Source organism: Pseudomonas imrae, assembly GCF_046352735.2.
Taxonomy (GTDB): Bacteria; Pseudomonadota; Gammaproteobacteria; order Pseudomonadales; family Pseudomonadaceae; genus Aquipseudomonas; species Aquipseudomonas imrae.
This window is the reverse complement of sequence record NZ_CP110853.2, coordinates 1437119-1549761: the sequence shown is the minus strand read 5'-3', so window position 1 is coordinate 1549761 and position 112643 is coordinate 1437119. Positions and strand designations below refer to the sequence as shown.

Genomic DNA, 112643 nt, shown 5'->3' with positions numbered 1-112643 from the left:
GGTAGTGCCCGGCGCCATATTCCAGAGTCCTAGGACCCAGATACGCGACTTTGCTGCCCTGGGCGACAATCATCAGGCTCGGCTCGTAGATCTGCGGTCCGCGTGCCACATCGCAGCTGGCACGCAACACCTGCACGCCGGGCAGGTTCGTGGGGGAGAATCCATCGCCGGGTGTCAGCGGTTCGATCAGTGCGACCAGCGCGGCATTGGCATCGAGGTGACGGGTCAACAACATAAAGGCAACTCTCGGGAAGTGCATCAACCGTACAGTGTGATAAGCATCAAGTTGCAAGCCACACACTGCAAGAACGTGCGCAGTTTATAGCTTGCTGCTTGAGGCTTGACGCTTTTAGCGGCTCCTCCGGAGCTTTAGGCATAAGACTCGGAGCAATCGCCATGGCCGCGCCGGATGCCGACACGGAAAATGGCCCACCTCACTTGTCACTGCTTTTGCGAGGTTCATCATGTACACCGCCATCGGTTACGCCGCTCAGTCGGCCACCACTCCCCTCGCCCCCATGTCCTTCGAGCGCCGCAGCCCGCGCGCCGATGACGTGGCGATTGAAATCCTGTACTGCGGCGTCTGCCACTCCGATATCCACCAGGCCCGCAACGAATGGGGCATCGCTGTGTATCCGTTGATGCCGGGTCACGAGATTGTCGGCAAGGTAACGGCCGTCGGCGCCAACGTCAGCGCACACAAGATCGGCGATTTGGTAGGTGTGGGTTGCATGGTCGACTCGTGCCGCCACTGCGAGGCGTGCAAGTCGGACCTGGAGCAATATTGCCTCGAAGGCCCGACCATGACCTACGCCACTCCGGACCGGGTCGACGGTAGCAACACCATGGGCGGCTACTCCGACAGCATCGTGGTCAGCGAGCACTTTGTGGTGAAGATCCCGGCCAGCCTCGACCCCGCCAGCGCCGCGCCGATCCTCTGTGCAGGTATCACCACCTACTCGCCGCTCAAGCACTACGGCGTCAAGGCCGGCGACAAGGTCGGCGTGCTCGGCATGGGTGGCCTGGGTCATATGGGCATCAAGTTCGCCAAGGCCATGGGCGCCGAAGTCACGCTGTTCACCCGCTCCGCCAGCAAGGCTGAAGAAGGTCGTCGCCAGGGCGCCGATCACGTGATCGTGTCCACCGACGCCGAGCAAATGAAGGCTGCCGCCGGACACTTCGACTTCCTGCTCGATACCATTCCGGTACAGCACGACCTCAATCCCTACCTAGACACCCTGCGCTTTGACGGCGTACATATCCTGGTAGGCCTGATCGAACCCGTGGACCCGCCCGTCCACGCCGCCAAGCTGGTATTGGGCCGCAAAGTGCTGGCCGGGTCGTTGATCGGCGGCATTGCCGAAACCCAGGAAGTCCTGGATTTCTGCGCCGAGCACGGGATCACCTGCGACATTGAAATGCTCGACATCCGCCAAATCAATGAAGCCTACGCCCGCATGATCGCAGGCGATGTGAAATACCGTTTCGTGATCGACATGGCGACCTTGAAGGCCTGATCAGGCCTTCGCGCCCAACTCCGCTGACAGCCTTGCTGCGACCTGTTTGATCACGGGAATCAGCTCGGCCATTTTTTCCAGCGGCATATAGGGCACGGTACTGGCGATGCTGATGCCGGCGACAATGCGCCGGCTGGCATCGCGTACCGGTGCCGCGACACAACGGATCGACGGTTCGTTGTCTTCCAGATCAAATGCATAGCCACCCGTCACATAGTCGCGCATGCGTTGCTCGAACTGTGCCCAGGATTGTTCCGGGTGCTGCGGCCATTGCAGGTTTTTCCCGCCCGCCGGCAAACTCACTTCATACAAGCGTTGCCATTCTTCCTGCGAGTCATCAAGCAGCAGCGCCTTGCCGATGCCAGTGCGCGCCAGCGGCATGCGATGGCCTACCCGCGAGCGCATTTCCGGACCATTTCGCCCCGGGTTCTTGTGCAGGTACAACACGTCGTCGTATTCGCGAATCGCCAGGTGGATGGTGTCACCGGTCAGCGCCGACAATTCGTCCAGATAGGGTATCGCCAGCGTCACCAGCGGCAACTCTTCACGCGCCTGGAAGCCCAGTTCGATCAGCTTCGGGCCCAGCAGATAACCCACCTGCGGCACGACGCGCAGGTAACGCTCGTCCACCAGGCAACTGGCCAGACGGTGAGTGGTGCTACGGGTAGTGCCGATGCGCCGGGCAATTTCCTTGAGGTCCCGTGCGCCGGCCGCAACCGCTTGCACCACGCCGAGGCCACGGAGCAGGGTTTGCGTGCCGGTGGGGGCCGCATCTTTGACGGGGGTGTGGGCGTTTTCCTGCATGTGGGGCCTATAGGGAAGTACGAAAACCAGCGGCATTATGACTGAATCAGCGCTGCTTCATCCTGTCGATTATCACCGCCAGCAGCAGGATCGAACCGCGAATTACATATTGGTAGAAGGTGTCGATGTTCTTCAGGTTCATCGCATTCTCGATAATCGCCAGGATCAACACCCCGGCAATCACATGACGGATCATGCCGATACCACCACTGAGCGATACCCCGCCCAGCACGCAGGCCGAAATCACCGTCAACTCGAAGCCCTGGCCGATCATCGGCTGGCCCGAGGTCATGCGTGAAGCCAGGATCACTCCGGCCAATGCGCCAATCACGCCGTGGACGGCAAAGATGATGATCTTGGTGCGATCGACATTCACCCCCGCCAGCAGCGCCGCTTCCTGGTTGCCGCCGATAGCCATGGTGTTGCGCCCGTAGGTGGTGTAGTTCAACAACCAACCGAAAAACATGAAGCACACAATGGTGATCAGGATCGGCACCGGCACGCCCAGCAACTGCCCGTTGCCAAATACAAAGAACTGCTCCTGGGACACTCCGACCGCCTTGCCATCGGCAAAGATGTAAGCCAGGCCACGCACGATCTGCATGGTCGCCAGCGTGGTGATCAAGGCGTTGACTCGCAGCTTGGCGATCACGATTCCGTTGATCAGCCCAACGACGAGGCCCATCAACAATGCCGCGCCGATCCCCAGCATGACGCTGTCGGTATCGCGCATCACGATCGCCGCCACCACCCCGGCACAAGCAATCACCGAGCCGACTGACAAGTCGAAATGCCCTGATGCCAGGCAATACAACATCGTGCAGGCTGCGATGCCGACAGTGGAGATTGCCAGGCCCAGCCCGCGCATGTTCAGCGGCGACAGGAAGTTATCAACGAGCAACGCACAGAGTAAAAAAATCACCGCGGCGGCCATCAGCATCGCCCAATTGTCGAGCACGCCGCGCAGGTCCAAGGGTTTGCGCATCGTCGGCAACCCATTGTTTTGACTTGTCATATTCACCTCTTCAGTTCGCCAGGCCGTCGGCACGTTGGCTCGGCAAAGCCAGTTGCAGCAGATTGGATTCGGTTGCGTGTTCGCGGTTTTTTTCGCCGCGCATCGCGCCTTCGCACAGCACCAGGACGCGGTCGCTGATGCCCATCACTTCCATCAAGTCGCTGGACACCACAATCACCGCAATGCCGCTGGCGGCCAGGTTATGGATGATCTGGTAGATCTCGGCCTTGGCGCCGATGTCGATCCCCCGGGTCGGTTCGTCGAGCAGCAGCACTTTCATCGGCATCGACAGCCAGCGCCCCAGGATCGCTTTCTGTTGATTGCCGCCCGACAGGTACATGATTTTCTGCGCCGCAGTCGGGGTTTTGACTTTCATGGCTTTGATCTGCTGGCAGGCGTTGGCCTTTTCCCAGCCATCACGCAGCAGCCAGCCAAAGGCCGAATGCCTGCCACGGGCACTGATATTGATGTTTTCAGCCACGCTGGACAGCGGGATGATGCCTTCCTTCTTGCGGTCTTCCGGGCACAGCAGCACCCCGGCGGCGATGGCATCGCGCGGTGAGCGCAGGTGCAGTTGTTCGCCACACAGCTCCAACTGGCCGGCAGTGCGGCGCTCCAATCCGCTCAACAGCCGAAACAGCTCGGTGCGCCCTGCGCCTACCAGCCCGAACAAGCCGAGAATCTCACCCTTGCGCACCTGGAAACTGAGCGGTTCGCGCAAGCCCGGCCCCAGCAGGCCTTCGACCTTGAGCGCCACTTCGCCGTGCTCGCGCGCGCGGTAGTCGTAGATATCCTGGATATCACGCCCCACCATGCAGGTGACCAGTTGGTCGTGGGTCAGCGTGCTCATGTCGTCAAAGGTGCGCACGTAGCGGCCGTCCTTGAACACCGTCACCGCGTCGCAGATGCGGAACACTTCTTCCATGCGATGGGAGACATACAGCACCACTTTGCCCTCGTCACGCAGGCGCGCGATGATTGCCATCAAGCGGTCGATCTCGCGGGCCGACAGGCTGCTGGTGGGTTCGTCGAAGGCGATCACATGGGCGCCACGGGACAACGCCTTGGCGATTTCCACCAGTTGGCGCTGGCCCAGGGACAGGCGGCCCAGCTTCTCTTGCGGGTCGATTTCATCGGCCAGGCCCTTGAGGCAGGCCAGTGCCTGCTGGCGCAGCACGCCGCGGTTGACCACGCCGAACCGCGACGGCAGATGCCCCAGGAACAGGTTTTCGGCAACGGTCATTTCCGGCACCAGGTGCAGTTCCTGATGAATCACCGCGACGCCACTGGCAATGCTGTCGGCGGCGCACTTGAAGGCCATGGTCTGCGCGCCGATCTGCAGCGTGCCGCTGCTCGGGATGTAGGCACCGCCGAGGATTTTCAACAGCGTCGACTTGCCCGCGCCGTTTTCCCCCATCAGCGCGTGTACCTGCCCAGGGTGTGCGCTGAAATGGATGCCATCCAGCGCCTTGACCCCCGGAAAGGTCTTGCCGATGCCGTTGAAACACAGGCTGGCAGCGGTCATTTCCACAGCCCGATCTTGCTCAATTCTTCCTTGAAGTTGTCGCGGGTGATCAGCGTCACTTCGTCCATCGCCGTGTATTTCGGCGGCTCGGTGCCTTTGGTGACCCAGTCGAACATCATCTTCGCGGTGTCATAACCCTCGATGTGCGGGCTTGGCAGCATCGAGCCGAAGAACCCGCTGTTGGCTTTCTTCAGCTCGCCGATAGCGTCGGTGCCGTTGATGCCGATCCCAATCACGTTGGCCGCGGCAAAGCCTGCACTTTCCGTGGCGCGCACGCCGCCGAGCACGGTGTTGTCGTTCATGCCGCCGATAATCAGGTTTTTCGCACCGCTGGGCAGCTTGACCAGCGCCGAGTTGGTGGCGTCCATGCTGCCCGGCACATCCAGGGTCTTGAGGGCCGCAGTGAGGATATGGTCTTCAGGAATGCCGGCTTCCTTGAGGGCCTGGATCGAGCCGTCGGTGCGTTTTTTGCCAGTGTCCAGTTCGTTGAAGGTGTTGATCACCGCGTAGGTGTCCTTCCAGTCCCAGCCACGTTTCTGCGCTTCGCCAGCCATCGCGGCGCCTTGCTTCTGGCCGACTTCAAAAGCGGCCATGCCCAGGTACGGCACGTCTTCCATGAAGTTGCCCTTGGCATCGACGAAGCGATCATCCACCGCCATCACTTTCAAGCCGTTGAGCTTGGCCTTGGCGACGATGGCCGGGCCCAGGGACACGTCCGGCGGGCAAATCACAAAACCCTTGGCGCCGTTGGCGGCCAGGCTGTCGATGGCCGACAGGGTTTTCTCGCCATCCGGCACGGCGATCTTGATCACGGTAAAACCATGCTCCCTGCCGGCCTTTTCGGCGAAGGCCCATTCGGTCTGGAACCAGGGTTCTTCGGCCTGTTTGACCAAGAAGCCGATCTTCACTTCTTCGGCGAGTGCGAATGTGCTGAGGCCGCTTAGCACGACGGCAGCGGCAAGAGCGCGGAGTCCTTTTTTCATGAACGGCACCTTTTGTTGTTATGTGAGTGACAAGTTCTAATCGTGGTACATCACCGAGCGCCCGCCATCGATCATCACGCAGGTCGCATTGATAAACGGCGCTTCATCGGTAGCCAGAAACAACGCGGTCATCGCCACTTCGACAGGCTGGCCGATACGCTTGGGCGGATGCAGGTCAAACGCGCGCTGGCGTTCGGCATGAGGGTCGGGGAAGCCGTTCCAGTAATCGACGTTGAGCTGGGTTTCGATGTAGCCCGGCGCAATGGCATTCACGCGGATGCCCTTGGAGGCGTATTCGATACCCAGGGCGCGCGTCAGTCCAAGCAGGCCGTGCTTGGCCACCGGGTAGGGAAAACAGCCGGGGATGATGTGACTGGAATGGGTGGAGGCGATATTGATGATGTTACCGATGCCCTGCTCGATCATGTGCGGCAACACCGTACGGCAGCCAAACCAGGCGCCATCCAGATCGATTGCGAAGCAGCGACGCCAGTCCTCGTCGGTCATTTCCAGCGGGTCGCGGAACACGTTGACGCCGGCACAGTTGACCAGCACATCGACCCGACCGAAACGCTCGATGGCGACGTCGACCAAAACCCGCCATTGATCCTTGGAGGTGATGTCGACCGGCTGCGCGTGGATCCTGGCACCGCGTGCGCGCCAATGTGCAGCGAGTTTTTCGACCTTCTCCGCCTGGATATCAGCGATCACCAGGCAGGCTTGCTGGGCCTGGAAGCAGGCGACAATGGCCTCGCCTATGCCTTGGGCGCCGCCGGTGATGATCACCACTTTGTCTTTGAGACGATCACCGTAGGTTGGCTCGGGCACGACTGGTAATGACAGCGGTTGGGCCTGCATCGCTTCACCTGTTTTATTTTTTGGTAGTGAGTGCTGATGCGGGTGACTATAAACCTAGAGGGCCTAATATCTCAATATATAATTTAGCATCCCATATTATGAGACAAAATGCAAAAAAGGACCCTCCAGAGAGAAAGCAAACAAATACTCTGGCTGCACTCAACCCTCGGCAAACTTCCGCAGGGCATCCCCCTCCATCCGGTAACGAACCCACTCTTCCTGAGGCTGGGCACCAATGGATTTGTAAAACGCAATGGCCGGTTCGTTCCAGTCCAGCACGCTCCACTCAAAGCGGCCGCAGTCGTTATCAAAGGCAATCTTCGCCAGATGCCGCAGTAACTTTTTACCGGCACCACCGCCACGCTGTTCGGGGTTGATATACAGGTCTTCCAGGTACAGGCAGTTGCTGCCCAACCAAGTGGAGTAGCTGAAAAAGAACACCGCAAACCCAATCGGTACACCGTCACGCAAACAGATCAGGCCATGAGCGGTGGCGCCCTCGCTGAACAAGCTATGCTCGATATCCACCACACTGGCGATCACTTCGTGACGCGCCTTCTCGTAGTCGGCAAGCTCAGTGATGAAGGTCAGGATCTGCGCAGCATCGCTGGGCACGGCGGGGCGAATCTTGATGGTCATGGACAGGCCTTGAAACAAAAGGAAAGGACACATTCTAAGGCTGTTTCATGACCCATTGCAGTGATTTGTGCAGGCCGATACTCCGCTGTGCACTGACCCAAGCACCACCAACCACAGAACAAACCCCGACGCCCTACATGGTAAAAATTCCCCCTCGATCCAACAGAACCTCAGGCTTGTCCATGCACTCCACTCCCGTGGTTGGAAGAAAACTCTTTGTCTTGTTTTGCCTGGCCAGCTACTTGTTGTCGCTGTCTTATGGCTCGACGTTTCTGTTGTCACTGCTGATTCACTCCAGAGGTGGCAACGAGCATGACGCCGGCAGTGTGATTTCCACAGCCATGCTCAGCACCTTTGTCGCCGTGATGATGTCCGGGCATTTGTCAGATGCGCTGGGAGCCGCACGCTCGATTGCCTGTTTGGGAGTTTTACTGGCTGTGGCATGCCTGGGCTTTGCGCTGACGCCAGGATTTGGCGAAGGGCTGATGTTCTTCGGCTTGTCACTGGGGCTGGGCTGGGGCGTCTTCTATACCTTGGGACCGATCATCGTGGCGATGCTGGTGGAGCCGGCCCAGCGCGCCAGGTACTTTGCCTTGCTGTCAGGCAGCATGATGAGCGGAATCGGTTCCGGCCCTTTGCTGGGAAGGGCCGCAAGTGCCATGGGCCTGCCCCTGACCCTCGCCTTTTATATCGCCGCTGTGGCCAGTTTGGCGGGTGCTGCGATCTTCTGGCGGCTGGGTACGCAACTCACGCAGCAACCGAACGTGCTGGGCGCATCGGCGGTCTCGAAAATTTCCTGGGCCGCGACTCGGCAAGTGCTGCGTTCCAAAGCCGTGTTTGCCATCCTCATGGTGGGGCTGGGCGGTTGTGTGTTTGGCGGCTTGTCGAGTTTTCAAACCAGCTATGCAGCGAGCCATTCCCTGGATTACTCACTGTTCTTTCTCGGCTTCATGAGCGCGGCGATCACCAGTCGTCTGCTGATTGCCAGCATCGTGGTCAAGCGTGACCCCTATTGGTCGGCGTGCCTGTTGTCAGGGTTGATGCTGGTGTCGATCCTATTGTTCCGGTTTGTGGTCAGCGACAGCTTCGGCTATCTGCTGGCCGCCATTATGCTGGGCGTCGGGTACGGCCTGACGTATTCGGTGATCAACGGCCTGGCCGCCAATGAAGCCCCGGGCGGCACCATGCCCCAGGCTCTGCTGTTGTTCAGCCTGGCGTACTTTATCGGTGTGTTCGGTTTTCCGTTGCTGGCCGGCAAGCTGATCGTTCAGCACGGCATGGCGAGTTTGTTGACGGTCGTGCTGGGCGTGGCCCTGCTCAACTGGCTGATCAGTGTAGGACGCCTGATCTGGCGCCGAGTTTTGGCACACAAAATCTTACAGGTGACCTAGAACCGTTCGTCGACATCTAGGCACAAACCACAAAGGTGGGCTGACCAATATGAGGTAAGGACCTTAATCATATGGAGGCTGCACCATGATCAATTCAAAATTGAGCGCCCTCGCCCTCACCGGCCTGCTGTCTGCGATCTCGCTAAGCAGCTTTGCCGCCTCGGATTACTCCACCGGCAAGACCGACCCGATTGGCAGCCCGCCAAATCCCGCCACAGAAGAAACCAAGGAATCCATGGGCACCGGTCTCGACACCAACGGCGGGGCCATTATTCAGGACGGCGCCGATCCACGGACCAAGGGCAACGACAGCAACCGTCAAGGCCTCGATACGGATGTAGAGAACGGCAAAATAGGGCCGGGCAAAAACGCCATGCCGAACGGCGACGACGACCTTCCGGGCGCGCCAAAACAACCTTGAGCCAACGAACGCTAGCCGACCACTCCCATTGAAGAGGTATGCATGAACGTGGATAAAAACCTTGAGAAAGAAGTGCTCACCCGACTACTGCACGCTCACCCCAACGGCCTGGGCAAGGAGGTGCTGGACAATTACCGGGGCGAAAAAGTCGTAGCCGGCACCCTGGCCGCCCTGCAGGAACGCGGGTTGATCAAAGACGGGCACGTGACCTGCAATGATGCCGGCGAACATGCGCTGAATCTGCCAATCAAGCTGACGGCTTCCGGTGTCGAGGCCGCCCGCAACCTGGAAAACCAAGCGAGCCAATAGTACATGCTTGCGGCTCTGGCCCTGCTGCCAAGGGCCAGCCGCTGCATCGCTTTGCCGGATGAGTGGGTTAACGTTGAGCAGCCACCAGCAACATCATTGGCCGCTCCAACTCATCCGCCAGTTCGGGGCGCGCGCGCAGATCTGCCGCGCTCGGGCCCCACTCTTCGACATGACGCAAAGTAAACCCTGCCTGGATCAAGAGATTGAGCAATGTGCCCACGGTACGATGCTGTTTGATCACACCCGGCGCCAACCAATCCGTCACCCTCGGCCCTTCCAATTGATAATCGTTTACTGGCCAACTCTTGTGCCCTTGATCGTCTATCAGCCAGCCTGGCTCACGCGGCGCCATGAAGATCGGGTGCTCGATGGAAAACACCAGTCGCCCCCCAACAACCAGTGCATCGTAGATACGGCTGAACAGGCTCTTGAGGTCGACGACATAGTGGAACGCCAGCGAACTGTACGCCAGGTCGAAACTGAGGGCAGGAAGGTCCAGTTGTTCGAGGTCGGAAATGGCATAGGTAATGGCTGTCGATGACGTCGTCTCAGCGGCCCGCGCCAGCATCTTCTGCGAAACATCCAACCCCAGCACCTGCTCGGCGCCGTGTTCCTGTGCCCAGCGACTGAACCAACCGTAGCCACATCCCAGGTCCACCACATTCAAGCCTGACATGGGTGGCAGCAAGGCCTGCAAGGCCGGCCACTCCGGTGCGCCGTTGAGACCTTCGACCGAGCGCGCCATTTGACTGTAGCCCTCGAAAAAGTCTGGCGTGTCATAGATATTCTGTGTCATGGATCAGCTCCGGGATGAGTGCGCCTATTATGCCGCCCTCAAGGCTCCAGGCCGATGGGGAAAAACACCCCGCCGCTCCATACGCCGAGCCAGTTCTGGCCATTGATCTGACGACTCACCGCCAATTCCACCAACTGATAGAAAACGTTGCGATGCACCAGCGCTTCGAGGTTCGAGCGCACCAACAAATAAGGTGCAGGCTCTTGGGTCTGCGCGTCGATCACGACCCGCAGCGGATGTTCAGGGCCAGCCTCGAGCTGATCCTCGACCTGGGTGGTAAAGCGCAGAATCTGGTTTTCCCCCTGCCCTTCGACATCCAGGGTCACGGCGACAAAAGGTGCATCATCGACCTTGATGCCGACCTTCTCCACCGGAGTAACCAGGAAATAATCATCGCCATCGCGGCGAATGATGTTGGAAAACAACTTGACCATGGGTTTGCGGCCGATGGGCGACCCCATGTAGTACCAAGTACCATCGCGGGCGATGCGCATGTCGATGTCGCCGCAAAAATCCGGATTCCACAGATGGACCGGTGCCGGTCCCTTGCCCTTGGGCAACTGCGCCAACAAATCACTGGTCTTGGTCGAATCCGTCATGCCTTTTCTCCTCCGATTTACTGGACGCTCATGCCCAGCAGGCTACGAGCGTACTGTTGCAACGGCGGGCCAAGCAAATCCTCAGGTTTATTGTCGTGGAACGTCAGTAAACCACCACGGCTGCGAATCCGTGCTGTATCAATCAAATATTGGGTACTGGTTTCGATCAACATGACCTGGATAACCCCAGTGTCGATCCCCATCCGGTCCAGCGCCTGCTGATCCGCCCATTCATCGGCGTTGCCGATCCGGTCATCGGCCTGGGCAAAGCGGGTGTACAGCAAGTAATGCGCGCCGGCACTACGCGCCTCGGCCATGGCCTGCTCCAGGCCTTGCGGGGCGCGCGCGCGGCGAATCATTGGGAAGTACTCGATAAACCCATTGAAGGCTTCCTCGGCCACTACGTTGGGTCGCGGGTACGCGCTGCCCGGTGGGGTGAAAGCGCCTTGGGCGATATAGATAAAGGAGTCCGGCTGTATGCGAACCGAGTTGGAACGACGGGTATCGCTATGATCCAGCAACCCCGCATCGCTCATCTGATAGCGAGTGCCTTCGGCCATATCGCTGACGGTCATGCAGCCACTCAGCGCTAACGACGCCAGTAACAAAACCAGGCTACGCATCCTACCCTCCAGAAGCCGGTGACGGAAAACCGGCGAATGTGTGCAGGATGCAGATTTTGGGCCATAGCAGCGGGTATTTGAGTTGGGCGTCAGCCGCCGATGATTTTCATTACGGTCGCGCCGCCGGAGAATGCGACTTCCTGCTTGTCGCCCAGTGCTTTCATCAACAGACCCTGCAAGGCAGGGAGTGCCTGATGGGGGGGCTGGTCCAGCAGGTCGCCGACATAGTGCCGATTGCTCGACGACAGGCAGCCATGCAGCCAGCCGGTGGACGACAGGCGCAGCCGCGAACAGGTGCGGCAGAAAGGCACGCTTTCATTGGCGATCACGCCGAAGAAGCCTTTGCCCGGTACCTCGTAGCGCACCGCCGTGGCATCCACCGGGGCATTGGCCTGCAGGTATTCGTGATGCTCGCCGATCAGGCTCAACAGTTGCTGCAAACTGACGAACTGCTGCACAAATGCGTTGGAATCCTTGGCCAGGTGGCCCATGCGCATCAATTCGATAAAGCGCAACTCATAGCCGCGCTCCAGGCAGTAGTCCAGCAGCGGCATTACCTGATCGAGGTTCTGCCCGCGCAATGGAACCATATTGACCTTGATCTTGATCCCGGCCGCACGCGCCTGATCCATGCCATCAAGCACCGCGGCCAAGTCACCGCCACGGGCGATGCCGCGAAAGGCATCAGCGTCCAGGGTGTCGAGGGACACGTTGATCCGTCGAATGCCGGCCTCCACCAGCAGTGGCAGTTTCCGCGCCAGCAGTTGACCGTTGGTGGTCAAGCTGATGTCGCTCAAGCCCATACTCCCCACCGCCCTCATGAAGGCCTCAAGCTTGGGGCTGACCAGCGGCTCGCCCCCGGTAATACGCAGGCGATCAATGCCGGCTGCCTCGATCAGGTACGCCACGCCACGGGCCATGGCCTCGGCCGAGAGTTCATCCTGCGCAGCCACCAACCGCTTGCCGTTGGGCACGCAGTAGGTACAGGCGTAATTGCAGGCTGAGGTCAGGCTGATTCGCAGATTGCGAAAACGCCTACCTTGACGATCAACGATCATGGATCACTCCGGCAGCGGAAAATTCGGGCGCGCTAAAACCTGACTTATAAATCAGATTTTAGCAAGATCCTTGCCTGAGTATATTCCTGGGGCACCGCGCCCGACATTAAATCATCAGCCCATCATGGCGCTGAATGACTTAACTGGCAGGCGTCTCGGCGTTCGGCAGGTCGGTGCTGTGCTTGCGCTTGTTACCCATGCGCACACCGATATCCATCAGGAACTGGAAGAAACCTTCCTGGTCTTCCAGCACATTGCTCCAGAACGGCGAGTGATACAGTGCCACGGCGCCGTGCACCAGCGCCCAGGCAGCGCAGTAGTGGAAGTACGGCGGCACGTCTTCAAGCTTGCCCTCGCTGATGCGGCCCTTGATCAGTAGGGTCAGGCGTTCGAAGTTCGAGGCACGGATCTTGTGCAACTCCTCGACCATTTCCGGCACCTGGTTGCCCTTGACGACTTTTTCTTCCAGGCGATCGAACAGACGGTAGCGTTGCGGATCACGCATGCGGAACTCGAAGTAGGCCCTAGACAGGGCTTCCTTGTCCTTGTCGACATCGGCCGAATGCAGCAACTCGTTCAAGTCACGTTCGTAGTCGAGCATCAGGCGCAAATAGATCTCGGCTTTGGACTTGAAGTGTTTATAGATGGTGCCTTTGCCGATACCCACGGCATCCGCAATCATCTCGACGGTAACGCTGTCTTCGCCTTGTTCGAGGAACAACTTGAGTGCGGTGTCGAGAATTTCCTGCTCGCGGCGGCGAAACTCACGGACCTTACGGGGTTCTTTGTGCATAGAAAAAGGTCTGCAAAGGTCGGTAGGGAAAAGGGTTTCACGCCACAGGCTTTGTTTGGTGGCGGCCTGACGGAACGTTTTGCCCGGTGCGAGGGATTATCCCGACTGAACGGTCGTTGGGCAACGTCTATATGAACAACCCTTGCACGAAACTTACAGAGCGCCAACGAAAAGACAGAAATTGGTCAGAAACAGGACAGTTACTGTCTCGACGTATATCTGCGCCATGAGAACTCAACCGAAGCGCATGTATTCCAAATCTGTTTAAAAAACGACCAAAACCGGCTGGACTGAACGAGATACTGATCAATACTTCAACTGTTGGCGTGACATCTCCCCCAAGTGAAGCGCCAATATGGGTAGCGACGGACTGCGTGCCCTTGTTTACTCCTAATGGTCTTAACCCGGATTCACCCCCCAGAACCCGGGTTTTTTTTGCCCTGGATTTACTGGCGAACGTGAGCGAGCGTAAACAGGCGCTTGAAGTTCTGCGTCGTCTGCTCGGCAAACCGCTCATAGGATTCACCCCGTAGCATCGCCAGGTAATCCGCCACGTCCCGCACATACTCCGGCAGATTAGGCTTGCCGCGATGAGGAATTGGCGCCAGGTAGGGCGAATCGGTTTCTACCAGCAAGCGGTCTGCGGGCACCTGGCGAGCCACGTCGCGCAGGGCATCTGCATTGCGAAAGGTGACGATACCCGACAGGGAAATGTAGAACCCCAGGTCGAGCGCCGCTTTGGCCATGTCCCAATCCTCGGTAAAGCAATGCAGCACACCCGCCTGAGGCAACGCCGCTTCGCGCAGCAAGCTCAAGGTATCGGCACGGGCGCCGCGGGTATGCACGATCACCGGTTTGCCGGTCTGCCGCGCCGCTTGCAGGTGCAGGCGGAACGAGGCTTGCTGCAACTCGGCCGCCTCCGGTTCGTAATGGTAATCCAGGCCCGTCTCGCCGATGGCCACTACCCGTGGGTGATTGAGTTCGCCCAACAGCCAATCCAGCGCCGGGGCTTCACCGGGCTTGAGGTCCAGCGGGTGGATGCCTACCGAACAATCAACATCGGGGTAGCGCTCGGCCAGGGCTTTCACCTCTGCAGTGTTGTCGGCGCTGACGCCAATGCACAGGAAGTGCCCCACTCCGCGCTGGCGGGCAGCCTCAAGGGCGGCATCCAGGGACCCGTCGTGCTGGGTCAGGTCGAGGCGATCAAGATGGCAATGTGAGTCTACGAGCATAAGAATTACAACTTGCGTTACAGGAAGTGTCTAGCCAAACGATATATCCGTCGGCCCCGAGAATCTCAACGACGGCCGAGCAGCCCGACCCACTGCACCAGCAATGCCTCAAGCAACAGCACTCGATTGAGATTGGCCTTGCCCAGCACTTTCTGGCGCTGGCCGAGGATCCAGTCCTGAAGGTTCAAGACTTTATCCTGAGCACTCTTCTGGGCCAGGTATTGCACGACTTTGCGCATATCCATCAAGCCCAGGCCGCTTTCGTCCTGGGTCAGTTGGTAGCGCAGGATCAAGCTGGACCAATCACAAAACCAATCGAACAGCAGCAGCAGAGGAATGTCTTTCCAGCCCTCGGCCAGCTGTGTGGCCGACTGCTCTTGCTTGAGCAACTTCTTCACCCCATCCACCACCAGCGCACGCTGCTCACGCACCCCCTGGGCCTGCAGCTTGACCGCCGCCAATGGGGAGCCGGCGGCCAGCGTCAGCAACTCTGCCCGCTCCTGCTCAGTGCAGTCCGGCAAGGCCTGACCCAGCCACTGCAGGCTCATGACCTCGCTCGGCAACGGGCAGGCCTGCTGTACGCAACGGCTGCGAATGGTCGGCAGCAAGCGACTGGATTGGTGACTGACCAACAGAAGCACGGTTTCGCCGGAAGGCTCTTCCAGGCTCTTGAGCAAGGCATTGGCCGCGTTGATGTTCATCGACTCTACTGGTTCGATCAGCACCACCTTGCGCCCACCCATCTGTGCGGTCTGCACCACAAAACTCACCAGATCGCGCACCTGATCAACCTTGATCGCCTTGTCCGCCTCTTCCGGCTCCAGCAAGTAGTTGTCCGGGTGACTGCCAGCCCTGAGCAACAGGCATGATTTGCACTCACCGCAAGCTTCAAGATTGGCTGGCCGCTGGCACAGCAAACTGGCCATCAGCCGCTCGGCCAACGCGCGCTTGCCGATGCCCACCGGGCCGTGGAGCAGATAGGCGTGGGCATGCTGGGCACGCCCCGCCAGGTGCTGCCACAGGCTGTCCTGCCACGGATAGGTTTCAGCCACGGGCGCGCTCCAGCAGTTTGGGCAGTAGTTTATCGATAGCCTGCTGCACCTGCGGCAGTGGTTGGGCCGCGTCCAGCAAGTAATATCGCGCAGGTTCAGCCTTGGCACGTTTGAGGAAAGCGCTGCGCACTGCATCGAAAAAGCCTTGGCCTTCCAGTTCGAAACGGTCCAGACGACCACGTGCTGTAGCGCGGGCCATACCTACCTCTACCGGCAGGTCGAAGACCAAGGTCAGATCGGGTCGCAGCTCACCCTGGACAAAACTCTCCAGCGTCGCAATGCGCTCAAGGGACAAACCACGGCCCGCCCCTTGGTAGGCGTAGGTGGAATCGGTAAAACGATCACAAATCACCACTGCGCCACGGGCCAGGGCCGGGCGTATGACCTCGGCCAGATGCTGGGCACGGGCGGCAAACACCAGCAACAACTCGGTATCGGGATTCATGACCTCGTCACCGGGCGCCAGCAGCACCTCGCGAATCCGCTCGGCCAGCGGCGTACCACCGGGCTCACGAGTCAACAGCACCTCGACACCCTGGTCGCGCAGGCACTTGGCCAGGTATTCGCGGTTGGTGCTCTTGCCTGCGCCTTCCGGGCCTTCCAGGGTAATAAACAAGCCAGTCACAGGCAGTCCTTAATCAGAGTCATTGCGGGCTTGGTGGCACCGGGTCTTGGGGCTTTTCGATAGGCTCAACCGGCGGTACAGCGCCTTCGCCTGGCAGTTTTGCCGCAGGTGCAGGGCTTGAACGATAATCGGCGCGACGCTTGAGCTGGTACTCACGCACGGCGGCATTATGCGCATCCAGGTTGTCAGAGAAAACATGGCTGCCGTCGCCACGAGCGACAAAGTACAAGCTGCTGCCAGGAACCGGGTTCAACGCTGCATGAATCGCCTCGCGGCCGACCATGGCAATAGGTGTCGGCGGCAGGCCCGAAATCATGTAGGTGTTATAGCGTGTGGCTTCCTTGAGGTGCGCACGGGTCAACTTGCCGTTGTAGCGTTCCCCCATGCCGTAGATCACCGTTGGGTCGGTCTGCAGCATCATGCCGATTTTCAGGCGCCGCACGAAAACCCCTGCGATCTGCCCACGCTCCTCTGGCACGCCGGTTTCCTTCTCCACCAAGGAAGCCATGATCAACGCTTGGTATGGCTGCGTGTATGGCGCGTCCGGAGCACGTTTGCTCCACTCCTGGGCGAGCACGTCATCCAGGCGGTTATAGGCTTTCTTCAGGAACTCAACGTCAGTCATTCCGCGCACGAAGCGGTAGGTGTCAGGAAAGAACCGCCCTTCCGGAAACACATCCGGGTGGCCGATCTTTTCCATCACCTCGCTGTCGCTCATGCCCGACAGAGTCTGTTCGATCTTTTCGTGCTTGGCCAGGGCACTGCGCACCTGGCGAAAGTTCCAGCCCTCCACCAGGGTCAGACCGTACTGTACAACTTCCCCACGCTGCCACACACCGATCAGCCCTTGGGCGGTCATTGCGGGGGTCATCCGGTATTCACCACTGTGCAGCGGCTGCCCCTCGAGGTTGAAGCGCCAATACAGGCGTAGCCAGAAGGCATCCTCAAGCACACCGTCGGCTTCCAGGCGATTGAAGGTGCTGGTCGGGGTAGACCCTGCAGGCACGTCAAGCAATTGCTCCTGGCCCAGTTTCAGCGGTTGCTTCAAGGCAGACTCAAGCTTCCAGGCGCCGAAGCCCAGGATCAGGCCTGCCAACACCAAACCGATCTGCAGCAATACAACAAGTTTTCGTATCAACTCAAATATCCAATAGCGCGCGAACAATGCCCTGCAGTTTACGGGTGAGCGGCCCAGCCGACCAGCTCATTGCCCCACATCCAAGTACCGGCCAGATGCCATAAACACTGTTGCAGACAAACACTTCATCGGCCTGCTGCAATTGCTCGACACTGATATCGATAACGCTCGTCGCAATGCCCAATGCCTCGGCCCGAGCCAACAGCTCGGCCCGCATGACGCCAGCAACTCCACAACGACTCAGGTCGGGCGTCAGCAATCGATCGTTATCCACTAGAAACAGATTGCTGAACACGCCTTCAATGACTCGCCCGGAAATATCCAGCATCAATCCTTCGGCATGATCGGCATCCTGCCACTCGGCACGCGCGATTACTTGCTCAAGGCGGTTAAGGTGTTTGAGGCCAGCGAGCAAGGGCTGCTCGGACAAGCGAGTGGCACATGGAAAAAGGCGTATGCCTGATGAACCATGGGCGTGAGGGTAAGTGGCAGGTGCACTGCCTTGCAGGATACGCCGCGCAGGCGCACCAGCGCTGATGCCATAACCGCGCAGGCTGTCACCACGGGTAAGGATCAACTTGAGCACCCCGTCACCCAGGGCGGCGGCAAAGGTGAGCAATTCGCTGCGAATCAGCACATGATCCGCAACAATCGCCAATCTTCTGCACCCCACTTCGAGGCGCTGCAGGTGCCGGTCAAGCAACACCGGCTGCCCGGCTTTTACGGCAATGGTTTCAAACAAACCATCACCGTAGGCCAGGCCACGATCTTTCAGGGGCACTGCGTCCGCTGGCTGACCGTCGACCCAGCTGTGCATCACTCGGCGAACCGGCGGAACACCAGAGATCCGTTGGTACCGCCAAAGCCGAACGAGTTGGACAACACCACGTCGATCGGCATTTTCTGCGGTTCGTGAGGGACGAAATTCAAATCGCACCCTTCATCTGGCTCATCCAGGTTAATGGTCGGCGGAGCGACCTGATCCTTGATGGCCAACACACTGAAGATCGCCTCGACTGCCCCCGCTGCGCCCAACAGATGGCCGGTCATGGACTTGGTAGAGCTGACCGCGAGCTGGTATGCGTGCTCGCCGAACACCGACTTGATTGCCTCGGCTTCCGCCAAGTCGCCAGCCGGTGTCGAAGTGCCGTGGGCGTTGATGTACTGCACCTGGTCGGCGTTGATCCGTGCATCGCGCAAGGCATTGCTGATGCAACGGGCAGCGCCCGCTCCGTCGGCAGGCGGCGAAGTCATGTGATATGCGTCGCCACTCATGCCAAAACCGATCAGTTCGGCATAAATCGTAGCGCCACGGGCCTTGGCGTGCTCCAACTCTTCGAGCACCAGGGCGCCGGCACCGTCGGCGAGTACAAAGCCATCTCGACCTTTATCCCACGGACGACTGGCACGGGTTGGCTCGTCGTTACGGGTCGACAGCGCGCGTGACGCGCCAAATCCGCCCATGCCCAAGCCACAGGCGGCCATTTCGGCACCGCCGGCGATCATCACGTCGGCTTCGTCATAGGCGATATTACGTGCAGCCATGCCGATGCAGTGCGTACCTGTGGTACACGCCGTGGCAATGGCGTAGTTAGGACCCTGAGCACCCAAATGGATGGACAGGAAACCGGAAATCATATTGATGATCGAACCAGGCACGAAGAACGGTGAAATTCGACGGGGGCCGGAATCGTGCAGCGTGCGGCTGGTTTCTTCGATATTGGTCAAACCGCCAATACCCGAACCCATGGCCACGCCGATGCGCTCACGGTTGGCGTCGGTGACTTCCAGGCCAGCATTACGCACTGCCTGAAACCCGGCTGCCAAGCCATACTGAATGAACAGGTCGAGTTTGCGAGACTCCTTGATCGAGAGATATTCCTCGACATTGAAGCCCTTTACCGAGCCGCCAAAACGGGTGGAATAGGCAGAAAGGTCCGTATGCTCGATCAGACCAATACCACTGTGGCCAGCCAGAATGCCCTGCCAACTGCTCGGCACATCCGTACCCAGTGGCGACAACATACCCATACCGGTGACTACGACGCGTCTACGCGACACAGCACTCTCCTTTTTCTTGATGACGACACTTTGCATCAGACCTAAAGAAAAAACCGCACGCCGTTACAGCAGTGCGGTTTTTCCCTGACAGCAAGCGACGACTACAAACTATTACGCCTGGTGGGCAGTAACGTAGTCGATAGCAGCTTGAACAGTAGTGATTTTTTCAGCTTCTTCGTCCGGGATTTCGGTCTCGAATTCCTCTTCAAGAGCCATCACCAGCTCAACGGTGTCAAGGGAGTCGGCACCCAGGTCTTCAACGAAGGAAGCTTCGTTCTTCACGTCTTCTTCTTTAACGCCCAGTTGCTCGGCAACGATTTTCTTGACGCGCTCTTCGATGGTGCTCATACCTTGTTTTCACTCCTAATGGACAAATTCAGGCAGCTGGCCGGTGGGTAAGTGTATAGAAAGGCTTTTCAGCTTTTCAACTGAAAGCTTCACCCTCTTACCTTCTCGGCCACCTGCCTATAAATAGATTGCAGCTTTATAACGGATTTTAGACAGCTCGTATGACATTTTTTTGAAGCGATCCGTCACAATTTAACTCATGTACATCCCGCCGTTAACCGGGATTGTAGCCCCAGTCACGTATGCCGCGCCGTCAGAAGCCAGGAAAGAGACCACATTGGCGATCTCTTGAGCCTGCCCCAGACGACCCAGCGGAATCTGTGTCAACAAGGCTTCACGCTGTGCCTCAGGCAGTTCGCGCGTCATATCGGTATCGATGAACCCAGGGGCCACCGAGTTTACCGTAATCGAACGCGAGCCGACTTCACGCGCCAATGCACGACTGAAACCTTCCAGCCCGGCCTTGGCAGACGCGTAGTTTACTTGGCCTGCGTTGCCCATGGCACCCACTACGGAGCCAATATTGATAATTCGCCCCCATCGCGCCTTGGTCATGCCACGCAAAACACCCTTGGACAGGCGGAACAGACTGTTCAGATTGGTATCGACAACGTCGTACCACTCGTCGTCTTTCATCCGCATCATCAGGTTGTCGCGGGTGATACCGGCGTTGTTCACCAGAATAGCCGGCACACCAAACTGCGCGTTGATCTCGGCCAGCACAGCAGCCACGGACTCATCGCTGGTCACGTTGAGTTCAAGACCGGTGCCTTGAACGCCGTTTTCCTTCAGGGTCGCGGCGATACGCTCGGCGCCCGAGGCGGAGGTGGCGGTGCCGATCACGATGCAGCCCTGACGGCCCAGTTCCAGGGCGATCGCCTGGCCAATGCCACGGCTGGCGCCGGTAACCAGTGCAACTTTACCTTGCAGACTCATGCAGGCTTCTCCTTAGTTCAGGCCAATGCGGCACGGGCGGCTGCGAAGCCATCCGGGGTATTGAGATTGTAAGTCGACACGCCTTCGGCGCAGCGCTTGTTGAGACCGGCCAGGACTTTGCCCGGACCGCATTCGACCAACTGGGTCGCGCCGTTGGCCGCCAGGGTCTGAACCGATTCAACCCAGCGAACCGGCTTGTACAGCTGCTCCAGCAGGTCGCGCTTGAGGGTGTCCAGGTCGGCGGCCACAGCCGCGCTGACGTTTTGCACCAACGGAATCTGCGGCGCTTGCCAGTTGATGGCGGCGATAGACTCGGCAAAACGCTCGGCCGCAGGACGCATCAGCTCGCAATGGGACGGCACGCTCACCGGCAACGGCAATGCACGCTTGGCGCCACGCGCCTTGCAACCTTCAATGGCGCGCTCGACAGCCGCCTTGGCGCCGGCGATCACTACCTGGCCAGGGGAGTTGAAGTTTACAGCACTGACCACTTCGCCCTGGGCCGCGTCGGCGCAGGCGGCAATCACATCGGCACCTTCCAGGCCGAGAATAGCGGCCATGCCGCCCTGCCCGGCTGGAACCGCTTCCTGCATCAGTTGGCCGCGACGCTCGACCAGCTTGACCGCCTCACCGAGGGTCAGGCTACCTGCGGCAACCAAGGCACTGTATTCACCCAGGCTGTGGCCGGCGACGAATGCAGGACGTGCGCCGCCCTCGGCCAGCCATACGCGCCACAACGCGATGGAGGCAGCCAGAATCGCTGGCTGAGTCTTGTCGGTTTGGTTGAGCTGCTCTTCCGGCCCTTGTTGGGTCAATGCCCACAGGTCGTAACCCAAGGCATCGGAAGCTTCCTTGAAAGTGTCCAGAACCAGCGGGTATTGCGCGCCCAGCTCGGCCAACATGCCGAGGGACTGCGAGCCCTGCCCTGGAAAGACGAATGCGAGGGATGTAGACATGTAACAAGCCCCTAATGATCTGGTCGTCGGAGAATTGACGCCCCACAACGGGGAGCGCAAGAAACTGACAGATTGGATGGTCAATTGAACTGACCGGTCACATTTAAGCACTCCCGGGCGAATTCACCTAAGGCAACAGGTCCTCAAGACGGCCATGCAAACGCTGCGGCAGGTTTTCCTGAATCTCGATCAACGCTCGCGCAATGGCACTCTGGAAACCTTGAACCCCCGCAGAACCATGGCTTTTCACCACGATCCCCTGCAAGCCGAGAAAGCTCGCCCCATTATGCCGCGCAGGCGCAAGATCGGCCTGTAAGCGCTGCATCAACGGCAACGCCAGCGCACCAACCAATCGTGAAGCGAGATTGCGCTTGAACAATGCCTCGATACGCGCGGCAATCATTGTCGCAAGGCCTTCACTGGACTTGAGCAGGATATTGCCGACAAAACCGTCACACACCACCACATCAGCCTCGCCCCGATACAAACCGTCACCCTCGACGAAACCGATGTAGTTCAAGCCTCGCGCTTGCTGCAACAGGCTTGCCGCCAGCTTGACCTGCTGGTTGCCCTTAATGTCTTCGGTGCCGATATTAAGCAAGGCCACCCGAGGACGCACAACACCCAGAGCTTCGGCCGCTACCGAGCCCATCAGGGCAAAATGCAACAAATGCTCGGCACTGCAATCGACATTCGCCCCCAAATCCAGCAAGTGGCAATAGCCGCGCTGGGTCGGGATCGCCGCAACCATCGCGGGCCGGTCGATGCCCGGCAAGGTTTTTAAAGTAAAGCGGGACAACGCCATCAGGGCGCCTGTATTGCCAGCACTGACACACGCCATCACCTTGCCATCCCGCAAAAGCTCAAGCGCCACACGCATGGATGAGTCGGGCTTGCCACGCAGGGCTTGTGCAGGTTTTTCATCCATGCCGATGGTTTCACTGGCTGGCGTAATCGTCAGGCGCGCGCGATCAACCGCCGGATGGCTGGCAATCAGTTCTTCAAGCAAGGAAGGTTGACCGACAAGGGTCAGGTGCAGCGAGGGCGTTGCAGACAGGCTCGCAATGCAGGCCTGAACAATGCTGCGGGGACCGAAGTCCCCGCCCATTGCGTCAATCGCGATGACTTGAGCAGACAAGTGATTACTCGTCAGCGCCCTTGTCGATCACTTTACGGCCACGGTATACGCCTTCTGGCGATACGTGGTGACGCAGGTGAACTTCACCAGTGGTTTTTTCTACGGACAGGGTGCTAGCCTCGAGAGCATCGTGGGAGCGACGCATGTCACGGGCAGAGCGGGATTTTTTGTTCTGCTGAACAGCCATAATTGATTAACTCCTAAACGTTTGGGTCACGCTTTAACTGCGCCAATACACTGAACGGGTTGGACCGCGTTACCTCGTCCTCGCTCGGTTCGGGCTCGTCATCGAGGCCCGCCGGCTGCTGGCATTCTTCCGGATGATGAGCAGGCACAATAGGCAAGGCGAGCAAAAGCTCCTCCTCGACCAGCGCATGCAGATCCAAAGGATCTTCGCCCAGTTCCAGCACGTCATAACCTTTCGGCAACGACTGGGTATTCGCACCCTCTTTCACCACAGCATAACTGCATTCGCTGTGGATCGGCAGGGTGACCAGCTCAAGACAACGCTGGCAAACCATTTTGACTTCGGTGTCGATAAAGCTGTGGATTACCACAGATTTACGTTCATCTCGCTCAAAAACGAATTTCGCCTGCACCGTACCGACATTGTCGGAAAGCGGGTCGCAGAGTCTCTCCAAATCGGCCAGCAGCAGTTCACCTTGAAGGGTGGTGCCACGATCAGCCAATTTGCGCGGGTCAACGTGAGGTGGAATCGGGTCATTCAACATAGGCGCAGCATTATAGGGATGCACCCAGCCATGTCAAAGGAAATTCAGCCCTGTGCGTCAGCCGGTCACGCCGCTAGAATTCCCGACTGCCTTGAGGAGACGTCGATGCTGCCTTTATTACTCGCTTCCAGCTCCATTTATCGCCGGGAATTACTGAACCGCCTGCGCCTGCCTTTCATCTGCAGCTCGCCGGATATCGACGAAAGCCCTCGTGCGGATGAGTCTGCTGTGGAGCTGGTCAAGCGCCTGGCCGAACAGAAAGCTCGCGCCCTTGCCGCCAGCCATCCAGGGCACCTGATCATCGGCTCCGACCAGGTCGCCGCGCTCGATGGGCGAATCATCGGCAAGCCGCACACTTTCGAGAACGCCCGCGAGCAACTACTGGCAGCCAGTGGCAAGCGCGTGAGCTTTCTCACCGGACTGGCGCTGCTGAACAGCGAGACAGGGCACTGCCAGGTCGACTGCGTACCTTTTACTGTGCACATGCGCGAGCTGGACGCTGAGCGGATCGAACGCTACCTGCGGACTGAGCAGCCGTATGACTGCGCGGGCAGCTTCAAGGCTGAGGGGCTGGGTGTGAGCCTGTTTCAGAGCACTGAAGGGCTAGATGCGACCAGCCTGATTGGCCTACCCCTGATCCGCCTGGTGGATATGCTGCTGACCGAAGGTGTACAAATTCCCTAAGCACACCACAAAACCAAATGTGGGAGGGGGCTCGCTCCCGATAGCAGTGGATCAGTCAGCTTATCTGTAGCTGCCCCACCGCAATCGGGAGCAAGCCCCCTCCCACATTTTGACCTATGCCAGCCCCAGGATTTCAGCGCAGGACCGGACCCTGGAAGCCCATGTACAAGGCCAATTTCTCCGCCACGCTGGCCCCAAGCTTCTTGGAGAAGCGATCAAACGGCGACTCTTCGAACGTGAAGTCCACCAGTTCCTTCTCGCCAATCACATCCCGCGCTACCGAACTGGCACTGCCCAGGCCATCGATCAAGCCCAGCGGCAAAGCCTGTTCGCCTGACCAGATCAGGCCGGAAAACAACTCCGGATGCTCTTTATCCTTAAGCCGATCACCACGGCCCTGCTTCACGCTGGCAATGAACTGCCGATGGGTGGTGTCCAGCACGCCCTGCCAGAACTGGGTTTCGTCAGCTTTTTGTGGCTGGAACGGATCCAGGAACGACTTGTGCTCGCCAGAGGTGTAGGTCCGGCGCTCGACACCCAGCTTCTCCATGGCGCCGACAAAACCATAACCGGCCGCCGTCACGCCAATGGATCCCACCAGGCTGGCCTTGTCGGCGTAGATCTGATCCGCTGCACTGGCAATGTAATAAGCACCAGAAGCTCCAAGGTCCGAAATCACCGCGTACAGCTTGGTCTGCGGATACAGCACGCGCAGGCGACGAATCTCGTCATAGACATAGCCAGACTGCACGGGACTGCCACCAGGGCTGTTGATGCGCAACACCACACCTTTGACCTTGGGATCTTCAAAGGCCTTGCGCAGGCTGCTGACGATATTGTCGGCACTGGCCGACTCCTTGTCAGCAATCACACCACGCACCTCGATCAGCGCCGTGTACTGGGTGCCGCGGGTGGCACTTTTCTCCATATCCATCAACGGACTGAACAGCGCCAGCATGCCGAGCAGATAAGTAAACGTCAGCAGCTTGAAAAAAATCCCCCAGCGTCGCGCACGACGCTGCTCCTGGACACCCGCCAGCATTGTTTTTTCCAACAGTTTCCAGCTTTTGTCATCGCTGCCGTCGGCACCGGCCTTGCTCGGCGCCTTCCACTCATCGGTCATGCCATCTACCCCAGCAAAAACTTAATTGGCCTGGCTTAGCCAGGCATGCAGTTCAGAAAACCGATCAATCGTCAGCCGCGGCTCGTATACCTGCAAGCCCTCGGCAGATTGGGCGCCATAGCTGACCGCCACACTGTCCATTCCGGCATTGCGCGCCATCATCAGGTCGAACGATGCATCACCCACCATCAATGCCTGGCGCGGCGACACGCCACAATGCGCCATGATCTGCTCGAGCATCAGCGGATGCGGCTTGCTGGCCGTCTCATCCGCTGCGCGCGTGATATCGAAATAATCTTCCCAGCCATTGGCTTTGAGCACTCGATCCAGCCCGCGACGCGCCTTTCCGGTGGCGACCGCCAGGTGATACCCCTCGGCACGGAATGCGGCCAGCGACTGCACCACCCCTTCAAACAGCGGCGAAGGCTCGGACTCAAGGGCAATGTAGTGATCGGCATAGTGCTGTCGGAACGCTACCAGCTCATCCTCACCGATCTGCGGATACAAGGTGCGTATGGCTTCCGGCAAGCCCAGGCCAATAATGCCCTTGACCGCCAGGTCGTCGCACAGCTCCAGGCCCGAACGCGTCGAGGCTGCATGCATCGACTCGACAATCCGACCAATGGAATCGCACAGGGTGCCATCCCAATCGAAGATCAGCAGTTTGTAGTCAAGGTGCGACACTCAGGCGCTCCACGGTCTTGGCCCACATGTCATCGACGGGGGCCTGCAACTTCAGCTCACCACCATCGGGCAACGGCACTGTAAGCATGTAGGCATGCAGAAACAGGCGCTTGCCGCCCAGGTCACGAATTTCCTTGGAGAAATCTTCGTCGCCATACTTGGTATCTCCGGCGATCGAGTGGCCAGCGTGCAGGGTATGTACGCGAATCTGATGGGTTCGGCCAGTCACGGGCTTAGCCTCGACCATGGTGGCGAAATCCCCAAAGCGACGCAGCACCTTGAACAGTGTCAGCGCTTCCTTACCCTCCTCGTCCACCTCGACCATCCGCTCGCCAGAGCGCAGATTGCTCTTCTGCAACGGCGCACGCACACTCTTGATCGAAGATGCCCAATTGCCACGTACCAGCGCCATATAGCGCTTGTCCACGCCATCGCCGCGCAAGGCAGTGTGCAGATGACGCAGCATGCTGCGCTTCTTGGCGATCATCAGCAGACCGGAAGTGTCACGGTCCAGGCGGTGGACAAGCTCCAGCTCCTTGGTGTCCGGACGCAACTGGCGAAAAGCTTCAATCACCCCGAAATTCAAGCCACTGCCACCATGCACGGCAATGCCGCAGGGCTTGTTGATCACAATGAGCGCCTTGTCTTCATAGACAATGGACGCCTCAAGGCGCTGCAACAGGCCCTGAGCCAGGGGCACTGGCTCGTCGCGCTCAGGCACCCGCACAGGTGGCACCCGGACGATATCGCCCGCCTGCAGCTTGTACTCGGGCTTGATCCGCCCCTTGTTCACCCGCACTTCGCCTTTGCGCAAAATGCGATAAATCAAGGTCTTGGGCACGCCTTTGAGCCTGGCCAGAAGAAAGTTGTCGATGCGTTGGCCGGCATATTCCGGCGAGACCTCAAGCAGCTGGACGCTGGGGGTCGGGGGTGCGGTAGTCGTCATGCCGGGAATGATAACAATTTTTTATGGAATTGAAGCACTTAATCATTGCTGATATAGTCGCGAACGCCGCCAAAAGTGGCCTGGACAGAGGACTTGCGACAAATTGCCAGCCCTGACCATCGCAATTCATCAGGACGCAAGGCCGTCCTACGGGGTTTTCGCCACCCTGGGAGGCTCAGAATTGTAACAAGCGCAGGTGACATGAGGCCTGAAGCGAGCGTGAAAAGCAGGGTCCATTACCCGCCTTTCATGCCGATATTCACGGCCAGTTCACAAAGTGCAGTCAGTTCTGGACCCGACCACGGCGAATGTTTCGGAAACAACGCCTGTTATTAGCCATGAGCGTGAACTCCCCATTGGAGAACACGGTAAATGCCAACCCGCTGCGGATTCTGCGCGCGGCAGCACCCGAATTATCAGGGATACGTGTAGGGTGGAGATGCACAACCGTCGGACCGTGTAGCACTAGGCTTATTTTAGACGCTTCATCTCGTCCACAGTCGTCGGTTGATTCCTCCTCCTGACCTTAGCTTTTGTTGAAGTGGTGTTTTGTCACCACAGCTAACAATGCAGGACGCGTCCGTCGCGATATCGGCCCAATTGGCTCGATATTGCTGGACACTGGAGTGGCCAACCACTCTTGACGCACCTGACACCGACCGTGAGAAGTCGTGTGTGCCGAACGCCGTTTCCGGCAGCCCGGAAACCGACGGTACAACATGAAAAGAATGCTGATTAACGCAACCCAACCCGAAGAGTTGCGTGTTGCTCTGGTAGATGGCCAACGCCTCTACGACCTGGACATCGAGTCCGGTGCACGCGAGCAAAAGAAGGCCAACATCTATAAAGGCCGGATTACTCGCATCGAACCAAGCCTTGAGGCTGCCTTTGTCGATTTCGGCTCCGAGCGCCACGGCTTCCTGCCCCTCAAAGAAATCTCCCGCGAGTACTTCAAGAAAGCCCCTGAAGGTCGCGTGAACATCAAGGACGTCCTGAGCGAAGGCCAGGAAGTCATCGTTCAGGTGGAAAAAGAAGAACGTGGCAACAAGGGCGCGGCCCTCACCACCTTCATCAGCCTGGCTGGCCGTTACTTGGTCCTGATGCCGAACAACCCGCGTGCCGGCGGTATCTCCCGTCGCATCGAAGGCGAAGAACGCAACGAACTGCGTGAAGCGCTGAACGGCTTGATTGCCCCGGCCGACATGGGCCTGATCGTACGCACTGCCGGCCTGGGTCGCAGCAGCGAAGAAATGCAGTGGGACCTCGACTACCTGCTGCAACTGTGGACCGCTATCAAAGAAGCGTCCCTGGATCGTTCCGCGCCGTTCCTGATCTACCAGGAAAGCAACGTGATCATCCGCGCCATCCGCGATTACCTGCGCCAGGACATCGGCGAAGTGCTGATCGACAGCGTTGAAGCCCAGGACGAAGCCCTGACCTTCATTCGCCAGGTGATGCCGCAGTACGCCAGCAAGATCAAGCTGTACGAAGACAGCGTACCGCTGTTCAACCGCTTCCAGATCGAAAGCCAGATCGAGACCGCCTTCCAGCGCGTGGTCGAACTGCCTTCCGGTGGCTCCATCGTGATCGACCCGACCGAAGCCCTGGTGTCCATTGACATCAACTCGGCACGCGCCACCAAAGGCAGCGACATCGAAGAAACTGCCCTGCAGACCAACCTGGAGGCGGCTGAAGAAATCGCCCGTCAACTGCGTCTGCGTGACATCGGCGGCCTGATCGTCATCGACTTCATCGACATGACCCCAGCCAAGAACCAGCGCGCCGTGGAAGAGAAAGTCCGCGAATGCCTGGAAGCCGACCGTGCCCGCGTGCAGGTTGGCCGCATCTCGCGCTTCGGCCTGCTGGAAATGTCCCGTCAGCGCCTGCGTCCGTCCCTGGGCGAAAGCAGTGGCATCGTCTGCCCGCGTTGCAACGGCACTGGCATCATCCGTGACGTTGAATCGCTGTCCCTGGCGATCCTGCGCCTGATCGAAGAAGAGGCCCTGAAAGACCGCACCGCCGAAGTCCGCGCGCAAGTGCCGATCCCGGTTGCCGCTTTCCTGCTCAACGAAAAGCGTAACTCGATCACCAAGATCGAACTGCGCACCCGCGCCCGCATCGTCATCCTGCCGAACGATCATCTCGAAACGCCGCACTTCGAAGTGCAGCGTCTGCGTGACGACAGCCCGGAAGCCCACACCAACCAGTCCAGCTACGAAATCGCCGCTGCCGCCGCCGAAGTCGAAGAAGTCCAGCCAGCCGCCGCGACCCGTACCTTGGTTCGCCAGGAAGCGGCCGTCAAGACTGCACCGGCTCGCGCCAACGCGCCTGTCCCGACTGAAGCCGCCGCCCCAACGGTTGCCGCACCGGCCGCCATGCCGGAACCTAGCCTGTTCAAGGGCCTGGTGAAATCCCTGGTCAGCCTGTTCGCGACCAAGGAAGAGCCTGCAGCGCCGGCTGTTGTCGAGAAGCCAGCCACCGAACGTCCTGCGCGCAACGAAGAGCGTCGCAATGGTCGCCAGCAAAGCCGTAACCGCAACGGTCGCCGTGACGAAGAGCGCAAGCCTCGCGAAGAGCGTACGCCACGTGAAGAGCGTCAGCCACGTGAAGCCCGTGAAGAAACCCCGGCCGTAGCCCGTGAAGAACGCGCACCACGCGCCCCTCGCGAAGAACGTGCCCCGCGCGCACCACGTGAAGACCGCAAGCCACGTGGCGAGCGTGAAGAACGCGTACGTGAACTGCGTGAGCCGCTGGATGCTGCTCCGGCAGCTATCGCCGCGGCTGCCAACACCGAAGAACGTCCGGCCCGCCAGCCACGTGAAGAACGCGCACCACGCCCACCGCGTGAAGAGCGTCAACCACGCGCCGAACAGGCAGCTGCAGCCAGCGAAGAAGAATTGCTGTCCAACGACGAGCAATTGCAGGAAGACGGTCAGGACAACGCCGAAGGCGATCGTCCACGCCGCCGCTCCCGTGGCCAGCGTCGGCGCAGCAACCGTCGTGAGCGTCAGCGTGATGCCAATGGCGATGTGATCGAAGGTTCGGAAGAGGCCGGCGAAGCCACTGTCACCAACGAACCTACCGCTGCCGAACTGGCTGCCGGCCTGGCTGTTACCGCTGCAGTTGCAAGCTCGACCATCAGCGCCCCTGCTGAAGCCGAGGCCAACCAGCAGGCCGAACGTGCCACTGCCGCCGTGCAGGAAACTGCCGAAGCACCGGTCGTCGAAGCCACCACCGTGGTTGAAGCACCCGCAGTTCCGCAAGTGGAAGTCGCACAAGCGCCTGAAGCCGAGCCTGCGGTCGAAACAGCATCTGAACCAGCAATCGTGACTGAACCACAGCCTGTGGTTGAAGCGACTGTCGAAGCCCCGGTGTTCGAGCCGACTCCAGAAGTTCGTGAAGAACAGACCGCCTTCCAGTGGACTGCCGAGCCAGTTGTGGTTGCCGAAGCGCCAGCCCCGGTAGAAGAAGCACCAGCACCTGTTGCTGAAGTGACTGCTGCCGAAACGGCGCCGGCTGTGGTTGCAGAACCAGCTCCGGTTACTGAGGAAGCCCCAGTGGCTGCCGAAGTTACCGTTCCAGTGATTGAAGCCCCAGCCAGCGCCCTGACCGAAAACGGCCGCGCACCTAACGATCCGCGTGAAGTGCGTCGCCGCAAGCGTGAAGCCGAGCGCCTGCAGAAGGAAGCCGAACTCGCCGCTGCGGCACCAGCCGTAGTAGAAGCTGCGCCGGCTGTTGCTGAAGTTGTCGAGGCACCAGTCCCGGCCACCGAAGTTGTGGTTGAGCACACAACCCCTGTCATCGACGAAACCTTGCGTTCCGTTGACGACGTGGTCGAGCACAACCCCAAAGCCCTGGAAGAAGAGCACGAGCCTAAACCTCTCGCCTGATTCCATCGACCATAAAAAAGCCCCGCCTGAGTGATCAGGCGGGGCTTTTTTATGCGGGACTACTATCGCCAGGAGCTATTCCTGTTCGATGGGTTTGAAATCCAGCGACAGCGGCACATCCACATCCCACAGCACACCTGGGTCATCAACCAGAACTTCCTGCACTGCGGCCTGGACGAACAACAGCTTGGCACCCCGGTCGCCTGACAGCGACATCAACCTGGGCCCGAGCGAACGTCCAAAACCCACCGGATGCCCATACTTGCCATTCTGCACAGGGACGCAGATGCCATGTGCTTGCAGGCCTTGGACCACGCACTCGATACTTGCCGGCAATACAAACGGCATATCCCCCAGCAGCACCAGCCAACCAGCCGCTGAACCGCTAGCCTTTACAGCGCCAGCGATGCTATCGCCCATGCCAGTCGAACGCAGCAGCAACACCTCACATCCGTAAGTCTTCGCCAGGCGGATCACCTCGGCACGCTCTGGCGAGGTCACCAGCAAACGCCTTGTAACGCTGGATGGCAGGCTCGCCAACACCTGCTCAATCACTGGTCGCGTGATTCCATCACGGCCTACACAAGGCGCCAGTAACTTGTCCTGGCCTGCCACAGCCCGAAAACGACGGCCCTGCCCCGCCGCCAGGACAATCGCAGTGATTGAATCGCTCAACTGACGACCGCCGACAACGGCTTTTTCTGCAGCGCCACGACCCCATTCTTGATGGAAACGATTTCGGCCATTAACGATAACGCAATCTCTGCCGGCGTGTGGCTGCCGATATGCAAGCCAATCGGGCCGTGCAAACGCTCGATCGCCTCTGGCGCCAAGCCCAGTGCCGCCAGGTTTTCTCGACGCTTGCGGCTGTTGACCCGCGAGCCCAGCGCGCCGATGTAGAACGCGCTGGAATTCAAGGCAGTCAATAGCGCCATATCGTCCAGGCGCGGATCATGGGTCAGGGCAACAATCGCAGTACGCTCATCCGTCTGGATATTGAACACCGCCTCATCCGGCATACCCGGCACAAAGCGGCCGTGCTGCTCTTCCCAGCCGTAGACGAACTCCTTGCGCGGATCGCAGATCAGCACTTCAAAATCCAGCAGACGCGCCATTTCCGCCACATAACGCGACAATTGGCCGGCGCCGATCAACAGCAGTCGCCAGCGCGGACCGTAAATCGCACGCAAGCGCTCACCGTCAAAACTTACAGTGTCGGTTTTAAGAGCAACGCTCAAGCTCACTTCTCCGGTCGCCAGGACCAGCTCCCGAGCTACCACTTCGTGGGCTTCGCAGCGCGCCAATAGCTGCGCCACCCAAGCTGGATCGCCCACCCGCTCTTCGGTCAGGCGCAAAGTCCCGCCACATGGCAGGCCAAAGCGTGCAGCCTCGTCGCGGGTGACACCGTAGGTCACCAATTGCACTGGCGGCCCCTCTTCGGGCAACCGACCATCCTGCAAGCGTGCGATCAGATCGTCCTCGATGCAACCACCGGACACCGAGCCGATCACCACGCCATCACCACGCAGGGCCAGCATGGCCCCCGGCGGACGCGGCGCGCTGCCCCAGGTCTGCACCACGCTGTACAGCACGACACGATGTCCCGCATGGCGCCATTGCAGCACGCTGCGCAGCACATTCAGATCAACGCTGTCCATCAAGCCTTCGCCTCTTGCTGCCAACCCTGCAATTGATACCGGACTGGTAGGTTGCGGATACGCTTGCCGGTGGCGGCAAAGATTGCGTTGCACAACGCCGGCGCAATCGGCGGCACACCTGGCTCTCCGACGCCACCCAAGGGCGCGTCGCCTTCTGGCGTGACCAGATGCACGACAATTTCCTTGGGTGCCAGGGACATGCGCGCCACTTCGTACATGTGGAAGTTGTCTTGCTGGACCTTGCCATCCTTGAAGCTGATTTCTCCCAGTACCGCGTTGCCCAGGCCCATCACGCAGGCCCCTTCAAACTGCGAGCGGATACGTTCCGGGTTGATCTGCGGGCCACAGTCCACGGCGATATCAGCCTTGTGGACGATCAGCGAGCCATCGTCCTTGACTTCCACCTCAATCACCGCCGCCACATAAGTGACGAAGCTGTAATGCACGGCCAACCCCAGGCCACGCCCCTTGGCTAACTTGCGCCCCCAGCCTGCGGCCTTGGCGGCGGTTTCCAACACCCCGCGCAGGCGCGCGGTGTCGATGGGATAACGCTCTGGCGACTCGCCGTAGTTCCACTCCTCACTCAAGGTGCGCGGATCAATCTGACGATCTGGCCCCAGCAACTTGAGCTGATACTTCAACGGGTCCTGGCCAGCCTTGTGGGCCAGTTCATCGACAAAGCTCTGAATCGCAAAACCGTGGGGAATATTTGATACCGAACGGTACCAGCCAACCCGCGTGTGAGCGCTGGCTTCGGGGTTTTCCAGGCGCACGTTGGGAATCGCGTAGGCCATGTTGGTGAAGCCCATGCCCAGCTCAAACGCCGCCTCGTGGTTCATCCCCGGCGCAAACAATGCGGTGATGCTCGGCGCCACGGTGCGATGCAGCCAGGCAGCCGGCATGCCGTCCTTGTTCAGGCCTGCCTTGAGGTATTCGGCAGAAACCGTATGGAAGTAGGAGTTGTGAATATCGTCTTCGCGGGTCCATTGCACCCGCACTGCCTTGCCAGGAAACTCCTTGGCCAGTATTGCAGCTTCGATAATAAAGTCCGGTTTTGACTTACGACCAAAACCACCACCTAACAACGTGACATGGATCGTAACGTTGTCAAATGGCACACCCAGACGCTCGGCGACCCGTTCGCGGGTTACTTGTGGCGCCTGGCTCGGCGCCCAGGTCTCACATCGGCCGTCTTGAAAACGAGCAATCGCAACCATGGGTTCCATGGGGGACTGGGCCAGGTGCGGCAAGTAGTAGGTGGCTTCCAGGGAGTTATCGGCATCGCTCATGGCCTGGTCGATACTGCCGGTATTGCGTACGACCTTGCCGGGTTTCAGGGCCGCTGATTCAAGGGTCTGGCGATACTCGACGGAGTTGTAGCCGGCATTGGGACCGTCTTCCCAGTCAATCTGCAAGGCTTCACGGCCTTTGATCGCCGCCCAGGTATTGCTGGCAACCACTGCCACACCCCCCAAGGGCTGGAATTCCGAGGGCAACGGCCGGCTTTCGACTTCCAGCACTTTGAGCACTCCGGGCACCTTCAGCGCAGCACTTGCATCAAAGGACTTGACCTTGCCGCCATACACTTTCGGCCGCGCAATGGCGGCAGACAACATCCCGTCAAACTGGACATCGGCGCCATACACCGCTCGACCGTTGACGATATCGGCCCCGTCGATGGCTTTCGTCGCCTCCTTGCCGATATAACGAAACTCGGCGGGCTGCTTGAGGCGCAGACTGTCCCGCGCCGGGACAGCCAGCGCAGCGGCGGCAGTGGCAAGGGCGCCATAACCCAGTTCGCGACCGCTGGGCTGGTGACGCACTGTATGCAACTGCGCCCGGCACTCATTCACCGGGACTTTCCACTGCTCGGCGGCCGCCTGTTCCAGCATGGTCCGCACGGCAGCGCCACAGCGCCGCATAGGCTCATACCAGTGACGCATGCTGCGTGAGCCGTCGGTGTCCTGATTGCCAAAACGTGCTTCGTCGCCGCTCGCCTGCTGAACTTTTACCCTGTCCCAGTCGGCTTCCAGTTCGTCCGCTACCACCATTGTCAGGCTGGTGCGCACGCCCTGGCCCATCTCCGAGCGATTGCACATCACAGTAACGGTGCCATCTGTCGCGATGCTGACATAAACCTTGGGGTCATCGATCACGCCATTGGGCATCGCTTCGGCGCCGTATTTCTTTACCTCTTCGGCAAACGCATCCGGCAATCCCCAACTGGCGGCAACGATCAGCGCACCAGTGGCACCGGCGCCCTTGAGGAAACCACGGCGACTGAGGTTGTTCAGAACAAAACTGTCGGGTAACCCGTTCATGCCTTGGCCCCCTGCAGGTGGGTCGCTGCCTGGCGGATCGCGGTCTTGATCCGGTTGTAGGTGCCACAACGGCAGATATTGCCGACCATGGCCTCTTCTATTTGTGCGTCGCTGGGGTTGGGATTGATTTTCAGCAGTGCAGTGGCCGACATAATCTGCCCGCCCTGGCAATAACCGCATTGGGCGACGGCGGTGTCCAGCCAGGCTTGCTGTACGATTTGGCCGACCGGATCGCTGTGCAGGTTGTCGATGGTGCTGATGGCCTGACCCTTGACTGAACCGATCGGCGTGATGCAACTGCGAGCCGGCGCGCCGTCGATATGGATAGTGCACGCGCCACACAGGCCCATGCCACAGCCGAATTTGGTGCCGTTGTAACCCGCTACATCGCGAATCGCCCACAGCAAGGGCATGTCCTCGGTAACATCCAGTTGATGATCTTGACCGTTGAGCTTGAGGGTAATCATGGGCACGCCCGCATAGTGGAATGAGTTATGGGGTCGAGCTATCTGGTCGGTTCACGCAGATGGCTCAGGCTAATCAGGCTCTCTTGTGAAGACAGGTCTTCACCGGGCCCTTGATAAACAGAATCTATATCACAATAGACAGATATCGTTAGTCGGCTAAGTTAACCCGGCATTAATAAAAAAGCCCTGCAATGCAGGGCTTGGTTCAGCAATGAAGAAGCGTAGCTCAATAGCGATTGGGCTCCATTTCCAGCTCCACCTTGAACCGCTGGGCGATATCCTGCTGAATGCGTTGCGCCAGGTCGGCAATTTCCTTGCCGGTGGCCGTGCCATAGTTGACCAGCACCAGGGCCTGCAAACCATGCACGCCGGCATCGCCCTCGCGAAATCCCTTCCAGCCGGCCTTGTCGATCAACCAACCGGCGGCCAGTTTCACCTGTCCGTCGGCCTGCGGATAAGCCACCAGATCCGGGTACGCCGCCTTCAACTCGCTCGCCTGCGCCTGGGAAACCAGCGGATTCTTGAAAAAGCTGCCGGCATTGCCCAACTGCGTCGGGTCTGGCAGTTTTTCCCTGCGAATACTGCAAATGGCGCGACTGACATCGCTCGCGTTGGCCTGGGTGATCCCCTGCTCGGCCAAGCGCTGTCGCACAGGGCCGTAATCGAGTTTGAGCTGCGCGACACGCGTCAGGGCAAAACGTACCCGCAAGATCAACCAGCGGCCAACCTCATGTTTGAACAGGCTGTCGCGATAGCCGAAATTGCATTCAGCCAGGTTGAAATCCCGTAGCTGGCCGGTCTGGCGATCCAGGGCGGTCAAGCCGGCAAACACATCCTTGACCTCAACCCCGTACGCGCCGATGTTCTGCATGGGCGCAGCGCCGACGGTGCCCGGGATCAGGCTGAGGTTTTCCAGGCCGCAAAACCCGTGTTCCAGCGTCCACAGCACGAACGGGTGCCACGCTTCGCCGGCCTCGGCCTCCACGACAACATCAGTGCCATCGTCATCCAGTACCCGAATGCCTCGGGTCGCCATGCGCAACACCAGCGCCGCAATATCCTGGGTCAGCAGCAGGTTGCTGCCACCGCCAATCACTAGCAACGGTAGTTCTCGCCCGGCCGCATACGCCAGGGCTTCGCGGACATCCGCATCGCTGCGCGCCTGTGCAAACAGCTGGGCACGTACATCGACGCCAAAACTGTTAAAGGCTTTCAAGGAAACCTGCGGTTGTACATCCAGCGTCATAGGCGTCCCTTCAATTCGATCACCAACTGATCACATGCGGCCTCGATCAGGTCCAGGACCTGCTCGAAACCAAGTTCGCCGTCGTAATATGGGTCCGGCACTTCGGCCACCGGCGAATCGTAGCGACGCAGGAACAAGTCCAGTTCAGCCTTGCCTTGCGCAGGTTGCATCGCCTTGAGGTTGCGCAAATTGCTCTGGTCCATGGCAAGAACCAAGTCGTAACGGGCAAAATCAGCACGCGAGACCTGCTGCGCACGCTGGGCCGACAAGTCATAACCGCGTCGCAACGCCGCCTGCTGGCTGCGCTTGTCCGGTGGTTTGCCGATGTGCCATTCGCCAGTACCGGCGGACGCCACCTCGACCTGGCCGGCCAGTCCTGCCTCGCGCAGCTTGTGCCGCAGCACCCCTTCGGCAGTAGGCGAGCGGCAGATATTGCCCAGGCAGACAAACAGAACTTCCATCAAGCCCTCAGCAGGCGACGGACGCGCTCCAGGTCTTCAAGGGTGTCAACACCTGCCGGCGGCGCTTCCAGCGCATCGCCCACGTGAATCCGCACGCCGTGCCACAAGGCACGCAGTTGCTCCAGGGATTCAGTGTTTTCCAGCCAGCATGGGCCCCAACCGACGAAGTCATGCAGAAAACCCGCGCGATAGGCGTAAATGCCGATGTGACGGCGATAGGGCACGCCCGCCGGCAATACGTCGGGGTTTTTCGCGAAGTCGTCCCGTGCCCAAGGCAGGATCGAGCGGCTGAAGGTCAAGGCCAGCCCGTTGATATCGCTGACCACTTTCACCACGCTCGGATTGAACAGGGTTTGAATGTCTTCGATCGGCTCGGCCAGCGTCGCCATGCGCGCTTCGGCGTGCGCCGCCAGGTTCGCCGCTACCTGATCGATGACGCACGGCGGAATCAACGGCTCATCGCCCTGCACGTTGACCACAATGGCATCCGGCGCCAGACCCAGGTGCGCGGCGACTTCAGCCAGGCGGTCGGTACCGGAGTTGTGGTCCTCACGGGTCAGTACGGCTTCGGCGCCGAAGGCTTTGCAGGCCTCGATAATCCGTGTGTCGTCGGTGGCTACGACCACCCGCTCGGCACTGCTTTTACAAGCTTGTTCCCAGACCAACTGGATCATCGGCTTATTACCGATCAATTGCAGCGGCTTGCCGGGCAAACGGGTCGAGGCATATCGGGACGGAATGACAACAGTGAAGGCAGTGGTCATTTATCCAGGCGCTCGTCGGTGGTCAGGGTGCGGGCTTCGCTTTCCAGCATCACCGGGATGCCGTCACGGATCGGGTACGCCAGGCCGGCGCCCTTGCTGATCAGCTCGGTCTTGTCGGCGCTGAGCTTGAGCGGGCCTTTGCAGATCGGGCAAGCGAGGATATCAAGCAGTTTGGTGTCCATGAGAATTCCCTGGAAAAAGCGTTTTAAGGCAGAAGACGAGCGGGCAAAAGGCGCATCAGTTGCATATCGAACCAGGCGACAAACGCTGGTGACGGTACAGCATCGACCGCAAGGTACCACCAGTGTGCCTGGGCAAAGGCGCGGCACTTCACCGCGTCCTTTTCGGTCATGACCAGCGGCAATGACGGGGTGAAATTCAGGACCTCTGCGCTGTAGGGCGTATGGTCGGCAAACGAGTGTGGTATGGGCCGCCAGTGTAACGTTTCAAGTGTAGTGAAGAAACGTTGCGGGTTACCGATACCCGCGACCGCATGGACCTGCTGGCCGGGCGCAAAATGCTCCAGCGGCTGGCGCTCGCCGGTCCGCAGATTGACCAGCGCAGTGGGAAGCAGGCGAAAGCCGAAGCCATCCTGCCGATCCGCTCCGGTACCGTTATAAAGAAGCGCATCGACGCTTTGCAAACGTTCGATCGGCTCGCGCAAAGGCCCGGCCGGAAGACAGCGGCGATTACCCAGGCCCCGGGCGGCATCGATCAGCACCAGCTCAAGGTCGCGGGCCAAACGGTAATGTTGCAGGCCGTCGTCGGACAGGATCAGGTCCAGGGGCTCGCTGGCTAGCAACGCTTGCACCGCACGACTGCGGTCAGGGTCGATCATCAGCGGTACGCCACTGCGCTGTACGATCAGCAGCGGTTCGTCACCTGCGACCTCGGCGCTGTGGCTGGCCTCGACCCGCCAAGGCAACTGCGGTGGTTTGGCCCCATAGCCGCGACTGACCACACCGACCCGTAGACCACTACGCTGGCAATGTTCGATCAACCAAAGAATTAATGGCGTCTTGCCGGTGCCGCCAACAGTAATGTTACCCACCACCACCAGCGGCACCGGCGATTGATATATCTGCCCCTCGCCCGCCAGGAAACGTTCGCGCTTGCGCTTCACGACCCGACGATAGAGTGATTCCAGCGGCTGCAGCAACGCCAGTGCCGGATGGCCGTCGTACCAGGCCTTGAGCAAGCGATCGGAAAGAGTCATCAGGGCTGCTCCGCCGCCTCGACAGTAGTCATGCGCAAGTGGCTGAAGCCGAGCTTACCGGCAGCATCCATGGCAGTGATCACGGCCTGATGTGGGGTTTTGCCGTCAGCACTGATGGATAGCGGCAGCTGCGTATCACCGCCTGACTCTTTCTGCAGCGCTTCCATCAAGCTTGCCAGATCGTTTTTCTCCAGCAGCTGGTTATTGACCGAGTACACCCCTTCGGCACTGATAGCGACGTCCAACTGCTTGGCCTGCTGGTCGTCGGCCGGCGAACCGCTGACCGCCTCAGGCAGGTCGACCCGCAGTTGGGTTTCCCGGGTAAAGGTGGTTGTGACGACAAAAAACAGCAACAGGATGAACACCACATCGATCAGCGACGCGAGGTTGATATCGACATTTTCCCGTGGCTTGCGGCGAAATTTCACGCTTTGCCCTCAACCAGATCGACATCACGGTCGCCTTGCACTACCTCTACCAACTTGATGGCCTCCTGCTCCATGCCCACCACCAGTTCATCGATGCGGCGTTGCAGGAACCGGTGGAAAAATACCGCCGGGATACCCACCATCAGGCCCGCAGCCGTCGTGATCAAGGCTTTGGAGATACCCCCAGCCAGTACCGCAGCGTTGGTGGTCATGCCCGAGCCGGTGAACGCGCTGAAGATATCGATCATGCCCAGCACCGTACCGAGCAAGCCGAGCAACGGCGCCATGGCGGCGATGGTGCCCAGGGCATTGATATAGCGCTCCAGCTCATGAATGACTCGGGCAGCGGCTTCTTCGATGCATTCCTTCATGATCTCGCGACCATGCTTGGAATTGGCAAGGCCGGCGGCGAGGATCTCGCCCAAGGGGGAGTTGGCCCGTAGTTGCTTGAGCTTTTCCTTGTCCAGCTGCTTGTCTTTGATCCAGCGCCAAACCTGCCCCAGCAGGTGGTCCGGAGTCACACGGCTGGCGCGCAGGGTCCACAGGCGTTCGGCGACGATGCCGAGTGCGGCGATGGAACTCAAAATGATCGGCAACATCATCCAGCCGCCGGACTTGACCAATTCCCACACAGTGAATGCCCCCTTGAAAAAGTGCGCCACTTTACCATACAGCCGGGCCAGGGAGGACCTGCCCGCCCAAGAGCATCATGTCGCAGGAACGTGGTTTTGGTAACGCTCGGTTGCCGGCGTCCGCCAGAACCGACGCTGGCTACGCGCCGTGACGGGCGTATCGGCAGCTCCCAGGCGAAAACGCACGGCGCCCTGTTCGGCACTGTCATAAATGGCGCTGCCCATCTGCTGATAACGCTCCAGCACTTGAGGGTGCGGATGACCGAAACCGTTGCCGTGTCCTCGGGAAAGCAGCACTGCCCTGGGGGCCAGCCGCTGGAGCAGAGGCCATGAGGACGAACTGCGGCTGCCGTGATGAGGCACCTGCAACCAATCAGTGCTGACCGCCAGGGGCGTGGCCAGCAAGGCCCGCTCGGTTTCGCGGTCGATATCGCCGGTCAACAGCAATCGCTCGCCATTGGCTTGTACCTGCAATACGCAGGATTTCTGGTTACCGCTACGGGCATCCGACCATTGCCACAGCTGGAATTGCACGCCGTCCCATTGCCATTGCTCACCGCTGATACACGGTTGAGGTTCCAAAAACAGCGCACCCCCCTCGGTCTCGCCACCCACCACCCGTTTGACCGGCAGCCCACGCGCGACGGACGCTGCGCCTCCCGCGTGATCGGCGTCGGCATGGCTGAGCAACATCAAGTCCAACTGTGCAATGCCCGCCTTGCGCAAAGAAGGCAGGACCACCCGTGCGCCGAGATCAAAGTCACCAAAGCGCGGTCCCGCGTCATATAGCAGGGTGTGGTGGCGGGTACGCAGTATGATCGCCAGGCCCTGGCCAACATCCAGTTGCACTACCTCGACCTGTCCATCAGGAATGTCTTCGCGGGGCGCAAACACTGCCAACATCAGCATCGGCCACCCCAACAATCGAAAAGGAAGGCCAGCGGGCATCAACAACAATACTGCCCCGATCAAGCTCACCAGCCACAACCAGTTGGGGACCTCCGCCGGGATCCAGGCCGGCAGTTGCCCTGCGAGGAACGCTAGCGCCTGGAACAGCCCATTCAGCGCGCCTCCCGCCAACCACAGCAAACTGTTGCCCAGCACCGGCACCGCCAGCAACATCGTTCCCAGCAACGCCAGGGGCAGTACCACCACGCTGACCCAGGGCACGGCAAACAGATTGGCCAAAGGCGCGCTCAAGCTGACGGGCAGGCCAAGCGCCAAGAACAATGGAAACAACCCAATCGCAATCAACCACTGGGCGCGGGTCCACGCCTGCCACACACGCCAAGGCCCCAGGCGCCCACCGAACGCCAGCACCAACACGGCCACCGCAGCAAATGACAACCAGAAACCCGGCTGCAGGCTGGCCAGCGGTTCCAGGATCAATACGGCGTTCAGCGCCAGCAACAATGGCCACCAGGTACCCAGATGGCGAAATCGCAGGCGCCACAGCAACACCAATCCGACCATCACGCATGCGCGCTGCACAGGTACTTCGAAACCTGCCAACAAGCCATAAGCCAGTGCAGCGGCAAATGCCAGGCCACAGGCCCAGGGTAGCCAGGGCAAGCGTCTTGGCCAGCCTCCATAACGGGCCAATCCGGCAACCAAGCCGTAGACCAGCCCCGACAATAGTCCGATGTGCTGGCCGGAAATGACCAACAGATGCACGGTGCCCGTGTCTTGCAAAATACGCCAATCCTCGGGTGCCAGACCCGAACCGTCACCCAGAACCAGCGCAGCCAGCCCCGCCTCGCGACCTTGAGCGTCCACGGCCAGTAGCTTCTGGCGGACCGAATCACGCCAGGCATAGCGGGCTGGGGCCAGCCGCTGGCCATCCTTGACCGAACCCGTCGCACCCACCCGTTGCGCCAACAGCCAGGCTTCCCGGTCAACCCCATGGAAATTGAGCAACCCGGACGGTCGTTTGAGAGTGACGGCCAGACGCCAGCGCTCGCCGCTGTGAACCGGTGGCCCCCCATGCCAGACCAGCCGCATGAGCTTAGGCAGCTTGTCTTTGCGCGACCGGCTGTCGCTTAGCTCGAAACGCACCACACCGGCACTCTGCTGCGTAAGCCCCGTGACACGTCCCTCCACCCAGCGTGTCTGCCCGTCCAGTTGCGGGACAAGCCGATCATCCAGCGCCCATTGCGCACTGAGACAGGCCCAGCCAAGACCCAGCAGAAAAAAGGCCAGCGGATAAGTACGAAACGGTAGCATCATCAACACGACGACCGGCAGGACCAGCAGCCAACCGACCTGCGGCAATGCCGGCAGGAAACGCAAGGCGAGCAGTCCCAACGCGAGCGCAAACATCCCTGTGCGCATGGATCATTCCTTGAAAGTGATCCCTTGAGTGTTAGCCGGCCCGCGGGGAAGGATTATGATTTTTTGTCACAAAGTCTGAATTTCCCATTCACAGAATCCGGGCATACTTGGCCCTCGAACTGACCTGGACCCCTTATGCCACGGCGCTTATTCAAACGGTACATGCCCGATCCGACCAGCATCAGGGAACACAAGTCCTTACGCTTTCTCGGCAAGCTGCTCCATGACCCCAACCTCTGGCACCTCAACCGGCACTCGGTAGCGCGGGCAATGGCCGTAGGCTTGTTTGCCGCGTTCATCCCCATTCCTTTGCAGATGCTGCTGGCCGCGATCCTTGCCATTTCCGTACGCGGCAATATGCCCATCGCCGTGAGCCTGGTATGGCTGACCAACCCCATCACCATGCCCGTCGTGTTTTTCTGCACCTACATGACCGGCACCTGGCTGATGAACATTCCGCCACGCACGCTTCCCGATGAACTGACATGGGAATGGATCAGCGGCCAGTTGTCGACGATGTGGCAACCGTTCCTGCTGGGCTCGGTGGTGATGGGGTTGGTGCTGGGAGCGTTGGCGTACTCCCTGACCATGACTTACTGGCGCTGGTGGGTTGGCCATCAGTGGAAAAAACGCAAACAACGCCACCTGTAGAGCTTGCCTGGTGGCCCGTTGAGGGCTGCACTCGCAAGCGTTTCTTCGCCCCACTGATTATTTTGCACGATTCCATGCTCGGCATATGGCTACACTGCGCAGGTGGCGCGGGCCGGATGCCTGCGTAGAATGTCCAAAACAGTGGTAGCAGGAGAGTGGCGTGCTTAGAAGAATGGGGATCAAAGGCCGCGTACTGTTGCTGACCTTGCTGCCTACCAGCTTGATGGCGTTGCTCCTGGGCGGCTATTTCACCTGGATGCAGTTATCGGACCTGCAGACCCAATTGCTCAATCGTGGCGAGATGATAGCCGAACAGTTGGCGCCGCTGGTGGCACCGGCGCTGGGCAGCAAGAATACCGAATTACTCGAACGGATTGCCACCCACACCCTGGAGCAAACCGACGTCCGCACGGTGTCTTTCCTGGCACCGGATCGCTCCACCATGGCCCATGCCGGCCCAACCATGCTCAATCAAGCGCCCGTTGGCAACAGTTCCCACCTGTTGCAACGCACCGGCAATGACGCCACCCGCTATCTGCTGCCGGTATTCGGTCGCCATCGCAACCTCGCCGGCGAACTCATCCCCAATGAGTCCGACCGCCTGCTGGGCTGGGTCGAACTGGAACTGTCCCACAACGGCATGCTGCTGCGCGGCTACCGCAGCCTGTTTGCCAGTTTGTTGCTGATCGCCATCGGCCTGGCGTGTACCGCCGTCCTGGCGCTGCGCATGAGCCGTACGATCAACGCACCCATTGGCCAGATCAAACAAGCGGTGGCGCAGCTCAAGGACGGCAATCTTGAAACCCGCTTGCCCGCGTTGGGCAGCCAGGAACTGGATCAGCTGGCGTCAGGCATAAATCGCATGGCCGAGACCCTGCAAAATGCCCAGGAAGAACTGCAACACAGTATTGATCAAGCCACCGAAGACGTGCGCCAAAACCTGGAAACCATCGAAATCCAGAATATCGAACTGGACCTGGCCCGCAAGGAAGCCCTGGAAGCCAGTCGGATCAAGTCCGAATTCCTGGCCAACATGAGCCATGAAATCCGCACGCCTTTGAACGGCATCCTCGGTTTCACGCATCTTTTGCAGAAAAGCGAGCTGTCGCCCCGCCAGTTGGATTATCTGGGCACCATCGAAAAATCTGCCGACAACCTCTTGGGCATCATCAACGAGATTCTCGACTTCTCGAAAATCGAAGCTGGCAAGCTGGTGCTCGACAGCATCCCGTTCAACTTGCGGGACCTGTTGCAGGACACCCTCACCATCCTCGCGCCTGCCGCCCACGCCAAACAGCTGGAGCTGGTGAGCCTGGTTTACCGTGATACGCCGTTGTCGCTGGTCGGCGATCCGCTGCGTCTCAAGCAGATCCTGACCAACCTGGTCAGCAATGCCATCAAGTTCACCCGCGAGGGCACTATCGTGGCCCGGGCCATGCTCGAAGACGAGCAGGAAGACAGCGTGCAACTGCGCATCAGCGTCCAGGATACCGGTATCGGCCTGTCCAATCAGGATGTGCGAGCGCTGTTCCAGGCCTTCAGCCAGGCGGATAACTCACTGTCCCGACAACCCGGCGGGACCGGGCTGGGCTTGGTGATTTCCAAGCGCCTGATCGAACAGATGGGCGGTGAAATCGGCGTAGACAGCACCCCTGGCCAAGGCTCGGAGTTCTGGATCAGCCTGAGCCTGCCGAAAACCCGCGACGATGCCGAAGACCTGCCCTCCCCACCACTGCTGGGTCAACGGGTCGCCGTGCTGGAAAACCACGATCTGGCGCGCCAGGCCCTGCAACACCAGTTGCAAGACTGCGGCCTGGACGTCACCCCGTTCAATAGCCTGGAAAGCCTGACCAACGGGATCACCAGCGCGCACCAGACCGAACAGGCGATCAACCTTGCGGTACTTGGTGTCACCGCCAACGACATTCCGCCAGAACGCCTCAACCAACACCTTTGGGACCTCGAACACTTGGGTTGCAAAGTACTGGTGCTGTGCCCGACTACCGAGCAGATGCTGTTCAACCTGTCCGTACCCAACCCCAACAGCCAGTTGCAGGCCAAGCCGGCGTGTACCCGCAAGCTCAAGCGCGCCCTGTCCGACCTGATCAGCCCGCGGCCATTGCGCAGCGACCCAGGGGAGCCCTTGTCCAGCCGCGCGCCACGGGTGCTGTGTGTCGACGACAACCCGGCGAACCTGCTGCTGGTGCAGACCCTATTGGAAGACATGGGAGCCAAGGTCCAGGCGGTAGAAAGCGGCTACGCGGCGATCGAAGCGGTGAAAAGCGAAGCCTTTGATCTGGTGCTGATGGACGTGCAGATGCCGGGCATGGACGGACGTCAAAGTACCGAGGCGATTCGCCAATGGGAAAGCGAGCGCCATGGCACGCCTTTGCCCGTCGTTGCCCTCACCGCCCATGCCATGGCCAACGAAAAGCGCGCTCTGCTGCAAAGCGGCATGGATGACTACCTGACCAAGCCCATCAGCGAGCGGCAGCTGGCTCAAGTGGTGCTGAAATGGACCGGGTTGGCCTTGCGCAATCAAGGTCTTGAGCGTGCCGCCGAGGTCGCCGGCTCTACCGCACAGTTACCAGTCCTGGACCAGGAAGAAGGCTTGCGCCTGGCAGCCGGCAAGGCTGATCTGGCGGCCGACATGCTGGCCATGCTGCTGGCCTCCCTGGGAGCAGACCGCGAAGCTATCAGCATTGCCCGCGAAGACAGCGACAACCATGCCCTGATCGAACGGGTCCACCGCCTCCATGGCGCGACCCGCTATTGTGGCGTACCGCAACTGCGTGCGGCCTGCCAACGGGCCGAAACCTTGCTCAAACAGGACGACGCCAAAGCCATGGCAGCTCTGGACGCCCTGGACATGGCGATTGCCCGCCTCGCCAGTGAGGCGCGGGTCAACGCTTGAACCGCTCAAGAAAGGAACGACTTGATGCGCATCATCCTCTTCAGCAGCCAGAACTATGACCGCGACAGCTTCCTTGCAGCGCCGTTGCCAGCCGGCATGGAACTGCAATTCCAACCTGCACGCCTGAACCTCGAGACTGTCGCCCTGGCGGACCGGCACGAAGTGGTCTGCGCCTTTATCAACGACGACCTCAGCGCCCCGGTCCTCGAACGCCTGGCCGCCGGCGGTACACGGCTGATCGCCCTGCGCTCGGCCGGCTACAACCATGTCGATCTGAACGCCGCCAGGCGCCTGCAATTGACCATCGTCAGAGTGCCGGCCTATTCGCCTCACGCAGTGGCAGAACACGCCGTTGCCCTGATCCTGGCACTCAACCGCCGCTTGCATCGCGCCTATAACCGCACCCGCGACGGCGATTTCAGCCTGCATGGCTTGACCGGCTTCGACCTGGAGGGCAAAACCGTCGGCGTTGTAGGTACTGGGCAAATCGGCGCAACCTTCGCCAGGATCATGGCGGGCTTCGGTTGCACGCTATTGGCTTATGACCCCTTTCCCAACCCAAGCGTCGAAGCCCTGGGCGCTCGCTATGTAGACCTGGATACATTGCTGGGCGAAGCGCAGATAATCAGTCTGCACTGCCCGCTGACTGCTGACAGCAAACATTTGATCAACGCACAATCCCTGGCGCATATGCGCCGCGGCGCTATGCTGGTCAACACCGGACGCGGTGGCCTGGTGGAAACGCCGGCGCTGATCGAAGCCCTCAAGGACGGCCAACTCGGTTACCTGGGTTTGGATGTGTACGAAGAAGAGGCCCAGCTGTTTTTCGAGGATCGCTCGGACCTGCCACTACAGGACGACGTGCTGGCACGCCTGCTGACTTTCCCCAACGTGATCATCACCGCCCACCAGGCATTCCTGACGCGCGAAGCGCTGGCAGCGATTGCCGACACCACCCTGGCGAATATCGCCGCATGGGCGACGGGCCAGCCACAAAACCTGGTACTCGGATGATTGGCGGTAACATACCGGGCTCATGATGAACTGGCACCCGTGATAGGATGCCGCGCCTATTTGGAGGATCCATGGCCGAACACGATTTCCGCTTCAGCTTGCTGAGCCCGCAACACACCCTTATCGAATGCCGCGCCCTGGTGCCGGGCCGTTATCAAGTCACCGGCAATGGTGGTTCGATCAAGCATGGCGACGTCCTGATCGTCACATTGCGCGGCAGCAAAACCCTGTCGATGCGACTGACCGTCGAGGGCGACGCGCGTTACTCCATCCGCCCGGTCGGGCAATGGGTTGCGATGGCGCAAGGACCTAAGTTCGGCGAGTTGGAAATTCACACATGGAACGTCAACTGCGACAGCTGTGACGCGGTGCTGGAATTCGAGTTTTCGGTCGAGACCAAGCTGACCAAAGAGCCACTGCCACCGGCTGCCAACGCGCGAATAGTCGAGCTGGGCTGGAGCACCGACGGCGACAAGCACCGTTGCCCTAAATGCCAGAAGGCCGCCCAATGAGGCGCCTTTGGCTGCTCGCCGCACTGGGGGCCGGAGTTGCCGGCTGCGCCAGCGACGAGGTCAAGCTCACGCAGGACCACAGCTATGTAGTGGAATGGATCGGCGAACGGCCATTGATGGATTACGCCCACCTGACCGTCACCCTCGGTGCCGATGGCCGGGCGTATGGCAATGGCGGCTGCAACCATTGGTTCGCGCAATACACCCTGGAAGGCGACAAGCTCAGCTTTGGCAAGATTGGCAGCACCCGCAAAATGTGCCCGGAAGCGTTGATGGAGCAGGAGCATCGCTTCTTCGAGGCGCTTGAGCGTGTGCAGCGTTGGGATATTTCGCCGATCGAGCAGACGCGTTTTTGGCCGGCTGAGGGCAAACCGTTGCGGTTGTGGTTGGAACAGGGTTGATCTGATCCTGTTGCAGGGTGGACTCTGGCGTACATATCCGTTTGCGGCAACGGAGAATGTACGCCCTCCCTATCACCCCCGCAAAGCCTTGAGCCTGGCCATCACCCCAGCCGCGGTCTGCTCTCCCAGCAACTGCTCGCGCACCTTGCCTTCGTCATCAATGATGTAGGTCACCGGCAACACTTCACTGCGCGGAATATTAAAAATCGCCTCTGGATTCTGCGCCAGTACGGTGAACTTGATGCCCAGCTTTTCACTGGCGCTCTTGAGTTCCTCGCCCTGGACATTATCGAAATTGACCCCGAACACACTCACCGGCTGTCCCTTCAACTGCTCGGCCAGGGCGTTGAGCTCAGGGATTTCGATACGGCAGGGGCCACACCACTCAGCCCAGTAGTTGATTACCAGCCATTGCTTGTCAACGCGCTCGGACGCCACTTTCTGGCCGTATTGGTCGACGCCATAATCATTGCCGCAGCCGCTGAGCAGCAAGGTAGTGATAACTGCCAACGCGCCTATCAGTCGCCGTGTCATGGGGTTTCCTTTGCAAAAAATGAACGTGGGCTGCGGCCTATCGCCTCTTACGGTTTAAGGACAAGCCGCCGCGCAGGTAGAATACCTGCCACCTTACGCAAGATGCGACCCGCACATGACCGATCTGACGCTTTATCACAACCCGCGCTGCTCGAAATCCCGCGGTGCGCTCGAACTGCTGGAGGCCCGCGGCCTGACGCCCAACGTGGTGCGTTATCTGGAAACGCCACTGGATAGCACGCAATTGAAGACGTTGCTTGGCAAGCTGGGTATGAACGCTCGGCAACTGCTGCGCACCGGTGAAGAGGAATACAAAACCCTCAACCTGGCCGACCAAAGCCTGAGCGATGCACAGTTGATTGCCGCGATCGCCCAACATCCGAAACTGATGGAACGCCCAATCCTGGCTACCGCCGAAAAAGCCGTGATCGGCCGCCCACCAGAAAACATCCTGGAGATATTGCCGTGAGCGCTTCCTATATCCTGGTGCTGTATTACAGCCGCAACGGCTCGGTAAGCGAAATGGCCCGGCAGATTGCCCGGGGCATCGAACAAGCCGGCCTGGAAGCACGGCTGCGTACCGTCCCGGCCATCTCCAGCGAATGCGAGGCCGTCGCACCGGACATTCCGGCCGAGGGCGCGCTATACGCCAGCCTCGACGACCTGAAGCACTGCTCGGGCCTGGCCTTGGGGAGCCCGACGCGTTTTGGCAATATGGCCGCGCCACTGAAGTATTTTCTCGATGGCACCAGTAACCTGTGGTTGACCGGCGCACTCGTTGGCAAGCCGGCTGGCGTTTTCACTTCGACGGCCAGCCTGCATGGCGGTCAGGAAACCACATTGATGTCGATGCTGCTGCCGCTGCTGCATCACGGCATGTTGATCACCGGCCTGCCCTACAGCGAACAGGCGCTGCTCGACACCCAAGGCGGCGGTACGCCCTACGGCGCCAGCCATCATTCGGGCGCCGACGGCAAGCGTGCCCTTGACAGGCATGAAATCGCCCTGTGCCGTGCCCTTGGCCTGCGCCTGGCAAATACCGCGGCAAAGCTGGAGAGTAGCCGTGGCCAAGAAGCCTAAGATCCTACCGCCCCAAGCCTGGCTGGAGCCTCGGGTCAAAGTGGCGCGCGCACTGAGCCTGCTGGCTTTTTTCGCGCTGGTGGGTTTGTTGTGCGCTTATTACCTGCTGGTCGCCGACCTGCACGGCGCCAGGCCCTGGGTCATCCTGCTGATCGAACTGGTGCCGTTGCTGATCCTCGCGCCAGGAATGATCCTGGGCAGCGCGCGCGGGCATTCGTGGATGTGTTTCGTGGTGAACCTGTACTTCATCAAGGGCGCCCTGGCGGCCTACGACCCGAACCGCCAGTGGTTTGGCATTCTGGAGATGTTGGCCAGCCTGGCCGTATTCTGCACGGCGTTGCTGTATGTACGCTGGCGGTTCCAGTTGAATCGGCGGTTGGCGGGTGAAGGCCAGCCCGCCTGACCGGCCTCAATGATTGACCGTATAAGCCAACATCATCGACAGCTGGCACATCGGCCGCCCACTTTCGGCGTGCCACTGGTTGAACGCGCCTTGCACCGTCGCCAGGTCGCGCAGGCTGGTAGGCGCCTTGTCGACGATCTTCTGGGCATTGAGTGCCGCCACCACATCGTAGCTCGGCACGAAGGTGTCCTTGCCGACCATGCGCAAAAAGCGCGGCGCCGACAACCCGCCCAACTGATGGCCATGCTTGCTCAGGTACTTCCACAAACCGACAATGTCGGTCACCGGCCAATCGGCAATCAGCGCGCCAAAACTACCCTTTTCCTGCTCGATATCGAGGATCATCTGCGCATTGCGCGGCACGCTCTTGAGCTTGCCCAAGTGCCGGATAATCCGCGTGTCCTGCATCAGTCGCTCCAGGTGCTCGGCGCCCATCAACACGACTTTTTGCGGATCGAAACCGAAAAACACTTGCTCGAACGCCGGCCACTTGGCGTCCACCACACTGTGTTTGAGCCCCGCGCGAAACACCCGCAGCGACAGCGTCGACAGATAACGGTCATCGCTGATCTTGCGCAATTGCGCCGGAGTCTTGGGGACAGGAAGATGCGCTTGCAGCTCGGCCACCGAGCCGAAACGGTTCAGACAATATTCGTGCAGCCACTTGTAATCGCGCATGCCCTCTCCTATCGATTGAAATAACAACGGCGCCCATGAGCGCCGTCAGTCAGAGCGATGAAAACGTTCAGAGGTTCACAACATCGACGAAACGCGAAGCTGCCGTCTCATCAATACGCAAGTTGCTGAAGTCGAACAGGTTGCGATCGGCCAACTGTGACGGGATCACATTCTGCAAACTGCGGAAGATGCTCTCGGTACGGCCCGGAGTCTTGCGCTCCCATTCCTGAAGCATCTCCTTGACCACCTGGCGTTGCAGGTTTTCCTGGGAGCCACACAGGTTGCAGGGAATGATCGGGAATTGCTTGAAGTCGGAATAAGCCTGGATGTCCTTCTCGTTGCAATACGCCAGCGGGCGGATTACCACATTGCGCCCATCATCAGCCCGCAGCTTGGGCGGCATGGCCTTGAGAGACCCGTTGAAGAACATGTTGAGAAAGAAGGTTTCAACGATATCATCGCGATGATGGCCCAATGCCATTTTGGTTGCCCCAATTTCATCGGCAAAGGTGTACAAGGTGCCCCGTCGCAGGCGCGAGCACAGCGAGCATGTGGTCTTGCCTTCAGGAATAAGCTCCTTGACCACCGAATAGGTATCTTTCTCGACGATGTGATACTCGACCCCCAGCGTCTTGAGGTAGGCCGGCAGCACATCTTCGGGGAAACCGGGCTGTTTCTGGTCCATATTGACGGCAACGATGTCGAACTTGATCGGAGCAACTTTTTGCAGGTGCATCAGCACGTCGAGCATGGTGTAGCTGTCCTTGCCGCCGGACAGACAGACCATGACCTTGTCGCCCTCCTCGATCATGTTGAAGTCAGCGACGGCTTCACCGGCCAGGCGACGCAGGCGTTTTTGCAGTTTGTTCTGGTTGACGCTAAGAGTGCCCATGGCGCTAGGATCCGCGAAAGGTGTGTGACGAAAAGCCGGCTATTTTACGCAAAATAATCCTCGCTGGCACACCGGCCCAATGTGGAAGCTGGCGGTCATCGCAATTGACAGACCTCACCGCGATTAAGCCTCGTGTTTACAGCGCGATTTGCTCTAAAGCCCCACAGTTTTTCCGGTCATTCATTCCTATACTGCGACATAAGGTCGCACATACGAATATCCAGACCTTTCAGGCCCATTGGCCGGCAGGCGCTCCGTTGGGGGGCGATGGTAATAACGACAGGAGTGACTGGCATGATCCATCACGTCGTGGGGCTTTTCACCCATCCCGACCAGGAGTGGCGGGAAATTCGTGGCGATAAGGAAGAAAGCATCAGCCACATGTACCTCACTCACACGCTGATCCTCGCGGCAATTCCCGCCATATCAGCGTTTATCGGCACCACCCAGGTCGGCTGGGTCATCGGCAATCGCGCCCCGGTCATGCTGACCCAGGAAAGCGCGCTGTGGATGACCATCATGTCGTACCTGGCGATGCTCGGCGGCGTAGCAGTCATGGGCGCCTTCATTCACTGGATGGCGCGCACCTACGACGCCACTCCCAGCATGGCACGCTGTGTCGCATTTGCCACCTACACCGCAACCCCGCTGTTTATCGGGGGGTTGGCGGCGCTTTATCCACATTTGTGGCTGGGCATGGTCGTGGGCACTGCCGCCATCTGCTACACCGTGTACTTGCTGTATGTCGGGTTACCGACCTTCATGAGCATCGACCCGGACGAAGGTTTCCTGTTTTCCAGCTCGGTCCTTGCGGTAGGCCTGGTGGTGCTGGTAGCGATCATGGCGTTTACCGTGATTGTCTGGGGCCTGGGCGTCGGCCCGATCTATACCAGCTGACACTGTTCAAATCAGTGGAGAAGCCACCGAAAGGTGGCTTCGTGCGTCATGCATGACCATTCGGCGCCTGAGAGATTCGGAAACACCCCGGGATGCGGCATACTGGGTGTCTCTGGAGATATGTACAGCATGCCCGAGCAACTCAATACCCGCGTCGAAGATTGTTTCCTGCAAGCCGAATCCTTTTTCAAACGAAGTTTCAAACGCCCCAAGGTCAGCCTCAAGCTACGGGGGCAAAAAGCCGGTGTCGCGCATTTGCACGAGAACCTGCTGCGCTTCAATCCGCAGTTGTACCGAGAAAACAGCCAACACTTCCTCAAACAGACCGTTGCCCATGAAGTGGCGCACCTGATTGCCCACCAATTGTTCGGCGAGCGTATCCAGCCCCATGGCGAGGAATGGCAACTGATCATGCGCGGGGTCTACGAACTACCGCCCGATCGGTGCCACACCTATGAAATCCAGCGCCGACGGGTGACCCGCTATATCTACCGCTGCCCATGTGCAGACAGCGACTTCCCGTTCTCGGCACAGCGCCATGGGCTGGTGAGACAGGGTCGACGGTATTTGTGCCGCAGGTGTCGGGAGACGTTGGTGTTTACCGGGGAGACTCGGGTGGAGTGAGTTTTTGTGGTGGCCAGAACACGCGCTACCCTACTACCTTGGCCCCACGCAACCGGGCTATCCGCTGAGCATCAAAACCCAGCGCCCCCAACACCTCGTCACTGTGCGCCCCCACTGCCACCCCAATGTGCCTGGGTCCCGGCAACCCCTCGGAAAACTTCAACGGGCAAGCCATCTGCTGCTGGAACGAACCATCACCACGGGGAACCTGGCTGACCAGCGCCCGGGCCTTTAACTGTGGATGCTCAAGAGCTTCGCCCAAACGCAGCACTGGTTCGACGCAAGCATCCACCTCGGCAAACAATGCACACAGCTCCTCAAAACTATGCCGCTCGAACTCAACCTGCAGCGCCTGCTTGAGAGCCTTCTGCTGTTCGGGTTTGGGCGACAGCCCCTGGGCCGCCAGCTCCGGACGCCCCAGCGCGGCACACAATTGCTGCATAAATGCAGGCTCCAGACTGCCCACCGACAACCAGCGCCCGTCCCGCGAGCGGTAATAGTCATAAAAGCTGCCACCATTAAGCATCTGGTTTTCCCATTCTGGCTCAACGCCACACGCGAGGTAGCCAGCACCTGCCACGGCATTCAGGCTGAAGGCGCAGTCGGTCATGCTCACATCAAGATACTGTCCCACCCCGCTCTGTTGCCGCGCAATCACAGCTGCCAGCAGGCCGACCACTGCATGCAGCGAGCCACCGCCCACATCCGCCAATTGCACGCCCAACGGCAAAGGCCCGCTATCCCGGCGCCCGGTGTAACTGGCCACGCCGGACAACGCCAGGTAGTTGATGTCGTGACCGGCGCGGTCCTTATAGGGCCCCGTCTGGCCGTAACCTGTGATGGAGACGTAAATCAGCTTCGGGTTGATCGCTTTCAACGCCTCATACCCCAGGCCCAGGCGCGCCATGACTCCGGGGCGGAACTGTTCGAGGAGGATGTCGTAGTCCTTCACCAGCTGCCGGACAATCTCCAGCGCTTCCGGATGCTTGAGGTCCAGGGCCAGGCTGCGCTTGTTGCGATTGAGGTAGGCGTGACTGGCCGACACGCCATGGTCATGAGGCGGCAGCACACGCAGCAGGTCCATACGCGTCGGCGACTCGATGCGCAGCACCTCGGCGCCCATGTCCGCCAACAACAGAGAGGCAAACGGGCCTGGCAGCAAGGTCGAAAAATCCAGTACTTTGAGGGAAGCCAGTGGACCTGACATGGGAGCTCCGTTTGCAGTTCGATGGAGCACAGAGTAGTCAGCCTTGAGCCGCAGCGACAATCACCGTAACCATCATCGACAGTGACCGTTGCGCTCGTGCGCCCATAAAAAAACCCATCCGAAGATGGGTTTTTCAGTACTGCACCAGCGATTACTTGAGAGCAGGGGCCGGGCCTTCCGCCACACCCAGGTCATCGAGTTCGCGGGTTTCGGAGATACCGGTACCGCCGCTAGCCAGCTCGCTTTGCAGCTTGTCGGTGTCCAGTTCCTTGACCCATTTGGCTACGACGATGGTCGCTACAGCGTTACCGACCAGATTGGTCAGGGCACGGGCTTCGGACATGAAGCGGTCGATACCCAGGATCAGCGCCAGGCCGGCAACCGGCAGGTGACCAACCGCCGACAGAGTTGCAGCCAGTACGATGAACCCACTACCAGTCACGCCGGCAGCGCCCTTGGAGGACAGCAGCAATACCAGCAACAGGGTGATCTGGTGAGTGATGTCCATGTGGGTGTCAGTCGCCTGGGCAATAAACACGGCAGCCATGGTCAGGTAGATCGAAGTACCGTCGAGGTTGAACGAATAGCCCGTCGGGATCACCAGGCCAACCACCGACTTCTTGGCGCCCAGGCGTTCCATCTTGATCAGCATGCGTGGCAAGGCGGATTCGGACGAAGAAGTCCCCAGTACGATCAGCAGCTCTTCACGGATGTAGCGAACCAGTTTCAGCACGCTGAAACCGTGGGCGCGGCAGATACCGCCCAACACCACCAACACAAACAGGACGCAGGTGATGTAGAAGCAGATCATCAACTGACCCAGTTGCACCAGCGAACCTACACCGTAGGCACCAATGGTAAACGCCATGGCGCCCAGGGCCCCGATTGGCGCGAGCTTCATGATCATGTTGATGATGTTGAACATCACGTGGGCGAAACGATCGATGAAGTCCAGCACCGGCTTGCCGTAGGCACCCAGGCGGTGCAGGGCGAAACCGAAGATCACCGAGAACATCAACACTTGCAGGATATCGCCATTGGCGAAGGCGCCGACAATCGTGTTCGGGATCACGTTGAGGATAAAGCCAACAATGCTCTGGTCTTGGCCGGCGGTGACGTAGGCCGCCACTTTGGAGGCGTCCAGGGTCGATACGTCGATGTGCATGCCGACGCCCGGTTGCACGACATTGACCACCACCAGGCCGATCAGCAGGGCAATAGTGGAAACGATTTCGAAGTACAGCAACGCGTAGCCGCCAGTCTTGCCGACCGATTTCATGCTCTGCATGCCAGCGATGCCACTGACAACGGTACAGAAGATGATCGGGGCAATGACCATTTTGATCAGCTTGATAAAGCCGTCACCCAGTGGCTTGAGGGCCACACCGGTCTGCGGGTAGAAGTGGCCCAGCAAGATACCGACAACGATGGCAACGATTACCTGGAAATACAGGGTTTTGTAGAACGGCTGACGAGTCGTCATTGCAAAGTTTCCTCAAGAGTCCCGTGTGGCAAATATCCGCCATTGCCCACGACACTTGAATTGCGAACCCTCCTGCACTGGAGGGATTTGTTTTGGCGAACTGCACCGGGCAGCTCTACCTCTCCTATCGCAAGCGCCGTGCCACTTTATTGAAACCGCCTGCAGGCCTCTGAATACAAGGGCCGTGGTCTTTCAGCGACGGCGTTGACAGCCAAGTCTCATGGCGGTTTTCCGCCCATACACCGGATCTCGTCCTACAATTTGGCGGATATCCGCCTTGTTCGCCGCCTGCCTCATGGCTACCATCGGCCTCTCAATGGACGAGGCCCCTGCATGCGTGAACGAACCATCGCCAGTCATTACGCCCGCGCAGCCTTGGGTGGTGCGCGTCGGGCTGGCTATGACTATTCGGGGCTGTTGCAGCAACTGGGTATTGCCCCGGAACTATTGGCCGAGCCCCGCGCGCGCATTGCACCGGAGCAGTTCACCCGGCTGCTGCAGATGCTGTGGCTGGCGCTGGATGACGAATACCTGGGGTTCGCCGAAGGGCCGAGCAAACGCGGCACGTTTGCGATGATGTGCCACGCGCTGATTCACTGCCGCACCTTGGAAAAGGCGTTGGAGCGCGGTTTGTTGTTTTACAGCCTGTTCCCCCAGGGGCCGCGCTTGCAGCTGGTACGCGAGGGCGACATGGCGCGCCTGAGCCTGGATGATTCGCAGTTGTGGGACCCGGATCACTTTCTGAGCGAATGCCTGCTAGTGATCTGGCACCGTCTGGGCAGTTGGTTGATCGGCCAGCGTATCCGGCTGGAGCAGGCAACTTTCAGCTACCCGATGCCGGCCCATGGAGGTGAGTACGATTTGCTGTTTCCTTGCCCCCTGATGTTCAACGCGCCCAGCACCAGCCTGGTGTTCCACAGCCGTTACCTGAGCCTGCCGTTGCTACAGGATGAGCGCACCCTCAAGCACTTCCTCGAGCGCTCCCCCGCCGACCTGTTGTCACGGCCGGATGAAGGCGACAGCCTGAGCAGCCAGATACGTCGCCTGCTGAGTCGCGACCGCACACCTTGGCCGGATTTAGAGGCGGTGGCCCAGCACCTGCACATCAGCGCACAAACCTTGCGCCGACACTTGCGCGAAGAAAGCACCAGTTTTCAGGCCCTCAAGGATGAGCTGCGCCGGGATATTGCGATTTACCATCTGGGGCAGGCGGATCTGTCGTTGCAGGAAATTGCCGAGCAACTGGGGTTTTCCGAACCTTCGGCGTTTCACCGGGCGTTCAAGAAGTGGACTGGTTTGACGCCGGGGGCTTATCGGGCGCAAGGGGGTTAGATTTTTCCTCACTCAAACAGCCGGAAACTGAATCCTGAACGCCGCCCCGCCCAACGGCGAATCCCCCAGGGTCAATCGTGCGCCGTAGCTTTCAATAATATCCTTGACCACCGCCAACCCAATCCCCTGCCCCGGATGCTGGCGATCCAGCCGCTCTCCCCTCTGCAGAATCCGCGCCCGCTGGTCTGGCGGCACGCCAGGGCCGTCATCTTCAATACACACACCAACGCCATCAAGCCCCTCGTCCAACGTGACATGCACTTGGCTCAGGCACAGCCGGTAGGCGTTTTCCAGCAAGTTGCCCAGCAACTCCAGCAAAGCACCTTGCTCGATGGGCACGTCACATTCGTCTGGCAGATCAAAGGTCACCTGGACCCGCTTATCGCGGTAAACCTTGTCCAAGGTGTCGCACAGGCTTTTGAGCACCGGACGCAGCCGCACCTGATGGCGCACCAGACCGCTTTTGCGCAGGCTGGCACGCTGCAACTGGTAGCTGATCTGCTGGCTCATGCGCTCGATCTGCGATTGCAGGACCCACGCCTGATCCCGATCCTCAGGACGCTGGGCCATGTCTTCACTCACCCCCTGCAACACCGCCAGCGGGGTTTTCAAACTGTGGGCCAGGTCGTCCAGTGAGTCGCGATAACGGCTGCGCTGCTCGCGCTCGCTGTGGAGCAAGCGGTTGAGCGACCCAGTCAGGCGCAGCAACTCCCGAGGATGCTGTTCAGTGAGGCTTTCGCGGGTGCCGCCTTCGATTTCATCCAACTCCTGACTCAGGCGCCGCAGCGCCTGCAGGCCCCAGGTCAGGCCGAGCCAGAGCAAGGTCAGCAGCACCAACAAGGCGGCGCCAAAGCCCAGATACAGGTTTTCCCGCAGACCTTCGAGAGTCAGTTGATACTCGCGCACCGGTTGTAAGGCAACGATGCTGAACGCCGCACTCTTGCCCCCCAGCAGCTTGACCTCGACGTCATAGACAAAAAACTCCTGACCGTCGGGCTCGCGAATCTTTGCGAACTCATTGCCGCGCCCGTCGTAGCGCGGTCGATAGTTGATATTTTCTGCCTGGGACGCACGCGAACGCCAGACCAGATGACCTTCGCGATCATAGATATAGCCCAGCAGACGGCTGTCAGTGAGGTTGAAACGCTCATCGGGCAATTGTGCGGGCATCAGCAAACGGTTGTTGTCGACGCGCGCAGCCGAGATCAATGTCGTCACGTCCGACGCCAGGCGCTGTTCGATGGAATCCTGCAATGCCAGGCTGAAGGCCCCCTGCATCGCCGGCAACAACGCGAGCATGAACAATACGGCCAGGGTGGCGGCCGCCAGCATCAGGCGCACACGTAACGAGCGAATCAACGGCAGCGCTCGTTAAACATGTAGCCCAGGCCACGAACCGTATCGATCGGTTTGAAACCCGCCGGCGCTTCGAGTTTGCGGCGCAGGCGGCCCACCAGCACTTCGATAACGTTCGGATCGCGCTCGTCGTCATCGGGATACAGCTGTTCCATCAGCCGATCCTTGGCCACCACTTGTTGATGATGACGCATCAGGTATTCGAGGATCCGGTACTCATAGGCAGTCAGCGCCAAGGGTTGTTCCTCAAGGGACGCCTGCTTGCGATGCAGGTCGAGCAACAGCGGCCCGGCGACGATCGTCGACTGGGTGAAACCGCTGGAACGACGCAGCAATGCGTTCATCCGCGCCTCCAGCTCCTCGAACTGGAACGGCTTGACCACGTAATCGTCGGCCCCGGCGGCCAGGCCTTCGACCTTGTCCTGCCAGTTGCCGCGCGCCGTGAGAATCAGGATCGGGAAAGCCTTGCCCAGGGCACGCAGTTGACGGATCAGATCCAGGCCGCCCATGCCTGGCAAACCCAGGTCGATAATCGCCAGGTCATGATTGAACTGCCCAGTCTGGTACAACGCCTCTTCGGCATTGGCCACCGCCTCGACCACATGACCGCTGTCGGCAAGGCGGGTCAACAGGTGATGACGCAACAGCGCCTCATCTTCGACAACCAGCAATTTCATAACACCCTCCTAGGCCAATCAACTGTCCCGCAGGGAAACATCATAGCGGCCCTGAAGGTCTTGCTCGCACAGTTTACTGCTGTTGAACTGAACGCTGTCTGAACCATAGGGCCACTCGGCAGGCTACCCAGGTGTGTCCCGACCCGTGCAGAATAGCCGACATGAATTCATTACCTGCCTGCTGCTCCCCCTTGGATGCCCATTGGCCACTGCCCGAATCGTTGCCGGGCACAGTGTTCCTGAGCACCCGCTTCGATCCGGCCTTATTGGATGCAGGCGATTTCCAGCGCTGCGCGATGCCGCCACCGGCCAGCATCCAGCGCTCGGTGGCCAAGCGTCAGGCCGAATTTCTCGCCGGGCGGTTGTGCGCCCGTGCCGCCTTGCAGCAGCTCGAAGGCCTGGACTGTATTCCTGCCATCGGTGAGGATCGAGCACCGGTATGGCCGAGCCATATCTGCGGTTCGATCACCCACAGCACTGGTCAAGCTGCGGCCATCGTTGCTCATAAGGCCCGGTGGCGCGGGCTGGGCATGGATCTGGAGAATGTGCTGACCCATGAGCGGGCCGAGCGTCTGGCCGGGGAAATCCTGACTGGCGATGAAATGCAGCGTATGGCCGCCGGGTCACAGGAGCAAATCGCGCAACTGGTCACGCTGACCTTCTCGGCCAAGGAAAGCCTGTTCAAGGCGCTCTACCCCATCGTGCAAAAGCGTTTTTACTTCGAACATGCCGAGCTGCTGGAATGGTGCGACACCGGGCATGCCAGGCTACGACTGCTGACAGACCTGTCCAGTGAGTGGTGCCACGGCACGGAGCTAGAGGCGCAGTTTGCAGTGCGTGATGGGCAATTGCTGAGCTTGGTGGCAATTGCAGGTCCTTCCCATTGCCCCCCGGACGTTATCAGCTTTTTTCCTGATACCGCGGCCAGCTCAAGCTGAAACAGGCGCCTCCCAGGTTGTTGCTCTTGTTGATCAATGCCCGCCCGCCGTGCCAATAGATGATCCGCCGCACAATCGACAACCCCAGGCCGTGACCACCAGAGGCGCGGGTGCGGCTGTCGTCCAGGCGCAGGAATGGGGTGAAAATCCGTTCCCAGGCGCTCTCCGGCACGCCCGGCCCATCGTCTTCGACATCGATGCGGCAACGTACCTGCCCTACCTGATAGCTGATCAACACCTGGGACTGGGCATGGCGCATCGCGTTGCTCACCAGGTTTTGCAGGGCCCGGTGCAAATAGCGCGGCTCGGCCTCGACCCACGCGCCGTCCAAATGCGCCGATGACAGACAACCCCCCCGCTCCACATTGATTGCAGGACGCAACGGCGCCAGCTCAGCAATGACTTGATCCAGCAAAGCACTGAGGTCGACCCGCTGAAAACTCAGGGCCGGCGCCCCCTGCTCCAGGCGCGCATACGTCAGCATTTCGTCCACCAGGCCATCCAGGTCCTGGATATCGCTGTCCATGCCCTCCATATATTTGCGCCGGGCCTCGGGGGTCGCCGCATCACCAATCATTTCGAGGCCAAAGCGCAAGCGCGCCACTGGCGTACGCAACTCGTGGGACACCGCCCGCACCAGTTCACGCTGGATGGCCAACAATCGTTGCAAGTGCTCGGCCATGCCATTGAACGCGGCGGCCAATCGCCCTACCGAGTCGGCCCCCCGTGCCGGCACCCGGACCTCCAGGTTGCCTTTGGCAATACGTGTGGCGGCGGCTTCGAGCCCTTGCAGGCGCCGCTCCAACTGGCGCACCAGAAAATAGACGATCAAGCCAATCAGGGTCAGGCCAATCAAGGCAATCAGCACCAACCATTGCACCGGGTAAGGGTTCATCTGGTATAGCGGACCGATCTCCAGAACCCAGGGCGTGCCGACCATGCCCGCGAACACCCGGATCGAATCACCGCCCTTGCCCAGCGCCATGACGGTATCGCCCTCGGCCACGCGGCGCCGCTGGTCATCATCCATATCCGCCTGGTCCAGGGTGACCAAATGCATCTCGAAACCAAACCCCTTGGCCTCTTTCAGGTCAGCCAGGCGTTGCGGCTGTTCGGCTTGGGGGAAGCGCACCAGTTCATCAGCGAGCAGGTAAATAGTTGCCCGGGCCAATTGCTCGCTGATCTGCTGCACCTCCCCGGTGAGCAATAGTTGCTCTTTTTCGCTGACCAGGCGCAGGACTTTAGCCGCATGAGGTCCGGTCTGCTCAACCAGTACCTGACCACGTTGCAGACGATTGCGCTGGCTCAGGTCCAGACGAGCGTCAGCCACCGTTTGCAGGCTCAGGGGAATCCCCAGCAAACGCTCCCATACCGCCAGGGCGCGCTGGCGCTCGATGGCACTCATCGGTTGCAGGTTGTCGCCCATCAGGGCGAAGGTGCCATGGGCCAGGCGCTCTCGGTACTGGCCGCTGCGCATTTCATTGAGCAGGTGCAAGGCCAGCACCCCCAGCAGAGCCACCAGGATCAGCGCCGCGCACATACCGCCGTAGATGCGCAGAAAGATGGAATTCACGAGGGCATGTCTGCGGCAGCTTCAGGGACGAACAGATAACCTTTGCTGCGGATGGTCTTGATCAACCGCGGGTGGATCGGATCGTCACCGATTTTCGGGCGAATCCGCGAAATGCGCACGTCGATGGAACGGTCCTGGCCGTCGTAGCCGATGCCGCGCAAGGCGGTGAAAATTTCTTCCCGGGACAGAATGCGCCCGGCATTGGCCACCAACAACCACAACAGATCGAACTCGGCGCTGGTCAGCTCAATGCCGTCATCATGCAACCAGGCTTCGCGCAGGGCGTTATCCACCACCAGCGGACCGAACTGCAGGCGCCTCGGCTGTTGCGGCGCTACCGGCTCCGTGCTGTCGCTACGACGCAGCAACGCCTGGATCCGCGCCAGCAACAGGCGTGGGCGCACCGGCTTGCACACGTAGTCGTCGGCGCCCATGTCCAGGCCCAGCACCTGGTCCATGTCATCGGTACGGGCCGTCAACATCAGGATCACCCCGTCGTAGCGCTCGCGCACCTTGCGACAGATGCTCAGGCCGTCTTCGCCCGGCAGCATCAAGTCGAGAATCACCAGGTCCGGCTGCTCGGCGATGATCCGTGCCGCGGCAAGGGCGCCATCGCCCTCCACCGCGACCCGCAGGCCGTTGCTTTCCAGATAGTCGCGGGTCAGCTCAGCCAGACGCTGGTCATCCTCGACTATTAATACCCGCCAGGCTTCTTGCTCCACGGGTGATCCTCATTCTTATAAGAGATTTTTCAGGACAGCGCAGCTCAAATGTGGGAGCGGGCTTGCTCGCGAAAGCGCCGGTCAGTTGGCGCCTATTGGCCTGGCTCGTCGCCATCGCGAGCAAGCCCGCTCCCACATTTTGATCTTCGCCAGCCGCACTGTATTTGTAATGTAACCAAGGCATAACACTGATCAATAGCAGGTCGATTGTAGCCATGGCCCAACCCTTGAACACAAGCCGGGAATTGCATTCGGTGATCGCGTTTTTTTGTGATAGGGTTCGCGCCCGCAAAAATCCAACCGGGTGTTTCGCCTTGGAATATTCGGTGACAAACGGTGCAATCCAGCAGTACTGCGGCCTACACGGGCGTTCCACCTTTCATACACATTTTACCCACAACGTTATCCACAGGTAGCGCCTTGTTAAGGCCCCCAAAACGCATTATCTTGTAGCCCAGCGCTAAAAAAACCCTACATGTAGGGTTTTCAGCAAAAACACCAAACACAGATCAGACAAGAAACTCAAGCCCTTTCTTGCACCTGTTTGGTTGAACTAAAGCCTTTTTCAGTAGACCAAGCCGCACGCGCGGATGGCAGCTGTTTTCCAGCCCACGAGCGAGAAAACGGTACGGGTGTTGCAGTGCAAACGGTGTCACCCCATCAGGAATACGGTAAAGAGCCCAAGGCTTGGAACCGCAGACTTCGGCATGGAAGCGGCGCGAACAGCTCCCTTCCTCCTGTCCCGAAGTTGTTATGCCAGGCCAAGGCCTGTTGTAAGTGCTTCAGGACGGAACGGTGGGCACCGTGATGGTGCCCAAATAAATACAGAATGTGGAGACAACCCCCCATGCAAACCGACACAACTCGCGAGAACCCGCAAGGCTCCGTGCCGCAGGCCGCTGATTCGAATATGGATCTATCTGCCACTGCGCCCGGCCAATTGCGTGTGATCAAGCGTAACGGCACTGTCGTTCCTTACACCGATGACAAGATCACCGTCGCCATCACCAAAGCGTTTCTTGCAGTTGAAGGCGGCACCGCTGCCGCCTCGTCGCGCATCCACGACACCGTTGCCCGCCTGACCGAACAAGTCACCGCAACCTTCAAGCGTCGCATGCCATCGGGTGGCACCATCCACATCGAAGAAATCCAGGACCAGGTCGAACTGGCCCTGATGCGTGCCGGCGAGCAGAAAGTTGCCCGCGACTACGTGATCTACCGTGACTCGCGCGCCAAGGAACGTGCTGTTCGTACGCCGTCCGAAGAAACCGTGCAGGCTCACCCGTCGATCCGCATTACCCTGGCGGACGGCACCTTTGCACCGCTGGACCTGGGCCGCCTGAACACCATCATCACCGAAGCCTGCGAAGGCCTGGAAGAGGTCGACGGCGACCTGATCCAGCGCGAAACCCTGAAGAACCTGTACGACGGCGTGGCCCTGACCGACGTCAACACTGCCCTGGTGATGACCGCCCGCACCCTGGTCGAGCGTGAGCCGAACTATTCGTTCGTCACCGCCCGCCTGCTGATGGATACCCTGCGTGCCGAAGGCCTGGGCTTCCTGAAAGTTGCCGAAAGCGCTACCCACCACGAAATGGCCGACCTGTACGCCAAGGCCCTGCCTGCCTACATCGCCAAGGGTATCGAATTCGAATTGCTGAACCCGATCCTGGCCACTTTCGACCTGGAAAAACTCGGCAAGGCGATCAATCACGAGCGTGACCAGCAGTTCACCTACCTGGGCCTGCAAACCCTGTACGACCGTTACTTCATCCACAAGGACGGTATCCGCTTCGAACTGCCGCAAGTGTTCTTCATGCGCGTGGCCATGGGCCTGGCGATCGAAGAGAAGAACAAAGAAGACCGTGCGATCGAGTTCTACAACCTGTTGTCGTCCTTCGACTACATGTCGTCGACCCCGACCCTGTTCAACGCCGGCACCCTGCGTCCACAGCTGTCGAGCTGCTACCTGACCACCGTGCCGGATGACCTGTCGGGCATCTACCACGCGATCCACGACAACGCCATGTTGTCCAAATTCGCCGGCGGCCTGGGCAACGACTGGACCCCGGTGCGTGCCCTGGGTTCGTACATCAAGGGCACCAACGGCAAGTCCCAAGGCGTTGTACCGTTCCTGAAAGTGGTGAACGACACCGCCGTTGCCGTGAACCAGGGTGGCAAGCGCAAAGGCGCTGTGTGTGCCTATCTGGAAACCTGGCACATGGACATCGAAGAGTTCATCGAGCTGCGCAAGAACACCGGTGATGACCGTCGTCGTACCCACGACATGAACACTGCCAACTGGATCCCGGACCTGTTCATGAAGCGCGTCTTCGATGACGGCCAGTGGACCCTGTTCTCGCCATCCGAAGTCCCGGACCTGCACGATCTGACCGGTAAAGCCTTCGAAGAGCGCTACGAGTACTACGAAGCCCTGTCCCAGTACCCTGGCAAGATCAAACTGTTCAAGACCATCCAGGCCAAAGACTTGTGGCGCAAGATGCTGTCCATGCTGTTCGAAACCGGCCACCCATGGCTGACTTTCAAGGACCCATGCAACCTGCGCAGCCCACAGCAGCACGTGGGCGTGGTCCACAGCTCGAACCTGTGCACCGAGATCACCTTGAACACCAACAAGGACGAGATCGCCGTTTGCAACCTGGGCTCGATCAACTTGCCGAACCACATCGTCAACGGCAAGCTGGACACCGCCAAGCTGGAACGCACTGTCAACACTGCAGTCCGCATGCTCGATAACGTGATCGACATCAACTACTACTCGGTGCCACAGGCGCAGAACTCCAACTTCAAGCACCGCCCGGTTGGCCTGGGCATCATGGGCTTCCAGGATGCGTTGTACCTGCAGCACATTCCTTACGGTTCGGATGCTGCGGTCGAGTTCGCCGACAAGTCCATGGAAGCGGTGAGCTACTACGCGATCCAGGCTTCCTGCGACCTGGCCGACGAGCGCGGCGCCTACGAGACGTTCCAGGGTTCGCTGTGGTCCAAGGGCATCCTGCCGCTGGATTCGCAACAGATCCTGATCGAGCAACGTGGCCAGAAGTACATCGACGTTGACCTCAACGAATCCCTGGACTGGGCGCCGGTACGTGCCCGTGTGCAGAAAGGCATTCGTAACTCCAATATCATGGCCATCGCACCGACCGCCACCATCGCCAACATCACTGGCGTGTCGCAGTCGATCGAACCGACCTACCAGAACCTGTATGTGAAATCGAACCTGTCGGGCGAATTCACCGTGATCAACCCGTACCTGGTCCGCGACCTTAAAGCCCGCGGCCTGTGGGACTCGGTGATGATCAACGACCTGAAGTACTACGACGGTTCCGTGCAGCAGATCGAACGCATCCCGCAAGAGCTCAAGGAGCTCTACGCAACTGCCTTCGAAGTGGACACCAAGTGGATCGTGGACGCCGCCAGCCGTCGCCAGAAGTGGATCGACCAGGCGCAGTCGCTGAACCTGTACATCGCCGGCGCTTCGGGCAAGAAGCTGGACGTGACCTACCGCATGGCTTGGTACCGTGGCCTGAAAACCACTTACTACCTCCGTGCCCTGGCCGCGACCAGCACCGAGAAATCGACCATCAGCACCGGTAAGCTGAACGCTGTGTCCAGCGGCAACCATGGTGATGATTCGGTACTCGCTGCTCCAGCTGGCCCGGCGCCAGTGCCAAAAGCCTGCGCAATTGACGAGCCGGACTGCGAAGCTTGCCAATAAGCTGAATAGGTCACGGGGTTAATAACCCGAGATAAATAAAGCCGACAAATCTGGAGAAATCCAGTTTGTCGGCTTTTTTATGAGCAGCTAGCCGGTGCACTGTCCGACAAGCTATTTGAACGCGTAAGCGATCCCACCCGAAGGCGCGTTGGCCCGATTTCCATACCACTCTATCCGGCCGCCGATTACCGCCATTGAGTGTTTATTATCGGCCACGACACCCAGCCTGCCGCTGGCCAGCTCCTGGCTTGAGGTTTGCGTGTACAGACCTTTCAAACCCAGGCGATCCAGCCCTTCATGAGCCCATTCGCCGTCGTTCAGGCTTACTAACGCATCCAAGTAACTTCTCTTGGCATTTTTGTCATTCTCGTTCCCGTTACCAGGATTACCCTCCATCTGCGCGCGTTTAGCACTCGCCGCATACATAAAGTTGGCATTGGTCATCATCTTTGGATCATCACCCTGGAACCGGGCCTGCTCTGCCGCCTGCTTCAATTCGCTTCTGGACAAATGTAGCTGGAATCCGTCACGCATCTGCACGTCGTAGCCATCACCCGACTCTTTTACATCTTTGAAGACGTCGGTGGGCTTCTTGCCGAACTGCATCATTGCCGCCTTGATTGCGGAAACAGTGACGCAATTCCCATCAGGGCCCTGCTTGAATCCGCTCCAGATATTGCCGTTTTCCCTGCCCATACCGGGCTTTTCTCCAGGATTGCTTTTATCAGGCGTGTAGTTGTGGTGCATGGCGCCCGACGTAAACGGCTTGTTGCTCATGCTCTCGACGTTAGTGGGCGTGGTCATACCACCACCACCACCGCCACCGCCACCACCGCCCCCACCTCCACCTCCACCTCCACCTCCATCCGGCGGTGATGGCGAAGGTGTTGGCGGTACATTCTCCGCATCCGGGAACCACAGTTTCATCAGTGCCCTGAGAAATTCGCGCCAGCTTTCAGAGGCTTGATCGTCCCCAAGCAACTCCTTGAGGATTTTTTTGAATTCTTCATCCCCCATTTTTTCGCGCTCAGCATTCAGCTTGTCACGCAAGTCCTGGGCGGTTTGGGTCTTGGAGGTTTTCTCGGCTTCCTGGAGGTCGCTCAACAGTTTCTTGACTGTCTGGGTCGGGGTCGGCGGCTGAGGCTTGTCATCTTTGCGATCACTGCCCTGCGACAGACCAAAAGCCTGAGGCATCGCCAACCCAGGCCAAGCCGCACCTCCCCATGCGGGTCCACTGCCCGGATACGAAGAAATCATCATTTTTATTCACTCCCTGATCACCGGACGGGTTCGCCACCCACTCCGAAAAGCGACTGCTCTCTTGTCGAGCGAGGCGGCATTAGCCTTCGCTCGGTGGCAAACAGCCGTAATCCGTTCCAACAAACCAATGTCAGATCGTTGCCGGCCCGCCTCAGGAAGTTGTGCGCCGATCAAATAGCGCGCGAAAAAAAGCCCCTCGATCGAGGGGCTTTTGGGTGAAGCGTCAGGCCCGCAACATCAGGTCATTTGAATGATGGTCTGCATCAGCGTGCTTTCAGTGGAAATAGTCTTTGAGTTTGCCTGGAAGTTGCTCTGGGCCTTGATCAGCTCCACCAGCTCGCTGGTCAGGTTAACGTTTGAGTTTTCCAGGGAGTTGGCAACGATCGTACCCAAGGTGCCGGACTGAGGCGTGTCGTAGCCTGGCTGGCCGGAGGAAAAGGTTTCTTTCCAGGTAGTACCGCCGTTTGGCTGCAGACCCTGTTCGTTGTTGAAGCTGGCCAGGGAGATCTGGCCGATCGCCTTGCTCTGCTCGTTACTGAAGGTGGCGAACAGAACGCCACTGCCGTCGATTTTCAGGCCCGTGATTTCACCCGTGGCATAGCCGTCGGTAATCGGCGGGTTACGGTAGCTGGCCGAGTTGTGCTGGGTGATGTTGGCCATGTTAATGGCAATGCCGGTCGGGTTGGCCGCCGCTCCGTTCTCTACCCACACGCCTTTGTCCAGCACACCCGGCTTCCAGTTCGCGATGGTCAACGTGGTGTTGGACACCGTGCTCGGAGGCGTGACGATACCTTTCAGGGCGCCCGCCGTGTCGAAAGTCAGGGTCGAAGGTACAGGCGCCACGGCACCGGCACCGCTGACAGGTGTACCGTCAGGGTTGCGGCCGTCGATCAAGGTGTAGGACTTCCATTCATTGGCGCCCGTCTTGACCATGTACTGCACCATCGGGTGCGAATTGCCCTGAGTGTCGTACAACATCGTGGAATATTGGGTGGTGAACGTCGATTCCTCCATCGGATCGAACGGCTTGAGAGCCTGGTCGATCACCGGCTCCGAGGACTTCAGGTTGCTGCTGGAGTCAACCTTGGTGGATGCCTTGGGTGGCAGGTTCGACTGATCGATCCGCAGGTCGACCAGATTGCCCTTGATCACTTTGCCGTTTTCATCCGTGGCATAACCTTGCAGGCGCGAGGTGCCAGTGGAGTTGGTGACGTAGCCATCCTTGTCCGGCCTGAACGTACCGGAGCGGGTGTACTCCAGAGAACCGTCGCTGCCCTTTTGCACGAAGAAACCGCCGCCCTTGATCGCCATGTCCAGCAGGCCGCCGGTACCGGTGATTTCACCTTGGTTGAACTGCTGGGAAACGGCGGCCAGGCTCACGCCGCTGCCGATAGCGTTATGACCACTGCCCAGTTTGGAAGCAGCATAGACGTCGGCGAACTCCGCACGGGATGACTTGAAACCAGTGGTCGCAACGTTGGCGATGTTGTTGCCAGTCACGTCCAGTTGTTTGTTGGCCGCATAGAGGCCGCTAAGGCCGATGTTAAAAGACATGTTTCTCTCCTATTGCCGTAGTTAGCCGGCTCTATGTGCCGATAGTCTGAATTTGCGACAGCTTGATGCTGCCCAGGCCGCCAGACAGGTTGAGCAGCATTTCGCCGCCGGTCTGGCTCAGGGTCACGCTGGTGACGGTGGCCGGCAGCGAGGTTTTCAAGGCTAGGGCGTCACCGGCATCGTTTTTGGTGGAGGCCGCAAACGTGTAGTTGCCGGAGTCGACTTTCTCGCCAGCCTCATTCTTGCCGTCCCAGATAAAGTCCGACTTGCCAGCGCCCTGGGCGCCCAGTTCGATGGTCTTGACCAACTTGCCGTCCTTGTCGGTGACCTTGATCGTGACGTTTCCCACCGATGATGTGACATCCACCGAACCGGTGAAGCTCTTGCTGGTATCAACCAGTGCCTTGTCAGTGCCTATGATCACTGAGCGGCCCACCAGCGACGAGGCTTGCAGTGCTTGTGAGGACTTGTAGTTGCTGGAGATCGCATTCACCGAATCGTTCAAGGTGTTGATGCCTTCCAGGCTGCTGAACTGCGCCAGCTGCGCAACGAACGCGCCGTTGTCTTGCGGCGACAGCGGGTTCTGGTTCTTCAGTTGGGTAACCAGCAGTTGCAGGAACGCATCCTTGCCCAGGGACTGGTCGCCGGATGCCTCTTTGGTGGCACCCGCCAGGCTGTCCTGGTTGGCTGCGGCATCCTTGACCTTGGAGTTGAACAGGTCCTGGATCGTCGAGTTATTCGACACATCGTTAGTAACGGACATTCTTTGGCGCCCCTTATCACTGACCCAGGGTCAGGACCTTCTGCATCATGGCTTTGGCGGTGTTCATCATTTCCGCGTTGGTCTGGAACGAACGACTGGCGGAAATCATGTCAGCCATTTCCTCGACCACATTGACGTTGGGGTAATACACATAGCCCTTTTCGTTGGCCGCTGGATGATTGGGTTCGTAACGCGCCTCAAGGTTGCTCTGGTCTTCAACCACCCCCAATACCTGGACACCCTGGCCCGCTGCATCCTGGCTCTGGAACAGCGAGTCGCTGCCACCGCTCTGGCCACCCTGGAACATGGTGGCAAACACCGGATGACGAGCACGGTAGGTCTGGTCAATGCTCGAGGACACCGTCTCTGCGTTGGCGATGTTGCTGGCAACGGTGTTCAGGCGTGTGGTCTGGGCGCTCATGCCACTACCGGCAATATTGAAAACACTGGATAGCGACATGACTTACTCTCCGCGCAGGGCCGACATCAGCCCTTTGAATTTGCTGTTAAGCAGGGTGAAGCTGGCCTGGAAGCTCACCGAGTTCTCGGCGTAGTTCGATTGCTCCAACTGGGCATCGACGGTGTTCTGGTCGATCGATGGCTGCATCGGCGTGCGATACATCAGCGACTCATCACCGTTGCCCATGCCCAGGGCTTCGATATGACGGTTGTTGGTCATATTCAAGGCAAAGGTGCCATTGCTGGTCTTGTCACTCTGTGCTGCGAGCACGGCAGCGAAGTCCAGATCCCGCGCCTTATAGTTCGGGGTGTCGGCGTTGGCGATGTTATTGGCCAGGACTTCGGCACGTTGAGCGCGAAAGCCCAAGGCTTGTTCGTGGATACCGAGCGCTTTATCGAAGCTGATGCTCATGGCGGAAACCTTTAGGCTGACCTGCTGTTCGTAACGAGGTTTTAGCAAGCACCATGCCAGCTTTACCAAGCCCAATAAATCAAGGGGTTACGAACAGGTTGCCGGCCGTCCTGCCGGAAAAGCGGCAAGCGGTTTCCGCGAAGTGTCAGTAAAGCGGCAATGTGGGTGAGGTATTTGCCGCCGAAACAAATGTGCGGGCTTGTGTGGGAGCGGGCTTGCTCGCTCCCACATTTTGATCTGTTTTATCTTGTTACTTGGCCTGGTAGATGATCCCCGGGCTGCACTGCACCATCTGGTAATGGTCGGGCAATCCATTCAACGCCTCGGACGCCCCCAGGAACAGATAGCCCCCACGCTTGAGGGTGCTGTGGATGCGCAACAGGATGTCTTTCTTCACTTCAGCCGAGAAGTAGATCAACACGTTGCGGCAGAACACGATATCGAATTTGCCCAGGCTGGCGTAACTGTCCAGCAGGTTGAACGAACGAAACTCCACCCGACTCTTGATCGGTGCCTTGATCGCCCATCGCCCGGCACCCTTGGGGTCGAAGTAACGCTGCAGGCGCTCAGGGGACAAACCACGTCCCAGGGCCAGGCTGTCGTACTCGCCGGTCTTGCAGTTGGTGAGCATGGTGCCGGACAAGTCAGTCGCCACAATCTGCACGCCAGCCTTCAACTGCCCCAGATTGGTCCGCTCGAACTCATCGATGGCCATTGACAGCGAATAGGGTTCTTGCCCCGAAGAACACGCCGCCGACCAGATTCGCAGACGTTGGCCCGGACTCGCCTTGATCGCCTCGGGCAGTACCTTGTTCTTGAGCACTTCAAAGGGATATGTGTCGCGAAACCACAGGGTTTCATTGGTGGTCATGGCATCGACCACCATTTCCTTGAGCCCGCTGCGCGGCTGTCCCTGGATCCGCTGGACCAACTCGCCCAGGGACTTGATCCCCTGCTGCTCCATCAGCTTGTTGAGGCGGCTGGATACCAGGTACTGCTTGTTTTCACCGAGCAATATGCCACAGGCTTTTTCCAGGAAGACCCGGAACTGTTCGAAATCCAAATTACCCGTAGACAATGATACCGCCTCTTAAATCGTGTGACCGCCAGGGGAAAAGCCCTTAGCCGTGATCTGCTGCCTTGATCCGGTCAACCACCCGGGATGCCAGGTCATCGGGACGAAACTTGGCCAAAAAGTCATCGGCACCGACCTTCTTGACCATCGCCTGATTGAATACACCGGACAATGAAGTATGCAGGATGATATGCAATTTTTGCATACGTGGATCGTTGCGTATCTCGGCCGTGAGGGTGTAACCGTCCATTTCCGGCATCTCAATGTCGGAAATCATCATCAAGAATTCTTCTTCCGGCTTCTTGCCTTCATCCACCAGCTTGCGCAAGTAATCCAAGGCCTGGCGACCGTCATTCAGTGCCACCACTTCGACGCCAACCGTCTGCAGACACCGGGACACCTGCTTACGCGCCACCGAGGAGTCATCGACCGTCAGTACACGCAGCGAGATGGCTTTGTGCGCCGTCTCTGCATCCACCACACCGACCGAAATGGCTTCCGAGGTCGGTGCAACTTCGGCGAGGATTTTCTCCACGTCGATGATTTCCACCAGTTGGTTATCCACCCGTGTCACCGCCGTCAGGTAGTGATCGCGTCCCGTGCCCTTGGGCGGTGGATGGATCTCTTCCCAATTCATATTGACGATGCGTTCCACCGAGCGCACCAGGAAGCCCTGGGTCTTGGTGTTGTATTCGGTAATGATCACGAACGGGTTTTGGCGATCCTGCAAGCCCGCCGAGCCTGTTGCCATGGCCAGGTCAAGAATCGGAATCGTCGAGCCACGGATATTGGCCACGCCACACACTACAGGGCTGGACTTGGGCAACAGGGTGAGCTTGGGGCACTGGAGCACCTCCCGCACCTTGAACACATTGATGCCATAAAGCTGCTTGCCATCGAGTCGAAACAGCAACAACTCCAGGCGATTCTGCCCCACCAGCTGTGTGCGCTGGTTCACTGAATCCATTACACCCGCCATGCCCAGACTCCTACGCTACAAAAACTTACGGGTACGACGTGTACCCAACACTAAACGGCACGAGCTTTGCTTTTTATTGGCCATGGACATCAAAACGACAGTTTCCCGACGCCTTCGCTCGCCACGCTATCGCAGATTGCTCTGCACCTGGACGGCGTTGTTCGTCATGTGCGCGGGCCAACAGGCTCGTGCTGACAACGTCACCCTGCCTGATCTGCTTATCGGCGTCACCCAGGGCTTTCTTGAGTTCACGGTAGAAGATTATCTCGCTACCACGCAGACGCCGGGGCGTTACGAGATCCAGGTCAATCAATTGGACCCTCGCCTGCGCATGCCGATGTGTGACCAGGAGTTGACTGCCACCCTGGAAAGCCCCGCCCAGCCGGTCGGTCGTGTGACCGTGCGCGTGCGCTGTGACGGGGCCTCGCCCTGGACTGTGTTTGTACCCGCCCAGGTCCGACTGTTTCGTGAGGTGGTCACCGTCGCTCGCCCGCTTAAACGTACGGCAATCATCGGTTTTGACGACGTTGCCCTGCGCGAACGAGATATCAGCCAGATCAGCCAGGGCTATCTGACGTCCCTGGATCAGGCCGTCGGGCAAAAACTGACCCGACCAGTGGTCACCGACCAGGTTGTCACCCTGATCCACCTGGAACAGGCGCAAGTTATCCGCAAGGGCGATCAAGTGGTGATTTCCGCCAACAGCGGCGGCCTGAGCGTCAAGATGCCGGGCGAAGCACTGGCTAACGGCGGGATCAGCGAGCAGATCCGGGTCAAAAATCTCAACTCCAAGCGCGTGATCAAGGCCAGGGTAACGGCACCCGGGCAAGTAGAGGTTGCGCTATAGATCACTGGCGCAGGACGCCGGCTTTTCCTACACTGTGCCCACGCGTTCATTGCGCATAGGTTTATTGTCAATCAAGCCTAAAGTTTGCCCGGGTATGGCCGAAAACATGGCAAGCGTCCAAATACCCAGAGGTTTTTTTCAACATGGTCATTGATTTCAGTCGTTTGAATAACGCCCCGGCGTTGCCCGGCAATACGCGTACCAGCGGTGCCAAGGACAACGTTGAAGCCAAGTCCCAACCTTCGCCTGCCCCGGCCGAAAAAACCGTCGCCAGCCAAAGCGGGGAATCGGTCCACCTGAGCAATGAGGCTCAACAACTTCAGAAGGTCACTGACTCGCTGCGCGATCAGCCCGTGGTCAATCAAGCCCGCGTGGCCGAGTTGAAGCAGGCGATTGCCGATGGCAGCTATAAAGTCGACAGCAACCGCGTAGCCAGCAAACTGCTTAACTTCGAAGCCGAGCGCTAGGCAAAGGCCTGCGCCAGGCTTTTGGACGCTTAAAACCCAAGGCCAGCCATGCACGACCACGACGAACATTTACTGCAACTGATCATTGAAGACATCGCTCCCGCACAACACTTGCTCGAGCTGCTTCAAGAAGAATCCCTGGCCTTGCATGGCCGGGATATGCGGCGGCTGGAAGACATCCTGGCACGCAAGCAATCGCTGATCGTCCTGCTTGAACAGCACGGCAAGAAACGCAGCCAGATTCTTCTCGACCTTGGACTTACCGCCGATCACAGCGGTCTGGTACAACTGGCGGGCCATTCGTCAGTCGGCGGCCAGTTGCGCGCCCAAAGCGAAGCACTCAATCAGCTGTTGCTCAGCTGTCAGGAAGCCAACGCGCTGAACGGGCAGTCGATCCAGGTTCAACAAGCCACCACTGCCAACCAGTTGCGCATCCTCCACGGCGGCGAGCCCGCGGCACTGTATAACGCCCAGGGCTCCACCTCGCGACTGGTCAAGCCCAGCACTCTCAGCCAAGCCTGACGTCGGTTTACCGCGCGCCCTATCTAGGCGCGCAACATACTGGCAAAATGCCAATTCTTGCCTGTAGTCGTATTTGCCTGGAGATGGAACAGCCGTGTTCAACACTCTTAACGCGGAAGATGTTCCGCAGTCGCCCAAGGTCCTTACCACACCTCTGGAAATTGCTGGCATCCTGCGGCTGCTACAGGAGAGCCACGACCCGCTGATCATTACCTTCCATGAACGCAATCAGCGGTTCCAGAGTTATCTGGTGGACATCGACCGCGACCGCAAAATACTGAGCCTGGACGAAATGATCCCGCGAGACGGTGAACGCTATCTGGAAAATGGCGAGGCGTTTCGCATCGAGGGCTTTCATGAAGGTGTGCGGGTAGCCTGGGAAAGCAGCGGCAACCTGACCATCAGTGAGACAGGCGAACACCGTACTTACCAGGGCAACCTGCCCGACGAGGTGCTCTACCATCAGCGGCGCAACGCTTTTCGCGCAGCGTTGAAGCTGTCGCAACTGGTCGATGTCGAGCTGGGCGGAGAGAAACTCAAGGCGCCCATCCACGGTAAATTGCTGGATATTTCCGCTACCGGCTGCAAGTTACGCTTTGCGGGCGACATCTCCCCGCGCCTGCAACTGGGTCAGGTCTATGATCGCTTCAGCGCCGCCCTACCCTTCGGCAGCATGAGCACGTCGGTGGAGCTGCGCCACCTACACTTCGAAGAAAACATTGATACCACCTTTGCCGGGGTACGTTTTCACAATATGAGCGGGCTGGTGCAGCGCCAGGTAGAACGTTTCGTCTATCAACTGCAACGCGAAGCGCGTCGGTTCGATAAGGACGACGATTTTTAACGCTGGGTGGCAGCAAAAAAAACGGGCGGTTCCTTCAGGAACCGCCCGTTTTTGGTTTCAGGGACGTGCCCTGCTCAAATCATGCGGGTGCTCGTCCGGGTCCAGGGGCTCGGAGGGCTCCTCCTGGGTGGGCGGTTGTTCCACTCTGTCCTCGGGGTCGACTTCGGAATCAGACTCCGTCGCAGTGGTTTGCATCTGATCCTGCACCACCTGCTCGTCCACCCGTGGATCAAGAGCGGCCACCAGCGGCGAACTGGACATACTGTCGGGCATTGCCACGTGATGCAGCGGAGCGTCGTCCACTTGATGCAGGTTGGTGACAGCCTTGGGCCGGATGCGCCAGACCAGTATCAACCCGCACAAGCTGAAGAAGGCATAGAGCATCTGGCTGCCAAACAGCTTCATGACCACACCCGCCAACAGCGGCCCGACACTCGCGCCGACACCGTAAGTCACCAGCAACATGGCCGTCAGTGACACACGGCGATCACTCTCGACGTGGTCGTTGGAAAACGCAACCGCCAGCGGATACAGGCAGAACTGCACCAGCGAGCACAAAAAGCCGACAACAAACAGTACTTCCAGAGGCACCTTGGCCATGAGTGCCAACGGTAACGCCGCTATCGCCAACCCCAAGGCGAAGCAGCGAATCAGAAGCGCACGGTCATATCGATCCGAAAGCCAACCCAATGGCCACTGCACCACCAATCCGGCGAAAATGCAGCTACCCATGAACAGACCGACCTGTTCGGTACTCAGCCCCTGCTGTGACGCATACAGCGGCGCCAGGCCGTAGAACGAACCGACGATCAGACCGGCACCCAGCACTGTACTGAGAGACTGCGGCACCCGCTTGATAAAAAAGCGCGGCTCCATCGGCGCAGGGTGCAGGGGCGCCGGGTGAATGCGCCGAGTCATGGCCACCGGCACCAGGCACAGGGCAAAACACAACGCGACCAGCATCAGCAGCTCAAGCCCCAGTTGAGGGTGCATGACCAGGATCAACTGACCCAATACCAGGCCCAGGTAGGACGCGATCATATAACCGCTGAATACCAGACCGCGCTGGTTGGCGTCTGCCTGCTCATTGAGCCAGCTTTCGATCACCATGTACTGACACATCATGCCCAGACCGACAACGATCCGCAGCACAATCCAGGCCGGCAGCCAGTCCACCAGCCCATGTCCCAGTACAGCCGCGCCGACAATCCCGGCACAGGTGGCATAGGCACGGATATGACCAACCCGGGCAATCAGCCGATGCCCGATCTTGCCACCCAGCACCAGGCCAAAATAGTTGGCCGCCATTAATGCACCGACCCACAAACTGTCGACATTATCAGCCGCCAGGCGCAAGGCCAGGTAAGTGCTGAGGAGGCCAGAGCCAATCAGCATCATCAAGGAGGCAAAATAAAGGGCCCGAAAAGATTTCCAGATTTTGCGCATCGGCGTTCCGAGCGGCTCCTTGCGGTGGGTGTCAGGCTATCTACACGATAGCCTGATTACGAAAAGCGTCATTAAACCCAGGCATCAGAGCACATCGATACCTGGGCATGTTTAATCCGACAAGTAGCTCAACTCCGGGATCTTCGAAGCTTGCAGCCTTCGATGAACACAGTGCGCAACAGTTCCCTTGCCAATCAGCTTTATCAGACGCTCACAAGCAGGAGACAAGGTACAGGCCATTGACAATATATCCCGCCAATCAGGCCTGCGGCACTGACTTAAAGGTGCAGGCAGCATCTGCATCGACAAAAAACCGCCACAGGCTCTGAAAGGGCTTGGGTAAGCGTTTCACCGACGCTTGAACGCTCACACCAAAAACATGCAAAACGACCTTATTTCCAGATTCAGTCCGATCAGGGGATCGCTTCATTCTGTTCGCCCCGGCAACCCTCCCCGCCGACTGCCTTCGCCAGACCACCACTAAAGATTTTTTCCTGCCTGCTTTTGCCCGGATGATCGCCGTATCCAGCCCCACCCCAGACCCAACGCTGCCGCAGCAACCGAAGCACAAAGGACGCTCAACTTTGCGGCAGATAGCAAACTGGCGTCGTCAAACGCCAGCGCGGCAATAAAAATCGACATGGTAAAGCCAATACCCGCAAGCAACCCGACAAGGACTACACCAGACCAGGTTACGTCATCAGGCAGTTCGCACAGTTTCGACTTTACCAACAAACCCGAGGCCAGTATTACGCCCACTGGCTTGCCTACTACCAACGCCAGGATCACCGCGATGAATACATGCTGGGAAAGCGCATTCTCCAGGTTCGCGCCGGAAAAGCTCACGCCGGCATTGGCAAGTGCGAAGAGCGGCATGATCCCGAACGCGACCCAGGGATGCAGCGCCGCTTGAATGCGCTGAACCGGGGAAAGCACCTCACGTTGAGCCTGGCGTATCTGCTTCAGAGGCTTGGAGATGGACTGTGCCTCGTTATCATTTGAAGAGAGTCGGTCTACCAACTCATGAAAGTTTTTTTGAATGGTTTCCAGCGGTTGCTCCCGCATAGGCATCGAGCGCACCGGGCTCATAAGTCCGAGGATTACTCCGGCCAATGTGGGATGCACACCTGTTTTGAGTAGTCCATACCAAATGATCGCCCCAGGCACTATATAGAGGGCCATATTGCCTATGCCCATCCGCTGAAGCATAAGAATAAGCAGCATGCCGGCTATTACGACTGCGATCCCCGTGTAATCAAGGTTTGAGGTGTAGAACACAGCGATAATCAGGATAGCCACGATGTCATCGATGATCGCCAGTGCCAGCAATAACACCCTCACACCAGCAGGTATCGACTTGCCGAGCAGCGCGAGTACACCGACAGCGAATGCAATATCTGTTGCAGTCGGGACAGCCCAGCCGCTGCTTGCCTCAGTGCCGTGGTTGATGGCGAGGTATATCAGGGCCGGGACCAGCACCCCGCCCAATGCGGCCCCCATGGGTAGCAATGCCATCTTGACGCTTGCCAGCGCCCCGGCGTGGATTTCCTGACGTATCTCAGCACCGACAACCAGAAAGAAGATCGTCATGAGCCCGTCATTCACCAGGAAATGAAGGGAGCGTGATGCGCTGGCATCGCCAAAACCAAGGGTGACCTGGGTGTGCCAAAGGTGTACGTAGCTCTCGGCATAATCACTATTTGCCCAAACCAAGGCAATAATCGCCGCTATCAGCAGCGCAATACCGCTGAGCGCTTCAATATGCGAAAAACGCTCAAGGGCGGAAAGCGCCTTTTCAGTGAGCACTTGGGGCCGTGGAATGGACGTTGGAGATGGCTTATTTCCAGGCACTAAAACTCTCCGGTTGGCGGTGCGAACCACGCTTGGAATTTAACCTGTCCTGCGCTTTATGCGACAGTGCAGACAGGGCTGATGGTATGAAGGTATGGGCCAAGGCGCAAATATTGCGGTTAGCCTCCCGCTTGAACTGTCTGCGGTTAAGCTATTCCAGTTGCCATGTCATCATGCTGACCGCAGGACCTGCACAGTACTTATTTCACTGGACACGAAGCATTTCAGGAGCTTTGAGAACATGATTGCTCGATGGCAATGGCTGTTAACGCAGATGACCAAACGACTTTGGTTCAGGGCCAGCCTGTTCTCGGTACTGGGCGTCATGACGGCATTGATCGCAATCGTGCTCAAAGACTATATCCCGGTCTCGCTGCCAGGGCGGATTGGCGCGGATGCGGTGGACAAGATATTGAGCATCATTGCCTCAAGCATGTTGGCCGTGACGACCTTCTCCCTCAGCACAATGGTTACCGCCTATGGCGCAGCCAGCACGGGTGTTACACCTCGCGCAACGACGCTGGTCATGGAGGACGCTACAACACAAAACGCGCTGGCGACCTTTATCGGATCCTTTCTATTCAGCCTGGTGGGTATCATCGCACTCAGTACGGGGGCCTACGGCACCCAGGGCCGCGTGGTGCTTTTCGCAGTGACCATCGCAGTCGTCATACTGATTGTCTATACGTTATTGCGCTGGATCGACCACCTTTCCAAGCTCGGGCGCGTCGGTGAAACAATAGACCGAGTCGAGACCGCCACGATCAATGCGATCCGACATAGAGTCAACTTGCCTTACCTGGGAGGCAGCGCCTATCCCCCCGGATTGAAGCTTGACCCAGGTAGCGTCAGCGTTCTCAGTCGTGACGTGGGTTATGTGCAACATATTGACGTACAGGCGCTGGCACTTATTGCAAAAAAACACCTGCTGCAGATTTATGTTGAAGTCCTTCCGGGCAGCTTTGTTCACGAAGGCGAGTTGATCGCAAGGCTTCTCCCCTCCGAGAACGCCCAGACTGGGGATCAGGAGTGTGATACCGACCCTATTTTATCGGCGGTAACGATAGGAACGCGCCGCACCTTTGAGCACGATCCACGCTTTGGCCTGTCGGTACTATCCGAAATCGCATCACGGGCACTTTCACCTGCGGTCAACGACCCGGGTACCGCCATTGATGTGATAGGCCGGGGCATACGAACATTCAACGCATGGGCAAAACCAGCACACTCGGAAAGTTCGGAGATTGACTGTCACAACGTACATATTCGCGGACTGTCATTAAGTGACATGTTCGATGATTTTTTTTCGCCCATAGCACGAGATGGAGCGGCCCTGCTTGAAGTCAATATTCGCCTGGTCAAGGCACTTGCCAGCCTGGCCCAAACCAACCCGGGACTATTCGGCGACCTGAGCACCCACCATATAGGCATCATTCTTGAGCGCGCCGATATTTCTCTAGCACTTGAACAGGATAAATCTCGCTTGAAAGCGTGCGTCTCGCAGGTGGCGGACGCTTAAGAACACCTGCAGGTTCGCACCAGCGCCCGGCATGTAGCTGTCGCGCTTGATGATCGCACTGGGATGTGGTCAGGTAGTTAATACAGAAAGGCACATAGCCCTTGTCAGACTTGGTGCCTTCAAGCCTGTTTTTACCCAAGATCCCGAGGTTTCATGCAAATCGAGTTACAGGAGATCAGCGATCATCTCTATCGTTTCGCTCCGTTTGATACGCTGCCCAAGGAGTCGGTAGACGCCATAGCCCGTCGGGTTGAAGTCAGCTACTTCAAGGCTGGCAGTGACATTCTGGAAGCGGGCGCAATCGTCCAGGACCTGCATTATGTACGTAGCGGTGCGGTGGAGATTTATCGACGCAACGGTGATCTCTACAACCGGCTCGTCGAAGGCGATATCTTTGGTCAAGCTGGCCTGTTGCGCAGCAACAAGGTTCGTTTTCCGGCAAGAGCGCTGGAAGACAGCCTGATCTACTACATTCCCGCCGAGGTGTTTGCCGACCTGTGCGCACAGCATGACGCCTTTGCAGATTTCGTCGAAGCTGAGGGGCACTCCAGGCTCAAGTCCGCCGTGGAAGCCCAGGGCCGGGCAAGTGAACTTATCCAACTCAAGTGTCGCGCCTTGATTTCCCGAGCGCTGGTGTGGGTGACCTCTGATACTTCTGTTGGCGAAGCCGCAAAGATAATGACCGAGCAAAGCGTCGCCTGCGTCCTGGTCATGCCGCCTGCCGGACTTCAGGCCGAGATCGAGGGAATCGTGACCGACAGGGACCTGCGCACTCGCGTTGTCGCGGCAGGAAGAGACAGTAACGCAACGTCCGTCAGCGATATCATGACCATCGATCCGGTGGGGATCAGCGCGGATGATTCGGTCTTTGAAGCGATGCTGGTGATGTTGCGGCGCAATATTCACCACCTGCCGGTACTTCACCATGGCCGGCCAATTGGCTTGATCAACCTGTCGGATATTATTCGCTACGAGTCCCACAGCAGCTTGTACCTGGTCAACAGAATCTCCAACCAGACATCCGTCGAAGGCTTGAAGTCGCTGTTGCGCGACCTGCGAGGCACTTACATCCGCATGGTGCGCGACGGTGCCACGGCTCACATGATCGGCAGTGCGATTTCCGGGATCGGTCGCGCCTTTACACAACGCTTGCTTGAACTGGCAGAAAAAAAACTCGGCCCTCCTCCAGTGCCTTACTGCTTTATGGTGCTGGGTTCCATGGCGCGAGACGAGCAATTGTTGGTGACTGACCAGGATAATGCGCTGGTGCTGGATGATAGCTTCGACCCCGCCTTGCATGATGCGTATTTCCGCAGTCTGGCGACTTTCGTGAGTGACGGTCTTGCTGCGTGCGGTTATAGCTACTGCAAAGGCAAAATAATGGCGACCAATGATCAGTGGCGCCAACCGCTGAAGGTGTGGCGCAACTACTTTGATCAGTGGATCGAGAAGCCAAACCCGACAACCCTGCTTAACAGCTGTATTTTTTTCGATCTGGACGGCGTGTTCGGCCGACTCGAACTGGTACAGGAACTCAAGACGTTGTGTGCCAGCAAATCCAGTTCACACCCAGGCTTTTTGAATGCCATGGCCAGGATTGCCCTTAACCGAACACCACCCTTGGGGTTTTTCCGTACCTTTGTCGTCGAGACCGATGGCCAGCAGAAAAGAATCATCAACCTCAAGGGACGTGGTACCGCGCCATTGACCGACCTTATCCGCATCCATGCATTGGCGTGCGGCAGCACCGCGCAGAATTCCTTTGATCGCCTGGATGCCATCGCCAGCACGCACCTCATGCCGCCTGACGCATTGAAGCAGTTGCGCTATGCGCTGGAGTTCCTGTCCATGGTGCGAATCCGGCATCAGGCCGACGCATTGGAACAGGGGGCCACCCCCAATAACTACGTTGAACCAGAGCGTTTTTCCAACAGCGAGCGACATAACCTCAAAGAGGCATTTCAAGTCTTGAGCAATGCCCAGAACTTCTTGCGGTTCCGTTACCCGGCGAAGGGCCGTCTTTCGCAATGAAGGACGCCAAACCGATTCCACCCCAGCAAATGCTGGATTGGTGCGCAAAATTCAAAGCCTTGGCTGCGAAAACCCGGCATGCGCCCTTGCGAAAGTACTACCAGGCAGGCGTGGTTGCGGCGCAGACGCCTATCGATCAAGTGCAATTTCTGGCCATGGATGTGGAAACCACCGGACTCAACGCGCAAACCCACAGCATCGTCAGCATCGGTTTGATGCCGTTTACGCTGAAGCGAATTCAATGCGGCCAGGCACGATATTGGGTGCTGAAACCCACGTCGGAGCTGAGTGAAAAGTCTGTCACTTTTCATCACATCACCCATACCGAAATATTGAATGCGCCCACCTTCCAGGAAGTATTGAATCCACTCTTGGATGCCATGGAGGGCAAAGTGATTGTCGTCCATTACCGGAACATTGAACGCGCCTTTCTGGGCCAGGCGACGCTCAGACTGCTGAAGGAAGGCCTGGAGTTCCCGGTGATCGACACGATGCAGCTGGAGGCTCGAATACATCGGCAAAAGCTGGGTTGGTTTGCACGGCTGATGCGCCGCTCGCAAGCCTCCATACGCCTGGCCGATAGCCGCGCACGCTATAACCTTCCGGCGTATCACGCCCACCATGCGCTGACCGATGCACTGGCGACAGCTGAATTATTGCAAGCGCAGATAGCCACTCTCCACTGCCCATCGACGCCAGTGGGGACGCTGTGGAACTGAGCGCAGAGAGGCTATCGATGACGTGTTGCAGCCCCCTTGAGGTATAGCCGTGTGACATGGCTGTACCTCAAGGGACGAGTTAAACGTACCCGCCGTTCAACTCACACACCGCAGGACTAACGCGGTTCAGACATCAGTCCTTTCACAAGGGAGATGCACCCCAGCATCAGCACGATAGCGAACGGCAAGCCCGTCGACACCGCCATCGCCTGCAACGCCACCAGACCGCCCCCAAGTAGCAGGGCAATCGCAATCACCCCCTCGATGACCGCCCAGAACACGCGCTGCGGGACCGGAGCATCTACCTTGCCACCCGCAGTAATCGTATCGATGACCAGCGAGCCAGAGTCAGAGGAGGTAATGAAAAACACGATCACCAGGACAATGCCCAGGAACGAAGTGATCTCCTTGAGAGGCAACTCCCCCAGCATGGCGAACAGCTTCAGCTCCAGGACTGCGTCCTTGACGCCCATCACGCCTTGCACGGTAGCCTGATCAATGGCCGTGCCGCCAAAGGTCGTCATCCACAGCACGGAGACCACAGAAGGTACGAGCAAGACAGAGATCAGGAACTCCCTGACGGTCCGACCACGGCTGACACGCGCGATAAACATCCCCACAAATGGCGACCAACTGATCCACCACGCCCAGTAGAAAGCCGTCCAGCCTTGGGTAAACTCGGCATCAGTACGCCCGAAAGGATTTGAAAGTGCTGGCAGGTACTCCACATAAGTGACCAGGTTCTTGAAGAACCCAGTGAAGATGGCCAAGGTCGGCCCCACAACGATAATAAACACCAGCAGCAGCAATGCCAGACCCATATTGATCTGGGAGAGCATCTTGACGCCCTTGTCCAGCCCGGCAAGTACCGACCACAGGGCGATCAAGGTGATCCCGACAATCAGTACGACCTTGCTGAGGTTCGTCGACTGGATGCCGAACAGATATTCAATACCCGCTGCCGCCTGCTCCGCACCAATCCCCAGGGACGTCGCGAGCCCGAACAACGTGGCGAATACCGCCAGGATATCGATGCAATGCCCCGGCCACCCCCAAACGCGCTCGCCCAGCAATGGATAGAAGATCGAGCGTATCGAAAGCGGCAGGCCTTTATTGTAGGAAAACAGCGCCAGGGACAACGCAACAATCGCGTAAATTGCCCAAGGGTGTAGTCCCCAGTGAAAGATCGTCGCGGCCATCGCCAGGTCGGCGGACGCTTTCATATCTCCCGCAGCGCCCCCTAGTGGTGCCCAGTCAGTACGTGCTCCGCTCGCATCGAGGGTGACCCCCCCCATGGACGCCGCGTAGTGGGACATCGGCTCCGCCACACCGTAGAACATCAAGCCAATGCCCATACCTGCGGCAAACAGCATTGAAAACCATCCAACGTAGCTGTGGTCTGGCTTGGCGTCTCTGCCACCCAGCCGCACCTTGCCCAGCGGCGAGCAGATCAGCGCAAGGCACAGCACCACAAAAATGTTGGCGATGCTCATGAAGAGCCAGGCTAGATGACTGGTCAACCAATTGCGGATGGCACTGAACAGCGGCTCTACTTCATTTTGCAGTGATAGCGTCAGAATGACGAACAACAAAATGGTGGCGGCTGAGATGATGAAGACTTTGCCGTGGATATCGAGCGAGAACGAAAACTCTCCTTTGATATTGTCTTGGCCGATGACGTAGTCGGTATCTATCAGGTTGGCGGCCCCGCTAGGAGCAGGAATGCCGTCCTCACTTGCAGGCTGAGGGCTGACAGGTAGATCGTCCTCTGGTTTTTGACCCATAAGAGCCTCCTTGGTTAAGGCACGTCGCGACGTGCGTTGAGCATAATCCCCGCTGTTCCTATGGTAAAAACGAGATGTAAGCCTTCCTATCGTAACAAGCTTTTCAGGATATCCGACATTCTCTGTCCCTGTTGGATGCACACGCTCAACTCCCGGCGCAACTGGAAATGCGTTGGCAGGTCATCATTTTCACGCCCGGCGCCAGCCTTGAGCCTGTCACTTATTCAAGTTTTCCATAACTACGAGAGTACTGCCGGAAGAACGATAATTTCTCGACAAAGCTGCTCACGATGGAAGTCAGACCCTGTGCGAATCCCTACCGTTCCTCAATAAAAACTCCAGATGCAAAAAGCCCCGCCAGGAAACCTGAGCGGGGCTCGTTATTGCACAGAAACTGATACCGAGCAGAGCATTCGGCGCAAAAGGCCAAAACGTCTTGAGAATAGATGGTGTCCCAGGGCCGGTTCGAACGGCCAACCTTCCCCTTAGGAGGGTCAATTTCGACCCAGCAGGCACAGCCACAAGCCCAGTATTACTGGGCCTTTTAGTCCCATTGAGTCCGTGAACATCGAGCGGTATAGTGCTTTTTGCTGCCACCCTGCTGTCACGGTCGAACCCTTGAAAACCAAAATCACTCAGAAGCTAATTGGCAGCCTAGCCGTCGAGGCGAAAGCATACCGCGTGCATGACACCGTGCAACCCGGTTTCTTCATTCGCGTACTGCCCAGCGGTCACAAGTCTTACATGGTCACGTGGGGCCGAAACAAGAACGCCACCCTCGGGCGTGTCGGGGTGCTTACTCTTGACCAAGCCCGAACCGAAGCCGCCCAGTACTTAGCCGATGCGCACGCCCATGGCGAGCCTCTGGCCATCGCCCAGGGTCGCAAGGGGTCAGCCCTGCCCTCGCTGCGCGACTTTATCGACGACACCTATATGCCGTGGTTCAAAGCCCATCACAAAGGCCATGAGAAGACGCAGCACACCCTCAGCAATAACTTCGACCCAATCATGGCCCAGCGCCTGGACGCGATCACCGGACGAGACCTGGAGCAGATCCGCACAGGATGGATGCAGGCCGGCAACAAGGCCTCGACGGTGAATCGAAAAATGGGCTCGATCAGTGGTGTTTTCAGTCGTGCCGTTGAGTGGGAGTACATCGACACACACCCGCTGGCCAAGCTGAAACAGCTTAAAGTCGATTCAAAGGGGGTGATTCGCTACCTGGCTGCCGACGAGACCAAGCGTCTACGCGATGCCCTGGACGCTCGACAGGATGAAATGAGGGCCGAGCGAGAGAGTGCAAACGCCTGGCGGACGGACCGCCACAGAGAGCCGATGCCAAGCCTCCTGGGACTGCCCTTCACCGATCACCTGAAGCCAATGGTGTTGGTATCGCTGAATACCGGCATGAGGCGCGGAGAGTTGTTCGACCTGAAATGGACAGCGGTGAACTTCGACACGAAGACAATCACAGTCGCCGGGGCCACCACCAAGACAAGCGATACGCGCCACATCCCGATGAACAAGGAGACTATTGGTGTGCTGGAAGCCTGGAAGAAGCAGGTGAGCAAGTCGCCGTATGTCTTCCCAGGTCAGGGCGGCGGTCGCTTTGAGGACGTCAAAAGCGCCTGGCTCAAGTTGCTTGAGCGGGCGCAGATCGACGGGTTCCGCTGGCACGATATGCGCCACGACTTCGCTTCACGCCTGGTAATGGCCGGCGTACCGCTCAACACGGTACGGGATCTGCTGGGGCACGCCGATATCAAGATGACTTTGCGCTACGCACATCTGGCGCCAGGAACAAAGGCCGCTGCTGTGGAGCTGATTTAGAACGGCGGCTCAAAGGGGACAATGGTCCGGCTTTCTTTATTTTCCTCTACGTGCTCAAGAAGGTAATTCCATAAATTCCGAATATTTCCGCGATCAAGATAGCCCACACCTTCGATCTGCCAGTGAGTGCCAATCTTTGCGGCCCCCTTATCCAGGAAGACCGGAGACGCCTTGATCGTCTCCCAAATGCGCTGCTCCTCAAATGTGAGGAGATTAGGCAAGTGATAGCAGAGATTGATAAAGCGCTCGCTTTCATCAGTTGACCACACCTCACTTACGGCACTGGCTACCGACCAATGCTCCGTATTTCCTCCATCATGGAATGGCACGTCAAGATCAAAAACCAATGCTTCAACTGCAGCCTCTACGACCCCAGTAATTGACTGCCGCTTTACCCGAGAAATGACATCGATCGTGAATTTGACCTTTGGGTCTAACCGGAGGGTCAGTGTTTCTGTCTTCCGCGATCCTTGGTTAGGTCTGTTCTTGGCCATCTCAAAATCTCCGAGCCATAAATCGAGCGACAATCCTAATCCGTACGTCCGAGCGAGTCCATACGTTCATACAAATCATATAGCATCAGTTGACGTACAGTATTCTCAGGGAATAGGATTGATCCACGGCCACTTAATTCTAATGGCCGATGGAGAACCAAAATGCTTGCAGCAGAACAACCAGCAGCCTTGTCCGTCAGCGTCGAAGACGCAGCTCGGATCGTCGGATATTCGCGATCGGGTGTGTATGAGTTGATAGCAAAGGGAGAGATCAAAACCTTCAAGCTTGGTAGGCGTCGTTTGATTCTGATGACTGAACTTAAAGTCTGGATCGAACGAGCAGCGAAGGAAGGTGCCCGGTGATTAGCGCGATGCCCCTGGAAAGAGGACCGGAAGGGATTGAATCAAGAGAACTGAGTGATAGAGAGAGCGTTAAGGCGGTGTTCGAGCACCGCCCTAACGAAAACACACTGGATAGCACCAACGTGAAGGCCAAACTATGACACGTCATTCTTCAACAGAGCAAGACAGCAAGATGATGGAGGCCCTGCGAAACGGGCCGGTATCGACCATCGAAGCCGCAAAAGAATTGGATATTGTCCAGCCGCCGAACACCATTCGTCGACTTAGGAAGAAAGGTCACGAAATCCGCACCTACTGGACGCATCAGTCCACTGAGCCAGGACGACCGCCACACCGCGTGGCCAAGTACATCCTGATGCGCGAAGCGTCGTAATCCGGAGACCGCAGGGGACGCCGCGAAATTGCGGCGTCCCTTGCGCCTGCCTGCGAGCTGCTGGCGGGCTTCAGCCCGTTGTTTATTCAGCCGAACTACGCTGAGGTCGATTCAGTGGAATGCCTAGCCACAAAACTACTTAGCCGCGGCGACACGGTGAGCATTGAGCGTGGGCAGCTCGTCATTCAGCCGGCGAGCGGCAAGCCCGTGCCGCCTGAGTGGATCAACACCAACCGGGCCAGGCTTTGCCGTGAAGCGCTTATTTCATTAGGCCTGGATGCTTTCGAGTACACGGATTATTCAACTGGTCACTATGGCAAAACCCGGAGTGCCGGTATCACGTTGCGGTTCGTCTCGCTAGTAAATGGGGAGTCTGTATACGCCGTTTTTAATGCAGACCTGACCCGTCAGCGGAACACAGCCGCAGCTAAGGCTGGCACGCTGCTTCCCAGGGGACAATTTCGTATAGGTAAGCGCAGCCACTTCTACAAATTCTGGATGGGCACGGGCTTGCCATTCCCTCGGCGCCTTTCAGCTATGCACGATTACATGGGGAAACTGCGTGGCGTCATGCTGACCGGATTGCTGACTTACGACCGTATTAACGCCGGCAGTTTGGCGCCTATCAGCCTGACTGCCGAGCAATTCAGAAAGGCAATTTTGCCGGACAAACTCCGGACAATATCCGGACAACTGCCGGACAAATTCCGGACAAGAGCCCCGGACAAGGAAAACGCTCCAGCCCATGCAGTGCGAGGGTTACAGCCAATTTCAACTACGTGCGTTTCAAACCACGAAAACAAGTTAATAAGAAAGGACGAATACAAGACAGCTTCCATAATTGATTTACCTATCCCTAAGCCTCCTCAGGATCAGAGTGTTGACGAGTGGTTGGAGGCATACAGTTCGACCTGATCTGCTTTGCCGAGAAGGCACCAACCGCCAGCAAATGAAAAAAGGGCACCACCCTGTTTCGGGGTAGTGCCCTTGATCCTGCAAAGGTTTCGTTGCTTATCAGCCCTACTCCAACACCACCGCGCGGTATTGCTGACCGCCGCCCAGGTCATCCGAGCCGAACAGAGCCTGATTGACTGCCTTCCTACTCTCAAGCAGACAGTCATGCTCATCATGAGTGCCAATATCCGCCGCAACCCACTCAGGTAGCTCCTGACGCCGCCGCATCTCGCTCAGGTGCGTCCACCACCGGCTAGCGTGCGTCCGCTCGGCAGAAATCGCCTCGGTCACATTGTTGCTGCGCTGGTCCAGCAAGTAGTGAGGCAATGGCGGTGCCTTCTGCGCTTCATCGTTCGCGTCATCCAGCTCGTTTTCCATGCACTCACACCACTGATACACCTTGGTGTTCCAGTCGTTTATCTCGAGGGTGCCCAACTGCGCGAAAGCGTGAGGCGTACTGTTTTCGGGGAAGGTCTCCAGCATCAGCGTGAAGATTGCGCGCACGCTTTCGAGCGCACTGGTCACTTCGTACAGATCCTGCACGCCGGTCTCGGCTATTTCCTTGTAGGAGCGGCTCATTGGTCACCCCCGGCGCTCAGCGCAGCACACCCGGACAGGGAAGCGGCAATTTCCTCGCGGTTACAGTCGGCGGTGTTGGCGCCATCAGCGGCCAGGTTCCACGCAACGTCTACCAAGTTGCGGACGTGCTGGCTGGTGCCCTTATCCGCCAGCGCGGCGTAGAGCACTGCTTCAACCTTGCGCAGGGCGATCTGGGCGCTTTCGAGGTCTTCAAGCGCGTCATGGGCAATCTCTTTGATGGTGCGGGCCTGGGCGCTCATACGACACCCCCCAAGCAGATCCCGCGCGATGGGACGGCGCCCGGCAGAACCTTGAAGCTGATGTCGCCCAGGATCTTCAACGGGGCCAGCTCAGTGAGCTTGATGTTGGCTGGCAGCGCCATGGTGGCGATGATCTGGCCGCGCGCATCCAGAATTTGGATGGTATTCTGTTTAAATTGCATGACGTTCACCTTCGAAGTTGCGTCGTGTGATCGCCAGGCCGCTGTTAGCGCAGCGGCTTGGCACCTTTTCTGAGATGGCCCAAATCTGGACCATCGATTCAATCGGCTAAGGTTTCAGCCGATTACTGCTTGCTCTTCTCGTTGATCCAGCCTGCCGCCCAGCTCAAGGGATCTTTCGTGCCCATCGGTTTGAGTGGTTTCCCATCTCGCGCCGCCTGCTTGCCTTCCTCCTCCGTTTCGGTGTGAACCCACACCGTGGTTTGCCTGAAGCCCAATTCGCGTTGCCGCTCCTTGTAGATCCTTTGACGATCAGCCGCCGATAGCGGTCGCTTCGATTCGTCTTCACTCATTGCCGCCTCCGTTAGCAGTCACGATAGATCAATGATGCGCCATCGTTAGCAGTCACGCAATAGAGGGTGCGAAATAATTTACGCCCGCTCAAAATCGCGTTGATCGAAGCCGGGGCTCCGTAGGGCACGGGGGATACGGAGGCGCCATGAGACAAGAAAGAAATCACGGAACTGGACAGCGTGATGGCGAATGGCTATTTTCGAGCCATAGGGCAAGACGACGTAGTCTTGAAATGTAAATGCTGCCGAAGCTATCAAGAGCAAAATATGGACAATATAATTTTAACAGGAATGCTTAAAGACTTCGTACAGCGTCACGACATAGAAGATCCAACTGTAGAAAGCCAGTTTGAAAAATTTGCAAATTATTGCTTATTAAAAACGGATCATTACGATTCCTTTGAGTTTGAGAAAGTCGGTACTGGGGAGTGCCTAGGCGTGGACGGCGTAGCCGTTTCCATTGGCGGCGTTATTGTCGATGAGTTAGAAGATGCTGCTCTTTTTACAAAAGCACAATTCGAAGCAAAATTTTTCTTCACACAAGCCAAAACGTCATCAAAATTTGACTTAGGTGACTTTCTAAAATTCCTAACCACAGTAAAAGTGTTCTTTGGAAACCAAAAATCCGCTGTACCCCAAGAGCTGCATAAATCTTATGAAATAAAAGAACTTATATATGAGCGCGCAGCAAAACTACGAGTACTTCCTACGCTAGAGCTCTCGTACGTGTACTCGGGAAAATTTGGCCTCAAAGGCTCACAAATTGAAAGGCAAATCGAAGGAGAAATTCAAGCTCTACGAGACTTGGCTTACAAGTTCTCTGAAGTCACATGGCACGTTCATGATGGCGATGCGATAGCAAGACTCTATAGAGAGACGCAAAACGACATTCAACGAGAAATATCATTCCAACGTCATATAGCATTACCTCCAATAAGCGGAGCTCGTGCAGCGTACTTGGGTGTTGTCAAATGCGCAGACTATGTAAAAATAATACAGAAAGAAAATGGCGAGTTAAACAAAGGCTTATTTTTTGAAAACGTCAGAGACTTCCTCGGAAGCGAAAATATCGTTAACGAAGAAATCGCAAAGACTATATTAAATGAAGAAGAAAGAAACAGATTTGCTATTTTGAATAACGGCGTAACAGTAGTCGCTAGAAGCGTCACTCCATCGGGAGACGATTTCAAGCTATCACAGTTCCAAATAGTAAATGGCTGCCAGACAAGCCACGTCCTCTTCAACAATAGGGACGCCCTGACTGAGGATATGTATTTAACAGTCAAGCTCATTCAGACCTCTGACGTTGACCTGAGCGGAAAAGTTATTGCCACCACAAACAGCCAATCTCAAGTAACAAAAGAGGCATTCGCAACGATAAGACCTTACCACCGAGGATTAGAGGACTTCTTTAATGCGATGAGAAGTGACGGATATGAGTATTATTATGAGCGCCGCCCTCATCAATATGATGACCGTGACGACTTGAGGCAGATGAATATCGTATCAGCCCCATCTTTGATAAAGTCATTCGTTTCTGTAGCTCTCGAAGAACCACACAAGGTGCACTATTACTACGGGCGCCTTCTGCACGAATATAACCAAAATCGTTCCAGCGAGCTTTTCGCAGATGATGATTACCCTGGGTTGTACTATGCAGCGCACCACATCTGCGCCAAGACGAAAAACCAATTAAGCAAGGATCGCGAGCTTTCTGACTGGGGCTTCCATATAGCCCTGCTAGTAAAAAAGCAGATCGCACCGGAATTAAAGAAAGGCGCCACATTAACAGACAAGCGTTTTTTTGAAGTAATTGGCCGCATCGATAAGAACTTTGACGATGCATACCAAACCTCCACCGCCATCATAAAAGAACTAAAGCTTGCCGGAAACAAAAACCGAATTCCAGAAGTCACAGAAACACTAATTAAACAACTAGGAAAATTCACAGCAAAGACCAAACAGAAAGCGCCCACTGCCTCACCGCCTTCTGACACAATATTAAAACCCGGAAAATACTCCGGAATAGTTGATGCATTAAAAGATAACGACACAGCTATCCTGAAATATGGCCCATATAGTGTCACCGCTACTTTCATTGACACCGACAAGAGTCTCATCAAAGTTGGGCAGCGCTTGCTGTTTGAAGTTAAAGAGGGGAGTGTCACCGCGTGGGCGCCTAAACTTTAACTCCTGCGCATGATCGTTTTGGACTGTCCACCGGCAGAACTGGTATATACCATGCCACGAAGATCATGCGCCCTCGCCAGCAAGACGCACTCTGTTTTGAGTGCATCTGAACGCCAGCAAATCTCTCTATAAAACCTCGCCCCCAACGTGAGGGGCGAGCGCTGTGTGACGATTTGGTCTCAGTGAGACGGTTTGGCCTCACTGGATGTTGGTGGGAGCGCTACAGAGTGTGGAAAGCAACACCGTGGAGAACCCCTCAGATCCGAGGGATTCCCTAATACCTGGCCAAACTACCAATTCTGATAATTTCGGTGATTACGAGACAGACCAAACAAGCCGACTCGGATCATCAGGTCTGTTTGTTACATACTCCGAGCCTGAGACCAGCCGGGAACCGCTGCCTACGCAGCCTCCCCCCGCGTGCACCTCCCCCTCCACTGATTTCTGGGGAGTTGACGGTTTGGTCTCACTAGACTTGTGTTGATCTCATCAGCAACCATTGACGCCCGATGCTGAAAGCTCGAAAGCAAGCCGGCCGGGCGTCAGCTATGCTCCCCTCGCCACTTATCCCTGAGACGCACGCCCTAGCGTGCCAACGATCACCACAGAGCTAAAGCTCAAGGAAGCGCTTGATGTACAACCTTTTGATGACGGCCGGTGAAGACGACTGGGATAGCCCTACATGGTCACTATCTACGGGCAGATACCTTGAGCACACAGTTCAGATACTGAGAAACAGGTTCGAGACTCTTTCGCCCGACACGCTTCAGCAACTCAAACAAATGCCAGCCTTATTTGCATATGAGGACTTTCGCGATCAGCCCGCCACGGTAGGACGCATTACTGAAATACAACAGCTCCAACACGAGCTTCGAATCACTCTCGCCATAGATCCAGCAGTGACTCCGATACCACAAGCCGTATTAAGGACCCTTTACCAGGACCTTGACATCAACACTAGGAACTTGGAGCACTGCCGCACCCATTGGGCGGTAAAAGATATTGATCTCGTTGGCGTTTTGGTGAGAGCCAACCTTATAAATCTTCCCCTACTACCACCTCAGCCTAGGCCTCCCAAAGTTTTCATATCCTACTCGTGGGACTCGCCGGAACACCGGCAGTGGGTTGCCTTGCTGGCAGGGACACTGCGATCCAACGGAATCGATGCGACGTTAGATCAATGGCACGTTAGAGGAGGTGAAGATCTAGCGGGTTTTATGGAAAGGTCCATCCGAGAAGCAGACCGCGTTCTGGTAATTTGCACTGAAGCATATGTGGAGAGGGCAATTGGTAGGCAAGGCGGGGTGGGTTACGAGCACACGATGGTAACCGGCGAACTCATGAGAAACGTAGGAACCTCCAAGTTTATTCCAGTAGTTCGCCAGACCAGTCGACCGGCCACCCTGCCAACAGAACTGAACACTCGCCGATATTTCGACCTGAGCCCAGGTGCGGAATATCCAACACAGCTGCAAGAACTCATCAGAGACTTGCATAACGTGCAGACCCCCATTCCGCCACTGGGGCCAAATCCCTTTCATTGAAACAGACCAAATGAGCCGACTCGGACCGTATGGCCTGACTGTGGGATGATCCAAAAATGGCGACTCCTCAAAAGTGAGGAGCCAGAAGTGTCGGGTATCCCGACAGATTCCCGGTAACGCTTCTAACGTTACTTCACCGTTACCTAACGTGCGTCGACGCCTGACAGCAGGCCGGAACAGGCGCGCCGTGGTGACCCCCGCTGGGGGAAGATGTGCTCAAAACTGAGCACATCAAATCCGCGCCACGTTTTCATATCTCGCAAAACGTGGCGCGACACCTTGCCTACCAAAATGGGATGCCAGCCCTCCCCGCTCCATCCTCAATCTGAGACCGGACTGAGCCGAAATACCGGCCGCGTATCACTTTGCCTACCCTCGAATTACTGCAACAAAAAAGCCCTCTTCAGTCCCGCCAAAACCAACTATTTCAGTCCCGTTTAATCCGGTTATGTGTATCACCTAGAGTGCACCTAAAAAGCACTGGATAAATGATCAGATCATGCCTAATGTGAGTTTTTGAGCCACTCAAAACCCCCATTCGAGGCCGCATCTATGAACACAGCTAAGCCCGCCCGAGGACGTCAGCACAAACCAACGCGCTCCGAAGTTGCTGCCGCCTGGGGCCGCCTTCGCGAAGCCGCAGCAGACGGAAGCGTTCAAGCATCCGCCCTGCTGATAGCCCTCGCTGAAAACAAACCGGTCATCGCTATGGAATCGCCGGCCGCATGACTGATCGCGATAAAGCCGGCAAATGGAAGCCCGGACAGTCGGGTAATCCCGGCGGCCGATCCGGCCAGACGCAAGAGCTGCGCGCCCGACTCGCGGAAGGTGCAGACGCCGTGACAAAGAAGGTTCTGACAGCAGCCAAGAAGGGCGATATGCAGGCTTGCCGACTGATCCTTGAGCGCCTGGTACCGCCAATCAAGCCAACTGCCGAGACAGTGTGCTTCGAACTCGACGACACCGACCTACCCAGCGCAGCCAAATCAATCCTTCGCGCAGTTGCCGCCGGCGAGCTACCGCCCGACCAGGGCAAAGCATTGATCGAAGGCCTAGGCGCTGTTGCCCGGGTAATCGAAGTTGCCGAACTGCAGAAGGCCGTCGAAGAACTCCGCGAACAGATGGAGGGAATGCGGCAATGAGCATTAAGTGGATGCGCGCCGAGCTCAAGCGAATTGCAGAAAAGATCGGCGCCGAAGACGAAGAAACAGTGCTCGTTATGTTGACGGTGGTGGACTGCAGGGTTGACGCGGTTGAGGAGGAGATGGACTACCCCAAGACAGTGGGCCACTCCTTCAACTATCCCGTGCTCGGCGTACAGGCGGTCATGCACTTCCCACTGTGCACCATGAACAGCTATGACGCGGCCAATCTGGCAGAGGCGTTCATTCTCCACGTCCGAGCAATTGAAAGCCTCCGCCGTCCCGCTCCAGTAGGTGTGATGGATATGCGGCCATTCCCAAGCGCTGGCGCCTGGATCTTCCCTCCATTGGCTGACGGGCAAGACATCAAAAACCACGTCGCCGAACAGTACCGACTGATCATAGAGGCCCGCCATGAACATCCGTAGCCAGGTGGCCAAGCTGCGCCAGCAATCCGGGCTCACTCAGTTCAATCGTGACGTGCGAGAGATCAGCGCCCTTATGGACGAGTTGCACGAAGCAGCAGCCGGCGGTAGCGCCCGAGATAACGTGTCCCTACTCCAAATCCTGAGCGAATCCTCAAACCAAAAACCGGCCGAACCATGGCCAGACAATCAAAAGGTAACCCAATGAAAATCGGCAAACGATCCGTCCTCAAAGTTGGCTTGGCCAACCTCCACTACTCCGAATACGAGCACTCCCAGGTAGAGGCAAGAACCTTCAATATTCAGCGCCCCGATGGCACCAAAGGAACCTGGCAGGCCGGTGGCTTGCTGAAGTCCGTTCGCCATTTGCAGGGATTGTCGCTGGAGGCGTTCAAGGACCTCGGAGAAGAAATCCTCTCGATTCGCGAGAACAAGGACCTCAACGCCGCTGCCATTGAGCGCAAGGGCAAGGAGCAGATTGATGGAATCATCCCCGCCCTGATGCCTGCAATGGAGAAGGCGGCAAAAGATATGCTCACTTTGGCCCAAACAGTGGCCAGCGGGTTTGCAGCGGTCACGCCTCGCGCTAGCTCGGATGTTGTTGGTTTCCTGGCTGATCAGGAGCTACGAGCCATCGTGCGTGGCCTCAAGCCTGAAGAGCGCCAACGACTAGTCGCTGAAGCGCGCACAGGCAGTCACCCCGACGTTGTAGAGGCCGTGCTCAGGGCAAACCCAATGCTCTCCGGGCTATCGTCAGAGGCGGCTGACAGCCTTTCGCGAGCAGGCATTGCCGCGTCGCGCGCCGAAGACATCGAAGGGCTCAAGCAGATGCTAGCGATCTACGATGACGTGCTGGCCACCGCCTCCAATGCTGGTGTCGCACTGAGCGGCATGGTTGCCAATTCGAATGGGTACACCGGCCGGTTTGAGAAGTGGCGATCGGGCTGCGAGGGCTCCGAAGCGCTTCGCGAATGGCTAGCGAAAATGCCCACTCGCACCTCTGCAAAAGCGGCCCCTGATCAATCCGAAGCGGCCTAACTGATCATCCGTGCGCTACGCAAGTTTAGGTAGCGCCCATCAGCCGGCTGATTCTTTGAGTAAGAAGACATGACGTTTCAAGAGCGCTTTACCGAGGCGTGCAAAACGCAGAAATTCAAACCCTACGAACTGATCCAGGGGCCGGAAGCCGGTTACACGGTGTGGGAGGTCCAGCACGTCAGTGGTGGCCAACAGGTGACAGTCGACGGCCCCTTCTTTGCCGAAGAAGAGGCCAGGGTTTCGGCCGACCTGCTGAGGGGTACATTTCGCGGCGCCCGGGCCAGCGAGACGATCTACAACCGAGTGTGGAACTACGACCCGCGCCAGGAGCAACTGACCATCGACCAGGCCCATATGTCGCGCGCAGTGCTCGCCATCCGTCTTGGGCTGCCTGCCCCCTCGACCAACCCATAGGAGGCCCCATGGCCGCTACAGCAATCGAATACGCCCCGCTCACCACCATCAAACTTTACGGGCAGCTACGGCAGTTCGGTAAGTCCTACCAGTTCTCCGTCCGCACGCCGGCTGAGGCCATCAAAGCACTGTCAGTGCAGATCCCAGGGTTTGAACGGTTTCTGTCTAACGCGAAGTCTCGCGGGCTCGTTTTCGCTATCTTTCGAGGCAAGAAAAATATCAGTGAGGGTGAGCTTGGGTTTCAAGGCAAAGGCGACATCATCATCGCGCCGGTGATCGTTGGTAGTAAGCGCGCTGGCTTTTTGCAAACGGTAGTCGGTGCACTGCTTATAGCGGCGTCATTCTTCACGTTTTGGGCGCCCCCGGTATCAGCCGGGCTGTTTGCATCAGGAGTGGGTATGGTCGCCGGCGGCGTAATCCAAATGCTAAGCCCCCAGGCCGGCGGCCTCAAAACCAGCGCCGCGCCCGAGAACACCCCCGGCTACGCCTTCGGTAGCGCCAAGAACACAACGGCCTCCGGCAATCCTGTGTCGCTGTGTGCCGGCCGCCGGCGCTGGGGTGGAGCGATCATCAGTGCCGCGATTTATGCGGAAGATCGAGCCTGAAGACCATAAGCGAGGCGGCGTTAAATTGAACACTGATTGGCTTTCACCAAAACCGCTAGAGATGTCTTCTACGTATGGTGGACGCATAGGTCTAAGTCGTCCCCTTTTCACTAGATTGGACGGCTCAACTACGACCTAGGCGACCTAGGCCTCGAAACACACCTTGCTAATGATAGATATTCAGTTCGTACCAACTGAAACCACCAGGGCATTGTCCGCGTGGGACATAACTGTCCCCGCGACGAACGTCGTAGTACCAACTATTTTTTTGGCCACAATTCAAATTGCCGCCGGTCACATTATCCCCTGAAGTCCAATGCCAACGCTGGCCATTGTTCGTCGTGTAGAAGTGATTCCCATAGTCCAGCGCGCTCATTATTTGGCCAGTAGCCCCGGCGGGGTTTGGGTATTCTTTTTCCACAGCTGCTTGGCTGGCTATGTACTCGTCCGTCAGCCAGCTAGCATCCTCAAGCGATGGAATTACCCCCATCACCAACATACCTTTTTTAATATCCTCAGCGCTCATTTCACAGCTCCTTCTACGGAATGGTTTGAACGGCTAAATGGCCGCTAGGTGAGAATAGACTCTAATTATCGACTTGCTAGGCGCTGCGGAATTTACGGGTATGCCTATCCAGATACAGGCTTATTTTGTCTTTTTCAGGCTTCCCGCTTGATAAGGAACACCCAAAGTGCAACAGTATTAGTAGAACGCCCTAACTGATACAGGCACCCATCATGTTCATCCGCGCATACCTACGAGCCTCCACCGAAGAACAAGACGCCGGCCGCGCCCGTGCCTCGCTCGAGCAATTCGCCAGCGATCACAACAAGGTCATTGCGAGCGTGTACGTGGAGAACGCCAGCGGCGCCACCTCAGACCGGCCTGAGTTGCTGCGCCTGCTCAAGGATGCACGCAAGGGTGACGTGTTGCTGGTGGAGTCGATAGACCGCCTATCCCGCCTCCCTGTGGAGGACTGGCAAAAGCTCAAGGCAGCGATCGACTCAAAGGGCCTTCGCATCGTCGCGCTCGACCTGCCGACTAGCCACCAGGGAATGCAGGACACCAAAGGGGACGAGTTCACCGGGCGGATGCTGGGTGCGATCAATTCAATGCTCGTGGAAATGATGGCCGCTATTGCGCGCAAGGATTACGAACAGCGCCGCGAGCGCCAGGCTCAAGGTATCGAGAAGGCCAAAGCCGCGGGTAAGTACCAGGGGCGCCCCGTTGATGCTGATCTGCATAAGCGCGTGACCGAACTGCTTGGCGCCGGCCTTGGCATTCGAGCAACGGCCCGGCATGCCGCCTGCTCCACCACCACCGTGCTCCGCATTCGAGATATGGCCGCAATTGCAAAATAGTGGCCAAGCCGCTTAACGTGTCTGTCGGCACTTCTCCGCCGAAGCGAAAAAGGGAACTCCAATTGGCCGACTACATCGACAAAAGCATAATTTGCCAAGCGTACCTCCATATTGATCCGGTTCCAGAACACCTCGATGAGGTAGCACTGAAAGCGCAACTGGAATCGTTCCTGGGCGTGAGGGCAGAGTTTTTCCTCTACAAAGAAGTCGGTACAGACGTTGAGCTCAAGGAGGGGTCACTCAAAATCTATCTGACCATTTTAGGCACCCTTTATGCCGGCATATCCCAGTACCCTTCATTTCGTCAGGGTGTGGAAATGCTCGCAGTAGACTCAAAGCGGGTATCGGAATATGCGATATCCGAGAGTTTGTTCCTCACAAAATCTCGCCACGATTGCGTGCTGCGCACGGAAGCCAGAACCGGCGTTTGTGGAACCTTGAAAAAAATCGCCGACGAAATCGACTACATCAAGCGAGAGTCAGGAAAGGCTGATCCGAGTCGATTGATAGCCCGGATGGAGGCGCTGAAGAAAGACATTTTCCTATTTAAGGACAATGTGACCGATCCAGCGGACAAAGCCTGGGTCTTTCCTCAGCTGAAACAGTATGCAGATGAGCAACTGCCCAAGCGCGCTGTGCCCAAGAAGGATGAACTGGTGAGTGCGGAAATAGGGGCTGCCTACACCCGAGAAAGGGGCCTGCTAATGCGGTCAATGAACTTGGAAAACTAAACCGCTCGGGGCACTGGGAGTGGCGGATTCCACACTCCAATGCTGCCATCCTGCTGTCACAACTGTTTAACCCTTGCGGCCAACTCGGCTGTAACCCTTGAATAATATGGTGTCCCAGGGCCGGTTCGAACGGCCAACCTTCCCCTTAGGAGGGGGATGCTCTATCCAATTGAGCTACTGGGACCAATGACAGCCGCACCACCGATGGCATTGCGACAGACGGCGTGCATGTTAACGGCCAAGGTAAGTTTTGTCATGTCGTCCGTCAGCTTTTTGGTTGTCGGCCTTTCCCTCAATCGGATCTGCCAGACAGGGGCGCGTTAACATTTCGACAGTCTCGTCGTGCAAAATGCACTACACCACATCAGCACCATTGCAAACTGCAATGAGCCATGATTTTGAAATCATCATAACTAATTGTTTTTAAAGGATTTAATCAAATCATATCAACTGGCATGACAGCTGCTTTCTGTATACTCATAACTGTCTGGTAACGCAACAGCATGGGGTCGACACCGATGAACAGCAGCCTCTTGATCCTCAACTCCCTGGCCTTGGCCGTCCTGGTGGTATTTCACTTCCAGGGAACTGGCAAGATGGATATGACACAGATCACTCAAGCAGGCAGCTACCAAAGCCAGCAGCGACCACAACTGGCGGTCATGACCGCCAATGATCAATCATTAAAACAACTGACTCAGGATGCACGGCCTGCCAGAACATCTGAACACTGGGTTTTCTGACAGAATTTAACTACCGGAGCGATCCATGAACAAGTCAGCCTGGCTACTTCTGACCTCAGCCCTGGCCACCGGCCTTCTAGGCGCCAATATGCTGTCGCACGGGCTTGTGACTGTGTCCTTTATCGCCAGCGGCATATTTGCCACTGCATGGATACTGGCCGTCATAATCGGACGGCGCTTCAAGTTTGATCCCGTACTGCGTTGAACAGTGCCTATATCCTGCATAAGCCTTGAATGTCTTGCCTTATGTCGCCTTCCCCTCGCCAATTGGCAATTTGCCACTAATGTTGAAACTATCAGCATTGCTACCGGATACGCACACGACAAGCCCTTCTCATCGGGAATAGACGCGGATCTGTCTCTTGATTGTTCGTTAAAAAAATCTCCAACCAGTCGACAATTTCGAGAAGGAGTGCTGGCATAAAGCCGTCATTCGACTCAATATTTGTCACAGAATTGACGCCAGGGAACCGGCAAATTTGAGGCATGATGCGGCCTCTTTGCAATTGAGGTTGAACATTTGGCAGCAAACCTTGTCCTAACACGCATGTTGCGGCCAATCCCTAAACCGCTCCCCTGAACTAACCGGTTAAATATATGCGCCCATTGAAACAGGCAATTTATTCCAGCCGTACGGCTGACAAGTTCGTCGTACGTCTGCCAGACGGAATGCGGGAACGCATTGCCGAGGTGGCTCGCAATCATCATCGCAGCATGAACTCCGAAATCATCGCGCGCATGGAGCAAAGCCTTATTCAGGAAGGCGCGCTGGGCGACGAGTTGAGCATGCGACTGGACAGCCCCGAGCTGTCACTGCATGAACGCGAACTCCTGCAACGTTTCCGTCAGCTATCTCACCGCCAGCAAAACGCGCTTGTCTCGCTGATTGCCCATGACGCTGAGGCCGCTACAGAAGCCGAATAGTCGGCAATTGGAAAGCTGAAGCCAGCCTTGCGCTGGCTTTTTCTTGCCTGGATTTTGAAAAACATACCGTTTGCGCAGCCTTTCCAGAGGCTGCGCAGGGGAAGATTCAGAGCAGGAAGATCGTTGCCAGTCCAAGGAAGATGAAGAAGCCCCCACTGTCCGTTACGGCCGTGATCATCACACTGGCGCCCATGGCCGGATCACGACCGAGACGCGCCAGGGTCATCGGGATCAAGACCCCCATCAAGGCTGCAAGCAGCAGATTGAGGGTCATGGCTGCAGTCATCACTACCCCCAGGGACCAACTGCCATACAACAAATAGGCCACCACACCTATAACGCCACCCCACACCAGGCCATTAATCAGGCCTACTGCCAACTCCTTGCGCATCAGCCGCGAGGTGTTACCCGTGCTCACCTGGTCCAGAGCCATCGCCCGCACAATCATGGTAATCGTCTGATTCCCCGAATTGCCGCCAATGCCTGCAACAATCGGCATCAACGCAGCCAACGCCACCAACTTCTCGATGGAGCCTTCAAACAAGCCGATCACTCGAGAGGCGATAAACGCCGTAATCAGGTTTACCGCCAGCCATGCCCAACGGTTACGCAGGGACTTCCAGACCGAGGCGAAAATATCTTCCTCTTCGCGCAGACCTGCCATGTTGAGGACTTCGCTTTCGCTTTCCTCACGAATCAGGTCGACCATTTCGTCAATGGTCAGACGACCGATCAGCTTGCCGTTCTTATCGACCACCGGGGCGGAGATCAAGTCATAACGTTCAAACGCCTGAGCCGCATCGTAGGCATCTTCATCCGGGTGAAAGCTCACCGGATCGCTGGCCATGACATCCGCGACCTGTTTATCCGGGTCATTGACCAGCAAGCGCTTGATCGGCAGCACCCCCTTGAGAATGCCTTCGTAATCGACCACAAACAGCTTGTCAGTGTGGCCAGGCAACTCCTTGAGACGACGCAGGTAACGCAGAACCACTTCCAGGCTGACATCCTCACGGATAGTCACCATTTCGAAGTCCATCAGCGCGCCGACCTGATCCTCGTCATAGGACAACGCGGAGCGAACGCGCTCACGCTGCTGGCCGTCGAGGGTCTCCATGAGCTCATGCACGACATCGCGGGGTAGTTCCGGCGCCAGGTCAGCCAGCTCATCGGCATCCATCTCCTTGGCTGCCGCCAGGAGCTCGTGATCATCCATGTCGGCGATCAGCGTTTCACGCACCGAATCGGATACTTCGAGAAGAATGTCGCCGTCGCGATCTGCCTTGACCAATTGCCAAAGGGTCAGACGATCGTCCAGTGGCAAGGCTTCAAGGATATAGGCAACGTCGGCGGAGTGCAGATCATCGAGCTTGCGTTGCAACTCGACAAGGTTCTGCCGGTGGACCAGGTTTTCGACCCGGTCTTGGTGGGGGCCTTCCTGGCGATGGGTCAGATCCTCAACCACACGCTGGCGCTGCAGCAGCTCAACGACTTGAGCAAGGCGATCCTGCAGGCTTTCTTGCGTTTTTTTTACTTCTACTTCGGTCATAGGCGAACTCCACTCCCAGCAGCGGGGCACGCCGGAAGGTTCAATCAGTCAATTCATGATTGGTAAAACGGGGTACTGAGTAACTACTGGGTAAGTCCATGGAGGTATTCCACAAGCCCCGGCGGGGCTGACGAGCGCAATGATACACCGCCCGGCCGTTTTAAACGTTAAAAAACTGGAAAGAACAAGCGCTTGCGAAGCAAAGCCAGTATTGATCACACATATGAAACTGCGACGACACAGCCCACAAAGAAAACACATGGTCCGAGAGAAAAAAGAGAGCCTTTGGGATTATTTCCACGAACAGGCGCACGACAGGCAGGGACAAAACAAATATCCCAGACGGCAAAAAGCCCGCACTAGGCGGGCTTTTTGTTTGTATGGTGCACTCGACAGGATTCGAACCTGTGACCGCTCGGTTCGTAGCCGAGTACTCTATCCAGCTGAGCTACGAGTGCAGATTGTGTTTTTATACCAGATCACAACTGGCTGAAGCAAAGCTACCTGCATCACTGCAACTAACTCTTAAATGGTGCACTCGACAGGATTCGAACCTGTGACCGCTCGGTTCGTAGCCGAGTACTCTATCCAGCTGAGCTACGAGTGCATTTGTTGCCGCGCATTATAGGCCGTTCAATCTCTATGTAAAGCTATTTTTCTAGTAATTTCAACAGCTTACCGAAAAACACAGATTGCAACGTTCTAAGCAAATAATGGCGGAGAACGGGGGATTCGAACCCCCGACACCCTTTTGAGGTGTACTCCCTTAGCAGGGGAGCGCCTTCGGCCACTCGGCCAGCTCTCCGCAACACGGGGCGTATATTAACCAGCTTCATCCCCGTTTGCAAACATAAAAAACGATAAAAATTAATGGCTTGGTTCGTCGTCCTTCTCGTTCTTGATCCGCAGGTAGATTTCCTCACGGTGGACAGCTACCTCTTTCGGGGCGTTAACCCCGATACGCACTTGATTACCTTTGACGCCGAGCACGGTCACGGTGATTTCGCCATCACCAATAATCAGGCTTTCTGCGCATCGGCGAGTCAGAATCAGCATACCTTTCTCCTCACGCATTTCAGTTCAGGGACAACAGTCTGCAAAAAAAAGGCATTGGAACTGCAACCTGAAGGTTACAACCCTGTCTGCCCAAGTATTGTCGAGCACGCCTGATACAACAGCAGCACACCTACCCGACAAAAAATCAAAGGCGCGGATCAACCGCGCCTTTCTGGCAATGCTTCACTCACCCTGTCGGGCAGGGGCATCCAGTTCAAAAGCGGTATGCAGCGCGCGTACGGCCAGCTCCAGGTACTTCTCTTCGATGACCACCGAGACCTTGATCTCCGAGGTAGAGATCATCTGGATATTGATGGTTTCCTTGGCCAGGGATTCAAACATGCGGCTGGCAACACCCGCATGGGAGCGCATGCCGACGCCAACGATCGATACCTTGGCGATCTTGGTATCCCCCACCACTTCACGAGCACCAATTTCGCGGGCCGTGTTTAGCAAGATCCGCTCCGCCGCATCGTATTCATTGCGATGCACGGTAAAGGTGAAGTCGGTGGTGTTATCGTGCGCAACGTTCTGCACGATCATGTCGACTTCAATGTTTGCGGCACTGATGGGCCCCAGAATCTTGAAAGCCACGCCCGGGGTGTCTGGCACGCCACGGATAGTCAGCTTGGCTTCATCGCGATTGAAAGCGATGCCGGAAATGATCGGCTGTTCCATGGATTCCTCTTCATCAATAGTAATGAGGGTGCCCGGACCCTCCTTGAAGCTGTGCAATACGCGCAGCGGAACGTTGTATTTGCCGGCGAACTCCACCGCACGAATCTGCAACACCTTGGAACCGAGGCTGGCCATTTCCAGCATCTCTTCGAAGGTTATTTTGTCCAGGCGCTGAGCCACGGACACGACACGAGGGTCTGTGGTGTAAACGCCATCCACATCGGTGTAGATCTGGCATTCGTCAGCCTTCAAGGCTGCCGCCAGCGCCACACCCGTAGTGTCAGAACCGCCACGACCGAGGGTGGTGATGTTGCCGTTTTCGTCAACGCCCTGGAAACCGGCGACGACCACAACTCGACCTTCTTTCAGATCAGCACGAATCTTCTGATCGTCAATCTGCAGGATGCGCGCCTTGGTGTGTGCGCTGTCAGTCAGAATGCGTACCTGGCTGCCAGTGTAGGACACCGCTGGCACACCACGCTTGTTCAGCGCCATGGCCAACAGGGCGATGGTCACCTGCTCACCCGTAGACACGATCACGTCCAGCTCACGAGGAAGCGGTTGCTGATCGCCACTGATTGCCTTGGCCAGATCGATCAGGCGATTGGTTTCGCCGCTCATGGCAGATAACACCACCACCAGGTCATCACCGGCATCGCGGAATTTCTTAACCTTGTCGGCCACCTGTTCGATTCTTTCGACAGAGCCGACCGAGGTACCTCCGAATTTCTGTACGATCAAAGCCATTTCCAAGCCGCCTCAGCCCGTAAAGGGGCGCCTAATAAACAAATCTTCCAGCGACTGATAAAGCCCATGACTAGACCATGGGCCGATTAACAGCGCCTTAAATACCTGCCTCGACAAACGGAACAGTCAGCGCCAGGGCTGCGTCCAGGGCCGCGGCATCAACACCACCGCCTTGCGCCATGTCCGGACGACCACCACCCTTCCCGCCCACTGCCGCGGCAGCTTGTTTCATCAAATCACCGGCTTTGAGTTGGCCAGTCAGGTCTTTGGTCACACCGGCAACCAGTACGACCTTTTCCTCATGGACACTGCCGAGCAGGATCACTGCGCGGCCGAGTTTGTTCTTCAACTGGTCGACCAAGGCCAACAATGCCTTGCCGTCCTGACCGTCCAGGCGCACAGCCAGCACTTTCACGCCCTTGACGTCCAGCGCCGAAGCAGACAGATCGTCGCCCGCGGCGCTGGCGGCCTTGGCTTGCAACTGCTCCAGCTGTTTCTCCAACTGACGGTTGCGCTCCAGTACAGCAGAAAGCTTGTCGATCAGATTGTCGCGACTGCCCTTGACCAGGGTCGCCGCTTCCTTGAGTTGTTCTTCAGCAGCATTCAGATAAGCCAGGGCTGCAGCACCGGTCACCGCTTCGATACGGCGCACACCGGAGGCAACACCACCTTCACTGATGATTTTCAGCAGGCCGATGTCGCCAGTACGGTTGGCGTGGATACCACCACATAGCTCCACCGAGAAGCTGCCGCCCATGCTCAGCACACGCACGTTATCACCATACTTCTCACCGAACAGAGCCATGGCGCCTTTGGCCTTGGCGGTCTCGATATCGGTTTCTTCGGTTTGCACCGCGCTGTTCTTGCGAATCTGCGCGTTGACGATATCTTCCAGGGCCTTCAACTGCTCAGGCTTGATAGCCTCGAAATGGCTGAAGTCAAAGCGCAGGCGCTGGCTATCGACCAACGAACCCTTCTGTTGCACGTGTTCGCCCAATACCTGACGCAATGCTGCGTGCAGCAGGTGCGTGGCCGAATGGTTCAACGCGGTGGCGTGACGCACATTGGCATCGACCTGAGTGTCCACCGGCGCGCCGACCGTCAAGCTGCCCAGTACCAGCACACCGTGATGCAGGAAGGCGCCACCGGTCTTGGTGGTATCGCGCACATCGAAACGGCCAGAGGTCGAACTCAGGAAACCACAGTCGCCAACCTGACCGCCGGATTCGGCGTAGAACGGCGTCTGGTCCAGGACCACGACACCTTCTTCACCTTCGTTCAGTACGTCGACGGACTTGCCGTCCTTGTAGATAGCAACGACCTTGGCCGAACCTTGGGTGGCGTGATAACCGGTGAACTCGGTGGCCACGTCAACCTTGACCAGCGTGTTGTAGTCCAGGCCAAAGGAGCTGGCGGAACGCGCGCGTACGCGCTGGGCTTCCATTTCACGCTCGAAACCGGCCTCGTCGACCGTCAGCTCGCGCTCACGGGCGATATCGGCCGTCAGGTCCATCGGGAAACCGTAGGTATCATAAAGCTTGAAGACCACGTCGCCCGGCACCACGGTGCCCTTGAGTTCAGCCAGATCCTGCTCGAGGATTTTCAGGCCCTGTTCAAGCGTCTTGGCAAACTGCTCCTCTTCAGCCTTGAGCACGCGCTCGATATTGGCTTGCTGCTGCTTGAGCTCCGGGAATGCTTCGCCCATCTCGGCCACCAGCGCGGCAACGATCTTGAAGAAGAAGCTACCGCTGGCACCCAGTTTGTTGCCATGGCGGCAGGCGCGACGAATGATGCGACGCAGTACATAACCGCGACCTTCGTTGGACGGCAGCACGCCGTCGGCAATCAGGAAGCCGCAGGAACGGATGTGGTCCGAAACCACCTTGAGCGAAGACTGGTCCTCATTGGCGCAACCGATCGCCGCCGCCGAGGCACTCAGCAAGTTCTTGAACAGGTCGATTTCGTAGTTGGAGTGGACGTGCTGCATCACCGCACTGATCCGTTCCAGGCCCATGCCGGTATCTACCGAGGGCGCTGGCAGCGGATGCAACACGCCATCGGCGGTGCGGTTGAACTGCATGAATACGTTGTTCCAGATCTCGATGTAACGGTCGCCGTCTTCTTCCGGCGAACCCGGCGGGCCGCCCCAGATGTCGGCGCCGTGATCGTAGAAGATCTCGGTGCATGGGCCGCACGGGCCGGTATCACCCATGGTCCAGAAGTTGTCGGAGGCGTACGGGGCGCCCTTGTTGTCGCCGATGCGAATCATGCGCTCGACCGGTACACCAATCTGCTGGGTCCAGATGTCATAGGCTTCGTCATCGGTGGCATACACGGTGACCCAGAGTTTTTCCTTCGGTAGCTTCAACACGCCGGTCAGGAAGGTCCAGGCAAAGTTGATCGCGTCCTGCTTGAAATAATCGCCAAAGCTGAAGTTGCCGAGCATTTCGAAAAAGGTGTGGTGACGAGCGGTGTAGCCGACGTTTTCCAGATCGCTGTTCTTGCCGCCGGCGCGCACGCACTTCTGGCTGCTGGTGGCGCGGGTGTATGCGCGCTTCTCCTGGCCCAGGAAGCAGTCCTTGAACTGGTTCATCCCCGCGTTGGTGAACAGCAGGGTTGGGTCATTGCCTGGGATCAAGGAGCTGGAGGAGACACGAGTGTGCCCTTGCTCTTCGAAGAAGCGAAGGAAGGCTTCACGGATTTCTGCGCTTTTCATTAGGTTCTTCCACGGAGGCTGCGGCCAAAGGCCAGTGCGCAACATCATCAGACGGAGCGACGGCAAAGGGCCGCATTATATCGGCCCTTTGCCCGTGGTACAGCGTGTTTATGCGATAGAAACAGTCAATTAGACAGTCTGCACGGTCAATTCCGGGAAAACTCGACAAATGTTGCGAGAACCCGCTCGAGCTGCTCGCGGCTGACATCCAGATGCGTGACCATCCGCAGTCGCGGCGCAGCACTCAACTTGATCCCGCGACCCGCCGCGAAGGCCCTCAAGTCTTGGGCCCGGTCACCGATCTGCACGTAGACCATGTTGGTCTGCACCGGCTCCACCGAGTACCCAGCCTTGCGCAGTTCATCCCCCAACCATTGGGCGTTGGCATGGTCTTCGGCCAGGCGTTCGACCTGATGATCCAGGGCATACAGCGCCGCCGCCGCCAGCGAGCCCGCCTGACGCATGCCACCACCGACCATCTTGCGCAGACGGCGGGCCTTGGCAATCAATACCTCACTGCCGCACAACACCGAACCAATGGGCGCACCAAGCCCCTTGGACAGGCAGACCGACACCGAGTCGAAGTGCTGCGCTATTTCCCGGGCATCCACCCCAAGCTTGACCGCTGCGTTATAGATTCGCGCGCCGTCCAAATGCAGGGCCAGACCATGCTCGCGGGTAAACGCCCGCGCCGCCGCCAGGTACGCCAAGGGCAGGACCTTGCCCTGCATGGTGTTTTCCAGCGCTAACAGACGGGTACGGGCGAAATGGAAGTCATCGGGCTTGATCGCTTCTGCCACCTGAGCCAGGTCCAGCGAACCGTCTGCCTGGACTTCCAGCGGCTGGGGCTGGATCGAACCGAGCACGGCCGCGCCGCCGCCTTCGTACTTATAGGTATGGGCTTGCTGGCCGACGATGTATTCCTCGCCTCGCTCACAGTGGGCCATCAACGCCAGCAGATTGCTCATGGTGCCGGTGGGCACGAACAACGCAGCCGCGAACCCCAGGCGCCGGGCCAGCTCGGCTTCCAGGTGATTGACGCTTGGGTCTTCACCATAGACATCGTCGCCACTGGCGGCATTGGCCATGGCCTCGCGCATGCCGGGGGTAGGTTGCGTCACGGTGTCGCTACGAAGGTCAATCACGGTCATCGGGCAAGCCTCGGTACAAGGGAATTCACATTTTGTTGACGATTACTGCGGGCATCGCGGATGAATATCAAGGTCTTCGCTACAACCAGCCGGAATACCAAGCAAATAAATCGATATGGATTATCAAAACCCCGCCCATGCAGTTTTACGAAATATATGGTAAAAACTCACCGCTGCCAGGGTTCTGGCAGTAACGTTCTCAGGGCGGGGTGTAATTCCCCACCGGCGGTAATTACGCGCAATGCGTATAGCCCGCGAGCGCTTGGTGCCTGGAACTGCTTGTGCAGGACGGCGCCAAGGTCAGCAGACCCGGTGTGATCCCGGGGCCGACGGTCATAGTCCGGATGAAGAGAGAACGGGATTGACACCCAAGGGCCGCACGCCGCTTGCATGACGCGGTTGTTCGTACTCTTGAATCCCATTCGATTCATAACGCCCTGTTTTTTTCTTAAACAGGAGTCAGAACATGCAACCCACCGCTATCGACAGCAAAAGCAAGAACCACCACGGCGAGCGCGTCGCCTTTATCCAGGCCTGCTGGCACAAGGATATTGTCGACCAGAGCCGTAAAGGCTTCCTCGCCGAAATGATCGCCCAGGGCTATCAGGAGTCGGATATCGATTTCTTCGAAGTCGGCGGCGCCTTTGAAATGCCGCTGCACGCCAAGCTGCTGGCCAAGTCCGGTCGTTACGCGGGCATCGTCGCCGCTGCACTGGTGGTGGACGGCGGGATCTACCGCCATGAGTTCGTCGCCCAGTCGGTGGTCAGCGGCCTGATGCAGGTTCAGTTGGAAACCGAAGTACCGGTGTTCTCGGTATCACTTACCCCGCATCATTTCCACGCAGGCCTGGAGCACCAGACGTTCTTCTTCGAGCATTTTGTCCACAAAGGTGAGGAAGCAGCGAGAACCTGCGCCGACACCTTGCACAAAGTCCGCGCGATCCGCCGCAACGAGCCGCGTGCCGTAGCTGTCTAAGCAACACGGTAAAACCCGATCAGGGAATAGGCTTGTGTGGGAGCGGGCTTGCTCGCGATAGCGGCGGATCAGTCAACCAAGATGTCGACTGACTCACCGTCATCGCGAGCAAGCCCGCTCCCACATTTGGAGTGCCCCAGGCCTCGGGATCTAGGCCAGTCCAGCATCCGTGGTTGGCACGATCAATATCCCGGCACGCAAACCGTTCTTCACCTTCGGGTTGGGGAAGATGATGCGTGCGCCCTCCTCCTCGATCACCCATCGCGTCTTGGCCACATCCTCGGCCAGCAGGTAACCCTTCTCCAGCGGCGAGAAGTTTTCCACGTCCCCCGGCAGGTGCATCAGGAAGGCATCGCTGTGCTTGATCACTTCCCGCGCCACGCTGAACAGTTGCAAACCCTCGAGGCTGCCAGCATCAGGCTCATTGCCCTCGATGATCTGCTTGAGGCGAGTTTCCAGGCGGGACACGTCAACGCCCTGGTTTTGCCCGAACGGCCGCGCCTTGCCCAATTCCAGGGTAAACGACTCGGCGCCCAACTGTTCATAGGTAAACGCAGTGAAGGTGATCGAGGTCTTGTTCTGCAGCAAGACCGCTTGCATGCCGGCCGCACGAAGGCGGGCCAGCTCACGACGTGAATGCTGGCGCCCGTCTTTCCACGGGTAAAGGGCGAATTGCTCGATTTTGGAGCCACGAATCGCCGTGTGCAGGTCATAGTGCAGGCGACTGCGGCCGGGCAGGCTGAAGAAGTTACGCGCCAACTGTTCCAGATCGGCCGCGCGAATCGCTTCCGGACCGATGTTCTTTTCATGCCGGCCGTTGAACAGCCGGTTGACGTCGAGTTCGAGATAACGCTCGCCGCGGCGCATGGCCTCGGGATTGCCGAACAGGAACAGAATACGGGTGCGGGGTTTGATCTCCCCACGGGCGATGCCATGCAACAAGCGGTCGAGCAGCTCGATCGGCGCTGTTTCGTTGCCATGGATGCCGGACGACAGCAGCAGGTCGCTGCCGTTGTCCCGCGCCTCAGGCGGCCGCACTTCCAGTGCGCCCTCGCTGAGCCAGCGCATTTGCACGCCGTCGACAGTCAGTTGAATTTTTTGCGCCGGTTCACGACCGGCGAGGGTCAGTTCAAGCAGTTTGCCGAGGGCGAGCATAAGCAGCTTCCTTAGTGGTTGCAGCCTGGACCGTGGACGTGATCGTCGTCATCACCTTCGACGTCGGCCGGTTCCATTTCCAGTTGCAGGCTCATCAGGTTGGTGGCCAGGGGACGCATCAGCAGGTTGGCGTACTCGGCGTCGCCTTCCTCCACGTCTACGCCGATCAGCAGTTGGCCACGGCCATCGTGCTGGATCCAGATCTCCTTGCCCTGCCAGACCACGGCGACGCGGGTGCAGGAAGTTTCCAGCTGGGTGCCGTCGGTGTCTTCAAGGATCAGCTTCAGGGTGTCGGTCATAAATAAAATATCTCAGCCACGTGGCGTTAATTGATCTGGAAAGGATAAACCGAGCCCAGTTTAAGGATTTGCGTCAGTTCATCCAACGCCGTCCGGCACTCAAGCAGCAACTGCGGGTCAGCCAGGTCAGTCTCGCGCAGGCTGTCGCGGTAATGCTTGCCGACCCACTGGGTCAGGGTGTCGTACAACGATGGCGTCATGATAACCCCTGGATTCACCGCCGCCAGCTCAGTTTCATTCAACGCCACGCGCAGACGCAGGCAGGCCGGCCCACCACCGTTCTGCATGCTTTGCTTGAGATCGAAAACCTTCACCTCACGGATCAGGCCAGCGGACGCGGTCAGGCCTTGCAGGTACTGCCAGACGCGCTCGTTGTTGCGGCACTCTTCCGGCACGATCAGCAGCATCGTGCCGTCGGCACGGGTCAGCAACTGGCTGTTGAACAAGTAGGAACGTACGGCGTCCTCAACACTGACCTGCGAGCGTGGTACGCACACAGCCTGGAAATTGCCGCCCAGCTTGCCAAGCTTGCCCTGCAATTCGCCGAGCATTTGCTCGGTATTGAGGAACGCATCCTCGTGATAGAACAGCACTTCGCCGTTGCCCACCGCGATTACGTCATTGTGAAACACACCGGCATCGATCACTGCCGGGTTCTGCTGGCCGAAGACCACGCCCTCATCGCGCAGGCCGTGCAGGCGCGCAACCGCCTGTGACGCTTCCAGGGTCTGTCGCGCCGGGTACTTTTGCGGCGCCGGGTAACGGGTATCGAAGGCACTGCGCCCGAACACGAAGAACTCGACACCGGCCTCGCCATAATCACGGCAGAAGCGCGTGTGGTTGGCCGCACCCTCATCACCGAATTGCGCCACTGCGGGCAATGCGGCGTGATGGGCGAAGTGTTTCTGGTCCGCGAACATCGCCCCAAGTACGCGACTGGTAGTGGGGTGTTCGATACTGCGATGGTATTTGCAGTTGAGGTTGGCGGCGGTGAAATGCACGCGGCCATCTGCCGTGTCGGCGCTCGGGCTGACGGTGGCGGCGTTGGCCACCCACATGCTCGACGCGGAGCAACTGGCAACCAGCAATGGCATGGCTTGTCTGGCTGCCTGCTGGATCACTTGTGCGTCAGTGCCGGCAAAGCCAAGGTTGCGCAAGGCTGCCACATCAGGGCGTTCCTGTGGTGCCAGCACACCTTGCACGAAGCCCATTTCCATCAAGGCTTTCATTTTCTGCAGGCCCTGCAACGCCGCTT

115 protein-coding genes, 4 tRNA genes, 1 pseudogene and 1 riboswitch (2 of these 121 running past the window's edge) are annotated in these 112643 nt (G+C 58.1%); of the genes and pseudogenes, 44 read left to right on the top strand and 76 right to left on the bottom strand.

Annotated elements, in window-relative coordinates; genetic code table 11:
* Positions 1–235, bottom strand: partial view of an AraC family transcriptional regulator gene (locus tag OQ460_RS07150; RefSeq protein WP_410021153.1) — the start only. It extends 656 nt beyond the left edge of the window; the window shows 235 of its 891 coding nt (coding positions 1–235); its start codon is at positions 233–235; the stop codon falls past the left edge of the window.
* 229 nt (positions 236–464) lie between these two features.
* Between OQ460_RS07150 and OQ460_RS07145 the strand changes: the two genes are divergently transcribed.
* Positions 465–1517 (top strand): NAD(P)-dependent alcohol dehydrogenase, encoded by a 1053-nt coding sequence (locus tag OQ460_RS07145; protein ID WP_410021152.1) that lies wholly within the window; start codon positions 465–467, stop codon positions 1515–1517.
* On the opposite strand, the gene OQ460_RS07140 is transcribed toward OQ460_RS07145, so the two are convergent.
* From OQ460_RS07140 to OQ460_RS07115, 6 genes are all read right to left on the bottom strand, one after another.
* A complete protein-coding gene (locus OQ460_RS07140) occupies positions 1518–2321 on the bottom strand; it encodes an IclR family transcriptional regulator (protein WP_410021942.1) in 804 nt (267 codons plus the stop codon).
* Positions 2322–2367: 46 nt separating this feature from the next.
* A complete protein-coding gene (araH, locus tag OQ460_RS07135) occupies positions 2368–3336 on the bottom strand; it encodes an L-arabinose ABC transporter permease AraH (protein ID WP_410021151.1) in 969 nt (322 codons plus the stop codon).
* A 10-nt stretch (positions 3337–3346) separates the two neighbouring features.
* Entirely contained in the window at positions 3347–4861 is a 1515-nt protein-coding gene (gene araG / locus OQ460_RS07130; protein WP_410021150.1) for an L-arabinose ABC transporter ATP-binding protein AraG, read from the bottom strand.
* Positions 4858–5844 carry a substrate-binding domain-containing protein gene (locus OQ460_RS07125; RefSeq protein ID WP_421096173.1) on the bottom strand — a complete coding sequence of 329 codons (987 nt, stop codon included), beginning with the start codon at positions 5842–5844 and terminating at the stop codon, positions 4858–4860. Before OQ460_RS07125 ends, araG begins: the two co-directional genes overlap by 4 nt.
* Positions 5845–5880: 36 nt before the next feature.
* Positions 5881–6702 (bottom strand): SDR family oxidoreductase, encoded by an 822-nt coding sequence (locus OQ460_RS07120; RefSeq protein ID WP_410021148.1) that lies wholly within the window; start codon positions 6700–6702, stop codon positions 5881–5883.
* A gap of 159 nt (positions 6703–6861) precedes the next feature.
* The gene (locus OQ460_RS07115) at positions 6862–7341 is read right to left on the bottom strand and encodes a GNAT family N-acetyltransferase (RefSeq protein WP_410021147.1); all 480 of its coding nucleotides are present in this window, start codon (positions 7339–7341) and stop codon (positions 6862–6864) included.
* A gap of 182 nt (positions 7342–7523) precedes the next feature.
* On the opposite strand from OQ460_RS07115, the gene OQ460_RS07110 reads away from it, so the two are divergent.
* The 3 genes from OQ460_RS07110 (at position 7524) to OQ460_RS07100 (ending at position 9462) form a co-directional block, all read left to right on the top strand.
* Positions 7524–8732: an MFS transporter gene (locus OQ460_RS07110; protein WP_410021146.1), complete on the top strand. Its 1209-nt coding sequence runs from the start codon at positions 7524–7526 to the stop codon at positions 8730–8732.
* Between the two features lie 85 nt (positions 8733–8817).
* On the top strand, positions 8818–9153 hold the full coding sequence (locus OQ460_RS07105) for a hypothetical protein (RefSeq protein WP_410021145.1): 336 nt from the start codon (positions 8818–8820) through the stop codon (positions 9151–9153).
* A gap of 42 nt (positions 9154–9195) precedes the next feature.
* Positions 9196–9462, top strand: coding sequence for a hypothetical protein (locus tag OQ460_RS07100; protein WP_410021144.1), 267 nt, complete (start codon positions 9196–9198; stop codon positions 9460–9462).
* A 67-nt stretch (positions 9463–9529) separates the two neighbouring features.
* On the opposite strand, the gene OQ460_RS07095 is transcribed toward OQ460_RS07100, so the two are convergent.
* The 17 genes from OQ460_RS07095 to OQ460_RS07015 form a co-directional block, all read right to left on the bottom strand.
* Positions 9530–10258, bottom strand: a complete 729-nt coding sequence (locus tag OQ460_RS07095) for a class I SAM-dependent methyltransferase (protein WP_410021143.1) — start codon at positions 10256–10258, stop codon at positions 9530–9532.
* A 38-nt stretch (positions 10259–10296) separates the two neighbouring features.
* Positions 10297–10857, bottom strand: coding sequence for a DUF1285 domain-containing protein (locus tag OQ460_RS07090; protein WP_410021142.1), 561 nt, complete (start codon positions 10855–10857; stop codon positions 10297–10299).
* Positions 10858–10874: 17 nt separating this feature from the next.
* The gene (locus tag OQ460_RS07085; protein ID WP_410021141.1) at positions 10875–11480 is read right to left on the bottom strand and encodes a DUF4823 domain-containing protein; all 606 of its coding nucleotides are present in this window, start codon (positions 11478–11480) and stop codon (positions 10875–10877) included.
* 89 nt (positions 11481–11569) lie between these two features.
* On the bottom strand, positions 11570–12538 hold the full coding sequence (locus OQ460_RS07080) for a GTP 3',8-cyclase MoaA (protein ID WP_410021140.1): 969 nt from the start codon (positions 12536–12538) through the stop codon (positions 11570–11572).
* 139 nt (positions 12539–12677) lie between these two features.
* Positions 12678–13331, bottom strand: coding sequence for a TetR/AcrR family transcriptional regulator (locus OQ460_RS07075; RefSeq protein WP_410021139.1), 654 nt, complete (start codon positions 13329–13331; stop codon positions 12678–12680).
* 446 nt (positions 13332–13777) lie between these two features.
* Complete coding sequence (locus tag OQ460_RS07070; RefSeq protein ID WP_410021138.1) at positions 13778–14563, bottom strand: TatD family hydrolase; 786 nt, start codon at positions 14561–14563, stop codon at positions 13778–13780.
* Positions 14564–14628: 65 nt separating this feature from the next.
* On the bottom strand, positions 14629–15615 hold the full coding sequence (locus tag OQ460_RS07065; RefSeq protein WP_410021137.1) for a DNA polymerase III subunit delta': 987 nt from the start codon (positions 15613–15615) through the stop codon (positions 14629–14631).
* Positions 15608–16240, bottom strand: a complete 633-nt coding sequence (gene tmk / locus OQ460_RS07060) for a dTMP kinase (protein WP_410021136.1) — start codon at positions 16238–16240, stop codon at positions 15608–15610. Before tmk ends, OQ460_RS07065 begins: the two co-directional genes overlap by 8 nt.
* Before the next feature lie 19 nt (positions 16241–16259).
* The gene (mltG, locus tag OQ460_RS07055; protein WP_410021135.1) at positions 16260–17378 is read right to left on the bottom strand and encodes an endolytic transglycosylase MltG; all 1119 of its coding nucleotides are present in this window, start codon (positions 17376–17378) and stop codon (positions 16260–16262) included.
* A gap of 1 nt (position 17379) precedes the next feature.
* Positions 17380–18195 carry an aminodeoxychorismate lyase gene (gene pabC, locus OQ460_RS07050; RefSeq protein WP_410021134.1) on the bottom strand — a complete coding sequence of 272 codons (816 nt, stop codon included), beginning with the start codon at positions 18193–18195 and terminating at the stop codon, positions 17380–17382.
* Positions 18195–19439 (bottom strand): beta-ketoacyl-ACP synthase II, encoded by a 1245-nt coding sequence (gene fabF, locus OQ460_RS07045; RefSeq protein ID WP_410021133.1) that lies wholly within the window; start codon positions 19437–19439, stop codon positions 18195–18197. The genes pabC and fabF overlap by 1 nt, the downstream gene beginning before the upstream one ends.
* 111 nt (positions 19440–19550) lie before the next feature.
* On the bottom strand, positions 19551–19787 hold the full coding sequence (acpP, locus tag OQ460_RS07040; protein ID WP_410021132.1) for an acyl carrier protein: 237 nt from the start codon (positions 19785–19787) through the stop codon (positions 19551–19553).
* A 192-nt stretch (positions 19788–19979) separates the two neighbouring features.
* Positions 19980–20723 carry a 3-oxoacyl-ACP reductase FabG gene (gene fabG / locus OQ460_RS07035; RefSeq protein ID WP_410021131.1) on the bottom strand — a complete coding sequence of 248 codons (744 nt, stop codon included), beginning with the start codon at positions 20721–20723 and terminating at the stop codon, positions 19980–19982.
* Positions 20724–20740: 17 nt separating this feature from the next.
* Entirely contained in the window at positions 20741–21679 is a 939-nt protein-coding gene (gene fabD, locus OQ460_RS07030; RefSeq protein WP_410021130.1) for an ACP S-malonyltransferase, read from the bottom strand.
* 127 nt (positions 21680–21806) lie between these two features.
* Positions 21807–22817, bottom strand: a complete 1011-nt coding sequence (gene plsX, locus OQ460_RS07025) for a phosphate acyltransferase PlsX (protein ID WP_410021129.1) — start codon at positions 22815–22817, stop codon at positions 21807–21809.
* A 4-nt stretch (positions 22818–22821) separates the two neighbouring features.
* Positions 22822–23004, bottom strand: coding sequence for a 50S ribosomal protein L32 (gene rpmF, locus OQ460_RS07020; protein ID WP_003179396.1), 183 nt, complete (start codon positions 23002–23004; stop codon positions 22822–22824).
* Positions 23005–23017: 13 nt separating this feature from the next.
* Entirely contained in the window at positions 23018–23548 is a 531-nt protein-coding gene (locus OQ460_RS07015; RefSeq protein ID WP_410021128.1) for a YceD family protein, read from the bottom strand.
* A 105-nt stretch (positions 23549–23653) separates the two neighbouring features.
* Here OQ460_RS07015 and OQ460_RS07010 point away from each other — a divergent pair, with 105 nt between their 5' ends.
* Positions 23654–24232 carry a Maf family protein gene (locus tag OQ460_RS07010; RefSeq protein ID WP_410021127.1) on the top strand — a complete coding sequence of 193 codons (579 nt, stop codon included), beginning with the start codon at positions 23654–23656 and terminating at the stop codon, positions 24230–24232.
* Between the two features lie 133 nt (positions 24233–24365).
* Here OQ460_RS07010 and OQ460_RS07005 read toward each other — a convergent pair whose 3' ends face one another.
* The 3 genes from OQ460_RS07005 to rluC are packed head-to-tail and all read right to left on the bottom strand — an operon-like array spanning position 24366 to position 26985.
* Positions 24366–25355, bottom strand: a complete 990-nt coding sequence (locus OQ460_RS07005; protein ID WP_410021126.1) for a S49 family peptidase — start codon at positions 25353–25355, stop codon at positions 24366–24368.
* 21 nt (positions 25356–25376) lie between these two features.
* Positions 25377–26039, bottom strand: a complete 663-nt coding sequence (locus OQ460_RS07000) for an HAD-IA family hydrolase (RefSeq protein WP_410021125.1) — start codon at positions 26037–26039, stop codon at positions 25377–25379.
* The gene (gene rluC, locus OQ460_RS06995) at positions 26026–26985 is read right to left on the bottom strand and encodes a 23S rRNA pseudouridine(955/2504/2580) synthase RluC (protein ID WP_410021124.1); all 960 of its coding nucleotides are present in this window, start codon (positions 26983–26985) and stop codon (positions 26026–26028) included. Before rluC ends, OQ460_RS07000 begins: the two co-directional genes overlap by 14 nt.
* Before the next feature lie 719 nt (positions 26986–27704).
* Here rluC and rne point away from each other — a divergent pair.
* Positions 27705–30875 carry a ribonuclease E gene (gene rne, locus OQ460_RS06990; protein ID WP_410021123.1) on the top strand — a complete coding sequence of 1057 codons (3171 nt, stop codon included), beginning with the start codon at positions 27705–27707 and terminating at the stop codon, positions 30873–30875.
* 75 nt (positions 30876–30950) lie between these two features.
* On the opposite strand, the gene OQ460_RS06985 is transcribed toward rne, so the two are convergent.
* From OQ460_RS06985 to OQ460_RS06930, 12 genes are all read right to left on the bottom strand, one after another.
* A complete protein-coding gene (locus OQ460_RS06985; protein ID WP_410021122.1) occupies positions 30951–31550 on the bottom strand; it encodes a nucleotidyltransferase family protein in 600 nt (199 codons plus the stop codon).
* Positions 31547–32533: an XdhC family protein gene (locus OQ460_RS06980; protein WP_410021121.1), complete on the bottom strand. Its 987-nt coding sequence runs from the start codon at positions 32531–32533 to the stop codon at positions 31547–31549. Before OQ460_RS06980 ends, OQ460_RS06985 begins: the two co-directional genes overlap by 4 nt.
* Positions 32533–34854: a molybdopterin cofactor-binding domain-containing protein gene (locus OQ460_RS06975; RefSeq protein ID WP_410021120.1), complete on the bottom strand. Its 2322-nt coding sequence runs from the start codon at positions 34852–34854 to the stop codon at positions 32533–32535. Before OQ460_RS06975 ends, OQ460_RS06980 begins: the two co-directional genes overlap by 1 nt.
* The gene (locus tag OQ460_RS06970) at positions 34851–35321 is read right to left on the bottom strand and encodes a (2Fe-2S)-binding protein (protein WP_410021119.1); all 471 of its coding nucleotides are present in this window, start codon (positions 35319–35321) and stop codon (positions 34851–34853) included. Before OQ460_RS06970 ends, OQ460_RS06975 begins: the two co-directional genes overlap by 4 nt.
* Positions 35322–35547: 226 nt before the next feature.
* Positions 35548–36567, bottom strand: coding sequence for a UDP-N-acetylmuramate dehydrogenase (gene murB, locus OQ460_RS06965; RefSeq protein ID WP_410021118.1), 1020 nt, complete (start codon positions 36565–36567; stop codon positions 35548–35550).
* Complete coding sequence (locus OQ460_RS06960; protein WP_410021117.1) at positions 36564–37028, bottom strand: low molecular weight protein-tyrosine-phosphatase; 465 nt, start codon at positions 37026–37028, stop codon at positions 36564–36566. Before OQ460_RS06960 ends, murB begins: the two co-directional genes overlap by 4 nt.
* The gene (gene kdsB, locus OQ460_RS06955; protein WP_410021116.1) at positions 37028–37792 is read right to left on the bottom strand and encodes a 3-deoxy-manno-octulosonate cytidylyltransferase; all 765 of its coding nucleotides are present in this window, start codon (positions 37790–37792) and stop codon (positions 37028–37030) included. Before kdsB ends, OQ460_RS06960 begins: the two co-directional genes overlap by 1 nt.
* On the bottom strand, positions 37789–37974 hold the full coding sequence (locus OQ460_RS06950; RefSeq protein WP_003174668.1) for a Trm112 family protein: 186 nt from the start codon (positions 37972–37974) through the stop codon (positions 37789–37791). Before OQ460_RS06950 ends, kdsB begins: the two co-directional genes overlap by 4 nt.
* A gap of 23 nt (positions 37975–37997) precedes the next feature.
* Complete coding sequence (gene lpxK, locus OQ460_RS06945; protein WP_410021115.1) at positions 37998–39008, bottom strand: tetraacyldisaccharide 4'-kinase; 1011 nt, start codon at positions 39006–39008, stop codon at positions 37998–38000.
* Complete coding sequence (locus OQ460_RS06940; protein ID WP_410021114.1) at positions 39008–39436, bottom strand: ExbD/TolR family protein; 429 nt, start codon at positions 39434–39436, stop codon at positions 39008–39010. Before OQ460_RS06940 ends, lpxK begins: the two co-directional genes overlap by 1 nt.
* Positions 39433–40068, bottom strand: coding sequence for a MotA/TolQ/ExbB proton channel family protein (locus OQ460_RS06935; RefSeq protein WP_410021113.1), 636 nt, complete (start codon positions 40066–40068; stop codon positions 39433–39435). The genes OQ460_RS06940 and OQ460_RS06935 overlap by 4 nt, the downstream gene beginning before the upstream one ends.
* A gap of 75 nt (positions 40069–40143) precedes the next feature.
* The gene (locus tag OQ460_RS06930) at positions 40144–42399 is read right to left on the bottom strand and encodes a DNA internalization-related competence protein ComEC/Rec2 (protein ID WP_410021112.1); all 2256 of its coding nucleotides are present in this window, start codon (positions 42397–42399) and stop codon (positions 40144–40146) included.
* Positions 42400–42534: 135 nt separating this feature from the next.
* On the opposite strand from OQ460_RS06930, the gene OQ460_RS06925 reads away from it, so the two are divergent.
* From OQ460_RS06925 to OQ460_RS06905, 5 genes are all read left to right on the top strand, one after another.
* Positions 42535–43050: a DUF2062 domain-containing protein gene (locus OQ460_RS06925; RefSeq protein WP_410021111.1), complete on the top strand. Its 516-nt coding sequence runs from the start codon at positions 42535–42537 to the stop codon at positions 43048–43050.
* Positions 43051–43210: 160 nt separating this feature from the next.
* Positions 43211–45964, top strand: a complete 2754-nt coding sequence (locus OQ460_RS06920; RefSeq protein ID WP_410021110.1) for a response regulator — start codon at positions 43211–43213, stop codon at positions 45962–45964.
* 24 nt (positions 45965–45988) lie between these two features.
* Complete coding sequence (locus OQ460_RS06915; RefSeq protein ID WP_410021109.1) at positions 45989–46978, top strand: 2-hydroxyacid dehydrogenase; 990 nt, start codon at positions 45989–45991, stop codon at positions 46976–46978.
* 71 nt (positions 46979–47049) lie between these two features.
* A complete protein-coding gene (locus tag OQ460_RS06910; RefSeq protein ID WP_410021108.1) occupies positions 47050–47490 on the top strand; it encodes a hypothetical protein in 441 nt (146 codons plus the stop codon).
* Positions 47487–47891, top strand: a complete 405-nt coding sequence (locus OQ460_RS06905; protein WP_410021107.1) for an META domain-containing protein — start codon at positions 47487–47489, stop codon at positions 47889–47891. The genes OQ460_RS06910 and OQ460_RS06905 overlap by 4 nt, the downstream gene beginning before the upstream one ends.
* A gap of 72 nt (positions 47892–47963) precedes the next feature.
* Here the strand turns inward: OQ460_RS06905 and OQ460_RS06900 are convergent, their stop codons facing one another.
* Positions 47964–48425, bottom strand: a complete 462-nt coding sequence (locus OQ460_RS06900) for a TlpA disulfide reductase family protein (RefSeq protein WP_410021106.1) — start codon at positions 48423–48425, stop codon at positions 47964–47966.
* Between the two features lie 115 nt (positions 48426–48540).
* Between OQ460_RS06900 and arsC the strand changes: the two genes are divergently transcribed.
* The 3 genes from arsC to OQ460_RS06885 are packed head-to-tail and all read left to right on the top strand — an operon-like array spanning position 48541 to position 49908.
* Positions 48541–48894 carry an arsenate reductase (glutaredoxin) gene (arsC, locus tag OQ460_RS06895; RefSeq protein ID WP_410021105.1) on the top strand — a complete coding sequence of 118 codons (354 nt, stop codon included), beginning with the start codon at positions 48541–48543 and terminating at the stop codon, positions 48892–48894.
* Positions 48891–49505: an NAD(P)H:quinone oxidoreductase gene (wrbA, locus tag OQ460_RS06890; RefSeq protein WP_410021104.1), complete on the top strand. Its 615-nt coding sequence runs from the start codon at positions 48891–48893 to the stop codon at positions 49503–49505. Before arsC ends, wrbA begins: the two co-directional genes overlap by 4 nt.
* Positions 49489–49908 (top strand): DUF2069 domain-containing protein, encoded by a 420-nt coding sequence (locus tag OQ460_RS06885; protein ID WP_410021103.1) that lies wholly within the window; start codon positions 49489–49491, stop codon positions 49906–49908. Before wrbA ends, OQ460_RS06885 begins: the two co-directional genes overlap by 17 nt.
* 6 nt (positions 49909–49914) lie before the next feature.
* Here OQ460_RS06885 and OQ460_RS06880 read toward each other — a convergent pair whose 3' ends face one another.
* Both OQ460_RS06880 and ttcA read right to left on the bottom strand, forming a co-directional pair.
* A complete protein-coding gene (locus tag OQ460_RS06880; protein WP_410021102.1) occupies positions 49915–50586 on the bottom strand; it encodes a DNA-3-methyladenine glycosylase I in 672 nt (223 codons plus the stop codon).
* A 67-nt stretch (positions 50587–50653) separates the two neighbouring features.
* Positions 50654–51478, bottom strand: coding sequence for a tRNA 2-thiocytidine(32) synthetase TtcA (gene ttcA, locus OQ460_RS06875; RefSeq protein WP_410021101.1), 825 nt, complete (start codon positions 51476–51478; stop codon positions 50654–50656).
* A gap of 294 nt (positions 51479–51772) precedes the next feature.
* Here ttcA and OQ460_RS06870 point away from each other — a divergent pair, with 294 nt between their 5' ends.
* Together OQ460_RS06870 and OQ460_RS06865 are read left to right on the top strand one after the other, a co-directional pair.
* The gene (locus tag OQ460_RS06870) at positions 51773–52375 is read left to right on the top strand and encodes a Yip1 family protein (RefSeq protein WP_410021100.1); all 603 of its coding nucleotides are present in this window, start codon (positions 51773–51775) and stop codon (positions 52373–52375) included.
* Between the two features lie 129 nt (positions 52376–52504).
* Positions 52505–52999, top strand: coding sequence for a SprT family zinc-dependent metalloprotease (locus OQ460_RS06865; RefSeq protein ID WP_410021099.1), 495 nt, complete (start codon positions 52505–52507; stop codon positions 52997–52999).
* Positions 53000–53024: 25 nt separating this feature from the next.
* On the opposite strand, the gene OQ460_RS06860 is transcribed toward OQ460_RS06865, so the two are convergent.
* Positions 53025–54206: a CaiB/BaiF CoA transferase family protein gene (locus OQ460_RS06860; RefSeq protein WP_410021098.1), complete on the bottom strand. Its 1182-nt coding sequence runs from the start codon at positions 54204–54206 to the stop codon at positions 53025–53027.
* A gap of 151 nt (positions 54207–54357) precedes the next feature.
* A complete protein-coding gene (locus tag OQ460_RS06855) occupies positions 54358–55689 on the bottom strand; it encodes a dicarboxylate/amino acid:cation symporter (protein ID WP_410021097.1) in 1332 nt (443 codons plus the stop codon).
* A gap of 333 nt (positions 55690–56022) precedes the next feature.
* On the opposite strand from OQ460_RS06855, the gene OQ460_RS06850 reads away from it, so the two are divergent.
* Positions 56023–57021, top strand: a complete 999-nt coding sequence (locus OQ460_RS06850) for an AraC family transcriptional regulator (protein ID WP_410021096.1) — start codon at positions 56023–56025, stop codon at positions 57019–57021.
* 12 nt (positions 57022–57033) lie between these two features.
* Here OQ460_RS06850 and OQ460_RS06845 read toward each other — a convergent pair whose 3' ends face one another.
* Positions 57034–58380, bottom strand: a complete 1347-nt coding sequence (locus OQ460_RS06845) for an ATP-binding protein (protein ID WP_410021095.1) — start codon at positions 58378–58380, stop codon at positions 57034–57036.
* Positions 58377–59054: a response regulator gene (locus OQ460_RS06840; protein WP_410021094.1), complete on the bottom strand. Its 678-nt coding sequence runs from the start codon at positions 59052–59054 to the stop codon at positions 58377–58379. Before OQ460_RS06840 ends, OQ460_RS06845 begins: the two co-directional genes overlap by 4 nt.
* 161 nt (positions 59055–59215) lie before the next feature.
* On the opposite strand from OQ460_RS06840, the pseudogene OQ460_RS06835 reads away from it, so the two are divergent.
* Positions 59216–59923: pseudogene (locus OQ460_RS06835) on the top strand (4'-phosphopantetheinyl transferase family protein); the annotation flags it as partial.
* Between the two features lie 31 nt (positions 59924–59954).
* Here the strand turns inward: OQ460_RS06835 and OQ460_RS06830 are convergent.
* Entirely contained in the window at positions 59955–61565 is a 1611-nt protein-coding gene (locus OQ460_RS06830; RefSeq protein WP_410021093.1) for an ATP-binding protein, read from the bottom strand.
* Complete coding sequence (locus tag OQ460_RS06825; RefSeq protein ID WP_410021092.1) at positions 61562–62287, bottom strand: response regulator; 726 nt, start codon at positions 62285–62287, stop codon at positions 61562–61564. The genes OQ460_RS06830 and OQ460_RS06825 overlap by 4 nt, the downstream gene beginning before the upstream one ends.
* A gap of 847 nt (positions 62288–63134) precedes the next feature.
* On the opposite strand from OQ460_RS06825, the gene OQ460_RS06820 reads away from it, so the two are divergent.
* Positions 63135–66026 (top strand): ribonucleoside-diphosphate reductase subunit alpha, encoded by a 2892-nt coding sequence (locus OQ460_RS06820; RefSeq protein WP_410021091.1) that lies wholly within the window; start codon positions 63135–63137, stop codon positions 66024–66026.
* A gap of 111 nt (positions 66027–66137) precedes the next feature.
* Here the strand turns inward: OQ460_RS06820 and OQ460_RS06815 are convergent, their stop codons facing one another.
* The 7 genes from OQ460_RS06815 to OQ460_RS06785 form a co-directional block, all read right to left on the bottom strand.
* Entirely contained in the window at positions 66138–67286 is a 1149-nt protein-coding gene (locus OQ460_RS06815) for a hypothetical protein (protein ID WP_410021090.1), read from the bottom strand.
* 237 nt (positions 67287–67523) lie between these two features.
* On the bottom strand, positions 67524–68840 hold the full coding sequence (gene flgE / locus OQ460_RS06810; RefSeq protein ID WP_410021089.1) for a flagellar hook protein FlgE: 1317 nt from the start codon (positions 68838–68840) through the stop codon (positions 67524–67526).
* 31 nt (positions 68841–68871) lie between these two features.
* Entirely contained in the window at positions 68872–69603 is a 732-nt protein-coding gene (flgD, locus tag OQ460_RS06805; protein ID WP_410021088.1) for a flagellar hook assembly protein FlgD, read from the bottom strand.
* A gap of 16 nt (positions 69604–69619) precedes the next feature.
* Positions 69620–70063: a flagellar basal body rod protein FlgC gene (gene flgC / locus OQ460_RS06800; protein WP_410021087.1), complete on the bottom strand. Its 444-nt coding sequence runs from the start codon at positions 70061–70063 to the stop codon at positions 69620–69622.
* A gap of 3 nt (positions 70064–70066) precedes the next feature.
* Positions 70067–70474: a flagellar basal body rod protein FlgB gene (gene flgB / locus OQ460_RS06795; RefSeq protein WP_410021086.1), complete on the bottom strand. Its 408-nt coding sequence runs from the start codon at positions 70472–70474 to the stop codon at positions 70067–70069.
* A gap of 250 nt (positions 70475–70724) precedes the next feature.
* Positions 70725–71552, bottom strand: coding sequence for a protein-glutamate O-methyltransferase CheR (cheR, locus tag OQ460_RS06790; RefSeq protein ID WP_410021085.1), 828 nt, complete (start codon positions 71550–71552; stop codon positions 70725–70727).
* A gap of 43 nt (positions 71553–71595) precedes the next feature.
* Complete coding sequence (locus tag OQ460_RS06785; RefSeq protein WP_410021084.1) at positions 71596–72528, bottom strand: chemotaxis protein CheV; 933 nt, start codon at positions 72526–72528, stop codon at positions 71596–71598.
* An 82-nt stretch (positions 72529–72610) separates the two neighbouring features.
* Here OQ460_RS06785 and flgA point away from each other — a divergent pair, with 82 nt between their 5' ends.
* The 4 genes from flgA to OQ460_RS06765 all read left to right on the top strand — a co-directional run bounded on the left by flgA (position 72611) and on the right by OQ460_RS06765 (position 75208).
* The gene (gene flgA, locus OQ460_RS06780; protein ID WP_410021083.1) at positions 72611–73375 is read left to right on the top strand and encodes a flagellar basal body P-ring formation chaperone FlgA; all 765 of its coding nucleotides are present in this window, start codon (positions 72611–72613) and stop codon (positions 73373–73375) included.
* 143 nt (positions 73376–73518) lie between these two features.
* The gene (flgM, locus tag OQ460_RS06775) at positions 73519–73842 is read left to right on the top strand and encodes a flagellar biosynthesis anti-sigma factor FlgM (protein WP_410021082.1); all 324 of its coding nucleotides are present in this window, start codon (positions 73519–73521) and stop codon (positions 73840–73842) included.
* A gap of 48 nt (positions 73843–73890) precedes the next feature.
* On the top strand, positions 73891–74364 hold the full coding sequence (flgN, locus tag OQ460_RS06770; protein WP_410021081.1) for a flagellar export chaperone FlgN: 474 nt from the start codon (positions 73891–73893) through the stop codon (positions 74362–74364).
* A 94-nt stretch (positions 74365–74458) separates the two neighbouring features.
* Positions 74459–75208 (top strand): flagellar brake protein, encoded by a 750-nt coding sequence (locus OQ460_RS06765; RefSeq protein ID WP_410021080.1) that lies wholly within the window; start codon positions 74459–74461, stop codon positions 75206–75208.
* Positions 75209–75265: 57 nt separating this feature from the next.
* On the opposite strand, the gene OQ460_RS06760 is transcribed toward OQ460_RS06765, so the two are convergent.
* Together OQ460_RS06760 and nhaA are read right to left on the bottom strand one after the other, a co-directional pair.
* The gene (locus tag OQ460_RS06760) at positions 75266–76654 is read right to left on the bottom strand and encodes an MFS transporter (protein WP_410021079.1); all 1389 of its coding nucleotides are present in this window, start codon (positions 76652–76654) and stop codon (positions 75266–75268) included.
* A 480-nt stretch (positions 76655–77134) separates the two neighbouring features.
* Positions 77135–78460 (bottom strand): Na+/H+ antiporter NhaA, encoded by a 1326-nt coding sequence (gene nhaA, locus OQ460_RS06755; RefSeq protein ID WP_410021078.1) that lies wholly within the window; start codon positions 78458–78460, stop codon positions 77135–77137.
* A gap of 286 nt (positions 78461–78746) precedes the next feature.
* Between nhaA and OQ460_RS06750 the strand changes: the two genes are divergently transcribed.
* The 3 genes from OQ460_RS06750 to OQ460_RS06740 all read left to right on the top strand — a co-directional run bounded on the left by OQ460_RS06750 (position 78747) and on the right by OQ460_RS06740 (position 82774).
* Positions 78747–80024, top strand: a complete 1278-nt coding sequence (locus OQ460_RS06750; RefSeq protein ID WP_410021077.1) for a DUF2254 domain-containing protein — start codon at positions 78747–78749, stop codon at positions 80022–80024.
* Between the two features lie 153 nt (positions 80025–80177).
* Positions 80178–82055: a DUF294 nucleotidyltransferase-like domain-containing protein gene (locus OQ460_RS06745; protein ID WP_410021076.1), complete on the top strand. Its 1878-nt coding sequence runs from the start codon at positions 80178–80180 to the stop codon at positions 82053–82055.
* Complete coding sequence (locus tag OQ460_RS06740; RefSeq protein WP_410021075.1) at positions 82052–82774, top strand: 3'-5' exonuclease; 723 nt, start codon at positions 82052–82054, stop codon at positions 82772–82774. Before OQ460_RS06745 ends, OQ460_RS06740 begins: the two co-directional genes overlap by 4 nt.
* Before the next feature lie 116 nt (positions 82775–82890).
* Here OQ460_RS06740 and OQ460_RS06735 read toward each other — a convergent pair whose 3' ends face one another.
* Complete coding sequence (locus OQ460_RS06735; RefSeq protein ID WP_410021074.1) at positions 82891–84558, bottom strand: BCCT family transporter; 1668 nt, start codon at positions 84556–84558, stop codon at positions 82891–82893.
* Positions 84559–85176: 618 nt separating this feature from the next.
* On the opposite strand from OQ460_RS06735, the gene OQ460_RS06730 reads away from it, so the two are divergent.
* Positions 85177–86388 carry a phage integrase gene (locus OQ460_RS06730; protein WP_410021073.1) on the top strand — a complete coding sequence of 404 codons (1212 nt, stop codon included), beginning with the start codon at positions 85177–85179 and terminating at the stop codon, positions 86386–86388.
* Here the strand turns inward: OQ460_RS06730 and OQ460_RS06725 are convergent.
* On the bottom strand, positions 86385–86882 hold the full coding sequence (locus OQ460_RS06725) for a hypothetical protein (RefSeq protein WP_395610955.1): 498 nt from the start codon (positions 86880–86882) through the stop codon (positions 86385–86387). The two genes, OQ460_RS06730 and OQ460_RS06725, sit on opposite strands and share 4 nt — an antisense overlap.
* Positions 86883–87044: 162 nt before the next feature.
* Between OQ460_RS06725 and OQ460_RS06720 the strand changes: the two genes are divergently transcribed.
* The 3 genes from OQ460_RS06720 to OQ460_RS06710 all read left to right on the top strand — a co-directional run bounded on the left by OQ460_RS06720 (position 87045) and on the right by OQ460_RS06710 (position 88533).
* Entirely contained in the window at positions 87045–87245 is a 201-nt protein-coding gene (locus OQ460_RS06720) for a helix-turn-helix domain-containing protein (protein WP_161776283.1), read from the top strand.
* A gap of 136 nt (positions 87246–87381) precedes the next feature.
* Positions 87382–87618 carry a helix-turn-helix domain-containing protein gene (locus tag OQ460_RS06715; protein ID WP_308907906.1) on the top strand — a complete coding sequence of 79 codons (237 nt, stop codon included), beginning with the start codon at positions 87382–87384 and terminating at the stop codon, positions 87616–87618.
* A gap of 156 nt (positions 87619–87774) precedes the next feature.
* Positions 87775–88533, top strand: a complete 759-nt coding sequence (locus tag OQ460_RS06710; RefSeq protein ID WP_410021072.1) for a hypothetical protein — start codon at positions 87775–87777, stop codon at positions 88531–88533.
* Positions 88534–88638: 105 nt separating this feature from the next.
* Here OQ460_RS06710 and OQ460_RS06705 read toward each other — a convergent pair whose 3' ends face one another.
* The 4 genes from OQ460_RS06705 to OQ460_RS06690 all read right to left on the bottom strand — a co-directional run bounded on the left by OQ460_RS06705 (position 88639) and on the right by OQ460_RS06690 (position 89943).
* Positions 88639–89151 (bottom strand): hypothetical protein, encoded by a 513-nt coding sequence (locus OQ460_RS06705; protein ID WP_410021071.1) that lies wholly within the window; start codon positions 89149–89151, stop codon positions 88639–88641.
* The gene (locus OQ460_RS06700; RefSeq protein ID WP_410021070.1) at positions 89148–89411 is read right to left on the bottom strand and encodes a hypothetical protein; all 264 of its coding nucleotides are present in this window, start codon (positions 89409–89411) and stop codon (positions 89148–89150) included. Before OQ460_RS06700 ends, OQ460_RS06705 begins: the two co-directional genes overlap by 4 nt.
* A complete protein-coding gene (locus OQ460_RS06695; protein WP_410021069.1) occupies positions 89408–89593 on the bottom strand; it encodes a hypothetical protein in 186 nt (61 codons plus the stop codon). The genes OQ460_RS06700 and OQ460_RS06695 overlap by 4 nt, the downstream gene beginning before the upstream one ends.
* A 122-nt stretch (positions 89594–89715) precedes the next feature.
* Positions 89716–89943, bottom strand: coding sequence for a hypothetical protein (locus OQ460_RS06690; protein ID WP_410021068.1), 228 nt, complete (start codon positions 89941–89943; stop codon positions 89716–89718).
* 267 nt (positions 89944–90210) lie between these two features.
* Between OQ460_RS06690 and OQ460_RS06685 the strand changes: the two genes are divergently transcribed.
* The 8 genes from OQ460_RS06685 (at position 90211) to OQ460_RS06650 (ending at position 97301) form a co-directional block, all read left to right on the top strand.
* Positions 90211–92133 carry an AIPR family protein gene (locus OQ460_RS06685; RefSeq protein ID WP_410021067.1) on the top strand — a complete coding sequence of 641 codons (1923 nt, stop codon included), beginning with the start codon at positions 90211–90213 and terminating at the stop codon, positions 92131–92133.
* 632 nt (positions 92134–92765) lie between these two features.
* Entirely contained in the window at positions 92766–93677 is a 912-nt protein-coding gene (locus tag OQ460_RS06680; protein WP_410021066.1) for a toll/interleukin-1 receptor domain-containing protein, read from the top strand.
* A gap of 725 nt (positions 93678–94402) precedes the next feature.
* On the top strand, positions 94403–94819 hold the full coding sequence (locus tag OQ460_RS06675; RefSeq protein ID WP_017138405.1) for a DUF5681 domain-containing protein: 417 nt from the start codon (positions 94403–94405) through the stop codon (positions 94817–94819).
* Entirely contained in the window at positions 94816–95247 is a 432-nt protein-coding gene (locus OQ460_RS06670) for a hypothetical protein (RefSeq protein WP_410021065.1), read from the top strand. Before OQ460_RS06675 ends, OQ460_RS06670 begins: the two co-directional genes overlap by 4 nt.
* The gene (locus OQ460_RS06665; RefSeq protein ID WP_410021064.1) at positions 95234–95452 is read left to right on the top strand and encodes a hypothetical protein; all 219 of its coding nucleotides are present in this window, start codon (positions 95234–95236) and stop codon (positions 95450–95452) included. Before OQ460_RS06670 ends, OQ460_RS06665 begins: the two co-directional genes overlap by 14 nt.
* Positions 95449–96282: a hypothetical protein gene (locus OQ460_RS06660; protein WP_410021063.1), complete on the top strand. Its 834-nt coding sequence runs from the start codon at positions 95449–95451 to the stop codon at positions 96280–96282. Before OQ460_RS06665 ends, OQ460_RS06660 begins: the two co-directional genes overlap by 4 nt.
* 69 nt (positions 96283–96351) lie before the next feature.
* Positions 96352–96696, top strand: coding sequence for a hypothetical protein (locus OQ460_RS06655; protein WP_410021062.1), 345 nt, complete (start codon positions 96352–96354; stop codon positions 96694–96696).
* A gap of 8 nt (positions 96697–96704) precedes the next feature.
* Positions 96705–97301, top strand: coding sequence for a tail assembly protein (locus tag OQ460_RS06650; RefSeq protein ID WP_410021061.1), 597 nt, complete (start codon positions 96705–96707; stop codon positions 97299–97301).
* Positions 97302–97467: 166 nt separating this feature from the next.
* Here the strand turns inward: OQ460_RS06650 and OQ460_RS06645 are convergent, their stop codons facing one another.
* On the bottom strand, positions 97468–97827 hold the full coding sequence (locus OQ460_RS06645) for a hypothetical protein (RefSeq protein WP_410021060.1): 360 nt from the start codon (positions 97825–97827) through the stop codon (positions 97468–97470).
* Positions 97828–98039: 212 nt separating this feature from the next.
* Here OQ460_RS06645 and OQ460_RS06640 point away from each other — a divergent pair, with 212 nt between their 5' ends.
* Entirely contained in the window at positions 98040–98663 is a 624-nt protein-coding gene (locus OQ460_RS06640) for a recombinase family protein (protein ID WP_410021059.1), read from the top strand.
* 62 nt (positions 98664–98725) lie between these two features.
* Complete coding sequence (locus OQ460_RS06635) at positions 98726–99394, top strand: hypothetical protein (RefSeq protein WP_410021058.1); 669 nt, start codon at positions 98726–98728, stop codon at positions 99392–99394.
* 107 nt (positions 99395–99501) lie between these two features.
* Here the strand turns inward: OQ460_RS06635 and OQ460_RS06630 are convergent.
* Positions 99502–99578 (bottom strand) — tRNA-Arg (locus OQ460_RS06630).
* Between the two features lie 334 nt (positions 99579–99912).
* Between OQ460_RS06630 and OQ460_RS06625 the strand changes: the two genes are divergently transcribed.
* The 3 genes from OQ460_RS06625 to OQ460_RS06615 all read left to right on the top strand — a co-directional run bounded on the left by OQ460_RS06625 (position 99913) and on the right by OQ460_RS06615 (position 101061).
* Positions 99913–100137 (top strand): hypothetical protein, encoded by a 225-nt coding sequence (locus tag OQ460_RS06625; RefSeq protein WP_410021057.1) that lies wholly within the window; start codon positions 99913–99915, stop codon positions 100135–100137.
* 25 nt (positions 100138–100162) lie between these two features.
* Positions 100163–100342: a PA3371 family protein gene (locus OQ460_RS06620; RefSeq protein WP_410021056.1), complete on the top strand. Its 180-nt coding sequence runs from the start codon at positions 100163–100165 to the stop codon at positions 100340–100342.
* Positions 100343–100734: 392 nt separating this feature from the next.
* Positions 100735–101061, top strand: coding sequence for an Arc family DNA-binding protein (locus OQ460_RS06615; RefSeq protein ID WP_410021055.1), 327 nt, complete (start codon positions 100735–100737; stop codon positions 101059–101061).
* A 106-nt stretch (positions 101062–101167) separates the two neighbouring features.
* On the opposite strand, the gene mgtE is transcribed toward OQ460_RS06615, so the two are convergent.
* The 8 genes from mgtE to ltaE all read right to left on the bottom strand — a co-directional run bounded on the left by mgtE (position 101168) and on the right by ltaE (position 108958).
* Positions 101168–102610 carry a magnesium transporter gene (gene mgtE, locus OQ460_RS06610; RefSeq protein WP_410021054.1) on the bottom strand — a complete coding sequence of 481 codons (1443 nt, stop codon included), beginning with the start codon at positions 102608–102610 and terminating at the stop codon, positions 101168–101170.
* 381 nt (positions 102611–102991) lie between these two features.
* A tRNA-Arg gene (locus tag OQ460_RS06605) sits at positions 102992–103068 on the bottom strand.
* Between the two features lie 72 nt (positions 103069–103140).
* Positions 103141–103217: transfer RNA gene (locus tag OQ460_RS06600), tRNA-Arg, on the bottom strand.
* Between the two features lie 107 nt (positions 103218–103324).
* Positions 103325–103415 (bottom strand) — tRNA-Ser (locus tag OQ460_RS06595).
* A gap of 62 nt (positions 103416–103477) precedes the next feature.
* Complete coding sequence (csrA, locus tag OQ460_RS06590) at positions 103478–103666, bottom strand: carbon storage regulator CsrA (RefSeq protein ID WP_410021053.1); 189 nt, start codon at positions 103664–103666, stop codon at positions 103478–103480.
* Positions 103667–103849: 183 nt separating this feature from the next.
* Positions 103850–105091 (bottom strand): aspartate kinase, encoded by a 1242-nt coding sequence (locus OQ460_RS06585; RefSeq protein WP_410021052.1) that lies wholly within the window; start codon positions 105089–105091, stop codon positions 103850–103852.
* A gap of 97 nt (positions 105092–105188) precedes the next feature.
* Positions 105189–107807, bottom strand: a complete 2619-nt coding sequence (alaS, locus tag OQ460_RS06580; protein ID WP_410021051.1) for an alanine--tRNA ligase — start codon at positions 107805–107807, stop codon at positions 105189–105191.
* 146 nt (positions 107808–107953) lie between these two features.
* A complete protein-coding gene (gene ltaE, locus OQ460_RS06575) occupies positions 107954–108958 on the bottom strand; it encodes a low-specificity L-threonine aldolase (protein ID WP_410021050.1) in 1005 nt (334 codons plus the stop codon).
* A gap of 191 nt (positions 108959–109149) precedes the next feature.
* Positions 109150–109319: riboswitch (FMN riboswitch) on the top strand.
* A gap of 105 nt (positions 109320–109424) precedes the next feature.
* Between ltaE and OQ460_RS06570 the strand changes: the two genes are divergently transcribed.
* A complete protein-coding gene (locus OQ460_RS06570) occupies positions 109425–109934 on the top strand; it encodes a 6,7-dimethyl-8-ribityllumazine synthase (RefSeq protein WP_410021049.1) in 510 nt (169 codons plus the stop codon).
* 150 nt (positions 109935–110084) lie between these two features.
* Here the strand turns inward: OQ460_RS06570 and astE are convergent, their stop codons facing one another.
* The 3 genes in view from astE to astB are tightly spaced (at most 26 nt apart) and all read right to left on the bottom strand, a layout consistent with a single transcriptional unit that may run on beyond the window.
* Positions 110085–111089, bottom strand: a complete 1005-nt coding sequence (astE, locus tag OQ460_RS06565; RefSeq protein WP_410021048.1) for a succinylglutamate desuccinylase — start codon at positions 111087–111089, stop codon at positions 110085–110087.
* Positions 111090–111100: 11 nt separating this feature from the next.
* Positions 111101–111388 carry a hypothetical protein gene (locus OQ460_RS06560; protein WP_003175651.1) on the bottom strand — a complete coding sequence of 96 codons (288 nt, stop codon included), beginning with the start codon at positions 111386–111388 and terminating at the stop codon, positions 111101–111103.
* Between the two features lie 26 nt (positions 111389–111414).
* A protein-coding gene (gene astB, locus OQ460_RS06555) for an N-succinylarginine dihydrolase (protein ID WP_410021047.1) crosses the window boundary here: on the bottom strand, positions 111415–112643 show its 3' portion. Its footprint extends 118 nt past the window's final position; only the last 1229 of its 1347 coding nucleotides appear in the window; its start codon lies beyond the right edge, outside the window; it ends in the stop codon at positions 111415–111417.

What these genes read in the sequence shown, in the direction of transcription:
- OQ460_RS07145 (WP_410021152.1), top strand. Translation starts at nt 465, where the DNA reads ATGTACACCGCCATCGGTTACGCCGCTCAGTCGGCCACCACTCCCCTC.
- OQ460_RS07140 (WP_410021942.1), bottom strand. Translation starts at nt 2,321, where the DNA reads ATGCAGGAAAACGCCCACACCCCCGTCAAAGATGCGGCCCCCACCGGC.
- araH (WP_410021151.1), bottom strand. Translation starts at nt 3,336, where the DNA reads ATGACAAGTCAAAACAATGGGTTGCCGACGATGCGCAAACCCTTGGAC.
- araG (WP_410021150.1), bottom strand. Translation starts at nt 4,861, where the DNA reads ATGACCGCTGCCAGCCTGTGTTTCAACGGCATCGGCAAGACCTTTCCG.
- OQ460_RS07125 (WP_421096173.1), bottom strand. Translation starts at nt 5,844, where the DNA reads ATGAAAAAAGGACTCCGCGCTCTTGCCGCTGCCGTCGTGCTAAGCGGC.
- OQ460_RS07120 (WP_410021148.1), bottom strand. Translation starts at nt 6,702, where the DNA reads ATGCAGGCCCAACCGCTGTCATTACCAGTCGTGCCCGAGCCAACCTAC.
- OQ460_RS07115 (WP_410021147.1), bottom strand. Translation starts at nt 7,341, where the DNA reads ATGACCATCAAGATTCGCCCCGCCGTGCCCAGCGATGCTGCGCAGATC.
- OQ460_RS07110 (WP_410021146.1), top strand. Translation starts at nt 7,524, where the DNA reads ATGCACTCCACTCCCGTGGTTGGAAGAAAACTCTTTGTCTTGTTTTGC.
- OQ460_RS07105 (WP_410021145.1), top strand. Translation starts at nt 8,818, where the DNA reads ATGATCAATTCAAAATTGAGCGCCCTCGCCCTCACCGGCCTGCTGTCT.
- OQ460_RS07100 (WP_410021144.1), top strand. Translation starts at nt 9,196, where the DNA reads ATGAACGTGGATAAAAACCTTGAGAAAGAAGTGCTCACCCGACTACTG.
- OQ460_RS07095 (WP_410021143.1), bottom strand. Translation starts at nt 10,258, where the DNA reads ATGACACAGAATATCTATGACACGCCAGACTTTTTCGAGGGCTACAGT.
- OQ460_RS07090 (WP_410021142.1), bottom strand. Translation starts at nt 10,857, where the DNA reads ATGACGGATTCGACCAAGACCAGTGATTTGTTGGCGCAGTTGCCCAAG.
- OQ460_RS07085 (WP_410021141.1), bottom strand. Translation starts at nt 11,480, where the DNA reads ATGCGTAGCCTGGTTTTGTTACTGGCGTCGTTAGCGCTGAGTGGCTGC.
- OQ460_RS07080 (WP_410021140.1), bottom strand. Translation starts at nt 12,538, where the DNA reads ATGATCGTTGATCGTCAAGGTAGGCGTTTTCGCAATCTGCGAATCAGC.
- OQ460_RS07075 (WP_410021139.1), bottom strand. Translation starts at nt 13,331, where the DNA reads ATGCACAAAGAACCCCGTAAGGTCCGTGAGTTTCGCCGCCGCGAGCAG.
- OQ460_RS07070 (WP_410021138.1), bottom strand. Translation starts at nt 14,563, where the DNA reads ATGCTCGTAGACTCACATTGCCATCTTGATCGCCTCGACCTGACCCAG.
- pabC (WP_410021134.1), bottom strand. Translation starts at nt 18,195, where the DNA reads ATGCACAGCTGGGTCGACGGTCAGCCAGCGGACGCAGTGCCCCTGAAA.
- acpP (WP_410021132.1), bottom strand. Translation starts at nt 19,787, where the DNA reads ATGAGCACCATCGAAGAGCGCGTCAAGAAAATCGTTGCCGAGCAACTG.
- fabG (WP_410021131.1), bottom strand. Translation starts at nt 20,723, where the DNA reads ATGAGTCTGCAAGGTAAAGTTGCACTGGTTACCGGCGCCAGCCGTGGC.
- fabD (WP_410021130.1), bottom strand. Translation starts at nt 21,679, where the DNA reads ATGTCTACATCCCTCGCATTCGTCTTTCCAGGGCAGGGCTCGCAGTCC.
- rpmF (WP_003179396.1), bottom strand. Translation starts at nt 23,004, where the DNA reads ATGGCTGTTCAGCAGAACAAAAAATCCCGCTCTGCCCGTGACATGCGT.
- OQ460_RS07015 (WP_410021128.1), bottom strand. Translation starts at nt 23,548, where the DNA reads ATGTTGAATGACCCGATTCCACCTCACGTTGACCCGCGCAAATTGGCT.
- OQ460_RS07010 (WP_410021127.1), top strand. Translation starts at nt 23,654, where the DNA reads ATGCTGCCTTTATTACTCGCTTCCAGCTCCATTTATCGCCGGGAATTA.
- OQ460_RS07005 (WP_410021126.1), bottom strand. Translation starts at nt 25,355, where the DNA reads ATGACCGATGAGTGGAAGGCGCCGAGCAAGGCCGGTGCCGACGGCAGC.
- rluC (WP_410021124.1), bottom strand. Translation starts at nt 26,985, where the DNA reads ATGACGACTACCGCACCCCCGACCCCCAGCGTCCAGCTGCTTGAGGTC.
- rne (WP_410021123.1), top strand. Translation starts at nt 27,705, where the DNA reads ATGAAAAGAATGCTGATTAACGCAACCCAACCCGAAGAGTTGCGTGTT.
- OQ460_RS06980 (WP_410021121.1), bottom strand. Translation starts at nt 32,533, where the DNA reads ATGGACAGCGTTGATCTGAATGTGCTGCGCAGCGTGCTGCAATGGCGC.
- OQ460_RS06975 (WP_410021120.1), bottom strand. Translation starts at nt 34,854, where the DNA reads ATGAACGGGTTACCCGACAGTTTTGTTCTGAACAACCTCAGTCGCCGT.
- OQ460_RS06970 (WP_410021119.1), bottom strand. Translation starts at nt 35,321, where the DNA reads ATGATTACCCTCAAGCTCAACGGTCAAGATCATCAACTGGATGTTACC.
- murB (WP_410021118.1), bottom strand. Translation starts at nt 36,567, where the DNA reads ATGACGCTGGATGTACAACCGCAGGTTTCCTTGAAAGCCTTTAACAGT.
- OQ460_RS06960 (WP_410021117.1), bottom strand. Translation starts at nt 37,028, where the DNA reads ATGGAAGTTCTGTTTGTCTGCCTGGGCAATATCTGCCGCTCGCCTACT.
- kdsB (WP_410021116.1), bottom strand. Translation starts at nt 37,792, where the DNA reads ATGACCACTGCCTTCACTGTTGTCATTCCGTCCCGATATGCCTCGACC.
- OQ460_RS06950 (WP_003174668.1), bottom strand. Translation starts at nt 37,974, where the DNA reads ATGGACACCAAACTGCTTGATATCCTCGCTTGCCCGATCTGCAAAGGC.
- lpxK (WP_410021115.1), bottom strand. Translation starts at nt 39,008, where the DNA reads ATGACTCTTTCCGATCGCTTGCTCAAGGCCTGGTACGACGGCCATCCG.
- OQ460_RS06930 (WP_410021112.1), bottom strand. Translation starts at nt 42,399, where the DNA reads ATGCGCACAGGGATGTTTGCGCTCGCGTTGGGACTGCTCGCCTTGCGT.
- OQ460_RS06925 (WP_410021111.1), top strand. Translation starts at nt 42,535, where the DNA reads ATGCCACGGCGCTTATTCAAACGGTACATGCCCGATCCGACCAGCATC.
- OQ460_RS06915 (WP_410021109.1), top strand. Translation starts at nt 45,989, where the DNA reads ATGCGCATCATCCTCTTCAGCAGCCAGAACTATGACCGCGACAGCTTC.
- OQ460_RS06910 (WP_410021108.1), top strand. Translation starts at nt 47,050, where the DNA reads ATGGCCGAACACGATTTCCGCTTCAGCTTGCTGAGCCCGCAACACACC.
- OQ460_RS06905 (WP_410021107.1), top strand. Translation starts at nt 47,487, where the DNA reads ATGAGGCGCCTTTGGCTGCTCGCCGCACTGGGGGCCGGAGTTGCCGGC.
- OQ460_RS06900 (WP_410021106.1), bottom strand. Translation starts at nt 48,425, where the DNA reads ATGACACGGCGACTGATAGGCGCGTTGGCAGTTATCACTACCTTGCTG.
- arsC (WP_410021105.1), top strand. Translation starts at nt 48,541, where the DNA reads ATGACCGATCTGACGCTTTATCACAACCCGCGCTGCTCGAAATCCCGC.
- OQ460_RS06880 (WP_410021102.1), bottom strand. Translation starts at nt 50,586, where the DNA reads ATGCGCGATTACAAGTGGCTGCACGAATATTGTCTGAACCGTTTCGGC.
- ttcA (WP_410021101.1), bottom strand. Translation starts at nt 51,478, where the DNA reads ATGGGCACTCTTAGCGTCAACCAGAACAAACTGCAAAAACGCCTGCGT.
- OQ460_RS06870 (WP_410021100.1), top strand. Translation starts at nt 51,773, where the DNA reads ATGATCCATCACGTCGTGGGGCTTTTCACCCATCCCGACCAGGAGTGG.
- OQ460_RS06865 (WP_410021099.1), top strand. Translation starts at nt 52,505, where the DNA reads ATGCCCGAGCAACTCAATACCCGCGTCGAAGATTGTTTCCTGCAAGCC.
- OQ460_RS06860 (WP_410021098.1), bottom strand. Translation starts at nt 54,206, where the DNA reads ATGTCAGGTCCACTGGCTTCCCTCAAAGTACTGGATTTTTCGACCTTG.
- OQ460_RS06855 (WP_410021097.1), bottom strand. Translation starts at nt 55,689, where the DNA reads ATGACGACTCGTCAGCCGTTCTACAAAACCCTGTATTTCCAGGTAATC.
- OQ460_RS06850 (WP_410021096.1), top strand. Translation starts at nt 56,023, where the DNA reads ATGCGTGAACGAACCATCGCCAGTCATTACGCCCGCGCAGCCTTGGGT.
- OQ460_RS06840 (WP_410021094.1), bottom strand. Translation starts at nt 59,054, where the DNA reads ATGAAATTGCTGGTTGTCGAAGATGAGGCGCTGTTGCGTCATCACCTG.
- OQ460_RS06820 (WP_410021091.1), top strand. Translation starts at nt 63,135, where the DNA reads ATGCAAACCGACACAACTCGCGAGAACCCGCAAGGCTCCGTGCCGCAG.
- OQ460_RS06815 (WP_410021090.1), bottom strand. Translation starts at nt 67,286, where the DNA reads ATGATGATTTCTTCGTATCCGGGCAGTGGACCCGCATGGGGAGGTGCG.
- flgE (WP_410021089.1), bottom strand. Translation starts at nt 68,840, where the DNA reads ATGTCTTTTAACATCGGCCTTAGCGGCCTCTATGCGGCCAACAAACAA.
- flgD (WP_410021088.1), bottom strand. Translation starts at nt 69,603, where the DNA reads ATGTCCGTTACTAACGATGTGTCGAATAACTCGACGATCCAGGACCTG.
- flgC (WP_410021087.1), bottom strand. Translation starts at nt 70,063, where the DNA reads ATGTCGCTATCCAGTGTTTTCAATATTGCCGGTAGTGGCATGAGCGCC.
- flgB (WP_410021086.1), bottom strand. Translation starts at nt 70,474, where the DNA reads ATGAGCATCAGCTTCGATAAAGCGCTCGGTATCCACGAACAAGCCTTG.
- OQ460_RS06785 (WP_410021084.1), bottom strand. Translation starts at nt 72,528, where the DNA reads ATGGCGGGTGTAATGGATTCAGTGAACCAGCGCACACAGCTGGTGGGG.
- flgA (WP_410021083.1), top strand. Translation starts at nt 72,611, where the DNA reads ATGGACATCAAAACGACAGTTTCCCGACGCCTTCGCTCGCCACGCTAT.
- flgM (WP_410021082.1), top strand. Translation starts at nt 73,519, where the DNA reads ATGGTCATTGATTTCAGTCGTTTGAATAACGCCCCGGCGTTGCCCGGC.
- flgN (WP_410021081.1), top strand. Translation starts at nt 73,891, where the DNA reads ATGCACGACCACGACGAACATTTACTGCAACTGATCATTGAAGACATC.
- OQ460_RS06760 (WP_410021079.1), bottom strand. Translation starts at nt 76,654, where the DNA reads ATGCGCAAAATCTGGAAATCTTTTCGGGCCCTTTATTTTGCCTCCTTG.
- OQ460_RS06750 (WP_410021077.1), top strand. Translation starts at nt 78,747, where the DNA reads ATGATTGCTCGATGGCAATGGCTGTTAACGCAGATGACCAAACGACTT.
- OQ460_RS06745 (WP_410021076.1), top strand. Translation starts at nt 80,178, where the DNA reads ATGCAAATCGAGTTACAGGAGATCAGCGATCATCTCTATCGTTTCGCT.
- OQ460_RS06740 (WP_410021075.1), top strand. Translation starts at nt 82,052, where the DNA reads ATGAAGGACGCCAAACCGATTCCACCCCAGCAAATGCTGGATTGGTGC.
- OQ460_RS06735 (WP_410021074.1), bottom strand. Translation starts at nt 84,558, where the DNA reads ATGGGTCAAAAACCAGAGGACGATCTACCTGTCAGCCCTCAGCCTGCA.
- OQ460_RS06725 (WP_395610955.1), bottom strand. Translation starts at nt 86,882, where the DNA reads ATGGCCAAGAACAGACCTAACCAAGGATCGCGGAAGACAGAAACACTG.
- OQ460_RS06720 (WP_161776283.1), top strand. Translation starts at nt 87,045, where the DNA reads ATGCTTGCAGCAGAACAACCAGCAGCCTTGTCCGTCAGCGTCGAAGAC.
- OQ460_RS06715 (WP_308907906.1), top strand. Translation starts at nt 87,382, where the DNA reads ATGACACGTCATTCTTCAACAGAGCAAGACAGCAAGATGATGGAGGCC.
- OQ460_RS06705 (WP_410021071.1), bottom strand. Translation starts at nt 89,151, where the DNA reads ATGAGCCGCTCCTACAAGGAAATAGCCGAGACCGGCGTGCAGGATCTG.
- OQ460_RS06700 (WP_410021070.1), bottom strand. Translation starts at nt 89,411, where the DNA reads ATGAGCGCCCAGGCCCGCACCATCAAAGAGATTGCCCATGACGCGCTT.
- OQ460_RS06695 (WP_410021069.1), bottom strand. Translation starts at nt 89,593, where the DNA reads ATGCAATTTAAACAGAATACCATCCAAATTCTGGATGCGCGCGGCCAG.
- OQ460_RS06690 (WP_410021068.1), bottom strand. Translation starts at nt 89,943, where the DNA reads ATGAGTGAAGACGAATCGAAGCGACCGCTATCGGCGGCTGATCGTCAA.
- OQ460_RS06685 (WP_410021067.1), top strand. Translation starts at nt 90,211, where the DNA reads ATGGACAATATAATTTTAACAGGAATGCTTAAAGACTTCGTACAGCGT.
- OQ460_RS06680 (WP_410021066.1), top strand. Translation starts at nt 92,766, where the DNA reads ATGTACAACCTTTTGATGACGGCCGGTGAAGACGACTGGGATAGCCCT.
- OQ460_RS06675 (WP_017138405.1), top strand. Translation starts at nt 94,403, where the DNA reads ATGACTGATCGCGATAAAGCCGGCAAATGGAAGCCCGGACAGTCGGGT.
- OQ460_RS06670 (WP_410021065.1), top strand. Translation starts at nt 94,816, where the DNA reads ATGAGCATTAAGTGGATGCGCGCCGAGCTCAAGCGAATTGCAGAAAAG.
- OQ460_RS06665 (WP_410021064.1), top strand. Translation starts at nt 95,234, where the DNA reads ATGAACATCCGTAGCCAGGTGGCCAAGCTGCGCCAGCAATCCGGGCTC.
- OQ460_RS06660 (WP_410021063.1), top strand. Translation starts at nt 95,449, where the DNA reads ATGAAAATCGGCAAACGATCCGTCCTCAAAGTTGGCTTGGCCAACCTC.
- OQ460_RS06655 (WP_410021062.1), top strand. Translation starts at nt 96,352, where the DNA reads ATGACGTTTCAAGAGCGCTTTACCGAGGCGTGCAAAACGCAGAAATTC.
- OQ460_RS06650 (WP_410021061.1), top strand. Translation starts at nt 96,705, where the DNA reads ATGGCCGCTACAGCAATCGAATACGCCCCGCTCACCACCATCAAACTT.
- OQ460_RS06645 (WP_410021060.1), bottom strand. Translation starts at nt 97,827, where the DNA reads ATGAGCGCTGAGGATATTAAAAAAGGTATGTTGGTGATGGGGGTAATT.
- OQ460_RS06640 (WP_410021059.1), top strand. Translation starts at nt 98,040, where the DNA reads ATGTTCATCCGCGCATACCTACGAGCCTCCACCGAAGAACAAGACGCC.
- OQ460_RS06625 (WP_410021057.1), top strand. Translation starts at nt 99,913, where the DNA reads ATGAACAGCAGCCTCTTGATCCTCAACTCCCTGGCCTTGGCCGTCCTG.
- OQ460_RS06620 (WP_410021056.1), top strand. Translation starts at nt 100,163, where the DNA reads ATGAACAAGTCAGCCTGGCTACTTCTGACCTCAGCCCTGGCCACCGGC.
- OQ460_RS06615 (WP_410021055.1), top strand. Translation starts at nt 100,735, where the DNA reads ATGCGCCCATTGAAACAGGCAATTTATTCCAGCCGTACGGCTGACAAG.
- mgtE (WP_410021054.1), bottom strand. Translation starts at nt 102,610, where the DNA reads ATGACCGAAGTAGAAGTAAAAAAAACGCAAGAAAGCCTGCAGGATCGC.
- csrA (WP_410021053.1), bottom strand. Translation starts at nt 103,666, where the DNA reads ATGCTGATTCTGACTCGCCGATGCGCAGAAAGCCTGATTATTGGTGAT.
- OQ460_RS06585 (WP_410021052.1), bottom strand. Translation starts at nt 105,091, where the DNA reads ATGGCTTTGATCGTACAGAAATTCGGAGGTACCTCGGTCGGCTCTGTC.
- alaS (WP_410021051.1), bottom strand. Translation starts at nt 107,807, where the DNA reads ATGAAAAGCGCAGAAATCCGTGAAGCCTTCCTTCGCTTCTTCGAAGAG.
- ltaE (WP_410021050.1), bottom strand. Translation starts at nt 108,958, where the DNA reads ATGACCGTGATTGACCTTCGTAGCGACACCGTGACGCAACCTACCCCC.
- OQ460_RS06570 (WP_410021049.1), top strand. Translation starts at nt 109,425, where the DNA reads ATGCAACCCACCGCTATCGACAGCAAAAGCAAGAACCACCACGGCGAG.
- astE (WP_410021048.1), bottom strand. Translation starts at nt 111,089, where the DNA reads ATGCTCGCCCTCGGCAAACTGCTTGAACTGACCCTCGCCGGTCGTGAA.
- OQ460_RS06560 (WP_003175651.1), bottom strand. Translation starts at nt 111,388, where the DNA reads ATGACCGACACCCTGAAGCTGATCCTTGAAGACACCGACGGCACCCAG.